The organism is Sorangium sp. So ce426, from assembly GCF_051475585.1.
In the GTDB taxonomy this organism is placed as follows: Bacteria; Myxococcota_A; Polyangia; order Polyangiales; family Polyangiaceae; genus Sorangium; species Sorangium cellulosum_B.
Genome location: NZ_CP150341.1, coordinates 10,855,483 through 10,970,825, shown reverse-complemented (window position 1 = coordinate 10,970,825; position 115,343 = coordinate 10,855,483). Strand labels below are relative to the sequence as shown.

The 115,343-nt window shown below is 71.9% G+C and carries 92 protein-coding genes and 1 other RNA gene (2 of these 93 only partly in view); 42 read left to right on the top strand and 51 right to left on the bottom strand.

Annotated features, from left to right (window positions below; all coding sequences use genetic code 11):
* Positions 1-984, top strand: the 3' portion of a protein-coding gene (locus tag WMF44_RS41170) for an acetyl-CoA C-acetyltransferase (RefSeq protein WP_437295517.1). 249 nt of this gene lie to the left of the window's left edge; only the last 984 of its 1,233 coding nucleotides appear in the window; its start codon lies beyond the left edge, outside the window; the stop codon is at positions 982-984.
* Positions 981-2,096: a cation diffusion facilitator family transporter gene (locus WMF44_RS41165; RefSeq protein ID WP_437295516.1), complete on the top strand. Its 1,116-nt coding sequence runs from the start codon at positions 981-983 to the stop codon at positions 2,094-2,096. The genes WMF44_RS41170 and WMF44_RS41165 overlap by 4 nt, the downstream gene beginning before the upstream one ends.
* A gap of 31 nt (positions 2,097-2,127) precedes the next feature.
* Here the strand turns inward: WMF44_RS41165 and WMF44_RS41160 are convergent, their stop codons facing one another.
* The 4 genes from WMF44_RS41160 to WMF44_RS41145 all read right to left on the bottom strand — a co-directional run bounded on the left by WMF44_RS41160 (position 2,128) and on the right by WMF44_RS41145 (position 7,875).
* Positions 2,128-3,696 carry a hypothetical protein gene (locus tag WMF44_RS41160; protein WP_437295515.1) on the bottom strand — a complete coding sequence of 523 codons (1,569 nt, stop codon included), beginning with the start codon at positions 3,694-3,696 and terminating at the stop codon, positions 2,128-2,130.
* A complete protein-coding gene (locus WMF44_RS41155) occupies positions 3,693-4,076 on the bottom strand; it encodes a hypothetical protein (protein WP_437295514.1) in 384 nt (127 codons plus the stop codon). Before WMF44_RS41155 ends, WMF44_RS41160 begins: the two co-directional genes overlap by 4 nt.
* Entirely contained in the window at positions 4,076-6,541 is a 2,466-nt protein-coding gene (locus tag WMF44_RS41150; RefSeq protein WP_437295513.1) for an Hsp70 family protein, read from the bottom strand. The genes WMF44_RS41155 and WMF44_RS41150 overlap by 1 nt, the downstream gene beginning before the upstream one ends.
* Before the next feature lie 176 nt (positions 6,542-6,717).
* Positions 6,718-7,875, bottom strand: a complete 1,158-nt coding sequence (locus tag WMF44_RS41145) for a CAP domain-containing protein (protein WP_437295512.1) — start codon at positions 7,873-7,875, stop codon at positions 6,718-6,720.
* 105 nt (positions 7,876-7,980) lie between these two features.
* On the opposite strand from WMF44_RS41145, the gene WMF44_RS41140 reads away from it, so the two are divergent.
* The 3 genes from WMF44_RS41140 to WMF44_RS41130 all read left to right on the top strand — a co-directional run bounded on the left by WMF44_RS41140 (position 7,981) and on the right by WMF44_RS41130 (position 12,213).
* Complete coding sequence (locus WMF44_RS41140) at positions 7,981-9,453, top strand: MlaD family protein (RefSeq protein ID WP_437295511.1); 1,473 nt, start codon at positions 7,981-7,983, stop codon at positions 9,451-9,453.
* 65 nt (positions 9,454-9,518) lie between these two features.
* Positions 9,519-11,189 (top strand): multiheme c-type cytochrome, encoded by a 1,671-nt coding sequence (locus WMF44_RS41135; RefSeq protein ID WP_437295510.1) that lies wholly within the window; start codon positions 9,519-9,521, stop codon positions 11,187-11,189.
* A gap of 106 nt (positions 11,190-11,295) precedes the next feature.
* Positions 11,296-12,213 (top strand): alpha/beta fold hydrolase, encoded by a 918-nt coding sequence (locus tag WMF44_RS41130; protein WP_437295509.1) that lies wholly within the window; start codon positions 11,296-11,298, stop codon positions 12,211-12,213.
* A gap of 178 nt (positions 12,214-12,391) precedes the next feature.
* Here the strand turns inward: WMF44_RS41130 and WMF44_RS41125 are convergent, their stop codons facing one another.
* The 3 genes from WMF44_RS41125 to WMF44_RS41115 form a co-directional block, all read right to left on the bottom strand.
* The gene (locus tag WMF44_RS41125) at positions 12,392-14,413 is read right to left on the bottom strand and encodes a hypothetical protein (protein WP_437295508.1); all 2,022 of its coding nucleotides are present in this window, start codon (positions 14,411-14,413) and stop codon (positions 12,392-12,394) included.
* A gap of 134 nt (positions 14,414-14,547) precedes the next feature.
* Positions 14,548-15,153 (bottom strand): hypothetical protein, encoded by a 606-nt coding sequence (locus WMF44_RS41120; protein WP_437295507.1) that lies wholly within the window; start codon positions 15,151-15,153, stop codon positions 14,548-14,550.
* 82 nt (positions 15,154-15,235) lie between these two features.
* On the bottom strand, positions 15,236-16,849 hold the full coding sequence (locus tag WMF44_RS41115) for an AMP-binding protein (protein WP_437295506.1): 1,614 nt from the start codon (positions 16,847-16,849) through the stop codon (positions 15,236-15,238).
* A 62-nt stretch (positions 16,850-16,911) separates the two neighbouring features.
* On the opposite strand from WMF44_RS41115, the gene WMF44_RS41110 reads away from it, so the two are divergent.
* Together WMF44_RS41110 and WMF44_RS41105 are read left to right on the top strand one after the other, a co-directional pair.
* Positions 16,912-17,691, top strand: a complete 780-nt coding sequence (locus WMF44_RS41110) for an ExbD/TolR family protein (protein WP_437295505.1) — start codon at positions 16,912-16,914, stop codon at positions 17,689-17,691.
* Between the two features lie 753 nt (positions 17,692-18,444).
* A complete protein-coding gene (locus WMF44_RS41105) occupies positions 18,445-19,467 on the top strand; it encodes a hypothetical protein (protein ID WP_437295504.1) in 1,023 nt (340 codons plus the stop codon).
* A 3-nt stretch (positions 19,468-19,470) separates the two neighbouring features.
* On the opposite strand, the gene WMF44_RS41100 is transcribed toward WMF44_RS41105, so the two are convergent.
* The 10 genes from WMF44_RS41100 to WMF44_RS41055 all read right to left on the bottom strand — a co-directional run bounded on the left by WMF44_RS41100 (position 19,471) and on the right by WMF44_RS41055 (position 30,311).
* Complete coding sequence (locus tag WMF44_RS41100; protein ID WP_437295503.1) at positions 19,471-20,043, bottom strand: DUF2085 domain-containing protein; 573 nt, start codon at positions 20,041-20,043, stop codon at positions 19,471-19,473.
* Position 20,044: 1 nt separating this feature from the next.
* Entirely contained in the window at positions 20,045-21,106 is a 1,062-nt protein-coding gene (locus WMF44_RS41095; RefSeq protein ID WP_437295502.1) for a uracil-DNA glycosylase family protein, read from the bottom strand.
* 10 nt (positions 21,107-21,116) lie between these two features.
* Positions 21,117-22,076 carry a thioredoxin-disulfide reductase gene (gene trxB / locus WMF44_RS41090; RefSeq protein ID WP_437295501.1) on the bottom strand — a complete coding sequence of 320 codons (960 nt, stop codon included), beginning with the start codon at positions 22,074-22,076 and terminating at the stop codon, positions 21,117-21,119.
* Positions 22,077-22,232: 156 nt separating this feature from the next.
* Entirely contained in the window at positions 22,233-23,816 is a 1,584-nt protein-coding gene (locus WMF44_RS41085) for an OmpP1/FadL family transporter (protein ID WP_437295500.1), read from the bottom strand.
* A 42-nt stretch (positions 23,817-23,858) separates the two neighbouring features.
* Positions 23,859-25,625 (bottom strand): MXAN_5187 family protein, encoded by a 1,767-nt coding sequence (locus WMF44_RS41080; protein ID WP_437295499.1) that lies wholly within the window; start codon positions 25,623-25,625, stop codon positions 23,859-23,861.
* A 3-nt stretch (positions 25,626-25,628) separates the two neighbouring features.
* Positions 25,629-26,471, bottom strand: a complete 843-nt coding sequence (locus WMF44_RS41075; RefSeq protein ID WP_437295498.1) for a hypothetical protein — start codon at positions 26,469-26,471, stop codon at positions 25,629-25,631.
* Between the two features lie 265 nt (positions 26,472-26,736).
* A non-coding RNA gene (gene ssrS, locus WMF44_RS41070) (6S RNA) lies at positions 26,737-26,929 on the bottom strand.
* A gap of 138 nt (positions 26,930-27,067) precedes the next feature.
* Entirely contained in the window at positions 27,068-27,928 is an 861-nt protein-coding gene (locus tag WMF44_RS41065) for an inositol monophosphatase family protein (RefSeq protein WP_437295497.1), read from the bottom strand.
* On the bottom strand, positions 27,925-29,412 hold the full coding sequence (locus WMF44_RS41060) for a UDP-N-acetylmuramate--L-alanine ligase (RefSeq protein ID WP_437295496.1): 1,488 nt from the start codon (positions 29,410-29,412) through the stop codon (positions 27,925-27,927). Before WMF44_RS41060 ends, WMF44_RS41065 begins: the two co-directional genes overlap by 4 nt.
* A gap of 266 nt (positions 29,413-29,678) precedes the next feature.
* Complete coding sequence (locus tag WMF44_RS41055) at positions 29,679-30,311, bottom strand: ComEA family DNA-binding protein (protein WP_437295495.1); 633 nt, start codon at positions 30,309-30,311, stop codon at positions 29,679-29,681.
* Positions 30,312-30,662: 351 nt separating this feature from the next.
* Between WMF44_RS41055 and WMF44_RS41050 the strand changes: the two genes are divergently transcribed.
* Positions 30,663-31,763, top strand: a complete 1,101-nt coding sequence (locus WMF44_RS41050) for a DUF362 domain-containing protein (RefSeq protein ID WP_437295494.1) — start codon at positions 30,663-30,665, stop codon at positions 31,761-31,763.
* A 120-nt stretch (positions 31,764-31,883) separates the two neighbouring features.
* Positions 31,884-32,582, top strand: a complete 699-nt coding sequence (locus WMF44_RS41045; protein ID WP_437295493.1) for a hypothetical protein — start codon at positions 31,884-31,886, stop codon at positions 32,580-32,582.
* Between the two features lie 69 nt (positions 32,583-32,651).
* Here WMF44_RS41045 and WMF44_RS41040 read toward each other — a convergent pair whose 3' ends face one another.
* The 3 genes from WMF44_RS41040 to WMF44_RS41030 form a co-directional block, all read right to left on the bottom strand.
* On the bottom strand, positions 32,652-33,863 hold the full coding sequence (locus WMF44_RS41040; protein ID WP_437295492.1) for a serine/threonine-protein kinase: 1,212 nt from the start codon (positions 33,861-33,863) through the stop codon (positions 32,652-32,654).
* Positions 33,864-34,153: 290 nt separating this feature from the next.
* On the bottom strand, positions 34,154-35,881 hold the full coding sequence (locus WMF44_RS41035) for an acyl-CoA dehydrogenase family protein (RefSeq protein WP_437295491.1): 1,728 nt from the start codon (positions 35,879-35,881) through the stop codon (positions 34,154-34,156).
* A 65-nt stretch (positions 35,882-35,946) separates the two neighbouring features.
* Entirely contained in the window at positions 35,947-37,896 is a 1,950-nt protein-coding gene (locus tag WMF44_RS41030; RefSeq protein ID WP_437295490.1) for an HDIG domain-containing metalloprotein, read from the bottom strand.
* A gap of 518 nt (positions 37,897-38,414) precedes the next feature.
* On the opposite strand from WMF44_RS41030, the gene folP reads away from it, so the two are divergent.
* Genes folP through WMF44_RS41015 form a run of 3 tightly spaced genes read left to right on the top strand, consistent with a single transcriptional unit; the run spans position 38,415 to position 41,615 of the window.
* Complete coding sequence (folP, locus tag WMF44_RS41025; protein ID WP_437295489.1) at positions 38,415-39,353, top strand: dihydropteroate synthase; 939 nt, start codon at positions 38,415-38,417, stop codon at positions 39,351-39,353.
* A complete protein-coding gene (gene cdaA, locus WMF44_RS41020) occupies positions 39,346-40,680 on the top strand; it encodes a diadenylate cyclase CdaA (protein WP_437295488.1) in 1,335 nt (444 codons plus the stop codon). Before folP ends, cdaA begins: the two co-directional genes overlap by 8 nt.
* Entirely contained in the window at positions 40,677-41,615 is a 939-nt protein-coding gene (locus WMF44_RS41015; protein ID WP_437295487.1) for a CdaR family protein, read from the top strand. Before cdaA ends, WMF44_RS41015 begins: the two co-directional genes overlap by 4 nt.
* Before the next feature lie 129 nt (positions 41,616-41,744).
* Here WMF44_RS41015 and WMF44_RS41010 read toward each other — a convergent pair whose 3' ends face one another.
* The gene (locus WMF44_RS41010) at positions 41,745-42,230 is read right to left on the bottom strand and encodes a nitrate reductase associated protein (RefSeq protein WP_437295486.1); all 486 of its coding nucleotides are present in this window, start codon (positions 42,228-42,230) and stop codon (positions 41,745-41,747) included.
* Between the two features lie 130 nt (positions 42,231-42,360).
* On the opposite strand from WMF44_RS41010, the gene WMF44_RS41005 reads away from it, so the two are divergent.
* Both WMF44_RS41005 and WMF44_RS41000 read left to right on the top strand, forming a co-directional pair.
* A complete protein-coding gene (locus tag WMF44_RS41005; RefSeq protein WP_437295485.1) occupies positions 42,361-43,062 on the top strand; it encodes a hypothetical protein in 702 nt (233 codons plus the stop codon).
* Between the two features lie 1,151 nt (positions 43,063-44,213).
* A complete protein-coding gene (locus tag WMF44_RS41000; protein WP_437295484.1) occupies positions 44,214-45,686 on the top strand; it encodes a carbohydrate porin in 1,473 nt (490 codons plus the stop codon).
* 96 nt (positions 45,687-45,782) lie between these two features.
* On the opposite strand, the gene WMF44_RS40995 is transcribed toward WMF44_RS41000, so the two are convergent.
* Together WMF44_RS40995 and glpK are read right to left on the bottom strand one after the other, a co-directional pair.
* Complete coding sequence (locus WMF44_RS40995; protein WP_437295483.1) at positions 45,783-46,568, bottom strand: UPF0158 family protein; 786 nt, start codon at positions 46,566-46,568, stop codon at positions 45,783-45,785.
* A gap of 276 nt (positions 46,569-46,844) precedes the next feature.
* Positions 46,845-48,356: a glycerol kinase GlpK gene (gene glpK / locus WMF44_RS40990; RefSeq protein WP_437295482.1), complete on the bottom strand. Its 1,512-nt coding sequence runs from the start codon at positions 48,354-48,356 to the stop codon at positions 46,845-46,847.
* A 269-nt stretch (positions 48,357-48,625) separates the two neighbouring features.
* On the opposite strand from glpK, the gene WMF44_RS40985 reads away from it, so the two are divergent.
* The 10 genes from WMF44_RS40985 (at position 48,626) to WMF44_RS40940 (ending at position 63,255) form a co-directional block, all read left to right on the top strand.
* Positions 48,626-50,509: an adenylate/guanylate cyclase domain-containing protein gene (locus WMF44_RS40985; protein WP_437295481.1), complete on the top strand. Its 1,884-nt coding sequence runs from the start codon at positions 48,626-48,628 to the stop codon at positions 50,507-50,509.
* Positions 50,510-50,631: 122 nt separating this feature from the next.
* Positions 50,632-51,585 (top strand): acetyl-CoA carboxylase carboxyltransferase subunit alpha, encoded by a 954-nt coding sequence (locus tag WMF44_RS40980; RefSeq protein WP_437295480.1) that lies wholly within the window; start codon positions 50,632-50,634, stop codon positions 51,583-51,585.
* 55 nt (positions 51,586-51,640) lie between these two features.
* Positions 51,641-52,042 carry a hypothetical protein gene (locus WMF44_RS40975; protein WP_437295479.1) on the top strand — a complete coding sequence of 134 codons (402 nt, stop codon included), beginning with the start codon at positions 51,641-51,643 and terminating at the stop codon, positions 52,040-52,042.
* Positions 52,039-53,055: a Gfo/Idh/MocA family protein gene (locus WMF44_RS40970; protein ID WP_437295478.1), complete on the top strand. Its 1,017-nt coding sequence runs from the start codon at positions 52,039-52,041 to the stop codon at positions 53,053-53,055. Before WMF44_RS40975 ends, WMF44_RS40970 begins: the two co-directional genes overlap by 4 nt.
* A 1-nt stretch (position 53,056) precedes the next feature.
* Positions 53,057-53,638 carry a gamma-butyrobetaine hydroxylase-like domain-containing protein gene (locus tag WMF44_RS40965; RefSeq protein WP_437295477.1) on the top strand — a complete coding sequence of 194 codons (582 nt, stop codon included), beginning with the start codon at positions 53,057-53,059 and terminating at the stop codon, positions 53,636-53,638.
* Positions 53,635-54,408, top strand: a complete 774-nt coding sequence (gene yihA / locus WMF44_RS40960) for a ribosome biogenesis GTP-binding protein YihA/YsxC (protein ID WP_437295476.1) — start codon at positions 53,635-53,637, stop codon at positions 54,406-54,408. Before WMF44_RS40965 ends, yihA begins: the two co-directional genes overlap by 4 nt.
* 207 nt (positions 54,409-54,615) lie before the next feature.
* Positions 54,616-57,207, top strand: coding sequence for an NADH-quinone oxidoreductase subunit L (locus tag WMF44_RS40955; protein WP_437295475.1), 2,592 nt, complete (start codon positions 54,616-54,618; stop codon positions 57,205-57,207).
* A gap of 7 nt (positions 57,208-57,214) precedes the next feature.
* Entirely contained in the window at positions 57,215-59,479 is a 2,265-nt protein-coding gene (locus WMF44_RS40950; protein ID WP_437295474.1) for a complex I subunit 4 family protein, read from the top strand.
* A 3-nt stretch (positions 59,480-59,482) separates the two neighbouring features.
* Positions 59,483-61,003, top strand: a complete 1,521-nt coding sequence (locus WMF44_RS40945; RefSeq protein WP_437295473.1) for an NADH-quinone oxidoreductase subunit N — start codon at positions 59,483-59,485, stop codon at positions 61,001-61,003.
* A gap of 98 nt (positions 61,004-61,101) precedes the next feature.
* Positions 61,102-63,255, top strand: a complete 2,154-nt coding sequence (locus WMF44_RS40940) for a beta-galactosidase (protein ID WP_437295472.1) — start codon at positions 61,102-61,104, stop codon at positions 63,253-63,255.
* 71 nt (positions 63,256-63,326) lie between these two features.
* On the opposite strand, the gene WMF44_RS40935 is transcribed toward WMF44_RS40940, so the two are convergent.
* Positions 63,327-63,944: a TM2 domain-containing protein gene (locus WMF44_RS40935; protein ID WP_437295471.1), complete on the bottom strand. Its 618-nt coding sequence runs from the start codon at positions 63,942-63,944 to the stop codon at positions 63,327-63,329.
* Positions 63,945-64,137: 193 nt separating this feature from the next.
* On the opposite strand from WMF44_RS40935, the gene WMF44_RS40930 reads away from it, so the two are divergent.
* On the top strand, positions 64,138-65,277 hold the full coding sequence (locus WMF44_RS40930; protein ID WP_437295470.1) for an AI-2E family transporter: 1,140 nt from the start codon (positions 64,138-64,140) through the stop codon (positions 65,275-65,277).
* Positions 65,278-65,334: 57 nt separating this feature from the next.
* Here WMF44_RS40930 and mrtC read toward each other — a convergent pair whose 3' ends face one another.
* Entirely contained in the window at positions 65,335-66,159 is an 825-nt protein-coding gene (gene mrtC / locus WMF44_RS40925) for a myxosortase MrtC (RefSeq protein ID WP_437295469.1), read from the bottom strand.
* Between the two features lie 240 nt (positions 66,160-66,399).
* Between mrtC and WMF44_RS40920 the strand changes: the two genes are divergently transcribed.
* From WMF44_RS40920 to WMF44_RS40900, 5 genes are all read left to right on the top strand, one after another.
* On the top strand, positions 66,400-67,785 hold the full coding sequence (locus WMF44_RS40920) for an extensin family protein (protein WP_437295468.1): 1,386 nt from the start codon (positions 66,400-66,402) through the stop codon (positions 67,783-67,785).
* A 191-nt stretch (positions 67,786-67,976) separates the two neighbouring features.
* Complete coding sequence (locus WMF44_RS40915; RefSeq protein ID WP_437295467.1) at positions 67,977-68,969, top strand: serine/threonine-protein kinase; 993 nt, start codon at positions 67,977-67,979, stop codon at positions 68,967-68,969.
* Complete coding sequence (locus tag WMF44_RS40910) at positions 68,966-70,336, top strand: serine/threonine-protein kinase (protein WP_437295466.1); 1,371 nt, start codon at positions 68,966-68,968, stop codon at positions 70,334-70,336. Before WMF44_RS40915 ends, WMF44_RS40910 begins: the two co-directional genes overlap by 4 nt.
* A gap of 52 nt (positions 70,337-70,388) precedes the next feature.
* On the top strand, positions 70,389-71,381 hold the full coding sequence (locus WMF44_RS40905) for a hypothetical protein (protein WP_437295465.1): 993 nt from the start codon (positions 70,389-70,391) through the stop codon (positions 71,379-71,381).
* Positions 71,382-71,469: 88 nt separating this feature from the next.
* Positions 71,470-73,587 carry an ATP-dependent helicase gene (locus tag WMF44_RS40900; RefSeq protein WP_437295464.1) on the top strand — a complete coding sequence of 706 codons (2,118 nt, stop codon included), beginning with the start codon at positions 71,470-71,472 and terminating at the stop codon, positions 73,585-73,587.
* Between the two features lie 27 nt (positions 73,588-73,614).
* Here WMF44_RS40900 and WMF44_RS40895 read toward each other — a convergent pair whose 3' ends face one another.
* Positions 73,615-75,279 (bottom strand): nitrite/sulfite reductase, encoded by a 1,665-nt coding sequence (locus WMF44_RS40895; protein WP_437295463.1) that lies wholly within the window; start codon positions 75,277-75,279, stop codon positions 73,615-73,617.
* 85 nt (positions 75,280-75,364) lie between these two features.
* Here WMF44_RS40895 and WMF44_RS40890 point away from each other — a divergent pair, with 85 nt between their 5' ends.
* Positions 75,365-76,561: a trans-sulfuration enzyme family protein gene (locus tag WMF44_RS40890; RefSeq protein WP_437295462.1), complete on the top strand. Its 1,197-nt coding sequence runs from the start codon at positions 75,365-75,367 to the stop codon at positions 76,559-76,561.
* Here WMF44_RS40890 and WMF44_RS40885 read toward each other — a convergent pair.
* The 17 genes from WMF44_RS40885 to WMF44_RS40805 all read right to left on the bottom strand — a co-directional run bounded on the left by WMF44_RS40885 (position 76,558) and on the right by WMF44_RS40805 (position 94,249).
* Positions 76,558-77,115, bottom strand: a complete 558-nt coding sequence (locus WMF44_RS40885) for a response regulator transcription factor (RefSeq protein ID WP_437295461.1) — start codon at positions 77,113-77,115, stop codon at positions 76,558-76,560. The genes WMF44_RS40890 and WMF44_RS40885 overlap by 4 nt on opposite strands.
* 7 nt (positions 77,116-77,122) lie before the next feature.
* On the bottom strand, positions 77,123-78,541 hold the full coding sequence (locus WMF44_RS40880) for a sensor histidine kinase (RefSeq protein WP_437295460.1): 1,419 nt from the start codon (positions 78,539-78,541) through the stop codon (positions 77,123-77,125).
* Between the two features lie 247 nt (positions 78,542-78,788).
* Complete coding sequence (locus WMF44_RS40875) at positions 78,789-79,292, bottom strand: cytochrome C oxidase subunit IV family protein (RefSeq protein ID WP_437295459.1); 504 nt, start codon at positions 79,290-79,292, stop codon at positions 78,789-78,791.
* A gap of 15 nt (positions 79,293-79,307) precedes the next feature.
* On the bottom strand, positions 79,308-79,994 hold the full coding sequence (locus tag WMF44_RS40870) for a cytochrome c oxidase subunit 3 family protein (protein ID WP_437295458.1): 687 nt from the start codon (positions 79,992-79,994) through the stop codon (positions 79,308-79,310).
* Positions 79,991-81,628 carry a cytochrome c oxidase subunit I gene (ctaD, locus tag WMF44_RS40865; protein ID WP_437295457.1) on the bottom strand — a complete coding sequence of 546 codons (1,638 nt, stop codon included), beginning with the start codon at positions 81,626-81,628 and terminating at the stop codon, positions 79,991-79,993. The genes WMF44_RS40870 and ctaD overlap by 4 nt, the downstream gene beginning before the upstream one ends.
* Before the next feature lie 19 nt (positions 81,629-81,647).
* Complete coding sequence (coxB, locus tag WMF44_RS40860; protein ID WP_437295456.1) at positions 81,648-82,592, bottom strand: cytochrome c oxidase subunit II; 945 nt, start codon at positions 82,590-82,592, stop codon at positions 81,648-81,650.
* A 30-nt stretch (positions 82,593-82,622) separates the two neighbouring features.
* On the bottom strand, positions 82,623-83,465 hold the full coding sequence (locus WMF44_RS40855; protein ID WP_437295455.1) for an SCO family protein: 843 nt from the start codon (positions 83,463-83,465) through the stop codon (positions 82,623-82,625).
* On the bottom strand, positions 83,465-84,121 hold the full coding sequence (locus WMF44_RS40850; protein ID WP_437295454.1) for a hypothetical protein: 657 nt from the start codon (positions 84,119-84,121) through the stop codon (positions 83,465-83,467). Before WMF44_RS40850 ends, WMF44_RS40855 begins: the two co-directional genes overlap by 1 nt.
* Positions 84,122-84,131: 10 nt before the next feature.
* Positions 84,132-85,337, bottom strand: a complete 1,206-nt coding sequence (locus WMF44_RS40845; protein ID WP_437295453.1) for a hypothetical protein — start codon at positions 85,335-85,337, stop codon at positions 84,132-84,134.
* Positions 85,334-85,939: a c-type cytochrome gene (locus WMF44_RS40840; protein WP_437295452.1), complete on the bottom strand. Its 606-nt coding sequence runs from the start codon at positions 85,937-85,939 to the stop codon at positions 85,334-85,336. The genes WMF44_RS40845 and WMF44_RS40840 overlap by 4 nt, the downstream gene beginning before the upstream one ends.
* Complete coding sequence (locus tag WMF44_RS40835; RefSeq protein WP_437295451.1) at positions 85,936-86,703, bottom strand: DUF3341 domain-containing protein; 768 nt, start codon at positions 86,701-86,703, stop codon at positions 85,936-85,938. The genes WMF44_RS40840 and WMF44_RS40835 overlap by 4 nt, the downstream gene beginning before the upstream one ends.
* Complete coding sequence (gene nrfD, locus WMF44_RS40830) at positions 86,693-88,126, bottom strand: NrfD/PsrC family molybdoenzyme membrane anchor subunit (RefSeq protein ID WP_437295450.1); 1,434 nt, start codon at positions 88,124-88,126, stop codon at positions 86,693-86,695. Before nrfD ends, WMF44_RS40835 begins: the two co-directional genes overlap by 11 nt.
* Positions 88,123-91,122, bottom strand: coding sequence for a TAT-variant-translocated molybdopterin oxidoreductase (locus WMF44_RS40825; protein ID WP_437295449.1), 3,000 nt, complete (start codon positions 91,120-91,122; stop codon positions 88,123-88,125). Before WMF44_RS40825 ends, nrfD begins: the two co-directional genes overlap by 4 nt.
* Positions 91,119-91,814 carry a cytochrome c3 family protein gene (locus WMF44_RS40820; protein WP_012240192.1) on the bottom strand — a complete coding sequence of 232 codons (696 nt, stop codon included), beginning with the start codon at positions 91,812-91,814 and terminating at the stop codon, positions 91,119-91,121. Before WMF44_RS40820 ends, WMF44_RS40825 begins: the two co-directional genes overlap by 4 nt.
* A gap of 344 nt (positions 91,815-92,158) precedes the next feature.
* On the bottom strand, positions 92,159-92,944 hold the full coding sequence (locus WMF44_RS40815) for a phytanoyl-CoA dioxygenase family protein (protein ID WP_437295448.1): 786 nt from the start codon (positions 92,942-92,944) through the stop codon (positions 92,159-92,161).
* Positions 92,941-93,996 (bottom strand): aldo/keto reductase, encoded by a 1,056-nt coding sequence (locus WMF44_RS40810; protein WP_437295447.1) that lies wholly within the window; start codon positions 93,994-93,996, stop codon positions 92,941-92,943. Before WMF44_RS40810 ends, WMF44_RS40815 begins: the two co-directional genes overlap by 4 nt.
* Before the next feature lie 10 nt (positions 93,997-94,006).
* A complete protein-coding gene (locus WMF44_RS40805) occupies positions 94,007-94,249 on the bottom strand; it encodes a hypothetical protein (protein ID WP_012240189.1) in 243 nt (80 codons plus the stop codon).
* 129 nt (positions 94,250-94,378) lie between these two features.
* On the opposite strand from WMF44_RS40805, the gene WMF44_RS40800 reads away from it, so the two are divergent.
* The 4 genes from WMF44_RS40800 to WMF44_RS40785 all read left to right on the top strand — a co-directional run bounded on the left by WMF44_RS40800 (position 94,379) and on the right by WMF44_RS40785 (position 101,043).
* Positions 94,379-96,400 carry a SpoIVB peptidase S55 domain-containing protein gene (locus WMF44_RS40800; RefSeq protein WP_437295446.1) on the top strand — a complete coding sequence of 674 codons (2,022 nt, stop codon included), beginning with the start codon at positions 94,379-94,381 and terminating at the stop codon, positions 96,398-96,400.
* 68 nt (positions 96,401-96,468) lie between these two features.
* Entirely contained in the window at positions 96,469-98,580 is a 2,112-nt protein-coding gene (locus WMF44_RS40795; RefSeq protein WP_437295445.1) for a hypothetical protein, read from the top strand.
* Positions 98,581-98,812: 232 nt separating this feature from the next.
* On the top strand, positions 98,813-99,748 hold the full coding sequence (locus WMF44_RS40790; protein ID WP_437295444.1) for a hypothetical protein: 936 nt from the start codon (positions 98,813-98,815) through the stop codon (positions 99,746-99,748).
* Between the two features lie 98 nt (positions 99,749-99,846).
* Positions 99,847-101,043: a metallophosphoesterase gene (locus WMF44_RS40785; protein WP_437295443.1), complete on the top strand. Its 1,197-nt coding sequence runs from the start codon at positions 99,847-99,849 to the stop codon at positions 101,041-101,043.
* 13 nt (positions 101,044-101,056) lie between these two features.
* Here the strand turns inward: WMF44_RS40785 and WMF44_RS40780 are convergent, their stop codons facing one another.
* Positions 101,057-101,629: a hypothetical protein gene (locus WMF44_RS40780; RefSeq protein ID WP_437295442.1), complete on the bottom strand. Its 573-nt coding sequence runs from the start codon at positions 101,627-101,629 to the stop codon at positions 101,057-101,059.
* A gap of 255 nt (positions 101,630-101,884) precedes the next feature.
* Between WMF44_RS40780 and WMF44_RS40775 the strand changes: the two genes are divergently transcribed.
* Positions 101,885-103,255, top strand: coding sequence for an OmpP1/FadL family transporter (locus tag WMF44_RS40775; RefSeq protein ID WP_437295441.1), 1,371 nt, complete (start codon positions 101,885-101,887; stop codon positions 103,253-103,255).
* A gap of 119 nt (positions 103,256-103,374) precedes the next feature.
* Here WMF44_RS40775 and WMF44_RS40770 read toward each other — a convergent pair whose 3' ends face one another.
* Positions 103,375-104,172, bottom strand: coding sequence for a response regulator transcription factor (locus tag WMF44_RS40770; protein ID WP_437295440.1), 798 nt, complete (start codon positions 104,170-104,172; stop codon positions 103,375-103,377).
* Between the two features lie 59 nt (positions 104,173-104,231).
* Here WMF44_RS40770 and WMF44_RS40765 point away from each other — a divergent pair, with 59 nt between their 5' ends.
* Genes WMF44_RS40765 through WMF44_RS40755 form a run of 3 tightly spaced genes read left to right on the top strand, consistent with a single transcriptional unit; the run spans position 104,232 to position 106,664 of the window.
* Complete coding sequence (locus WMF44_RS40765) at positions 104,232-105,317, top strand: DsbA family protein (protein ID WP_437295439.1); 1,086 nt, start codon at positions 104,232-104,234, stop codon at positions 105,315-105,317.
* Positions 105,314-106,090 (top strand): 3'-5' exonuclease, encoded by a 777-nt coding sequence (locus WMF44_RS40760; RefSeq protein ID WP_437295438.1) that lies wholly within the window; start codon positions 105,314-105,316, stop codon positions 106,088-106,090. The genes WMF44_RS40765 and WMF44_RS40760 overlap by 4 nt, the downstream gene beginning before the upstream one ends.
* Before the next feature lie 4 nt (positions 106,091-106,094).
* On the top strand, positions 106,095-106,664 hold the full coding sequence (locus tag WMF44_RS40755; RefSeq protein ID WP_437295437.1) for a hypothetical protein: 570 nt from the start codon (positions 106,095-106,097) through the stop codon (positions 106,662-106,664).
* Between the two features lie 50 nt (positions 106,665-106,714).
* Here the strand turns inward: WMF44_RS40755 and folK are convergent, their stop codons facing one another.
* The 6 genes from folK to WMF44_RS40725 all read right to left on the bottom strand — a co-directional run bounded on the left by folK (position 106,715) and on the right by WMF44_RS40725 (position 111,152).
* Positions 106,715-107,212, bottom strand: a complete 498-nt coding sequence (gene folK / locus WMF44_RS40750) for a 2-amino-4-hydroxy-6-hydroxymethyldihydropteridine diphosphokinase (protein WP_437295436.1) — start codon at positions 107,210-107,212, stop codon at positions 106,715-106,717.
* Positions 107,213-107,337: 125 nt separating this feature from the next.
* A complete protein-coding gene (locus tag WMF44_RS40745) occupies positions 107,338-107,724 on the bottom strand; it encodes a hypothetical protein (RefSeq protein WP_437295435.1) in 387 nt (128 codons plus the stop codon).
* Between the two features lie 55 nt (positions 107,725-107,779).
* Positions 107,780-108,736 carry a glutathione synthase gene (gshB, locus tag WMF44_RS40740; protein WP_437295434.1) on the bottom strand — a complete coding sequence of 319 codons (957 nt, stop codon included), beginning with the start codon at positions 108,734-108,736 and terminating at the stop codon, positions 107,780-107,782.
* An 88-nt stretch (positions 108,737-108,824) separates the two neighbouring features.
* On the bottom strand, positions 108,825-109,691 hold the full coding sequence (locus tag WMF44_RS40735) for an anti-sigma factor family protein (RefSeq protein WP_437295433.1): 867 nt from the start codon (positions 109,689-109,691) through the stop codon (positions 108,825-108,827).
* A complete protein-coding gene (locus WMF44_RS40730; protein WP_437295432.1) occupies positions 109,688-110,374 on the bottom strand; it encodes a sigma-70 family RNA polymerase sigma factor in 687 nt (228 codons plus the stop codon). The genes WMF44_RS40735 and WMF44_RS40730 overlap by 4 nt, the downstream gene beginning before the upstream one ends.
* Positions 110,375-110,408: 34 nt before the next feature.
* Positions 110,409-111,152 (bottom strand): polyhydroxyalkanoate synthesis regulator DNA-binding domain-containing protein, encoded by a 744-nt coding sequence (locus WMF44_RS40725; protein WP_437295431.1) that lies wholly within the window; start codon positions 111,150-111,152, stop codon positions 110,409-110,411.
* Between the two features lie 96 nt (positions 111,153-111,248).
* Between WMF44_RS40725 and WMF44_RS40720 the strand changes: the two genes are divergently transcribed.
* From WMF44_RS40720 to WMF44_RS40710, 3 genes are all read left to right on the top strand, one after another.
* Positions 111,249-112,040, top strand: coding sequence for an ABC transporter ATP-binding protein (locus WMF44_RS40720; protein WP_437295430.1), 792 nt, complete (start codon positions 111,249-111,251; stop codon positions 112,038-112,040).
* Positions 112,041-112,140: 100 nt separating this feature from the next.
* Positions 112,141-114,120, top strand: a complete 1,980-nt coding sequence (gene nuoH, locus WMF44_RS40715) for an NADH-quinone oxidoreductase subunit NuoH (RefSeq protein ID WP_437295429.1) — start codon at positions 112,141-112,143, stop codon at positions 114,118-114,120.
* A gap of 48 nt (positions 114,121-114,168) precedes the next feature.
* A protein-coding gene (locus WMF44_RS40710) for a hypothetical protein (protein ID WP_437295428.1) crosses the window boundary here: on the top strand, positions 114,169-115,343 show its 5' portion. It continues 634 nt past the right edge of the window; only the first 1,175 of its 1,809 coding nucleotides appear in the window; its start codon is at positions 114,169-114,171; the stop codon falls past the right edge of the window.

Sequence of the window (115,343 nt, the reverse complement as noted above, 5' to 3'; positions counted from 1 at the left end):
ACCGGCGTGACCGTCAACCGCTTCTGCGGCTCGGGCGCGCAGGCGGTGAACTTCGCGGCGATGGGGGTCATGTCCGGCCAGCAGGAGGTCGCCGTCGGCGGCGGCGTCGAGAGCATGTCGCGCGTGCCGATGGGCTCGGACGGCGCGCCCCTCGACGGGAACAACCTCGCCCTCCGCAAGAAGCTCGCGATGGTCCCGCAGGGCATCTCGGCGGACCTCATCGCCACGATCGAGGGCTTCTCGCGCGAGGACGTCGACCGCTTCGCGCTGGAGAGCCAGCGCAAGGCCGAGCGGGCCGTGGGCGAGGGGCGCTTCGCGAAGAGCCTCTTCACGGTCGTCGATCTCGACGGCAAGCCGCTGCTCGACAGGGACGAGCACCCGCGGGCCGGGGCGACGATGGAGGCCCTCGCGAAGCTCGAGCCCGCGTTCGCCAGCCTCGGGTCGACGCCGATGGGCCCCGCCGGCGAGACCGTGGATGCGCTGGCGCTGGCGCGCTATCCGCAGGTGGCGTCGATCCGGCACGTCCACACGGCGGGCAACTCGAGCGGCATCGTGGACGGGGCGGCCGTCGTGCTGCTCGCGTCCGGCGACTACGTGAAGGCGCACGGGCTCGCCCCGCGCGCGAGGATCCGCGCCACGGCGACGGCCGGCGCCGAGCCGGTGATCATGCTGACGGCCCCCGCGCCCGCGTCGGAGCGCGCCCTCAAGAAGGCGGGCATGCAGGCGCGCGACGTCGATCTCTGGGAGATCAACGAGGCGTTCGCGGCGGTACCGCTGCAGACGGCGCGCAAGCTCGACATCGACCTCGACCGCGTCAACGTGAACGGCGGCGCGATCGCGCTCGGGCACCCGCTCGGCGCGACCGGGGCCTGCCTGATCGGGACGGCGCTCGACGAGCTCGAGCGCGCCGGCAAGGCGACCGCGCTGATCACGCTGTGCATCGGCGGAGGGATGGGCGTGGCGACCATCCTCGAGCGGGTGTGAGCCGCTCCGGCGCGGCGATGGGGGTGCGCGATGAGCATGAGAGCGCCTCCGACGAGCACCGGCACGGGCGCGGCGCTCGACGCGGCGAGGGGCATGATCACGGACATCACCATGCCCCGGGGCACGACCACGATCACGGCCACGACCACGACCACGGCGACCCGCAGCACCACGACCACGGCCACGATCTCCGGCACGCGCCGCTCCGCCGGCTGATCGCGGCGTTCGCGCTCACGACGTCGTTCCTGGTCGTCGAGGCGGCGGTCGGGTGGTGGTCGAAGAGCCTCGCCCTGCTGGCCGACGCGGGCCACATGCTCGCGGACGCCGCGGCGCTAGGCATCGCCATCATCGCCCAGCGCATCGCGGCGCAGGCGCGGACGCGCGAGCGGACGTACGGCTTCCGGCGCGCGGAGGTGCTCGCGGCCTTCGCCAACGGCGTCGCGCTGGCGCTGACGGCGATCTGGATCTTCATCGAGGCGGCCCACCGCTGGCGCGCGCCCCAGGCGGTGCACGCCGAGGCGCTGGCGATCACCGCGGCGCTGGGGCTGCTCGTGAACGTGGTCGCGGCGCTGCTGCTCTCGACCGGCGAGCACGGGCACAACATCAACACGCGGGCCGCGCTGGCGCACGTGCTGTCGGACGCGCTCGGCTCGGTCGGCGCCATCACGGCGGGCGTGCTCATCCTCGCCTTCGGCTGGACGCGGGCCGATCCGGTGATCAGCGCGGCCATCGGCGCCCTCGTGCTCTGGGGCGGCTGGCGGCTCGTGCGCGACACGTCCCGGGTGCTCATGGAGGGCAGCCCGATCGAGATCGATCTCGCCCACGTCGAGGACACCATCCGGAGCGTGCCCGGCGTCGTCGACCTCCACGATCTGCACGTCTGGTCGATCTCCGACGGCTTCAACGTGCTCACCGTGCACGTCGTCCTCGCCAAGGGGCACCACGGCACGAACGTGGCCGCCGCGGTGGCCCGGCAGCTGCGCGAGAAGCACGCGCTCACCCACTGCACGATCCAGCCGGAGCCGCTCCAGGAAGAGCTGCTGGTGACGCTCAGGCGGCCGGGCGCCGGGGCGCCGGGCGGGGACGGGCCCGCCGGCGACCGGAGCGGCTGAGCGCCGCTCTAGATCTGGCTCTCCGCCCGCGTCAGACCCCGCACTCGACGTTGCCGCGCTGGAGCGCCGTGAGGCGCGAGTCGCCGAGCGCCTCGGCCTCGGCGAGGAGCCACCGGAACATCGCGTTCGCGATCACCCGCTCCTTGCGCGTGTTGAACAGCCAGACGGCCGCGTGGCACACGTCGGCGTGCAGCTTGGGGAACGCGAGGCGGCGGAACTCGGCGCCCACGAGCTCGGCCGCGGCCTCGTACTGCGCGCGGAGCGCCGTCCACTCGCACCACTCCGAGAGCGCCGGGAGCTCGCGCCGCTCGTCGACGCGGCGGCGCAGGGCGTCGCACGCGAGCTCCACCTCGGACAGGAGCTCGTCCCGGAGCCGGCGGCGCGTGCGGCCGATGGTCGCGCCGAGGTCGTCCCACTCGGCGAGCGGCACGCGCGCCGCGCGCAGCGTCGCCGCGAGGTCCTCCTCGACCGCGCGCGCCAGCGGACCGAGCGCCGCCTGCGCGCCCGAGGCGCCGAGCGACGCCGCCCGCTCGCGGAGCTCGGCCTGCGCGCGCTCGTCGTCGAGCGCCGCGTCCCACGCGCCGCCGAGCCGCCTGAGGTCGTCGCCCGAGACCTGGCCCCGGGGCCGGAGCAGCAGCGCGGCGTGGAGCAGCACCGCCCGGCTCCACAGGTCGCCCTCGGCGACCTTCGCGGCGCACGGCTCGGGCTGCTCCGGCTCCGGGCGGGGCGCGTCGTCGCCCGCGGCGAGGGCGCGGCGCACGAGCGGGAGCGTGGCGCGACGCCGGGGCGCGGCGAGCCAGCGCAGCCAGAGCTCGACAGCGCCCGGCGCGGCCGCGCCGCCGAGCAGCCGCGCGGCGGCCGCGCCGAGGAGATCCGTCGCGCGGTCGCCCCCGTCGGCCGCGCGCTCGATCACCTCCGCCCAGTCGCCGCGGGCGGCCGCCTCGGCGGCGAGCCAGGCCGCGGCGACGCGGCGGGCCTCGCGGGGGCAGGCGCGCTCGTCGAGGCTGGCGACGCTCGCGAAGAGCGCCCGCGCGCCCTCGACGTCGCCGCGGTACGCCGCGAGCATCGCGCCGGCCGCGACGCCCGCGCCGCGCAGCGGCTCCGTGCCCGCCGCGGCCGCCCCGCCGTCGCCGCCCCGTTTCGCGCCGTGGCGCTGGCCGGTCCCCTCCAGCAGGTCGCCGATCCACGCCTCCGCCGCCGGGTCCGGACGCCGCGCGCGGCAGAGCGCCCACGCCGCCGCGAGCGCCGCGCCGCCGCGCGGGTCGGCGGGCCACGCGAAGAGCGAGCGCCTCGCGGCGCCGTACGCCGCGCGCGGCAGGCCGAGCGGGATGAACACGTGCCGCGCGGCGAGCCAGGGCCCGAAGAGCGCAAGGGCCGGCGCGAGCACGAGGAGGCCGACGATCGACCCGCGCGGAACGGTGGACACGAAGAGCACCGCGAGCACGCCCAGGACGATGCGTGTGAAGGTGCTGGCGAGCACGTGGCCGTCGGTCTCCCTCTGGGCGGCCACCCGCCGCTTGACGAGCAGGGGCCCGACGATGACCGCGGTCACGACGACGAGGAAGGCCATGATCGCGAGGGCGATGTGGTGGTCCATCATCGCGCCCTCCAGCCGAGGGCCGACAGCGCCTCGGGCCACGGCGCCCGCGGATCCTCCCCGGGCGGCTCCGGCGGCGGCAGCTCGCCGAGGTCGTCGTCGAGATCGTCCTTCGGCGGCGGCCTCGGGTCGAGCCGCGCCCAGACCTCGTGCGCCAGGCGGCGCTCCGGGTCCCGCAGCGCCGCCATCGCCTGCCGCACCTTGTCGGCCGTCCGCGCGCCGGGGCCGACCGGCGTCGGGTACGTCGCGGCGCTCGCCAGCTTGAGCTCGAGCATCCCGAGCAGCTTCTGCCCCTCGCGCTCGAGCTCCGCGCGGCTCGCGCTCGGGCGCAGCCCGAGCACGTAGAACGGGTTGTCGCGGATGCGGCCGAGCGCGTCGTCCATCACCGCACCCCTGACTCGTGGCCGAGCCTGCGCTTCTGCGCGTCGACCGGCAACAGGCGCCAGAGCTCCTCGGTGATCGTCCTGAGCGCCGCCGTGTCGCCGCGCTCCGCCGCGCCGCGCCCGTCGCGCACGAGCCGCTGCGCGCGGACCAGATCCGAGGCCTGGTGCGCCTCCGAGGCGGCGTCCTCGAACATCCACACCCACGCCTTCGGGTGGCGCTGGAACGCCGCGCTGCTCAGGTTGCGGACCAGCCGGAGCTGCCGCTGCAGCTCGACCTGGTTCTTCTCGGCGCGCGCCCGCGCCACGCCCTGCGCGGCCTCCTCGAGGAGCGCCTTCTCCGTGCTCGATCCGAGCTGCGAGATCCACGTCGACGCGCTCGCGACCGCCGCCTGGGCCTCGGCGTCGAGCTCCGGCCAGCGCTTGTCGGCCTCGGCCTGCTCGAGCAGGACGTCGAGATCGAGCAGCGCGCGCCGCGCCTTCTGCCCCGCGTCGGCGTCGCCGCCGCGCGCCGCGGCGGCGTCGCGCTCCACCTCGGCGAGCGCGCACTCCACGTAGGTGACCTTGCCGAGCGCGTGCGGCGCGTCCCTGCGCAGGGCGGCCTCGCGCACCGCGGCGAGCCGCTCGCGCATGGCGGCGAGCGAGGCGTCGAGCACCTCCGGCGCCGCCTCGGGGACGAGCAGGTGCGCGACGCGCTCGAACACGAGCCCCTGCGACGGGATCAGCGCGCGCGCCGAGAGGTGCCCGCCCCGATCGAGCTCGAGCGTCAGCTCGATCGCCGAGCCCGCGGGCAGGGTCTGGGTGAGCCCGCTCCCGTCGATCTCGAGCGTCCCGACCACGCGGCAGAGGTGGGCGACGTCGAGCTCGCCCTGCACGACGGGGATCTTCAGCACGCACGCGCCGGAGCCCTTCGGGACGCTCTCCACGCTGTGGTGCACGAACGTCCGCCGGGCCGGCAGCGGCGCGCCCCGCTCGAAGTAGACGCGCACCGAGTTGTCCGCGAGCGCGACCCCGATCGTGCGCGACAGCGGCGGATCGCCGATCGTGAGCCCCTGGACGATCGTGATCGCCTGCGGGTGCACCGGCACCCGCGCGCCGCCGGCCGCGCTCGCCTCGATGTTGAACACGTTCGGCCGGCGCGGCAGCAGGTCGACGGTCACCACGAACGCCCCCTCGGCGTCGAGCGGCGCCTCGGCGCTCGTCCACCCGTCGCCCTCGCGCGTGAGCCGGATCCGCTCGGGCGCGGCCCCTGGCCCCTCCATGACGCGGCCGACCACGTGGGGCGTCAGATCGCTCGACATGGCCGGGTACTGCAGCCACAGCCGGCGCCCCTCCTCCTTGGGCCGCGCTCCCGAGGAGGAGGCCCGCGCGTCGAGCCCCGCCGTCGCGGCGTAGATCGCGGCGCCCTGCGCGACGAGCGTCATCGGGTCGAGCCCCTCGCCGAAGGGCGCGCCGAGCGCGTCCCGGACGCGCTCGCGCAGCGCCGGCATCACCGTCGGCCCGCCCACGAGCACGACGCGCGCGAGCTGCGACGCGTCGAGCCCGTGCGCCGCGAGCAGCCGGCGGCAGACCTCGACCGAGCGGTCGATGATCGGCGCGCAGAGCGCGTCGAGCGTGGACCTCTGCAGGATCAGGTCGACGTCGATGGGCGCGCCGTCCACCTCGAACGCCGCGGGCACCGCGAGCGCCGCCTCGTCGGCGCGGGTGAGCTCGATCTTGATCTCCTCGACCGCGAGCTTGAGCTTGCGGAGCGCGGCGGCGTGCCGCGGGTCGGCGCGGCTCACGGTGACGCCCTGGGTGCGCGCGATCTCGGCGAGGGCCCAGTCGACGATCGCCCAGTCGAAATCGCGCCCGCCGAGGAAGTTGTCGCCGTCGTGCCCGACGACGCGCAGCAGCCCGTCGCGCGTCTCGAGCAGGGAGACGTCGAACGTCCCGCCGCCGAGGTCGTAGACGAGCCAGCTGCCCGTCGACTCCTCGACCGTCCAGCCGGCGGCCAGCGCCGAGGCCACCGGCTCCTGGATCAGCTCGACGCGCTCGAACCCCGCGCGCCGCGCCGCCTCCGACGTCGCCGCGCTCTGGGGCAGCTCGAAGAGCGCGGGCACGGAGATCACCGCCGAGGCTGGCAGGACCCCGAGGTGCTCCGCGACGTCGGCGCGCAGGGAGCGCAGCACCTCGGCGGCGAGCTCCTCGGGCTTCTTCGCGACCTTCGCCGCCGCGAACTCGATCGGCTGGGCCGTCCCCATCAGCCGCTTGAACTCCGCGCGGGTGTTCTGCGGATCGCCCTCGAGGAACCGGCGCGCGCGCGCGCCGACCGTGACCGTCCCGCGCGCGTCGATCCGCACCACGCTCGGGGTGAGCGTCGCGCCCTGGGAGTTCCTGACGAGGGTGACCTTCTCGCCGTCGAAGGCGGCCGCGGTCGAGTTCGTGGTGCCGAGGTCGATGCCGACGTAAAGCGGGCGTGCAGCCATCGCTCGCAAGGATACACGCGCGGCACGGCGGCCGCCCGGCGAGGCATGGAACACGCACGGCGAAGCCGCTGGCGCGCGGCTGGCGCGCGGCTGACGCCCGCCCGCCCGCCGCAAGGCGCGTCCGCCCTCGGGGTACGGGAACAGCGTACGTCAGCGCAGCGCTGCGGCGCCCGCGGTCACCCTGCGAGCAGCTGCGTCACCCAGACCCGGCCGGTCGGATCGCGCACGACCGCCACGCCGGTCCTCCTGTAGCGCCGGTCGAGCAGGTTGCCCCGGTGCGACGGGCTCGCCCAGATCGCGCGGTGCGCTCCCTCGGTCGTGGCCGAGCTGGCCACGTTCTCCCCCGCGATCGTCGCCTCGTACCCGGCCGCCCTGAGGCGCGCCGCCGGATCGCCCGAGCCCACGTCGTGGCCCACCATCTTCGCCTTGATCATCTCCTCGGAGTGCGCCCGCGCCAGCGCGGCCAGCGCCGCGTCGCGCGCGAGCGCGGGCAGGCGCTCCGACGCCCGCGCGGCGTTCATCATCCGCAGCATCGCGTCCTCGTCGCCCTGCGCCCCCTTCGCGGCCTCCTCGCCCGGCGCCGCCGCGCGGACGAACCGGCCTGGCGGAGCGCTCCCCGCGAAGATCATCGCCTCCAGCACCGGCCTCGGCCCGGTCGACACCGTGGCCAGCACCTGCACGAGCCAGCTCCCCGGCTGGTCGACCGCGAAGCTCGAGCGGAGCCGCGCGCCCGAGAGGGAGCTCAGCACCGTCCTGGGCGCGCCCCGCGGCCCCAGCAGCACCACCTTCGCCGCGGTCGCCGGGACCCGCATCGTCCCTTCGAGGGTCACCCATTGCCCTACCCGCGCCGTCGTCGGCAGCGGCGACAGATCCGCGAGCGCGTCCACCCCGATCGCGGCCACGATCACCGTCCCGTCCGGCTTCTTCGCCTGGGCCACCCCACATCGCCGCACCCCGAGGGTGGTCCACCCCGAGAGCCACCCGTCGATCCGCGCCCCGATCTCCGCCGGCCCGAGCCCTCGGCCGGAGATCGACCATCCCCTCGGCCAGGCGTGCGGCGCGCCGGCGGCGCGCAGCGTGAACGAGAGCTCGTCGGGCGCCATGATCTCCCCGCCCTGGAGCTGCCGCTCGACGTTGCGCTGGGCGACGGCGGCGAGCGCCGTGTCCGCGCTGCCGCAGCGCGCCGCGAGCGCGGCGATCTCCGGCGAGACCGCCCTGGGGGGTCGTGGCGACCGCGTCGTCGCCTCCCACGTGAGCGCCGGCGGCTCCGCTGCCGCCGCGCCCGCGGAGGCGAGCGCCGCGCCGAGCACCCCGCTGGCCCACCATGACCGCATTCGACTCGGCTAGCAGGTTTCCCGCCCCGGCGCTCGTTCCCCCGCGCCGCCGCGAAAGCCGCGCGGTCCCGCGGGCGGCTCGTGCTACCGTGGCCGTCGCGCAGCATGGCTGAGGTCTCCAAGGCCGCGAAGGTCGGCGTGATGACGATCGTGCTCGCGGGCGCGGCCTACGGCGGGTACCGCTTCGTCTCGCGCGACATCGGCGGCGGCAGCGGCTACCGCGTCTGGGCCACGCTGCCCGACGCGATCGGCGTATCGCCGCAGTCGCGGGTGATGATCTCGGGCATCCAGGTCGGCGTCGTCGACAAGATCTCGCTCTACAACGGCCAGGCGCGCATCGACATCAAGATGAGCCCCGACGTCCCGCTCTACGAGGACGCGGCCATCGGCAAGCGCGCGACGAGCCTCATCGGCGAGTCGTTCGTCGTGCTCTCGCCCGGCACCGAGGGCAAGCCGCGCATCCCCGACGAGGGGAGGGTCCTCTATTACATCGATGAGCCGACGATCCAGTCGATGCAGGGGCAGGTCTCCGAGATCCTGAAGGATGTCAAGGCCGTCACCGAGACGCTGAAGAACACCGTCGGCTCCGAGGGCGGGCAGGAGCGGCTCGCGCAGATCCTCGAGAACCTCGCCGAGGTCACCGAGCAGATGAACGCGACCGTGCGCGAGAACCGCGCGGGCGTCACGGAGACCATCAACAACATCAACCAGATCACCGGCGACTCGGGCCCGCGCCTGCGGGAGATCCTGCGCAACGTCGAGCAGGTGAGCCGCGACATCCGCATGATGACGGCCGCGGCCGAGGTGCCCGGCCGGAACGGGCAGCCCGGGGAGCTCCGGAGCGCCGCGGAGCGCGTGGGCCGCGCGACCGAGAGCCTCGAGTCGGCGCTGAAGCACGTCGACAGCGTCGCCGCGCGCGTCGACCGCGGGGAGGGGACGCTCGGCCGCATCACCCGGGACGAGACGCTGATCAACGAGGTCGAGACGGTCGTCGAGAACGTCGGCGAGCTCGTCGGCGGGCTCAGCCGGTTCCAGACGGTGGTCGGGCTGCGGACCGACTACAACTTCCTCGCGAACACCATCAAGAGCTACGTCGAGCTCAGGCTCCAGCCGACGGAGGACAAGTACTACGTCGTCGAGCTGGTGAACGACCCGCGCGGCAAGACGGACTTCCAGCAGATCGACGTCGACACGACCAACCCGAACGAGCCCGCGCACTACCGCGAGGTCCGCACGATCACGACGAACGCCTTCCGGTTCTCGTTCCAGTTCGCGAAGCGGCTCGGCCCCTTCACGGGCCGGTTCGGCATCAAGGAGTCGACGGGCGGCCTCGGCCTCGATCTCCACCTGCTCGACGATCGGTTCGAGCTCCGCCAGGACCTCTTCGGCTTCGGCGAGGAGCTGTCGCCGCGCTGGCGCGTCGCGCTCGCGTACGAGTTCATCCGGAAGCTGTGGCTGCTCGGCGGGATGGACGACATCCTGAACGCCGATCGCCGGGATTACTTCATCGGCCTGCAGCTCCGGTTCAACGACGCGGACGTGAAGACGGTCCTGCCCTTCGCGCCGTCGGGCTTCTGATCGCGCCCCCGCCCTCTCGGCGCGGCCCCGGAGGTGCGCCCGGGCCCCTGTGCTATAGCGCGAGCATGAAGCGCTCGCTTCTTCGCGGAGTGTGTCGCGGATACGCGCTCTTGATCCCCTTCGCCGCGATCTCCGCGGCGGCCTTCGCTTCGGCCTGTCAGGGGTGCAAGCTCCCCGCGACGGCCGCCGTGAGCGCGGACGCGGACGTGGACGCGAACGCGAGCAAGCCGACGGTGCGGCTCTACGTGCTCAGCACCGTCGCCGGCGCGCTGGAGCCGTGCGGCTGCACGAAGGATCAGCTGGGAGGCATCGACCACCTCGCCGCCTTGATCGAGGCCCAGCGCGGCGAGGCCCCGGATCGGCTCGTGGTCGGCGCGGGGCCGATGCTCTTCACGGACCCCGAGGTGAAGCCCGAGCGCTCCTCGCAGGACGCGTGGAAGGCCGAGGCGATGGCGCTGGCGGCGAAGGAGATCGGGCTGACGGCGTGGGCGCCTGGCGAGAACGACTGGGCGCTCGGCGCGGAGGCGCTCGGCAAGTACCAGGAGCAGTCCGGGGCGGCGCTGCTCGGCAAGAACCTCGAGGGCGCGAAGGGCGTCCAGGGCGTCGTCGTGCGCGACGTCTCCGGCGTGAAGGTGGGCCTCATCGGCGTGAGCGACCCGAAGGGCCGCGCCGGCGCCTACCCCGAGGGCGTCAAGGCCGGCCCGGCGATCGACGCGATGAAGGCGGGCGTCGAGGAGGCGAAGAAGCAGGGCGCGAGCGTCTTCGTGGGGCTCGCGGCGCTGCCCAGGGGCGAGGCGCTGCGGCTCGCGGACAGCGTGCCGGAGCTGCACGTGCTGGTGCTCGGCAAGCCGAGCGAGCGCGGCGACGGCAACGACGGCCCGAAGCCGCCGGAGATCATCGGGTCGACGCTGGTCGTGGAGACGCCGAACCACCTCCAGTCGGTGGCGGTCGTGGATCTCTTCGTTCGAGGCGGCGGCGGCGGCCCGCTCGTGTTCGCCGACGCGGGCGGCGTCGCGAAGGCCGGGGAGCTCATCAGCCTGTCGGAGCGCATCCGGGAGCTCGAGATCCGCCTCAACGGCTGGGAGGGCGACAAGCGGGTGGCGGCGAAGGACATCGAGGCGCGGAAGGCGGATCTCGAGAAGCTCCGGGCCGAGAAGGCGCAGCTCGAGGCGGCGGAGACGAAGGTGACCGGCAGCTTCTTCCGCTACAGCTCGGTCGAGGTGCGCGAGAAGCTCGGGGCCGACAAGGACGTCGCCGGGCAGCTCCTCGCCTATTACAAGCGGGTCAACGACCACAACAAGCAGGCCTTCGCGGATCGCGTCCCCGAGAAGCCGGCGAAGGGCGAGGCCAGCTACATCGGCATCGACGCCTGCACGAACTGCCACGACGAGGAGCGCAAGGTCTTCGACGGCACCGCGCACGCGCGGGCCTACGCCACGCTGCAGCAGGATTTCAAGGAGTTCAACCTGGACTGCGTGAGCTGTCACGTGACCGGGTACGGCAAGCCGGGCGGCTCCACGGTGACGCACAACGCGTCGCTGCAGAACGTGCAGTGCGAGGAGTGCCACGGCCCCGGCTCGCTGCACGCGAAGGATCCCGAGAAGAAGGGGCTCATCGTGCTGTCGCCCCCGCCCCAGAGCTGCGTCTCGCAGTGCCACCACCCGCCGCACGTGGAGGGCTTCGACCCCGTGGCGAAGATGCAGCTCATCCTCGGCCCCGGGCACGGCAGGGACTGAAGGAGGGGGCGCGGCGGCGGCCCTCTCCCGCTGGTTCTTCTGGTTCGGGGCTGCTTCTGGGCTGCGGCATTCCCGCGCCGTTTCGATCGCGCTACGGAATGCGCCTGTGACGAACGTCCACGCCGTCGTCTCCCGCCTGGGCCCGGTCGAGAGCGCGATCCTAGCGGAGCTCACCGCGGGCGCGCCGCCGTTCGCTGTGCACCGCCGCGCCGCGCTGAGCTCGACGCTCCGCTACCTGGAGGGCGGCGGCGGCTCGCCGGTGGTCCTCCTGCACGGCCGCGGGAACGCCGCGACGACGTGGTTCCCGCTGCTCCCCGAGCTCGCGCGGCGCCACCGCGTCGTCGCGGTGGATCTCCCCGGCTTCGGTCACGCGTCGTCTCCGCCCTTCGAGGGCGGGGGCTTCGAGGAAGGCCTCCGCTTCTTCGCCGATCCCGTGGAGGAGCTCCTCCACGAGCTGGATCTCGGCGGCGCCGCCCTCGTCGGCCACTCCCTCGGCGCGCTTGTCGCGGCGGAGATCGCGCTCCGCAGGCGCGCGCGCCCGCGGAAGCTCGTGCTCATCGGCGCGATGGGGGTCGGTCCCGTCATGACCGCGTGGAGCCGCGCCTATTTCCGCGCCCCGCCGGAGCGCCTCGTGCGGGTGCTCGGCCCCGCGCTCTTCCGCCGCCTCCGTCCGCCGCGGCCCACCCCGCTCGGCGAGCGTCTGGCCGCCTTGCACGGCGAGCTTTACGCCGTGCCGGACGGCCGGGTCGCGCCCGTCGCCGCGTTCAACGCGCTGTTCCCCGCCCTCGGCGCCGTTCCCCATCGTCTCCCGCGGCTCGGCGAGATCGACGCGGAGACGCTGGTGCTCTGGGGCGAGCGCGACGACGTGTTCCCGGCGCCGATCGGCATCGCCGCGGCCGCGGCGATCCCCCGCGCCACGCTGCACATGGTGCCGCTCGGGCACGCGCCCCACCTGGAGGATCCGGCGCTCGTCCTCCCGGCGCTCACCGCGTTTCTTTCGGCCGGTGCAGCGCCCTCCCTGTAGCCCTCCTGCGTCTCATGACACGGCCGTGCCCTCCAGGAGGGGCCGGTGGGGCGTCCGGGAACCGGGAATCGCCGTCCAGGAACCAGGGAGCGCCGTCCAGGAACCGGGCAAGCGCCGTCCAGGAACGGGGAATCGCCGTCCAGGAACGCCAGCGCGCCCCTGTCGAGCCCAGGGCCGCTCAGTGCACGCCGCCGACGAGCCACGCCTGCGCCGGGACGAGCACCTCTTCGGGCGAGCCTCCGCCCTGCGACGCCGGGCCGGTCGCGCTGCCGTCTCCCATCGGCGTCATGCGGAACCCGTGGTCGCCGAACACGAGCAGCAGCGTCCGCGGCGGCAGGCTGGCCATGAACCGCGCGATCACGTCGGCGACCTCCTCCGCGATGGCCTCGATCCGCTCGGCGAACGGCGGCCCGGCGGCGCGCAGGCGCGCCTCCACGAGGTCGAGCTTCATCAGCTCGCGCGACCCGACCCGCTCGCGCCGCAGCGTCGCCACCGCGCGCCCGCGGGCGATGGCGGGCTCCGCCTCGCTCGGGGGCATCGTCTCGCGGAGCCCGTCCGGCCCTCGGGCGAGCAGCGAGATCTGCGCCGTCGTCGTCGGCGGCAGCGCCGCCCAGAGGAGCGATCGCTCCACCAGGATGGCCCGATCCACGAGGATCTCCTTCAGGTGCGCGGCGACCCGCTCGCCGAGGTCGAAGCGCATCGCGTCCACGAGCAGGAGCTTCACCCCGCGCGCCCCGTTGAGCCGGGCGATGCGGGCGGCGATGTCCGGGGCGTCGAACACCATGGGCGGCCGCTTGCCGGTCACGCGCAGCGCCGAGAACGCCTCCCGGTAGCTGTGCTCGAAGCTGTTCCTCCAGCTGTCGACAACGCCGCGCACGGCGGCGTCCGTCTCGCCGGCGAGCGTCGCGCCGAGCAGCGGCGTGTAGTGGGTCGCGAACAGCTGCTCGATGACCCGGACCGGCTTCGGGCCGCGGGCGTTGTCGAGCTCGACGGCGAGCGCGCGCCACTCCGCCGCGCTGAGGACCCGGTCGCGCGGCGCCTTCCGCTCCCGCCGCGCCTGCGGGGGCGCGTCGGCGTCCGCGTGGGCTCCGTCAGCGTTCGGCGCGTTCGGCGCGGCCGGCACGGCCTCGTGCGCCCCTCGCGGCGGCCTGAGCGTCATCGCTGCGCCGCGCTCCTCGTGCGGCGCCCCTGGCTCGGCGGCCGGCGCGCCCGGCTCGGCGCTGGCGGGCGCCGTCGCGGCCGTCTCGTCCGTGGCCGGCGGCGTGCTCGCGCCCGGCGTCCGCGCCGCGACGGCGCTTCTCCCGGCGACGGCCGCCGGCGCGTCCGTGCGGCGGATCCTCGAGGAGCGGGGGGGCAGCACGCCGCGCAGCCGCCCGTCCGTCCGCCCTTCGGCGGAGACGGGCGACGCCGGCGCTCCGTGCGTCTCGGGGGCCGTCGGCCTGGCCTCGAGCGCCTCGACCGGGGCCGTCGGCCTGGCCTCGAGCGCCTCGACCGGGGCTGTCGCTCCGGCCTGGAGCGCCTCGTCCACGGCTGTCGGCCCCGCCGGGAGCGCCTCGACCGGGGCTCTCGCTCCGGCGCTCGGCTGCGCCGGCCCGACGGGGCGCTCCTCCCCGCGCGCCGCGAGGCTCCGCGCCTGCCCGCGCGGGGACATGGAGGAGACGGCGCCGTACCCGTCGCGCGTGCTCCTCTCGACGAGGTCCGCGAGGGGCACCGGCGCGAGCACCTGCGCGGACCTGTCGTCTTCGTCGAAGACGAGGGCGACGGGCGCCTCGCGCGCCGCGCCGAGCCAGGCGAGGAGCGTCGCGCTGTCGTCCGGGTGGAGCGCGCGCGGCGAGGCCGAGCGCCCGCCCGCGAGGCGCGGAAGGGCGACGGCGAGGCCCGAAGCGCCGAGCGCCCTGGCCCGGAAGATCTGGTCGGCGATCGCCACCTCGACCGGCGCGCCTTCCTGGACCCGCGGCGGCAGCGCGCCGCGCAGGGCCAGCGCGAGCTCGACGGCCTCCTCGATCGTCGCGCGGAGCTGCCCGTCGGGCGCCGCCGGGGCGCTCGCCCAGAGGAAGCGCTGCGACCTGAGCTCGCGCTCGGAGTCGGCGCCCTGCTCGCTCGGGGCGAAGCGGGCCGTGCCGCACGGGGGCGCAGGGGGGGACGTCGGTCGGCCCTCCTCGGAGGCGGAGTCGAGGCGGGAGACAGGATCGAGGCGCATCGCGCGGGACCCTCGCAGAGCTCGCGGAAATGGGCCAAGTTTCGGCGAGCGAGCCAGTGCGCGCGACCGACGGCCGCGCCGGCCGTGGCATCCACGGGCCTCTCGCGAGGCCGCCGCGGGTCTCGGATGGGGGCCTAGCGGGACTCGCGCGCTGTCTCGGCCATGAGGGCGAGCAGCGAGCAGGCGATGGCGAACCGGGCGTCGATTCGCCCCTGGTTCATCGACAGGTCGAGCGTGAACTCCTTCACGAACCACCGGAACACCTGCTTCACCTTCGCGACCTCCTGCTGGTGGAGCTCGATGTGCCACTTCCCGATGAGGAGCGGGAACATGCGGCGGAGCAGCGCGGCGCCGTCCTCCTGCATCAGCCCGACCGGCTGATCCGCGGGGTCGAGGATGTCCCAGGTGTCGCGGACGATCGATTTGAGCCCGCGCGAGCGGATGGTGCCGACGCGCTCGCCGGTGCGCGCGTCGAGGACGTCGAGGCACCGGTTGAGGGCGATGACCTGCCGCGAGCGGATCGTGAGCAGCGGCTGCGACTCCGACTCGTCCGCGAAGAGGGTGAACTCCTCACGCAGCTTGAGCAGCGGGTGCTTGACGAAGCAGACGAGGGAGCCGTCGGGCGCATAGACGTGGAACTTGCGGCCGAGCAGCGACCAGAAAGGCCGCTTGATCGTGTACGTGGGGTGCGAGAACGGCTGAACCGCGAGGCCGCCGTACGCGGCTTGGGCTTGGACCATGGGGCTGGCAGGCTGCATTGGCGTCGAGTAGGCCGGAGCCGAGCGCGTCGGTCAAGCAGCGACGACCGCGCGTCTCGCGCGTCTACCGCGCGAGAGGGCCGCGCTCCTCCACGGCAATGCCCGCTGCGATGGTCTTCACCAGCTCTGGTTTGACGACCTTGCCCATCGCGTTGCGCGGCAGGGCCCGCACGACGATCGACTCGCGTGGGACCTTGTAGGGCGCGAGGCGCTCCTTCGCCCAGGCGCGGAGCGGCCCGGTGGCGCACTCCGCCTCTCGCCCGGGCGCGGCGACGACGACCGCGACGACGCGCTCTCCCCACGCCTCGTCAGGGACGCCGATCACCGCGACCTCGGCGATCGCGCCGTGCTCCCGCAGCGCCTCTTCGATCTCGAGGGCGGACAGCTTGTATCCGCCGCTCTTGAGGATATCGACCGAGGTCCGCCCGAGGAGCCGGAAGCGCCCGTCGCTGGAGCGCTCGGCGACGTCGCCGGTGCGGAACCAGCCGTCCTGGAAGGCCGCGGCGGTGGCGTCCTCGCGCCCGAGGTACCCCTTGAAGACGCTGGGCCCGCGGATCCAGAGCTCGCCTCGCGCGACCGCGGCGTCGCCCGGCGCTGGCGGGTCGCCCGGCGGCCGTTCACCCGCCGCCCACGCGTTGCCCGCGTCGTCCGTGATGCGGGCCTCGACGGTCGGCAGCGGGAAGCCGACCCAGCCTGCCCGCCGCGCGCCTGGATCGAGCGGGTTGCTCATGCCGACGCCGATCTCGGTCATCCCGAAGCGCTCGAGCGGGATCGTGCCGGTGAGATCGCGCCAGCGCTCGGCGAGCGTCACCGGCAGCGCCGCGGAGCCGCTCGTCGCGAGCCGCAGGGCCTGCGCCCCCGCGGCGAAGCCGGGCGCGCCGCCCCGGTCGACGTGCTCGAACAGCCGCTGGTACATGGTCGGCACCGCCATGAACGACGTCACCGAGCGGCGCGCGATCTCGGCGGCGACGCGCTGGGCGTCGAAGCGCGGCAGCATCCTCGTCGCGCCGCCCGCGAGCAGCGACGTCATGAGCGCGATGACGACGCCGTGGAGGTGGTGCAGCGGCAGCGCGTGCAGCAAGAGGTCGTGATCCGAGAAGCCCCAGGCCGCGCGCAGGAGCTCCGCCTGCACCGCCAGGTTGCGGTGCGTGAGCAGCGCCCCCTTCGGCTTGCCGGTCGTGCCGCTCGTGTAGAGCAGGAGCGCCGGATCGTCCGCGGCGATGTCGGAGATCGCCGCGTCTCGCCCGGGCGCGGCGCGCTCGAGGTCCTCCACGAGGAGCACGGCGCGGCCCTGCGCGATCGGGGCGGCCACGGCGGCGAGCTCGCCGTCGGTGATGATCCGCCGCACGCCGGCGTCGCTCGCGAGCCACTCGAGCTCTGCCGGCGGATAGAGCGCCGACAGCGGCAGCGCGATCCCCCCGGCGAGGAGGGCGCCGAGGAAGGCCGAGACCCACGCCGCGCCGGGCGACACGAGCAGCAGGATGCGCTCCCCCTCGAGGGAGCTCGGGCTCTCGGCCTCACCCGCGCCGCGCCGCGAGCCGCCGGCGAGCAGCGCGCCGCGGACGCGCAGGGCTCGCTCCAGGAGCGTCGCGAAGGTGATCTGCCCGCGCTCGTCCTCGACGGCGGTTCGGGCGGACGAGCCGAGCTGCGCGAGCCGTTCGACGAGCGGAGAAGCCATCGCGCGAACTCTCGCACAGCGGAGGTGCGCGGAGCCAGGCCGGTTGGTTACACTGCCGCGTCATGAGAGCTTCCTGCCTCCTTGTCAGCGCCTCGCCGCGCCTCGCGCTCGCCGCCGGCCTGCTCCTGGCCGCGGCGGCGTGCGAGAGCGCGCCGAAGCCCGCCGAGCCTGGCGCGGCCGCCACGGCAGCCCCGAGCGCCGAGGCGCCCGTCGCGCCGCCGAAGCCGAAGGGCATGCCCGAGCTGCTCGTCGACTCCATGGGCCCCTACATCGGCGGCCAGCGCGTGGATCTGGCGCACAAGGATGGGCCCGAGAAGCTGACGAAGGTGATCCGCGAGCTGCCGATCGAGGGCAAGCCCGTGACGCTGCTGGCCGACAAGAGGGCGAAGCCGAGCGCCGTCGCCGCCGTCGTGACCGAGCTCGGCGCGGCCGGCGCGCCGAAGGTCGTCATCAAGACCGACGGGCGAGACGACCTCCCGAAGGAGATCACGGTGGTCCCCGAGGGGCGCGCGTCGAAGCCGCCCTCCTGCGCCGTCAGCACGATGGTGCTGAAGGATCTCGCGACGGCGATCTGGCCGTTCGGCGGCGGCATGGGCAAGAAGCAGCGCAAGGGGCTCGCCGGCCCGGATCTGTCGAACACCGGCGAGCAGCTCACGAAGGACATCGCCGCGTGCAGCGCGACGGTGGCCTTCTTCTCGGCGGACGACGAGGTGCCCTGGGAGATGGCGCACAACCTGGCGGGCACGGTCATGGCTTCCGACGCGAAGAAGAAGCTCGACACGCTCGTCCTGCTCCGCGCGGCCCCGGTCGCGGGGCGGCCGGTGCAGCTCGGTGGAGGCTGACGTGCGCGGCGCCGGGGGGCTCCCTCACCTGGATGGGCGTGCCTTCGGGGCGCACCGGCCGCAGGGGGCAGCGGGTGCGCTCGGTGCGCATTTTTGCGGAGGGGCTGTCGAACGCGGTGGGGTGAGATCGCGTGTGTGCTCGTTCGAGCGCGGGTAGGGTTGGCTGGGGTGACCGCGGCACGATCCGGCACACGCGATGGCGCTGCGAAGGCACGGAAATGCACGGGCGAGCGCTCGCCGTTGGGGTCGGCCTGGATCATGAATAGGGCGAGTCGCCGGTCCCCTGCGCCATCGGGGGCGTGACAATCACGGGAGGATGGTTCGGACATGTCGAAGCGACTTCTTGGATCGGCCCGCGCGAACAGGGGCCGAAGTCTCCGTCCCCGGGCCTCCCAGCCGCGGGTGTCGGCGGCGTCTGAGGGGCCGGCCGTCGCGACAAGGGACTCCGCGAGGCCGGTCGCGAGCGGCTCGGACGTCGTCGCCGAGGTAGCTGGGTGTTCCGCCGCTCCCGCGCTGGCAGCCAGCGCCGTGGACGACGCTCCCGCTGTGTCGCCGGCTCTCGAGGCGCCCGCCGCGCCGATCGTCGCGGAGGCGGCTACGGCTGCGCCGGTCGTTGCGGCTGCGCCGGTCGTTGCGGCTGCACCGGTCGTTGCGGCTGCGCCGGTCGTTGCGGCTGCGCCGGTCGTTGCGGCTGCGCCGGTCGTTGCGGCTGCACCGGTCGTTGCGGCTGCGCCGGTCGTTGCGGCTGCGCCCGTGGCCACGCTCGCGCCGGCGTCCGAGGCGTTCGCCGCGCAGCGCGCCGTTCCAGGCGACACGGACGGCGCGGACCCTGACAAGGCGCTGGAGCACGACCCGTTGATCATGGCTCCACAAGCCGGCGCCCTGAGCCAGCCGGGTGCCCTTGCGTCGCCGCCCGGTGAGCTGGCGTCCGACGAGGATGCGCTCGATCTCATCGACCCTTCGTCGCCCACGGCGGCGTTCTTTCGGCGCGAGGAGGAAGAGTCGTTCCCGCCGCTCGCCGAGGTGGCCAGCGGCCCCGACGATCACGCTGATGAGCGCCTCGTCGTGGTTCATCAGCTGTCGCCCGAGACCCTCGCCCGGCGGGCGCGCCTTCGTCGGATCGTCGCGGCGGTCGCGGGGCTCGCCGGGGTGATCTCCGTGGCGGTCGTCACCAAGGCGGTGTTCTCGAGCAAGCCGTCCTCACCTGCGCCGGTCGCGATGGCCGCGCCGCCTCCGAAGCCAGCGCCCGCCGAGACGAAGCTCTTGGCCGCGGCGGGCGCTCCCTCTCCGGCACGGGCGAAGACGCCTGCGCAAACCGAATCGGCGCTGAAGGAGTCCTCTGCAAAAGGGGCCGGCGCCGTTCCCGATCCGGTGAAGGCGGCGGCCGACGCGGAGAAGGCCGAGGCAGAGAAGGCCGCGGCGGAGAAGGCTGAGGCGGAGAAGGCCGCGGCGGAGAAGGCCGCGGCGGAGAAGGCCGCGGCGGAGAAGGCTGAGGCAGAGAAGGCCGCGGCGCCGGCGGCCAGCGCCGAGGACGCGGGCAAGCTGAAGAAGGAGGCGCTGAGCTTCCTCAACCGCGGCAGGTACAAGGACGCGATCGAGGCATCCCGCGCGGCCATCGCGGCCGATCCGAGCGACGCGCTCCCCTATCTCTACCTGGGCTCGGCGCTCCAGGACACGGGCAAGTGGAAGGACGGCCTCGCCGCGTACAGCGATTGCGTTCGCAATGCCACGAAGGGCCCTGTCCACGAGTGCAGGGCCATGGGCGGCCGCAAGTAGCACCTAGAGCGGGCGGCGTGCGATCTTCGCGAGGAACGCCGCGGCCGCGGCATAACCGAAGGCCACGCCCGTGGCGAGGCGGCTCGCATGCCAGACGGGGCGCAGCCCGAGGTCCTGGGTCGCCACGTCGACCGCCATCAGCGCGGCGAGGGCGATGAGGATCGGGCGCCACGCCGCCATCGCCAGCCGAGGGCGCGCGATCGCGGCGCCCGCCGCGATCCCGGCGAAGATGCCAGCGCAGCGACTGCAGAGCGGCATGACGACGCCGTCGAGCGCGAGGGATCGCTCGGGCATCCGGTGGCACATCGGCGCGAAGACACGATCGAGCGCTGCGCCGAGCTCTCCGAGCGGCGCGCGGCTCCGCGCGAGGGGGAGGCACCAGGGCAGGGCGCCGAGGAGGACCAGCGCGCAGCGCACGATCGACAGCAGCGAGGGCCGCTCGGCCGGGCTCGGTTCGCCGGGCGCGTGCGGCTCGGCGCCTGCGCCGACAGCGGCGAGCGCGTGCGGCTCGGCGCCTGCGCGGACGGCGGGTACCTGAGCCGCTGGCTGCCCGCGCCCGGAAGCGCACGCGGCCACCTCAGCCTCTGTCGGGCGCGCTCTTGCCGAGGTGGCGCATCACCTCTTTCAGGTCGCTCCAGACCTCTCGCTTCGCGCTCGGCTGGCGGAGCAGGTAGGCCGGGTGGAACGTGGGCATGATCGGGATCGAGCCCTTGTAGAGCTTCCACGTGCCGCGGAGCTTCGTGATCCCCTCGCTCGTGCCGATGAGCCCCTGCACCGCGGTGGCGCCGAGCGCCACGATCACCTTCGGCTTGATCAGCGCGAGCTGAGCCGTGAGGTACGGGCTGCATGCCGCCATCTCGGCCGGCTCTGGCTTCCGGTTCTTCGGCGGCCGGCACTTCACGATGTTGCAGATGTAGACCTCGTCGCGGTGGTACCCCATCGCCGCGATCATCTTGTCGAGCAGCTGCCCCGCCGCGCCGACGAACGGCTGCCCCTGCAGGTCCTCTTCCGCCCCTGGCCCCTCGCCGACGAACACGACCTCGGAGCTCGGATCGCCGCGCGAGAACACGGTGTGGGTGCGGCCCTCGTGGAGCGGACACTTCTGGCAGGTGCGGACCTCCTCCGCGAGGAGCGAGAGCCGCGCCGCGCGCTCCTCCTTCGTGTCCGGCAGCGCTGCGCTCGCGCGTACGGCCGTCTCCGCGCGCTGTGCCGGTGCGGCGCTCACGGCAGGCCGGGGCGACGGCTCGGGACCTCGCTGCGCCTGCGTCGGCGACCACGCGCCCTGCGACTCGAAGCCGCCGCGCTGCTCCGGCCGCGGGGAAACGCCCGCGGCGCTCACGCGCTGCTCCGGATGCGGCAGGGAGGCGCTCGCGGCGCCACCGCGCGGCGGCGGCGGCGAGAACGCCGCGCCGCTGCCCCCTCGCGCCACCGGCGGTGAGGGCGCATCCTGCCCGGAGAAGCCGCGCTCCGGCCGCCGAAGCGCCGGCGTAGCGCCCTCCGACGAAGCCGCGCCCAGCGCCTCGTGGAGCGCTGCAGGGTGGCCCGGCATTCCGTCCGCGCCGGTCATTGCGTGCCATTCCAGGAACGCCCGGACCGAGGCGGTCAGATCGGCGAGCTCTTCGCGCAGCGCTTCGACCATGGTCGTCCTCTCAGTGGCCGCCCTGCTGCGCGAGCCAGCGCTCCGCGTCGAGGGCCGCCATGCAGCCCGTGCCAGCGGCCGTGACGGCCTGGCGGTAGTTCCAGTCCTGCACGTCGCCCGCGGCGAAGACGCCCGGGATGTTGGTGCGCGTCGAGCCCGGCACCGTCTTCAGGTAGCCGTTCGGGTGCGTGTCGAGCTGCCCGACGAAGAGATCGGTCATCGGCGTGTGGCCGATCGCGACGAACATCGCCGCCGCCGGCACGAGGTGGCTGTCGCCCGTCTTCGTGCTCTTCACGCGGACGCCCGTCACCGTGTCGGCCTTCACGTCGAGCACCTCCTCCACCACGTGGCTGTAGAGGATCTTGATCTTCGGGTTCTCGACCACGCGCTGGATCATCGCCTTCGACGCCCGGAACTCGTCGCGGCGGTGCACCAGCGTGACGCTGCTGCAGAGCCCGGACAGGTAGGTGGCCTCCTCCATCGCCGTGTCGCCGCCGCCGACGACCACGACGTCCTGGCCGCGGAAGAGCGCGCCGTCGCAGACGGCGCAGGCGCTGACGCCCTTGTTCTTGAGCTTGTCCTCGCTCTCGAGGCCGAGGTAGTTGGCGCGCGCGCCCGTCGCGATCACCACCGCCTTCGCCAGGTAGAGCGTGTCCTCCACCCACACCTTGAAGGGGTGGCCCGTCAGCTCGACCTTGGTCACGTCCGCCGTCACGATCTCCGTGCCCTGATGGGCGGCCTGATCGCGAAAGCGCTGCATCAGCTCCTGGCCGGTGATCTTCTCGGGGAAGCCGGGGTAGTTCTCGACGTCGGTCGTGAACATGAGCTGGCCCCCCGGGATCAGGCCGCCGGCGCTGAAGCCCTCGATGAGGAGCGGCTTCAGGTTGGCGCGCGCCGCGTAGATGGCAGCGGTGAGCCCGGCGGGGCCGGAGCCGATGATGACCAGGTTGCGGACGTTCGATTCACTCATGGTGGAGGCATCTTATAGGCGCGACCGCCTTCCGCGTCGACCGCCCCGGCGGTCCGGCGCGCCTCCGCTGCGTTGCGCGTGCTGCGCTCCGCGCGTCCTGCGCTCCGCTCCACTACGCCGGAGGCACGCCGGAGACACGCCCGAGCAGCCGCCCGCTCAGAAGCGCATGGTTCCGCTCAGACCGAACTCGTCCAGGCTGCTCTCGAAGCGGCCGCCGTTGACGCTCTGGATGCTGCGGTAGCCGCTCAGCGCAGCGCCGGAGACGGCCTTGAGGCGCCCGTTTCCGCCGTTGTCCAGCGCACCGAAGGACGTGTGCTGAAACGCGGCTGAAATGTCGACCGGGCCGACGCGCGCGGTCACGCCGGCCCCGACGCCGATCCGGTAGCCGAGGTGGAAGTCGAGGTTCAGATCGGCGTCGTCCTGCCCCTTGTTCTCGAAGAAGCCGCCGGCGCGCAGCGCGAGGAGGCTCGGGAGCACGACGAAATCGCCGCCGAGCCGGACTCCCAGGACGTCTCGCCAGCGGTGCGGGACGTCGGCGTTGGGCGGCACCGTGCCCACGCTCGTGCCGCGCACGGGGATGCCCTCGCGGAACCGGACCTCGATCGCGTCGACCGCGCTGTTGTTCGCCCAGGTGAAGTCGAGCTCCACGTCGAAGAGGTCATCCGCCATCGGGTCGCGGACGCGGGGCTCGGCGGCGGAGGCGCGGCGCGCGCTCGCCGCGCGCCGCGCGCCGGCGCCGGCGCCGGCGCGGGGCATGTGGTACCGGAGGCCGAGCTTCGCCTCCATGGGGATCCGCATCGTGAGATCGCCGGCGCCCTGCTCCTCGGTGACGTTGCACTCCGGCGCCTCGCCCCTGCACGGCGCCTCGTCCTTCGCCCCTGCCGGCGTCCAGTAGCGGGACTCGATGGTGAGATCGGTCTTCGCGCGCACGGCGTCCTGCCACTTGAACCATGCGCCCAGGTCGAGGTGAGCCGCCGCCGCCCAGCGCGCGCCGAGGACGAAGCCCGGGACGAAGAGGTCGGTCGCCTCCGCGCGCGTGCGCAGATCGCCGTGCGCCTTGAAGTCGTCGCCCCCTTCGCCCGAGAGCGCCTCGCTGAAGTTGACGAAATCGATCGTCGCCGTGCCCCAGATGAAGCCGGCGCCGAGCGAGACCCCCTCCGCGGGGGTGAAGCCGACCGAGAGCGTCGGCATCAACATCAGGGCGTCGAGCGACGTGAGCAGGTACCGCTGGGGCGACGGCTGCGTCATGTCGCCGAAGCTCGGGTGCGTGTACCGGAGCGACTCGGGCCATGCCCGCTCGCCGACGCCGTGCGGGCCGAGCACCGCGACGCCAAGGGCGAGCGCGTCGCTCACGCGCAGGGTCGCCGCGAGCTGCGGGTTCGGGAACAGGCCGCCCTCGGCGCACACCTCGGGGTCGGGGCCCCCGTCGCTGCCGGGCGCCGGGATCGCCGTCGTGGCGCTCGGCGGGACGGGGCGGCCGCCGGGGCCGAGCCTCGTGAAGCACTGGGCCAGCTGGATGAAGTGGACGCCGCCGTGGGCGCCGCTCCGCTGCGAGGCGAGCCCCGCCGGGTTGAAGTAGGCGGCGAGCGGATCGTCCGCCCGCGCGATCCACGCCCCGCCGCGGCCGAGCTGGAGCACCCCGATGTCGGGCGAGTCGAGCCCCGACGACGCGCGCGCGGCGCCGGCGGCCACCATCGCAGCGAACGCGGCGCCCGCGGCGCCGGCAGATCCTCGTCTCATGACCCCCCGTCCCGGCCGCGCGGCGATCCCCGCCGCTCGGCCTCACTTCACCGGAGACGCCTTCAGCGCCGCCTTGCCGTCCTTCACGTAGACCGTGAAGCGAACACGCGAGCAGTTGTGGCGAGCCACGAGCGCGTCCTTGTTGCGCTGCAGGGTCCCCTTGAACTTCTCGAAGGTGAGCGCGTTCGTGGGCTCCCCGCACTGCTGCTTGACCGACAGGAACTCCTCGTAGACGGCGTTCCACTCGGTGAGCTCGTCCGGATCTCCCGCGCCGTCCTGCGGCGCGGCCGGCGCGGCCGGCGCGCTCATCGGCTCGGGGAGCGGGTTCGGCGCGGCGGGCGCCCCCGGCGCCCTGGGCGGCGGCGGCGGCGGCGGGCGCCGCGGCGGCGGGCGCCCGGGAGCGCCCGCGGGCTCGAGGGCGGAGATCGCCATCCCCGCCGCGTCCGAGACCTCCTCGATCGCCTCGACAGGCTCCACGGAGTCGCGGGCCGGCGGCGGGCCGCTGAGCGGGTGCGAGCCGGGCCGCCGCGTGGGGCCGCGCGGGCTCACCATGGGCTTCGGGTACGAGGGGCGCGAGTCGGGGCGCGGCTCGCCGGGGCCGAGCGGCACCGAGAACGCGCTCATCGCCGGCTGCGTCGGGATCGGGCCGAGCACCTGCTCGAGGTCGGCGGCCTTCCGGGGCGCGCCGCCCTTCGCGGCCACCTTCTCGACGCCGTCGTTGATGTCGGCCGCGATCTTCCTGTAGGCGCCGCGGAAGCGGCTCGGCGCCAGCACGTCGACCTCGCCCTTGGAGAAGCGCGTCGCCTCGCCGCGGAAGACATGGAGCGGCCGCGTGTGCTCCAGGAACGAGAGCACCAGCCCGATCGCGGCCATGGCGAGGACGCCGACCAGGATCAGCGCCGTGGGCACCTCGCTCTTGTCGTCGTTGTTCGCCTTGTCGAGGAAGTTGAGCGGCGAGTCGACCGACGCCGCGAGGCGGCCGACCGCGTAGCCGGCGCCGAGCTCCCACGCCTCGCCGGGCAGCCGCGCGTAGACCACGCCGAGGTGCTGGCCGATGACGCGGACCTCCGAGCGCCCCTTCTCGATGTAGTCCTTGTTGTCGTCGAGCAGCTTCAGATCCTGCGTGATCTGGTCGAGGTTCGCCTTGTCGAACCCCTCGGGCGCGCCGGAGGCGACGCGCGCCCCCTCGGCGTAGAAGCCGACGGCGGCGCCGGTGCGCTTCGTGACGGCGCGGGCGAAGGTGTCGTCGATGATCTTGGCGCCGATCACGGCGCCGACCGGCTCGCCGTTGACGTCCTGCTCGACGGGGCGCGCCACGACGCGGAGGATGCGGCCCTTCCAGACCCACGCGTCATCGCGGATCCAGCCGTGGAGGGCGTCGGCGACCAGCGGGTAGCCGCCGAGCTCCCAGTCCTCGCGGTGCTCGAAGTCCACCGACGCCACCACCCGCCCCGCCGCGTCGACGGCCCACACGTGATCGAACTTGAGCTCCGGGGGCACCTCCGCGGCCGCGGTGCGCAGCGCGGTGCGGGCCTTCTCGCGCACCTCGGCGCCGGGCTTGGCCTCGGCCGACGACTTGGCGAGCGCGGTCCGCAGGGCCGGGTTCAACGCGACCCGGATGAGCGCGCTCGAGCGCTTCCGGGCGTCGTCGTTGAGGAACCACTCGACAGCGCTGGAGTCGGCGCTGAGCGCCTCGCTCATCGCGCGGTGGCTCGAGCGGTTGTAGAGCTGCGCGGCGACGAAGAGGACGAAGACCGCGGCGCCGAGCGCGAGCGCCAGCACCCCGTACCAGAAACGCGACAGCAGCATGGCCTACTTTCCAGCCTCCGCGCTCGGTCCGCCGGCCTGACCCACGACGACCGGCTCCCTGATGAACTGCTCGTCCGGCCCGGGCTTCACGATCGCCTCGATGGCCTTCCCGACCGGCTCGCCGTTGAAGTAGCCCTGCAGCGTGTACGTGCCGGCCTCGATCTCCATGGCGAAGTTGCCCTGACGATCCGGGTAGGCGACGGCCACCGCCCTCGGCTCGACGACGATCCACGACCGGACGCTCGGGGCGAGCTGGTCGCGGAGCTCGTACTTGCCGGGGCCTGGCGGTGTCCAGGCGCGGGTCTTGGCCGCGGCGATCTCGACCGGCTGGAGCCCTTTGTTGCCGACGTCGTAGATCTTGTGCGGGAACGGGTCCTGGTTCTCGAACTGGATCTGCTGGCCCTCGGCGACGACGATCGTCACCGGGGAGGTGCGGCCGCCCGCGATGACGATCGAGCGCGGCGTCTTCTGCGGCGCGCCCTTCTCGCCGAGCGCGGCGATGCACAGCTCCTTCGGCGCGTAGCCGAAGAGCGCGCGGACATCGGCGCGGACGGTCGGGGACGGCTCGCGGAAGGTGTACCGGTTCGCCTTCGGGTCCTTGGCCTCGTTCCAGACCGGGTTCAGGAGCTTGGGCATGCCCGTGGCCCGGCCCTTGATCGTCACCGCCGCCAGGGCGGCCCCGGGCACGGTGAGGATCGCGAGCGTCAAGGCCAGGCGCCGGACGAAGCGCGAGCTGCCGGGGAGGCGGCGCGCGAGGAGGCTTGACGACCCAAACCGCGCTGCGCCGACGAGCGGGCGCTGCTCGTCGTGCTGCGCACCTGCAGATCGAGGGGATCTCGTATCCATCGCAGGCCCGAAGCTACCGGAAGGGGGATGAGAACGGAAACAAAAGCCGGGCCGTGCGCCGCGTGCCCCGCCTGCGCCGCCCTGCGGGCTCCCCGTTCCTCGTGCGGTGTGCTTGGCCTTGTCCGGTGCCGCGAGCGCCGCGGCGCTCGCGGCACCGGACAAGGCGGGGGTAGCCCCGCCGTCAGGTGATGCCGCGGTGCGCCGGGCGCATGTCGAGGGCATCAAAAAACTGCGGGCCGCTTGGACGGCCCGCAGGGGAGAGATGTTCCGTACCGCCGAGGACGTGGGCCGAAGGACTTGAACCCCTAGCATAGCTGCTAGGTGGGAGCCTAAGTACCGCTTCAGGCTTCCCGGTGAATGGTTCCGGGCCTAGCTCACCACGGTATCGTTGCTGGCTCCCTGGTTCTTGCTTACTCGGGATTCAATTGTCCAGCGCCTCACGAAGTCGGCAGAGGGAACAACCATAGGATAGTTCACTGGGCGGTTCCGTCAACAGCTCTTCCGCACGTTTTCCGTACGTTCTCGTGTTTTGCTCATGTTGCTCATGGTTTGATGGTCGCGTTCGTTTGACGGTCGCGTTCGCTGGTCGCCGGCGCCTAGCAGGTCGGCGAGCCCGGGTGAGAGAACAGCGCGACGATGGAGGCATGGACGAGGCCGTTCGACGCCACGATGTTGCCTGTGTGGTAGTTCGGTGGACCGCCGTCGAGCGCGGTGATGACGCCGCCCGCGCCGCGTACGATCGCGCTTCCGGCGGCGACGTCCCATGCATGCAGCCGGCGCTCCCAGTACGCATCGTAGGTTCCGTCCGCGACCATGCAGAGATCGATGGCCGCGCTGCCGCAACGACGCACGGCCTGCGCATTGCGCTTGACGGTCATGAAGGCGTCGAAGTTGTTGTCCGGCGCCCTGTCGCGGATCGGCGGGAAGCCGGTCGCCACCATCGCGCGCTCCAGCGACGCCGTGGCGCTGACCGCGCATCGCTCGCCGTTGCGGCGCGCCTCTCCGTCGATCACCGGCGCGCGAACGGCGCCGCGCGGCCGGAAGCCCGTCCAGCGGAGCCCGAGCGCGGGCGCGACGACGGCGCCGGCGACGGGCACGTCGTCCTCCATCAGGCCGACGGACACGCACCAGAACGGATGGCCGTGGACGAAGTTCGTCGTGCCGTCGAGCGGATCCAGGTACCAGACGAGCCCGCCGCGCGGCTCCGCGCGGCGGGCGGCGCTCTGCTCCTCACCGACGACGGCGACGCCGGGCGTGAGCGCGTCGAGCCGCGCGACGAGCAGGTCCTCGCTCGCCCGGTCGAACTCGGTCACGAGATCGCGCGGCCCCTTCTCCTCCACGCGCAGGCCGCGCGGCCCTGCCCGGAACCCGGCCAGGACGAGCGCCGCCGCCTCCTCGGCGACGCGCAGCGCGATCCCGGAGAGCTCGAGCAGCTCGGCGGATCCGCGCGCGCTCATCGCGCCCCCGCCGACAGCGCGCCGCGGAGCTTCTCGTAGATGCCGCCGAACGCCCCGTTGGACAGGAGCGCGATCGTGTCGCCCTCCCGCGCGTCGCGCGCGATGGCGGCGACGATCGCGTCCACCGAGGCCGCCGCCTCCGCGCGCTTGCCCCCGCGCTCGATGTCGCGCACCAGCCTGTCGAGATCGAGCCGCTCGCCGGCGGCGATGTCCGGCCGCCCGAGCGGCGCCAGCACGACGCGGTCGGCCGCCTCGAACGCGCGCGCGTAAGGCTCCTGGTGGAGGGCGCGGCACGCGGTCGCGCTGCGCGGCTCGAACACCGCCCACAGCGCGCCTGCCGGGTGCCTGGACCGGAGCGCGCGCAGCGTCTCGTCCACCGCGGTCGGGTGGTGCGCGAAGTCGTCGTAGACGCGGACCCCGCGCGCCTCGAAGAGGAGGTCCTGCCGGCGCCGGACGCCCGCGAAGCCGGCGAGCGCCGTGGTCGCGGTCGAGAGCGGCACGCCGAAGCCCTGCGCCGCGGCCGCGATCGCGGCGATGGCGTTGCGCACGTTGTGGTGCCCCGGCATCTGCAGGGCGAAGCGCCCGGCCAGGACGCCGCCGGCGTACAGATCGAACGACTGGCCGCTCTCGCCGGCCTCCGCGGGCGCGGCGAGCCAGTGCGGCGGCCGCCCGTGCGTGTCGTCGCCCTCGAGCGCGAACCACGCGACCTCTGCGCGCGCCGATCGCGACACGAGCTCGACGACCCGCGGATCGTGCGCGGCCGCCACGACGAGCCCGGTCTCCGGGATCCGCTCGACGAACCCGCGGAACGCCGCCTCGTAGGACGCGGCGTCGGGGTAGATGTCGATGTGATCGTGCTCCATCGACGTGACGACGCCCACCTCGGGCTGGTAGTGCCAGAACTTCGGCGTCTTCTCGAAGAAGGCGGTGTCGTACTCGTCGCCTTCGACGACGAACGGCGTCCTGCGGCGCCCGGCGCCCGCCTCGCCGAGCAGCGGCAGGCCGCGGCGGTCGCTCGCCGAGGAGGCGCTCCGGGGCAGGCGGAAGCTCGCCTCGAAGTTCTTCGGCAGGCCGCCGATGAGGAAGCCAGGGTCCCTGCCCGCCTCGTGGAGGATCCACGCGCACATCGAGCTCGTCGTCGTCTTGCCGTGTGTGCCGGCCACGACGAGCGGGGAGCGGCCGGCGAGCATGTGATCCGCGAGCGCGTGCGCCATCGTGGTCACCCGCATGCCTCCGTCGATCGCGGCGCGGGCCTCGGGGTTCGTCGGGCGGCAGACGTTGCCGATCACGACGAGATCGGGCCGGGGGTCGAGGTGCGCGGGATCGAACCCGGTCAGGAGCCGGACGCCCCACCGCTCGAGGGCCGGCCCCATCGGCGGGTAGAACGAGACGTCGGAGCCCGAGACGTCGTGCCCCGCGGCCTTGAAGAGCCCCGCCAGCGCACCCATGCCGGTGCCCGCGACGGCGACGAAGTGGACGTGCATCGCGGCGCAGTGTGCCCGAGCGCCCCGGGGGGGCAAGGGGGCATCCGCGCGAGAGCTCGCCAGACCGCGCCGATCCCAGCGAGTCGCCGCGCGCCGCGTCCGCGATGTCTGGCGTCGCGCGCGCGATCTCGTCGCGGGGATACCGAAGAGAACGAGCGCGCCTCGACTCGACATCTCACGCGCGGCGCGTTGACCGGTCCTGGCAGACTCCCTGTCTGGACGGCTCGACCGAGGCGGCGAGCTGGCGCTGCGGCTCGCGTCCAGCGTCAAGGCGGATCGACGAGCACGAGCGGCCTCAGCCGCTTCAGCGACCGCCGGCCCAGCCCCTTGACCCGGAGCAGGTCATCGACCTTCCGGAAGCGCTTGAGCTTGGCTCGCAGCGCCAGGATCGCGGCCGCCTTCGCCGGGCCGACGCCGGGGAGGCGCCGGAGGTCCGCCTCGGTCGCGAGGTTCAGCACGACCTTTCCGTCTGCGGTCACGCCGCCGCCCGCGGGCGCGCCCGTCCCGCCATCGCTGGGCGGCGGCGGCTCTACCGCTGCAGCCCCCGCGTCGGCGCCGGGCTCGGAGGTGGCCTGGGGCGGCGGGCTTCCGGCCTGCGGCGGCGGGCTTCCGGCGGAGCCGAGCGGCGCTGGATCGCCGGCGACCATCGCCAGCTCCGCGGTCGGGTCTGTCGGGCGGGCCGGGGTTGCCGGGAGCAGGCTCAGCGCGTGCCCGGAGCCCACGAGCGCCAGCGCGAAGAACCCCGCAATGTAGGCCGCGACCTTGCCGCCCAGCGCGGTCCAGGCCGAGTCCCTCAGCGCCGCCAGCGCCCGCTCTCGCCACGGGCGAATCACCTCGTCGTCCTGCGCCGCATCGGCCGGCCCGGCGGGCGAGCCTGTCCCCTTCGATGTCGCTTGCATCGTGCCGCGTCTCCTTCCGGTCTTCCGGTCTTCCGGTCTCGTGCCAGGGACGTCGCCCTCCGCGCACCCGCGCGCGGCGTTCGTCTCCTCGGCGTCGCCGCCACCGCCAAGCGAGCGGCGTGCCGGCGCGCGTTTGCCTGGAAACCCGAGCAAATCCCGGGTGGGAGGCGCTCCGGGGCCTGGCGCCGCCATGGCGGAGGCGCGCGGCGCGGCCGGCGCGGCGCGGTCGACCGCGCCGCCGGGCGACCGAGCGCCGTGTCTCGAGCGAGAAGCTCGGCTACCATCAGCGCCCCGGGCGCCCCGCGACCGGCGGCATCCACCACCGCCGCGAGGCGCTCACCACGAGGTCTTATGCCCCACGATCCCCGTCGCTTCGTTGATCCCGGCCCCGCGGGGCGCTCGCGCCGAGGCTTCCTTGGCGGGCTCGTCGCCGGCGCCGCGGGCGCCGCGCTCCTCGGCCCGCGCGCGGCGTTCGCGGAGGCGCCCCTGAGCCTCGCGGCCTCGCCGCCCCCCGGCTTCACGCCGCTCTCCATTCCGGGGAAGATCGTGAAGGTCACGAAGTCGAACTCGATGCAGCCGAACGGCCTCTGGCCCGACGCGTCCGCGGCGAAGGTGATGCTCGAGCGGGCGATGGCCGAGCTCACCGGGAAGGCCGACCTCGGGGCCGCCTTCGCGCGGTTCGTCCACAAGGACGACCGCGTGGCGATCAAGACCAACGGGATCGCCGGCCAGAAGGGGGCGACCATGGCCACCAACAAGGAGCTCGTGCTCGAGATCGTGCGCGGGGTGATCGCGGCCGGCGTCCCCGCGGAGAACGTGGAGATCTTCGAGCAGTACCCGTCCTTCCTCGCCGGCACCCGCTGCGCCGACCGCAGCGCCAAGCCGGCGGCCGAGTTCCCGGCCGGGATCCGCGCCGCGGTTCACGAGAACAAGGACGCCGTGATGCCGAGCATCTCGGTCTGCGGCATCCCCACCAAGTTCGTGCGCCCGTTCACCCAGGCGACGGCGGTGATCAACGTCTCGCTGATCAAGGACCACTCGATCTGCGGCTATACCGGCTGCCTCAAGAACATCACCCACGGCGCGACCATCAACCCGCACTCCTTCCACGAGCACACCGCGAGCCCGCAGATCGCGGAGCTCTACGGGCAGGACGTCGTGAAGAGCCGTGTCCGCCTGCACATCACGGACGGCTTCAAGCTCATCTACGACCAGGGCCCGCTCGACAAGAACCCGAAGCGGCGCGTCCTCCACGAGTCGGTCTACGCCACGACCGATCCGGTCGCGATGGACGTGATCGGCTGGGGCGTCGTCGAGACGTGGCGCAAGGAGAACGGGCTGCCCACGCTGAAAGAGGCGAGCCGTGAACCTTCGTACATCCGCATCGCGGGCGAGCTCGGTCTTGGCGTCTTCGACAAGAATAAAATCGCGATGCGCGAGGTCGGATTGTAGCGGCGCCGCGGGATCCGCCCGCGTGACCGCCGCCGATGAGGCCGCTCGCCGAGGCTCGTGTTGCTCATGTGCTGCTCCAGGTCGACTGCGCGCTCGTCCACACGCCGGAGGGCCGCGCCGGTGGTCCCGGTCCTCGCGTCCCTCGCGCTCGTCGCCTGCAGCAGCACCCCCCCGACGAGGCCGCCGGGGTTGCCTCCGACGCCGGCGTCGGTCACCCGCGAGAACCCGGGGGGCGACGCGGCGGACCCCGAGCGGGCCGCGCTGGAGCGGCTGCTGGCCGAGCCGTGGGGGAGGCGGCAGGACCGGTTCAAGACGCTCGACGTACCCCTGGTCGACTGGAAGAGCTGGCGCAGGGTGCGGATCTTGACCTACCCGACGCGCGCGACCTTCCGGTACGGCGACGAGCACTACGCCGCCCTGTCGGTCGTCTACACGACCACCGCGGGGCCGAGCGACCCCGACAGCTGCCTCGACGAGTTCTGGGCGAAGAACGCGCCGCTCGCCGACGGTTATGGCGTGCGGCTCGGGGAGGCGCAGATCATCCGCACGACGCAGGAGATCGACGGTGAGGTGCGGCCGCTCGTGTTCAAGGTCCTCCAGGGCAGCGTCGACTCGGTGCTCGCGAGCGACGAGTACGTCGGCGCGATCGCCGTCTACGAGTCGTGGCCGGGGACATGCCTCGTGGCCGCGATGGCCGTGAAGTCGACCGAGCACCCCGAGCTCGCGCGCCGGGTGCGCGACCGCTGGATCGACGAGGGCGCCCCGAAGCTCAAGTGGACGTCCGGCGTCACCGACGCGCCCACGACCAGCGCGCGGTAACGGCGCCGCCGCGCCCTGGCGATGGCCGGCGATACGAGCGTCAGGGCGGCGTCGCGACGCCCCGCGAGATCACGGTCCTCCGGCCGCCGGGCTCTCCGCGGCCTCGAGCGACCACGGCGCGCCCTGAGCCACGCTGTGGCAAACGACGCCAGCGGCCGCGATGAGCAGGCCGACGGCGACCATCCAGGGGACCCGCAGCGGCGGCAGGACGCGGCTGTCCAGCACGACCTCGCTGTGCCGGTCGCACGAGGCGGAGGCGGGCTCGACGGCCGCGTCCGTCGCCGCGGGGCTGCCGAGGTCGTTCGCCGGCGCCGCCAGCATGGCGGCCATGGTCGTCTGATCATCCACCGCGCAGCGGAGCGGGGCCGCGACCGCGCCTACCGCGCTCCGCTTCACGATGGCGCTCCGCTCGGACGGCGGCGGGGCGGGGATCGCGCGCAGCGACTCCGACGACGGCGGGGAGGCTGGCACCTGCACGATCGCGGAGAACGCTTCCATCATCTCCTTGCCCGACTGGAACCGCGCCTCGGGATCGAACTCGAACGTCCGGGCGAAGAACGCGTCGATCCCGGGCGGGAGCTCCGGCGCGAGCTTGGACGCCTTCGGGAACGACGTCTGGCAGATGTGCCTGACCAGCTCATTGATGTTGGCGCCCGCGAAGGGACACTGGCCGGTGATCGCGCGGTAGAGGATCACCGCCATCGACCAGAGATCGCTCCTGTAATCGACCTGCCTGGGCGCCATGGTCTGCTCGGGGCTCATGTACCTGGGCGTCCCGAGGACCATGCCTGTCTTCGTGATCCGATCGCGCGAGCAGGACGACTTCGCGACGCCGAAATCGACGACCTTGACCAGATCGTCGCCCGCCGAAGAGGTGATGAAGATGTTCCCCGGCTTCAGATCCCGGTGGATCACCCCCGCGGCGTGGATCGCGTCGAGGGCCTTGCCGAGCTGCGTGAACAAGGCCGTCGCCTGCGCGAGCGGGATCCGCTCCTCGCGCTCGAGGCGGCGATTCAGGTCCTCTCCCTCGAGGTACTCCATGACGATGAACGCGCAGCCGCGATCGACGCCGTAATCGTAGGTCTCGACGACATAGGGGCTCCGGACGCGCGCGGACGCGCGGGCCTCGCGCTCGAAGCGGGCGACGAGCTCCGGCTCCGTCGCCGCGAAGCTCCGGATGAACTTGATGACGACCCGCCGCCTGAGCTTGATATCGAAGCCCAGCCACAGATCACCCATCCCACCGCCTCCGAGCCTGCGCTCGAGACGGTACTTGTCCATGACGGCACGACCTTCAGCAGTCTCCTTCATGGCTCCGCACCTGCCACCCAATGCTCTAGCCTGGGACAAGTGATCACCCGATTCCTGTCGAAGGGCCCACCCCCAATACTACGCCTGATCAAACTATAGAGCAATCCGTCCGGGCGGTGAGCTGAAAACGTCCCGAAACAGAGCGCAGCTCACAATGAATGAGCGTACCGCGCCGGAGCGCGCGTGGCGCGTGTGTGACTCGATGTCACTTGATGTGACTTGAGGTGAATCGATGTCCGTCGAGGTGCGGCAGCCTGCGATTACAGGATGTCGAAGGGGTAGGCGCGATCCGCATAAGCTCGCACCGCGATGGCCTTGCGCAGCTCGTCGTCGTTCTTCTGGAAGTCGGCGACGTGCTGCCTCAGCCGCTTCTGCGCCATGCCGGTGAACACGGTCGTGAGATCGATCTCCCGCCGCGCCCCGTCCTCCCCGCGCCGCTCGATGGCCCGGGTCGTGCGCGAGATGCACGCGGCCATGCAGTAGAGGTCGATGGCCATCTCCGCGATGCGGCGCTGCGCGTACTGCATCTCCGCGATCTCCCGCCCGTGCTTCCGGAGCATGTCCTCGCTGTGGGTGGCGAGCTCGGCGGTGCAGTCCTCGAAGATCACTGCCTCCCGGCTGAGCAGCGGGTGCGCCTTCGACATCCGCTCGCGCCCGAGCACCGAGCGCGCCTTGCGGAGCGCGAAATCGCTGAGCAGCCCGAAGCCCTTGATGGGCTCTCGCATCGCCTTCGCGACGTCCGCGAGCGCCTTGCCCGGGCCGCTCATCCCGGAGAGCGCCATGAAACAGCGCAGGATCTCGTTCGTCCCCTCGAAGATCATGTTGATCCGCGCGTCGCGCAGGTGCCGCTCGTAGGGGTACTCCTCCATGTAGCCGATGCCGGCCGCGATCTGGAGCGTCTCGTTGACCACGAACCACAGGGTCTCGCTCCCCATGACCTTGCAGATCGCGCTCTCGATCGAGAAGTCGGGGACCTTGGCGTCGACGAGGCTCGCCGTCAGGTACGTGATGGACTCGAGCGCGTACGTGTGCGCCAGCATCGTCGCGATCTTGTCCTTGATGAGCCCGAAGTCGCCGATGCTCCGGCCGAACGCGCGCCGCTCCTGGACCCGGTCGAGCGCCATCCGGATCAGCGTGTTGCACGCGCCCACGCACCCCGCCGAGAGCCCGAGGCGCCCGTTGTTGAGCACCTCGACGGCGACCTTGAAGCCCTTGCCGACCTCGCCCAGCACGTTCTCGCGCGGGACCTTCACGTCGTCGAAGAAGAGCTCCGTCGTCGACGAGCCGCGGATCCCGAGCTTCTGCTCGTTCGGCCCGCTCTTCACGCCCATGCTCCGCTCCACGATGAAGGCGGTGAGCTTCGGCTTCTTGCCCTCCTCGAGCGCCGAGGTCCGGGCGAACACCGTGAAGACGTCGGCGAAGCCGCCGTTCGTGATCCAGATCTTCGACCCGTTCAGGGTGTAGTACGAGCCGTCGGCCGACAGCTCGGCGCGCGTCCTGATCGCCGCGGCGTCGGAGCCGGCGCCCGGCTCCGTCAGGGCGAAGGCCGCCATCCACTCGCCGGTCGCGAGCTTCGGGAGATAGCGCTGCCTCTGCTCCTCCGTCCCGAAGAGCTGGATCGCCTTGAAGCCGATCGACTGGTGCGCGCCGAGCGTGACGGCGATCGACGCGTCGAGCCCGCCGATCTCCTGCATCACGCGCGTATACGCCATGTTGCTGAGGTTGACGCCGCCGTGCTCGGAAGGGATCTGCAGGCCCATCAGGCCGAGCCTCTTCATCTCGGCCAGGACGCCCGGATCGATGGCGTGCTCCCGGTCGATCCGGCCGCTGTCGACGCTCGACGCGAAGAACCGCCGCACGCTGTCGAGCATCATCGACGTCGTCTCCCGGTCCTCGGCGGGCATCTCCGGATACGGGAAGATGATGTCCTCGGCGATGATGCCGTGGAAGAGGGCCTTCATGAAGCTCTGCTCGATCGTGGGAGGCATCGGACCGTCCTTTCCTGGAGCAGGCCGCTCGGCCTCCGCGGGAGCGCGCGGCGCGCCCGGCCTGCTCAGTGCGTCTTCCTGGGCGTTCGCACGGACTCCGCTGGGCTCTCGTCCTTCACGGGCCCTCCGGCTTCGCTCACGACGACGGGCAGGGCCGCGCCCCGCGCGCTCGAGGAGGGCGGCGGGACGGCGCCCCGGGGGCTCGCGGGGGGCGGCGGGGCGGCGCCCCGGGTGCTCGCGGGGGGCGGCGGGGCAGCGCCCCTGACGCTCGAGGAGGGCGGCGGGGCGGCGCTCCCGTCCCGACCCGGCGCGCTGGACGCGGGGACGGGCGTGGGCGTGCCGGGGCGCGTGGGGTGCGGCGTGACCGTCGGCGGCGCAGGCGTGTGCCCGGCGCGATCGCTCTCGCGCTGCCACGGGTACTTGATGCGCCCGTGGTACATGTTGACCAGCGTCGACGCCATCCGGCTCGTCATGATGCGCAGGTCCTCGATCGTCAGCCCGGATTGATCGAGCTGGCCAGACGCGAGCTTCGAGAACATCACCCGCTGGATCATCTCCTCGAACTTCTTGTGCTCGGGCGGCCAGATGGTCCGCGACGCCGCCTCGATGGAGTCGACGAGCATCAGGATGGCCGTCTCCTTCGTCTGCGGCTTCATGCCGGGATAGCGGAAGTGCTCCTGCGTCAGGTCCTTCGGGTTCCCGTGCTCGACGCACTTGTGCCAGAAATACTCGACGACCTGCGTGCCGTGGTGGGTGTACGCGAACTCGACCACCGGCTCGGGGATGTTGCCCTCGCGCAGGATCTTCGTGCCCATCACGACGTGCGCCATGATCGCGTCGGCGCTCACGTCCGGATCGAGCTCCTCGTGCGGCGATCGCTCGCCGTGCGCGAGGTTCTCGATGAAGTACTTGGGCTGCACCGTCTTGCCGAGGTCGTGGTAGTAGGCGCCCACGCGCGTCAGCAGCGCGTCGGCGCCGATCGCCGCGGCCGAGGCCTCGGCGAGGTTCGCCATCGCGCGCGCGTGCTCCCAGCTGCCCGGCGCCTCCGCCGCCATCTTCTTGAGCAGCGGCTGCTCCAGGTCGGTGAGGTCGAGCAGCTTGTCGCGGGGCACGTGCCCCATCGCCCGCTCGGCCGGCTCCCTCAGGCTCCGACCGAGCACGCCGACGAGCAGCCCCCCGCCGATGCAGGCGAGCACGTTGGAGCCGAGCCAGCGCTTCAGATCGGCGCCGAGATCGATGCTCCCCTCGAACAGCACGGTCAGCGCGATGAACCCGATCGCGCCGGCAATGCCCGCCAGGCTGCCCGCGACGAGCAGCTGCCGCGAGCCCTTGCGCTTGAAGAAGAACATCGTCGCGGCGATGCCGCGCACGAGCAGCACCGACAGGAGCACGACGTCGAACCGGAGCAGCGACGACGCGATGAACGCGACCCCGACCTCGACGAGGAACGCGGTCCGCCGATCGAACGCGATCGCCACCCAGAGCGGGAGCGCCGCGACCGGCATCCAGAACTCGGGCAGCGCCGTGAAGAGCAGGAGGAGCTTCGCGACGATGAGCGAGCCCGTCATCAGGACGAACATGCCCACCTGCGTGCGGAGCAGCCGCACCCGGTTCTGCCCGAAGCGACGCAGGTAGACCGTCAGCATCAGGCAGACGATGAGGTAGATGGCGTACAGGCTCGCGATGCGCGCGCCGAGCCCGGGCCGCCGCATCCGCCGCACCGTCTCGTACGCCATCGCGGCGTCGTGATCCTCGTTGTGCTCCGAGAGCACCGTGCCGCGCGGCACGATCACGCGCCTGTGCTCGTACGAAAGCGTGAAGCTCCCGTCGTGCGTGTCGCGCACGATCCGCGGACCGTACGGGACGCGCAGCGTCACGGGCGCAGGCATGCCCATCTCGGGGCTGAGCGCCGGGATGAAGAGCTCGCCCACGCCGAGCACGGCGAAGCACGCCGCGAAGAGGGCGCTCAAGACGAAGCCGGCGAGGGGACCTGCCCGGATACGCGTGCGCAGCATGGAACCGCTCGGTCTCGTCCGCTGGTGCAGCCTGAGAAACGGTTGACGGGGCACGCTCGCGCGTGTCCCCGCCTCCACCGGACGACCGCGAGGGGCCGCCGATGTCAATGTGTAGGCGGGACCCTAGCAAAGAAGCAAGGCCGAGTCAGCGGCGCGCGGAGCGTGGGGGGGCCTCGGCGCCGCGCGCGGCGGACTCGGCCTTGCTTTCCCTCGCTTCCCCTCGCTTCCCCTCGCCTGAGGGCCTCCGTTCTCTGCGCACCCTCCGTTCCCTCCGCGCCGTTTCTTCCCCATGGTCCGCGCTGCGTCCCCGCCCGAGCGGGGAGCGGCCGCCGGGAAGCCGGCGCCCGAAGAATGTGGGCGCCGGTGCGCCGTCCAACGCCGGCGCGCGCCCGCCGGCCCAGCCGGCGGTTGGCAGAGCGCGACGCGCCGGACCCCCTCGCGATGTTCCAATTGCTCCTGGAAAACATCGGTTCGAGCAGACAATTGCCGTTCGGCGCAAAAGTTGCTACCCACAGGAAATGTCCCCGCTGCGCATGCTGCTCGAACGCCGCAGGAGCGTGGTGATCATGGGGGTCCTGAACCGCACGCCGGACTCGTTCTCCGACGGCGGTCGCTTTGCGGATGAAGATACGGCTCTCGCGCAGATCGATGCGATGCTCTCCGAGGGGGCAGACATGATCGACATCGGCGCGGAGTCGACGCGGCCGGGCGCGCGGCCCGTGCCGGATGACGAGCAGATCGCGCGCATCGGCGGGAGCGTGCGCGACGCGGTGAAGAGGGGAGCGGTGGTCTCCATCGACACGACCTCCCCCGCCGTCGCGGCGCGCGCGCTCGACGATGGCGCGGCCGTGGTCAACTCGATCTCGCTCGACAGCGCGGCAGAGCTCGGCGCGCTCTGCGCTCAACGCGGGGCGTCGCTCGTGCTCATGCACAGCCGCGGCCCGATGTCGGCGATGGCCGGCTTCTCCGCGTACCCCGACGAGGCCTACAACGACGTCGTGGCCGACGTGGCCCGCGAGTGGTCGAGCGCCGCCGCGCGGGCGCTCGAGGCAGGCTTGCCGGACGGCGAGCTCGTCCTCGATCCGGGCCTCGGCTTCGCGAAGAACGCGCGGCAGTCGCTCGAGCTGTGCGCCAGGCTGCACGAGCTCTGCGCCCTCGGCTTCCCCGTGCTCGTCGGGCCGAGCCGCAAGTCGTTCCTTGCGCGCGCCGCGGCCTCGGAGGCCGCGGGGCCAGGCGGCGGCGGGGAAGCGCCGCTCGCGCCGCCCCCGGACCGCCTCGGCGGCACCGTCGCCGCCGTGATCGCGTGCGCGGCGCGCGGCGCCGCGGCCGTCCGTGTCCACGACGTCCGCCCCGTGCGCCAGGCCCTCGACGTGATGCGCGCGATCGAGCGCGCGGGCGCCGGCGACCGCCGGCGCCCGGACGGCCCCGTCGCCCAGGGGGCGCGCGGCGATGGTTGAAGGGTTCCTCCGCCTCTTCTCGGTGAGGCCGGCGACGCAGGTCATCCGGGACTTCTTCGACATCTTCATCGTCGCCTACGTCGTCTATCGCGCGCTCCTCGTGCTGCGCGGCACCCGCGCGATGCAGATGGGCCTCGGGCTCGGCATCGTCTTCCTCATCTATCTCGGGGCGAAGGTCTTCGGCCTGACCACGCTCCTCAACCTCCTCTCCTGGCTCCTCTCCTCGATCATCCTCATCGTGGTCGTCGTCTTCCAGAACGACATCCGCCGCGCCCTCATCCGCGTGGGCGGCAGCAACTGGTTCACGAGCGGACGCGAGCAGCAGTCGCGCGTCATCGACGAGGTGGTGGCCGCCGCGACCGAGCTCGCCCGCCACCGCATGGGCGCGATCATCGCCTTCGAGCAGGACGCCAACGTGCTGGAGTTCGTGAAGAGCGAGGGGATCCACATCGACTCGGTCGTCACCCGGGAGCTGCTCGTCTCGCTGTTCGTCCCCGAGTCGGTGAACAAGCTGCACGACGGCGCGGTGCTGATCCGCGATCTCAAGATCGCGCGCGCCGGCGTCTTCTTCCCGATGCCGGAGACCAAGATCCTCGACGCCAGCCTCGGCTCCCGCCACCGCGCCGCGCTCGGGATCACCGAGGAGACCGACGCCGTCGTCGTCGTCGTCAGCGAGGAGCGCGGCACGATCAGCTTCTGCTTCAGCGGCAACATCGTCTCGAACCTCGACGGCCAGTCGCTGCGACACGCGCTGCTCGGGCTCTTCGGCCGCTCGTCGCGCAGGCGGCGCTTCGCCAAGAGGGTCGCCCAGGTCGGCCGCGCGAGCCTCCCCACGCCGACGCGCGGCCCCGCCGTGGGCGCGACGCAAGGCGCCGGGCAGGCCCACGAGCCCGGCAAGCCCGCCGCCGCGAAGCCCGCGCCGAGCGAGGCCAAGCCCGCAACGCCGGTCCCGAAGACGTCCTCGATGATCAAGGCGGCCGTGGACCCCGACGCGCGGCCGATGGCGCGGATGTCGACGTCCACGCCGATGCGCTCGGGCGCCGATACGCGCACCGCGACGGGATCCAGCGCCGATACGCGCACCGCGACGGGATCCAGCGCCGACCTGCGCGCCGCGGGCGGGGGCGGCGCCGGGGGGACGGCCGCGCCGCAGGACGCGGATCGCCCGTCCGAGCGCGGCCGGCCGGCCATGGTCGACGCCCCCGCGGCGGCCGCGACCGACTCCCCCGTCCCGTCGCAGCGCACCTTCGTCCCGACCGGGCAGGTCGCGGCGACCGCCGCATCCAAGGGGAGCGCGGAGGGGATGCCCCCGCGAGATGAGCCATGACGCTTGCCGGCATCCGCGAGGCGCTCCGCTCGGCGCTGCTCGACAACCTCGGCCTCAAGCTGCTCTCGATCACCTTCGCGCTGTGCCTCTACGCCTTCATCCACGGCGCGGAGAACGCGCAGCGCACGCTGATGCTCAGCGTCGTCTGGATCCTCCCGCCCGAGTCGAGCAACCGGCAGCTCATGACCCAGATCCCGAACGAGGTGGCGGTCACGGTGCGCGGCTCCCGGACGCAGCTCGACGACCTGCGCGCCGACAGCCTCGGGACGCTGCGGCTCGATCTCCGCAACGGCACGGTGACGCACATCGATCTCGACGCGTCGATGTTCCACGTGCCGGCCGGGCTGATGGTCGAGCAGATGTACCCGTCGACGATCGAGCTCGGCTGGGACGACGTCGTCACCCGGGCCATCCCGGTGCACGTCCCCCGCACCGGGGACGTCGCGCAGGGGTTCCTCGTGAAGGGGATGGTCTCGGTCGAGCCGCCGATGGTCAGCGCCCGCGGCCCGCGCTCGGTCGTCGACGTGATGCAGCTCGCGCGCACGGCGCCGTTCGACGTCAGCGGGCTCACGGAGGGCACCTACCAGCGGCAGCTGGCGCTCGATCGGCCGCCGAAGCTCGTGACGTACAGCTTCGAGAGCGTGATGGCGACGCTCGAGATCGGGCGCGAGCTCGCCACGCGGACGTTCGAGCGCAAGGTCGAGGTGATCGGCATCCCGCGCGCGACGGTCGCGCCGGCCGTGGTGCAGGTGAGGATCACGGGGACGCCGGAGGACGTGGGCGCCGTCAACGCCGACGCGATCGTGGCGCGCGTTGAGCCCAAGGCGGCGAGCCTCGATCTGAGCCAGCCGGGCAGCGACTTCCTCGACGTGCTCGTCGACGTTCCGCGCGTCACCGCGGAGGTCAACCCGTCGAAGGTCATGGTGAAGTGGTGAGCGCGGCGCGCTGACGCTCCGCCGCCGGACGTCAGCGCGAGGGGACCACGAGCTCGCCCCGCGCGAGCCGCGCGGACAGCGCGCTCCCCAGCGCCTTCGTCGCGCCCGAGATCCTCGCCGCGGCCTGGCTCACGGCGAGCGCGTTGCGCCGGCGTCCCGGGACAGCCCGAGCTCGCCGAGCAGCGCGCGCAGCTTCTCGGGCCCGCGCTTCGGATCGGCGAGCTTGACGATGGCGTAGCGCTCCTCCTCGGTCAGCTCCGCCAGGCGGCCGAGCGCGCCCTCGTCGAGCGCGCCGTCCGGGCCGAGCCGCTCGCGCAGCCGCGCGCTGACGCTGTCCCGATCCCAGGCCGCGCGGCGCACCGGCGCGCCCGCGAGGGGGGCGAGGGCGACCCCGGCGCGCTCCGCGAAGCCGCGGAGCACCTCGGCGTAGACGGCGACGTCCTCGTCGGTGTCGGCCGGCAGGTGACACAGGGCGAGCCGCTCCGCGCGCGACAGCGCCTGCCACCCTGCGAGAGAGATCTTGATCTCGGCGAGGTCCAGCTTCCGCCGCACCGAGAGCGGCACACAGTCGAGCGAGGTGTGGACCTCGCCCTCGAGCGCGAACTGCCTGTACATGGTGGCGCCATTCTATACCCGCCGCCCGCGCGCCGGACGCTCCGCGAACCGACGCTCCGCGAACCGACGCTCCGTGAGCGCGGCGCTGCCCGGAATGGGATGCGCGGCGCGGTTGCGCTAGCCTGCCGATGTGCGCCGCTCCGGGCTCCTCACGACGCTGCTCGCGTCGCTCGCGCTCGCGTCGCTGACGCCGAGCGCCCACGGCCAGGCCGCGCCGTCGGCGGCGGCGCCGGTGCCGCTCGACCGCGTCGTCGTGCGCTGGCATGCGCCGGAGACGGGCGGCGTGCGCCGGCCTCAGTTCATCTTCGAGCGGGAGCTCGCCTTCGAGGCCCGCCTCGAGGCGCTCGCCGATCCCGACGCGGAGCCCGGGCTGTACCGGGACAGGCATGTCCGCGCCGCGCTCGACAGGCACATCGCGGAGACGCTGCTCGCCAGCCTGCCGATCTCGCCGGCGCCGACCTCGACGGAGGTGGCGCAGCGGGCCGAGGCCGCCCGGATCGCGCTGGAGCAGCGCGCTCGCGGCCGCGCGCGCCTCCTCGCCGCGGCGGCCGCCGAGGGGATGAGCTCCGACGAGCTCGACGCGCTGCTGCGCCGCCAGGCGCGCGCGAGCTTGTACCTGGATCGCATGGTCGCGCCCATGCTCGAGCCCACCGATTTCGAGCTCAAGATCGTCCTGCGCTCCGGCGCCACGCCGTTCAAGGATCAACGCTACGAGGAGGTCGCCCCGGCGTTGAAGCGCTGGTATGTCGGGCAGCGGCTCGCCCAGGCGCTCGACGCGTACTACCAGAACGCGCGGGCCCGGGTCTCCTTGAGCATCACGCCCGCTCGCTGAGCCGCGCCGAGCGACCGGCCAGCGGCGCGCCACGTCGAGCTGCACGCCTGGGCGGCAGGAGAGCAGAAGTCCATCGAACGGGTCGATTCCACCTCTCGACAGCGAAGGACAGCGCCAGACATCGTGAAGAGGGCTCACGAGCCGTTGTTCATGCAGAGGATGGAGGCCTCTCGTTCAACGACTCAGGCGTTCGGCGCGGCGAGCCGGCGGCATCGCGGCGCGCGCCGCGACCGCGCCCGGAGGCTCGCCAGGCACCAGCCGGCCTCGCCGAAGCAGATGGGATGTCTCGGGGCGACAGCGCAACGCCCTTCCTGGACAAGAACATGTCCACCCACGCTGCACTGCAATCGAGACTGACCCGCTCTGGATCTGCGCCGCTCGTTGCGCCGCTGCAACGCGATGCGTTATCCTGTCGACCAAGGGCGATCTGCCTGCGCGGCCTGTGCTCCGCGGCATGGTCCTGCGCGCGCGCGCAGGATCCGCGCGCTGGCGCGGCGCGTTCGGCGCGCCGGCGAGCGTCAATGACGCTCAGCGGGGCCGACGGCTCGCCCTGGGTTCAACCCAGGAGAGAGACGAGCACCGCGGCGACGCCCCGGCCGGGTGTCGACATGAAAAGCCAGGTTCGAGGTCCCGAAACACGCGGCACACCGCCGCGCGCGGCGGCGCCATCGCGGTGCGAAACCGCAGCTGGCCGGGGCTCGCCAATGCAGCCTTCCTGTCCGTGCCACGTGCGCGGCGCGCACCAAGTAACGCACCAGGGGCACCCGTGAATTCTTCTGGCAACACTTCAGGCAGCGCGAGAGCCAGCGCGAGCCTGTTTTTGGTGCGTTGCATCATTTCAGGCCCCCGTTCCTGGCTCGAGGAAGCGCGCGGGTCCTGCTTAATCAAGTGATTTCGATTACTTAATAATAACGCGCCGCAGAAGATGACAAACTGCCGAAGGGTGTTCGGAGACCTTTGACATGAACAGAACGTTCCTGTTAACTGTGCCCCCCGCGGGCCCCGCATGTGTGGCAGCGGGTGGCTCTTTCCTACAGAGTCAACTTAGATTCTCTTGACAGGCCACTTCCTCTGCCGCGCTTGGCCATCTGGCCGAATCACCTCCCATCACCCCAAGCACACTCCCAGAGAATGGATAGGAGCGTCGTTCGATGACATCACTTATGAGAGACAGGTCGTCGGTCCCCAGCAAGCGAATCGCGGGTCGGCGCGCCGCTGTCCGAGCCCTCGGGCTGCTTTCCGTCTCCGCCCTTTGCCTCACGGCGGCGCCGCGGTCGGCTCACGCGGTGGGGAGCGAGAACTTTGAGTGGCACTGGTACTCACGCCTCGGCATGGCGTGGTCCCCGACCCTCGGGCAGAACATCCAGGGCGCGTCCCTGAACCTGCTCGGGTTCGGCATCGGCGGCCGCTACGAAGAGGGCGATTACTCCGAGCCGTCGTTCGTCGCGCACGTGGTGAAGGGCGCGACGCCGGATGACTTCTACGTCAAGTCCGAGATGACCTTCGCCATCTGGAACCAGTACGGCGGGCCGTTCATGCAGCCGGCCTCGAACGGTGGCCAGTCGATCACGGTGCAGTTCAACCAGGCGTACATCGAGGCCGGCAACTTCCTCGTCCCGGGCCTCAGCGTCTGGGGCGGCGCGAAGTTCTTCCGCGAGCAGTACGCGCCCATCGGCGACTACTTCTACCTCGACGACCTCAGCGGCCAGGGCGGCGGTATCAAGTACGGCGGCCTGCAGCTCGCGATCCTCGGGTATCGGAATTTCGGGGTGGAGGGGACCCCCGGCGCCCTGCCGCCCTTCTACAACTTCGCCACCGGGACCGATCGCTTCCGCACCATCTTCGCCGGTAACTACAAGGCGGAGTTTGGCGGCGAGGCCAAGCACCACGTCAAGGTCCACGGCGAGTTCCACGTCCTGCCGGCCGCGAAGCGGGGCGAGGGGATCGCGGTCCCCGAGCCCTTCGGGAAGGCGGACTTCGGCGGCGTCATCGGCGCGAAGGTCCACCTCGGCCTCGGCCAGGGCAACTTCAGCGACACGGCGGTGCGCTTCGGCACCGGCATCGCCAACGGCGCCGCCGGCGGCGCGAAGACGTACCAGACCTGGGGCGCCCCGAACTCGGACGGCACCTTCTCGGGCTCGTTCGGCATCGAGGCGGTCGAGCACCTCGGCTTCCGGCTCGGCGACGCCGCCGCCCTGGAAGGCCTCGCCACCTTCCACTACACGAAGGCGGCGTACGAGGCGGAGGGCGCCGCTCCCCCCACGTCGGCCGAGAAGCAGATGGACTTCTCGGTCCAGGCGAACGCCACGATCTTCGCGCACAAGAACTTCCACCCCGTCGTCGAGGCCTCGTTCCAGGGACGGAAGGACGGCGAAGGCGACATGGGCACCGCGGTCAAGGTCTCGGTCGTTCCGACCCTCGTGCCGACGGGCGAGCTGAGCGCTGGCGCGCGTCCGCACTTCAAGCTCATCTACTCGCTCGCCATCTACAACGAGGCGGCGAAGAATCAGGTGATGTCCGGCTACCTGGCGAGGACTGGCGCTGGGCAGCCGCTCCCCAACGGGGAGACCACCGGGTCGACCATCGGCCAGTACATCGGCGCCCGCACCGACTGGTACTTCTAGACCGCTCGGCGCTCGAAGCCGCCGCTCCCTTCCGTTCCCTCACCCACCCTCAGGCCAGCGCCCCGGCGCCGCGATCGCGGCGCCGGCGGCGCGCCCTCACGCCGTGTCGCTGCGCGACTCGCTCGCGATCTCCTGCGAAGCAGGCCCGGCGTCGTCGTCCACCGGCCCCTGGGCCTCGTGGTAGTGGTGCGCGAACGAGCGCGCCGCGCGGCGCGCCTTCAGGAACTCCGCGAACGCCGTCAGCGTGTCGAGATCCCGCGGACCGAGCGCCTCGGCGATGTCGCGGAGGTTCTTGCGCAGGCTCTCCACGCTCTTGCCGCGGCGGGGCTCTCGCGTCTCCTCGCGCTCGCGCGCCGGCGGCTCCACCGCAGGGGCCGCCGGGACGACCGGCTCCGGACGAGACGGCACCTCCGGCACCCAGAGCGGGCGAGGGACCGGGTTCAGCGCGTGGGCGCTGAGCCACGCCTCCATGAAGATCCGCAGCCGCTCGCTACGGAACGCGAACCAGCGCTCCCGCTCCGGACCGTAGGACATCAAAACATCCTTGAAGCGACGGAACGCGCCCTTGCCATCGATCGCCTGGCTGAGCTTCGCCTGGAGATCCATGTCTTCCACCATCGGGATGTAGCGCTCCATCCACCGGTACTGCTCGCGCGAGCTCACGGGATCGATCCGGAGGTAGTTCGCGTCTGCCGCGATGCGCGCGTGCATCTGCGGATCCGCCACGCCGTCGACCACCCGCAGCACGTCGCCCGTGCCGAGGTGCAGGTACGAGTGCACCTCTGGGGCGTTGTTCTCGAAGGCGTCCTCCAGCGCCTCCCAGTCGATCGGGATGTCGCGAACGGCCGTCCCGCCGGCTGAAGCATTCTCGGTAGTCGGCATGTCCTCCTCGTCTCCATCGAAAGCAGCGAGGCGGCGGTGGGCTGGCCGCGCGCCTCGGTTCAAGTGCACCAAGTTTGAACGGAAATGCGCCGTCGTCATAGCACTCTACGCTGGTTGGGGGCTTCTGGGCCTAACTCTCGCAACCTAGGGTTGATTCCTTGATCCGGAAGCCCGTTCGGCCGCCGAGCCGCGGCGCGATGACGGCTCGGGAGAGAGCTTCGGAAGACCTGGTTCAAGCGGAAAACAGCGTGGAAATTCAGGGGAATCGGCGAGTGCTCAGCTGCGCTTCGAGCGCGCGCGGGCGACGGCGTCGGCCCAGCGGTGGAGGTGGGCGGATCGAGCCGCTTCGCTCATCTCGACCTGGAAGCTCTGCCCCACACGGGACATCCGGGCCGCGTCCTCCTTCGTGAGGAAGAGGCCGGCGCCTACCCCGGCGAGCATTGCCGCGCCTCGCGCCGTCGTCTCCAGGTCGGTGGGGCGCTCGATAGCGACGTTCGCCACGTCCGCCTGGAACTGCATGAGCAGGTCGTTCGCGGCGGCGCCGCCGTCCACGCGCATCCGGCGCAGCGGGTGGCCCAGGTCGTCGGCCATGGCCCGCACGAGATCCGTCACGGAGAGCGCGATTCCCTCGAGCGTCGCGCGGGCGAGGTGCGCCGCGGTCGTGCCGCGCGTCACCCCGGAGATGATCCCGCGAGCGTCCGGATCCCAGTAGGGCGCGCCGAGGCCCGAGAGCGCCGGGACGAACGTGACGCCCTCGCTCGAGGGCACGCTGCGGGCGAGCGCCTCGATCTCCGCCGCGCTCTTGATGAGGCCCAGGCCGTCGCGGAGCCACTGCACCGCCGCGCCGGCGATAAAGGCGCTTCCCTCGAGCGCAAAGACCACCTCGGGGCCGATCTTCCACCCGACGGAGGTGAGCAGGCCGAAGCGGCTCCTGAGCGGGCGATCGCCGATGTTGGCCAGCGCGAACGCGCCGGTGCCATAGGTGCACTTCGCGTCGCCCGCCGCGAAGCAGGCCTGGCCGAAGAGGGCCGCCTGCTGGTCGCCCGCGATGCCGGCGATCGGGATGCCGTCGGGCAGGTGCGGGAAGCCGCGAGTCGCCGCGATGCGGCCCGCCGAGCCGACGATCTGCGGCAAGAGCGGGCGCGGGATCTGGAGCATCGCGAGCATCGCGTCGTCCCAGCTCAGCGACGCGAGGCCCATGAGCAGGGTGCGCGACGCGTTGGTGACGTCGGTCGCGTGCACCGGCGAGCCGCCGGCCGCGTCGCCCGAGAGCCGCCAGACGAGGAAGCTGTCGATGGTGCCGAAGCAGAGCTCGCCACGCTCGGCGCGCGCGCGCGCGCCGGGCACGTTGTCGAGGAGCCACGCGAGCTTGGTGCCGCTGAAGTACGGATCGAGCACGAGGCCGGTGGTCTGCTCGACCGCCTGCTCGTGGCCCGCGGCGCGGAGCTCGGCGCAGCGCGCTGCCGTGCGGCGGTCCTGCCACACGATCGCGCGGTGGATGGGGCGCCCGGTCGCGCGCTCCCAGACGAGCGTCGTCTCGCGCTGGTTCGTGATGCCGATGGCCTTGATCGCGCTGCCGGCCACGCCCGCGGCCCTGAGCGTCTCGCCCACGGCGTCCTGAACGCTCTGCCAGATCTCCTCCGGGTCGTGCTCGACGAGGCCCGGCTCCGGGAAGTGCTGGCGAAATTCGCGCGTCGCGCGGCCCAGCGTCGCGCCCGACGTGTCCATGAGGAGAGACGTCGTTCCGGTGGTGCCCTGATCGATCGCGAGGAGGTACGCGGAATCCATGCGGCCGACTAACGCGGCGGCATGTGGGCGCATAGCCGTTCCAGGCGACGCCTCCATGAGATGCAGGGCCCGGTAAGCTAATCATCCGGTCAGGTATCCATGCGACAGCCGACGACAGCCGCCCCGGGCGGTCGAGCTTGGCGCAGGTGCCTCCAGCGGGGCGAGGGCGCATTTTGCGCGGTCCGGCACGGTCGCTCCCCGCGGCCGGCGCTGGACTTCGGCCGGAAAGATTGTCGGTCCGTGCCCGGCTGGGTAATCTGCCAGAACCGATGGCCCGCCTCATCCTGCAGACCGCCGAGGGCCAGCAGGCGATCGATCTGCGACCCGTGAACTCGCTGGGGCGCCACCCGAACAACTCCATCCAGCTGCTCGACAAGATCGTCTCCAAGGAGCACTGCATCATCGAGCAGCGGGGCGATCACTTCGTCCTGCGCGATCTGGGGAGCCTGAACGGCACGTTCATCAACAGCGAGCGTGTCCGGGGCGAAGCGCCGCTGAAGCACGGGGACGAGATCGCCCTGGGGTCCACGCGTGGCCGCTTCGATGATCCGGCCGCCCCGGTGGCGCCGCCCCTCGTCCCGGGCTGGCCGCCCGTGGTCAACCACCAGGGCGCGGCGCCGGCGCAGCCGCCGGGCCACGGGTACCCGCCGCAGCAGCCGCAGTACCAGCGCCAGCCGCCGCAGCCGCCGCTCCCGGGCACGCCGGTGGCGCCGCCGGTGACGCGGCAGCCGTACGTGCCGCCGCCGCCGCTGGGCGCCGGGCCGGGCGGGACCGCGCCGCTGCCGGGGCGCTCGGGGGCGCACGGCGGCTCGTTCGTCGCGCAGGGCACCCGCATCGACGTGAACGATCAGGCCCGGCAGATCGGGACGCAGATCGCCGCGGTCGACAAGGGGTTCTTGGCGTTCGATCGGATCGCCAACGACATGAACCAGCTGCGCGCCGACTACGAGCGGCTGCGCCTGTCGCACGAGCTGTCCCGCGAGATCGCCGCCGAGCGCGACACGACGAAGCTGCTCGAGAAGATCCTCACGAGCGTGTTCAAGTTCATCCGCGCCGACCGCGGGGTGATCTTCCTGCGCAACGAGAACGGCGAGCTCACCCCGCAGGCCATGCAGCGGCGCGACGGGACGACGGCCCCGATCAGCGTGTCGTCGACGATCCTGAACCACGTCGTCCACGAGCGGGCCGCGGTGCTGACCCACGACGCGGCGATGGACTTCGCGGCGTCCAAGGGCAAGAGCATGATCCTGAACAGGATCAGCTCGGCGATCGTCGCCCCGCTGCAGCACAACAGCGAGGTGCTCGGCGTGCTCTGGCTCGACTCGGAGACGCTCGCGCAGTTCCAGCCCAAGGACCTCGAGCTGGTGACGGCCATCGCCTACCAGGCGGCGATGTTCATCGAGATCAACATCCTCGGGAAGAAGATCGAGAACGAGATCGTCACGCGCGAGCAGCTGCGCCGGCTGCTCTCGCCGAACATCGCCGAGCGCGTGCTGAGCGGCCAGCTCGCCGTGAAGCAGGGCGGCCAGCACGTCGAGGAGTGCACCGTCTTCAACAGCGACATCCGCGGCTTCACGCGCATGGCCGAGAGCAAGCGGCCCGAGGAGCTCGTCGAGATGCTGAACCTGTACTTCGAGCGGATGGTCGACACCATCTTCCAGTTCGAAGGCACGCTCGACAAGTTCATGGGCGACGGGATCATGGCGCTCTGGGGCGCGCCGGTCGCCCACCGGGACGATGCGGTCCGCAGCGTGGAGTGCGCCCTGAAGATGGGCGAGGTGCTCGGCGAGTTCAACCGCGAGCGGCTCGAGAAGGGCGAGCTGCCGCTCGCGGTCGGCATCGGGATCCACACCGGCCCGCTCGTCGCCGGGTACATCGGGAGCTCGAAGGCGCTCAGCTACACGGTGATCGGCGACGTGGCGAACACGTCGGCGCGGCTCTGCTCCATCGCGCTGGCCGGACAGATCGTCATCAGCGAGAGCACGTACGCGCAGCTCGGGGGGAGGTTCGAGACCGAGGAGCTCCAGCCCGCCAAGGTGAAGGGCAAGGACAAGCCGGTCACGATCTACAACGTCATCCGGAGCCGGCCGATGTCGCAGGTCCCGGCGAACGCCTTCATCCACGCCGAGCCGACCAACGCCCTCCCCGAATGACCGAGGTGACGCGTCGCCTCGGCCGATCGGCCGGAGCGTGCGCGCGCGTCATCCGGTGGACGATGCAGCGCGGCAGCACAGCGCCGTAGCCGTCCGCCCGCTGCAGCGTTAGGGTCCGGGCCGTGGCTGCTTCGATCCTACCCTTTGAGAAACCTGTCGCAGAGCTCATCGAGAAGGTGCGGGAGCTGCGCGCGCTCGCCGCGGCGGACCCGCGGTTCGAGCCGGAGCTCGCCCAGCTCGAGGACAACACGGGCCGGCTGGCGCGCGAGATCTTCGCGGGCCTCACGCCGATGCAGAAGGTGCTGCTCTCGCGCCACGCGAACCGGCCGTACACGCTCGATTACATCAAGCGGCTGTTCACCGACTGGGTCGAGCTGAAGGGCGATCGACGCTTCGCCGACGACTGCTCCATCGTGGGCGGGCTCGCGACGTACCACGGGCGGAGCGTGGTGGTGGTGGGCCACCAGAAGGGGCGCGGCGCGAAGGAGAACGTGAAGCGCAACTTCGGGATGCCGCACCCGGAGGGCTACCGGAAGGCCATCCGGCTCTACGAGATGGCCGACAGGTTCGGGCTGCCGATCCTGACGTTCATCGACACGATGGGCGCCTACCCGGGCATCGGCGCCGAGGAGCGCGGCCAGAGCGAGGCGATCGGCGCCGCGCTCGCCGCGATGGCGCGGGTCGGGGTGCCGATCGTGGCGACCGTCATCGGCGAGGGGGGCTCGGGCGGCGCGCTGGCGCTCGGGGTCGCCAACCGGGTGCTGGTGCTCGAGTTCAGCTGCTACTCGGTCATCTCGCCGGAGGGCTGCGCGGCCATCCTCTGGAAGGACGGCTCCCGCGCCGACGAGGCCGCGGCCCGGCTCAAGATCACAGCGCCCGATCTGCTGCAGCTCGGCGTCGTGGACACGATCGTCGAGGAGCCGACGGGCGGCGCGCACCAGGATCACGACGACGCCGCGGCGCGCCTCGACAAGGCGCTCTGGGCGACGCTCTCGTCGATGGACGGGCTCGGACCGGAGGAGCTCGTCGACGATCGGTACCGCAGGTTCCGCGGGCTCGGGTCGTTCGTGGGTTAGGCGGCGCGCCGCCCCGGCTGGCTCTCCTCGAGCGCCGGGGCTATACGGCTCGCGGATGGACTACGGCAAGGCGGTGCGGATGCTGCTGCTCGTGGGCACCAGCGCCGCCGCCGGCGGCGCGGTCCTCTGGACACAATCGAGGTTCAACGCCTCGGACCGCAGGGCGGCGCTCGGCATCGTGCAGCAGTACCGCCCCGAGGGCGGCCGGAGCGTGCCGGAGGCGATCGGCGCGCGGCACCCGGGGAAGGCGCCCGCCTGGAGCGCCACCACCGAGTCGGCCTGCCTCCAGCACGTCCGCGTGCGCGCGACGATCGAGGGCGAAGCGCGCGCGCGGTACGACTTCCTCGTCGACATCAACGGGCCCTCGATCCACCCGGGCAACGCCGAGGGCGAGGCGATCCTCGGCGAGCTCACGCTCCGGCCGGCCGAGTCCGCCGCGGCGCCGGGGGCGCCGTGAGCGCCGCGAGCGTCCGGGTTGCGCTGGTGGGCTGCGGGCGGTGGGGGGAGAAGCTCCTCCGCGCGCTGTCGGAGAACGCGCGGGCGCGCGTGGTCGCCGTGGCGGACGTCGACCGCGGCCGCCTCTCGCGGGCGCGCGCGCTCGCCCCGCGGGCGCGGCTCGTGCGCACGATCGACGAGGCGCTGGCCGCGCGCGTGGACGCGGTGATCATCGCGACCCCCGCGGCGAGCCACGCCGAGCTCGCGCTGCGGGCCCTCGAGGCCGGCGCCGACGTCTTCGTGGAGAAGCCGCTGGCCCTCTCCGCCGCGCAGGCCGATCGCTGCGCTTCCCGCGCCGCGGCGCTCGGCCGGATCGGCATGGTCGGCCACCTGCTCCGCTACCACCCCTCCGTGGTGCGCCTCGTCGCGCTCGCGCGCGAGCGGCGCCTCGGCGATCTCGTGAGCTTCAGCGCGGCGCGCCTGTCGATGAGCGCCGGCGCCGCCGGCGCCGGCGGGGCCCGGTCGGCGCTCTGGACGCTCGGGCCGCACGATCTCTCGTTGCTCTCGGCGCTCGACGCGAGCCCGCTCGCCGAGGCGCGGGCCCACCTCGCGCCGTGCGGCGAGCTCGTCACGCTCGAGGCGCGCCTCGAGAGCGGCCTCGCGGCGCGGATCGAGCTCTGCTCGTCGAGCCCGGCCAAGGAGCGGCAGCTGCGGCTCGTCGGCAGCGCGGGCGTCGCGGTCTTCGACGACGTGCGCGCGCCCGACCGCATCGTGTTCCTGGACGCGCGCGGCGCCGCGGCGGGCGCGCCGGCCGGCGAGCGCGCCGCGCACCTCGAGCTCGCGCCGGCCGGCCGCGAGCTCGAGGTGCCGTGGCGCGAGCCGCTCTCCGTGGAGATCGAGCACTTCCTCCGCTGCGTCGAGGACCGCGCGCCGCCGCTGACGCCGCTCGACGAGGGCGCCGCGGTCGTGCGGATCCTCGAGCGCGTCGAGGCGACGCTCGCCCCCGTCGATGCGCGGGTGGTCGCCGCAGGGTGACGTGCGCAACGTGCGTGACGTGCGCAACGCGCGCAACGTGCGCAGCCGCGGCCCGCTCCCGCTCCGGCTGGCCCGAGGCGCCGCGGAGGGCGCGGAGAGCGCCGGCGCGGTCGAGCCCGCGGGAGCCCTGGAAACCCCGGAGACACCGCGGGATCCGAGAAAAGCGGAGCGGCGCGCGGCCGACGCGCCGCGGCGCTTTGCAGCGCCGGATCGGCGTGGTACTGCCGTCGGCTGGAAGGGCACGATGCCGCAGGATCCGAAGCTGACTCCCACTCAGGTCAAGGCGCCGCACGGCGCGCGGGTGATGGAGATCCACTGGGCCGACGGCCACCGCAGCGTCCTTCCGCACGAGATCCTGCGCGGGTACTGCCCGTGCGCGAACTGCCAGGGGCATGGCGGCACGATCAACTTCGTGCCCGGCGGCGACCTGAACGTCCGCGAGATCGAGCAGGTCGGCAACTACGCGCTCCAGTTCACGTGGGGCGATCGGCACGACTCGGGCATCTACACCTTCCGGTACCTGCGCTCGCTCTGCCAGTGCGACGAGTGCAAGCCGCAGTTCCAGCCGCCCCGCTCGAAGTGACCACCTCCCGCCGCGCCCCCAAGCCTCAAGCTGCTCCGCCGGCGCGCGCCGAGCGGCAGCTCGATCCGTTCCAGATCGTCGACTCGTCCTTCGTCGCCGGCGCGGGCTCGCTCGCGTCGCTCCCTCCGCCCGTCAGCGCGGAGGTGGCGTTCGCCGGGCGCTCGAACGTCGGCAAGTCGAGCCTCATCAACACGCTCGTCGAGCGCAAAGGGCTCGTCCGGACGAGCTCGAACCCCGGCTCGACGCGGCAGATCAACCTCTACGAGGCGCGGGCCCGCGACGGCGCGGTGTTCCAGCTCGTGGATCTGCCGGGGTACGGCTTCACCCGGCGCTCGAAGTCCGAGCAAGCGGCGTGGGCGTCGCTGATCGAGGGGTACCTGCGCGGGCGCGTCACGCTCGCCGCGGTGCTGCTCCTGGTCGATGCGCGGCGGGGCCTCGAGGAGGACGATCTCGAGCTCATCCGCTTCATCGAGGCGTCCCGCGACGCCGCGCGACGGCCTGTGGAGCTCTTGCTCGTCGCGACGAAGGTCGACAAGGTGCAGCGCTCGTCGGTCCGGCGCGCGCTGGACCAGCTGTCCGCGGCGGCCCCGCGCGCTCCGGCAGCGCGCGGCGGTCTCCGCCGCGCGATCGGGTTCTCGTCGATCACGGGCGAGGGCCGGCGGGATCTGTGGCTCGCGATCCGGCGCGTGACGCAGCTCGGCGGCGCGGCGCCGTCATCGAGCGGCGGCGCCGCGCGCGAGGACGATGACCAGCGGACGACCGACGGCTGACCTCGCAGAGGTGCGAGATGCGCGCAGGAACAGCGCGTCTCGCCGTGGAACAGGGCCGATGGAAGTATTGACCCGCCCTGTGACCCTCCATTAACGTGCGGCTCCTCCGGTTCCGCGGGGGAGTCACCAGAGCCGACTGACACGTCGCGGGGTGGTTGCAGAGCAAGACGCGCGTGCCGGCCCACGTTCTCACCGGCTGCCCCAACGATGCCCGACTACTCCGGCCAGGTCACGCACGTCCACACGGCGCTGACGCCACTCTGGTGGATTCCGCTCCTGCCGATGCTCGGCGCGGTGATCAACGCGCTGTTCGGCCGCGCGTTGCAGCGGAGCGCGTTCGGTCGGGGCGTGTCGAGGCGGCTCCACATCGGGAGCTTCGGCGTCACGCTCGTCGCCGTGGGCGCCATGCTGGGCGCCTTCGCCCTCGGGCTCGCGAGCTTCGTCCAGCTCGTCGGGCTCGCTCCGGGGGAACGCGCGCTCTACAGCTTCGCCTGGCAGATGATCCGCATCGGATCGCTCGACGCGAACTTCGCGTTCGTGATGGATCCGCTGAGCTGCCTCATGACGCTGATCATCACCGGCGTCGGCACGCTCATCCATGTTTACGCCGCCTCGTACATGGAGGCCGAGCCGGCGTACTGGCGATTCTTCACCTACCTGAACCTCTTCGTCTTCTCGATGTTGCTCCTCGTCCTCGGGGACAACTTCATCGTGATGTTCTTCGGCTGGGAGGGCGTCGGCCTCTGCAGCTATCTGCTCATCGGGTTCTGGTACAGCGACTACAAGAAGGCCTCTGCCGGCATGAAGGCCTTCGTCGTGAACCGGATCGGCGACTGGGGCTTCGTGTGCGGCCTCGCGCTCCTCTTCTGGGGTCTCGGCGCCAGGTGGCTCGACGACGGCCGGTTCCTCTCCGATTACCGCGCGCGCTTCATCGCGGTGGCCGCGGAGGCGCGCGGCGATCACGGCGCCTCCGCCGGGGCGAAGGACGGCGCCGGCGGCAAGGCGGGCGAGCGCAGGGCGCAGCCGCTCGCCGGGGCGAAGGGATACCTCACCTTCACCGGTCACCCCGGCGCGCGCGTGTACCTCGGTATCGCCGACGCCGCTCAGCTCGCCTCGGGCCCGCGGCCGTTCGGCGTGTCCCCCTTCATCCGCAAGGAGATCGACGCCGGGGCGCACTCCGTGGTGATCGTGCCGGGAGACGGCGCCGTGATCGCGGGCGACGGCGTCGAGATCGCCGCGATCGAGCGGATGCGCGTCGAGCCGGGCAAGGAGATCGTGGTGGCGACCGTGGGCTCGACGGTCACGTTCCGCGAGATCCACGATCAGCTCGTGATCAAGGACGCGAGCGGCAAGGCGTTCCTCAAGGATGCCCTCGAGTCGAAGACGGTGTGGGGCGGCGTCGCGCTGATCACGCTGGCTTGCCTCTTCCTCTTCGTCGGCGCCGCCGGCAAGAGCGCCCAGATCCCGCTCCACGTGTGGCTGCCGGACGCGATGGCCGGCCCGACCCCCGTCTCCGCGCTGATCCACGCGGCCACCATGGTCACGGCCGGCGTTTACATGATCGCGCGCCTCAGCTTCCTGTTCTCGCTGAGCCCGGTCGCGGGCGGCGTCATCGCGCTGATCGGGGCCTCGACGGCGCTCCTCGCGGCCTCGATCGGCTTCTTCCAGTACGACATCAAGAAGGTGCTGGCCTACAGCACGGTGAGCCAGCTCGGCTTCATGTTCATCGGGGTCGGCGTCGGGGCGTACTGGGCCGCCGTGTTCCACCTGATGACGCACGCCTTCTTCAAGGCGTGCCTGTTCCTCGGCTCCGGCTCGGTGATCCACGGGATGCACGCGGTGGAGCACGACGAGGCCGCGGCCCAGGACATGCGCAACATGGGCGGCCTCCGCCGCGTCATGCCGCTCACGGCGCGGACCTACCAGGCGGCGTGCCTCGCCATCACCGCCGCGCCCATCCCGTTCTTCGCGGGCTTCTGGTCCAAGGACGAGATCCTCTGGAAGGCGTTCGGCACCGAGAACACCGGCCCGATCCCGGGGCTGCTCGTCTACGGGATGGGCCTCGCGGCGGCGCTCGGCACCTCGTTTTACATGTGGCGGAGCTACTTCCTGACGTTCGAGGGGCCCCACGCCCGCAAGGAGATCGAGACCCAGGTCCACGAGTCGCCGCCGGCGATCACCTGGGTGCTCGCGGTGCTGGCGGTCCTGTCGGCGGGCGCGGGCGTCGTGTTCGGCTTCTCCAGCCACTTCGTCGGCGGCCACGGCGAGCCCCTGCTCGAGGCGTGGCTCCATCCGGTGTTCGCTCACGCCGACGTCTCGTTCCGGCGCCACGGGCTGGGGCTCGAGCTCGCGCTCATGGCGCTCTCCGTCGGCGGCGCGATCGTCGCCTTCTCGCGCGCGCGCGCCCGCTACGGCGCGCGTCGCTCCCCGCGCTGGGCCGAGGAGGAGCGGCGGCTCCCGGGCTTCCAGCTGCTCTCGAACAAGTACTACGTCGACGAGATCTACGACGCGACGGTGGTGCGCGCCGCCCTCTCGCTGCGCCTCTTCTTCGCCGAGATGGACCGCTGGATCGTCGACGGCATCGTCAACGGGATCGCGGTCCTGGCCCGGGCCGCCGCCTGGGTCACGGGCGCCATCGATCGGTACCTCGTCGACGGCGTCGTGAACCTCGTCGCCGAGGGCACGCTGAGCGCCGGGGCGAGGCTCCGCTCTCTGCAGACCGGGCGCATCCAGAGCTACGTCTACTTCCTCCTGGGCGGCGTCGCCTTGTTCAGCATCGTTCATTACTTCCTGCGGTGAACGGCCGATGTCGAACCTCTCCCTCGTCAGCATGCGCCGTGGATTCGCCCTCGCGAGATCGGCCAGGTCCACCTCGATGAAGCTCCTGATCCCCCTCCTTGTCGCGCTCTCCGTCGTGCTCGGGGCCGTGCCGCCGGCGCTGGCGCAGGCGCTCGGAGCGCCGAGGGCGCCCGGGCCGCGCGGCCAGATCGCGCTCCGCGCGGCGCCGCCCGGCGCGCCTGTCGAGCTCGCCGCGAGCGGGCCGGATCACGTCGGCTCGTTCACGATCGAGAACCAGGGCGACGGCCCCTTGAAGGTGACGCGGGTGATCGTGCGGACGTCCCCCGAGGACCCGCGCGTCCCGCCGGGCGTCAGCGTGGAGCTCGAGGGCGGCGGCACCGCGGCGACCCTCCCGCCGGGCGCGAGCCGGAAGGTCGTTGTCCGGTGGAAGACCGCGGGCGTGCGCGCGCGGGAGCTCTACGGGCACGTCGTCGTCGAGTCCGACGCGGTGGCGGCCGGCGCGGCCGGCGCGCTGGAGGTAGCGCGGACCGTCGCGATGGGCATCCACGCGGAGCGCGGGAGCAGCCTTGGCTTCGTCGGCGACCACATCCTCTCGATCCTGACGTTCCTGCCGCTGCTCGGCGTGGTCGCGGTCTTCCTCGCGCACCTCTTGCGTTATCGGGACGACAGGAAGCTCCGGCTGATGACCGTCGTGCTGATGGGCGTGAACCTCGTGCTCGCGGCGTGGCTCTACGCGCAGTTCGACCGGGGCTTCACCCGGGCCGACGGGAACGACGGCTACCAGTTCATCGAGCACGGCGTGTGGATCCGCTCGCTGAACGTCGAGTACTTCGTCGGCGTCGACGGCGTGTCGATCTCGATGGTCCTGCTCACGGCGCTGATCTCGTTCGTGGGCGCCCTCGCGAGCTACAGCGTCCACGACCAGCTCAAGGGCTACTTCGCGATGTACAACCTCCTCGTCACGGGGATGTTCGGCGTCTTCATCGCGCTCGACCTGTTCCTCTTCTTCGTCTTCTGGGAGGTGATGCTCCTGCCGATGTACTTCCTCATCGGCATCTGGGGCGGACCGCGGCGCGAGTACGCGGCGATCAAGTTCTTCCTCTACACGCTGGCCGGCAGCGTCTTCATGCTGCTCGCGTTCATCTGGTTCTACCTGAACGCCGGCCACACCTACCTGGTCGACGGCCAGGCCACCGAGCGCATCTTCTCGATCCCGGAGCTCTCGCGGGTCGCCTGGGCGGCGCAGGGTCTCACGATCCTCGGCGTCGCCGCGGTGAAGGTGGTCTGGATCTGGCTCTTCGTCGGGTTCGCCATCAAGATCCCGATGTTCCCGTTCCACACCTGGCTGCCGGACGCCCACGTGGAGGCGCCGACCGCGATCAGCGTGATCCTCGCGGGGGTGCTCCTCAAGATGGGCACCTACGGCATCCTCCGCATCAACTTCACCCTGCTGCCCGAGGCGACGCAGTGGGCCGCGCCGGCCATGGCGGTCTTCGGGGTGGTCAACATCCTCTACGGCGCCTTCTGCGCCATGGCGCAGAGCGACCTGAAGAAGCTCGTGGCCTACTCCTCCGTCAGCCACATGGGCTTCACGCTGCTGGCGCTCGGCGCGATGACGCCGCAGGGCATCCAGGCCTGCCTCGTCCAGATGTTCAACCACGGCCTGATCACCGGGATGCTCTTCACCCTGGTCGGCGTGGTCTACGACCGCGTGCACACGCGCGACATCGACAGGTTCGGCGGCCTCGCCTCGGAGATGCCGCTCTACACCGCGCTCGTCGGCTTCGCGTTCATGGCGTCGCTCGGCCTTCCCGGCCTGTCCGGCTTCTGGGGGGAGGCGATGACGTTCATCGGCGCCTTCCCGCGCTACCGCGCCCTCACGATCCTCGCCGCCGTCGGCGTGATCCTCACCGCGGCCTACCACCTCTGGGCCCTCCAGCGGATGTTCCTCGGCACGTTCCGCGCGTCGTGGCGGCAGAGCAAGTACCTCGAGCCGTTCGGCGGGAAGTTCCCGGAGATCAGCGGGCGGGAGCTCGCGTCGATCGCGCCGCTCGCGGCGCTGGTCCTCGTCCTCGGCTTCTGGCCGCGCCCGCTGCTCAGCCTCATCGATCGCGGGGCCCTCGACGTGCACCGCCTCGTCGACAGGCCGGGGCAGTCCCAGATCGCCGGCGCAAAAGGCGCAGACAGCGCGGGCGGCGCCGCGCACGCCCGCGCGGGCGCCCCGGAGGAGGGCGCCTCGCCGGGCCAGGGCGCCCTCGCCAGCGCCAGGTAAGCCGTGGAACCCCGCACCCTCGACAACGTCGCGAGCCTCGCCTACTTCGCGCCGGAGCTCGTCCTCATCGCGGCGGCCCTGCTGCTCGTCGTGTGGGACCTCGCGTCCCCGGCGCGCCTCAAGCTCGCCGGCCTCGTGATCCTCAGCCTCGCGGCGCTCGCCTGCTCGGGCGGGCTAGGCGCGTACTTCCTCGCGACGGACGCCGCCCCTCGCGCGCTCTTCCACGGGCTGCTCGCGTTCGATCGCTTCTCGAACCTCTTCCGCGTGATCTTCGCGCTCGTCACCGGGGCGATCGTCGTCTTCCTGGTGCCCCCGCGGTCCCCCGGGATCGAGCCCGAGCTCCGCCGCGACTCGGGCGAGCTCTTCACGCTGATCCTCGTGCTCTCGCTCGGCATGAACCTGATGGCGGCGAGCCGCCACCTGCTGCTCATCTACCTGTCGATCGAGCTCGTCAGCGTCATCAGCTTCGTGCTGGCGGGCTTCAAGATCAACGACGCGAAATCGAGCGAGGCGGCGCTGAAGTACGTCATCTTCGGCGGCGTCGCGTCGGGGATCATGCTCTACGGGATGAGCTGGATCTTCGGCATCACCGCGTCGATGCGGCTCGACGAGTGCGCGGCGCGGATCGCCGCGCTCACGGCGCAGCAGGGCAAGGTGCCGGAGGTCGTGTTCGTCGGCACGGCCTTCATGCTCGCGGGCTTCGGCTACAAGATCAGCGCCGCCCCGTTCCACATGTGGACGCCCGACGTGTACGAGGGCGCGCCGACCCCGGTGACCGCGCTCCTCTCGGTGGGGCCGAAGGCGGCCGGCTTCGCGGTGCTGATCCGCTTCTTCTCGGACGCGCTCGGCGCCGGGAGCGCGCCGCCCGGCGTCGCGACGCCGTGGCCGGTGCTCTTCGGCTGCCTCGCGATGGCGACGATGACCGTCGGCAACCTGTCGGCGCTCGAGCAGGAGAACGTGAAGCGCATGCTCGCCTACTCGAGCATCGCGCACGCGGGGTACATGCTGCTCGGCTTCTCGGTGTTCAGCGGCGCCGGCGTCGCCGCGATCGCCTTCTACATCGTCACCTACTGCTTCATGAACCTCGGCGCGTTCATGGTGGTGATGGCCGTGGCCGAGGAGAGCGGCGGAGACGAGACGTTCGCCGCCTTCCGGGGGCTCGGGCGCCGCGCCCCGCTCGTCGCCGCGGCGATGGCCGTGTTCCTCGTCTCGCTCACCGGCCTGCCCCCGACGGCGGGCTTCATCGGCAAATTCTACCTCTTCTCGGCGCTGCTCGCCGCCGGGGGCGCGTGGAGCTGGGTCCTCGCGGTCGTCGGCGTGCTGAACAGCGTGATCTCGCTCTTCTATTACGCGCGCCTGCTCCGCACGATGTATCTCGACAGGAGCGATCGCACCGAGCCCACACCGGTGCGGCCGCTGCTCGGCGCGACGGCGTGCGCGCTCGCGGTTCCGACCGTGCTGCTCGGGGTCTACTGGGGGCCAGTCTACGACGTCGTGGCGCGCTCGGTGGCGATCCTGCGCTGAGCGCTGCGCCACGGCGCCGACGCCGTCCCGATACAGCGCGCGCCGGGCCGAACGCGGCGGTATCGATCTCCCCGCGATCCTTGCTAGTGTGCGCGCGCGTGGCCACGACGCAGGACGCGATCTCTCCAGAGGAACGTTTCGCGCGGGGGGTACGCCTTGTCCCGGGCGGCCTGGACATCGGCGGCAAGCTGGTCCCGCTGTACGCCGGCAGCGTGCACTACTGGCGGCTCGACCCGCAGCACTGGCGCGCTTGCCTCGAGGCCACGCGGTCGCTCGGCGTTCACCTGATCGACATCTATGTGCCGTGGGCCGTTCACGAGACCGGCCCGGGGCAGTTCGATTTCGGCCGGCTCGATCCGCGCCGCGACGTCGGCGCCTTTCTCCGCCTCGCGCACGAGCTCGGCTTTTACGTCATCGCCCGCCCGGGCCCGCACATCAACGCGGAGCTCACCTGCTTCGGCATCCCCGAGCGCGTCATCTGGGACCCGAGCTGCCAGGCACGCTCGGCGCGCAACAACCCGGTCGTGCTCCCGATGTTGCCGTACGGGTTCCCGGTCCCGAGCTACGCGAGCAACGCGTTCCACGACGAGGTCGCCCGCTATTTCAACGCGCTCGCCCCGGTCCTGAAGCCGCACCTCTACCCGGACGGGCCCATCGTTCTCTTGCAGATCGACAACGAGGGCGCGCTCTACTTCCGCGACGGGGCGTACGACCAGGATTACCACCCGGACGCGATCTCCCTGTACCGCGACTTCTTGCGCGAGAAGTACCGGACGATCGAGGCGCTCCAGCGCGCGTATGCGACGAGGAGGGTGGAGCCCGCGCCGGAGGGCGACGCGACCGAGGACGTCGGCGCGGCGCTCGTGCGCGCGATCGGCCGCGAGCGCGCGCAGGCCGAGGAGGGCGATCTGCGGTTCGCCACGATCACGCCGCCGGTCGCGTTCGACGCCGAGACGCCGGCCGATCTCGCGCGCCACCTCGACTGGAGCGAGTTCCACGAGCACCTCCTCGAGACCGCCATGGGGCGCTTCGCGCGGGCGCTCTCCGCGGCGGGCGTCGATGGCCTGCCCACGATGCACAATTTCCCGATGGGACAGGACGCGACGCCGCTCAACCCGGCGCGCATCTCGCGCGTCGTCGACCTCGTCGGCCTCGACTACTACAGCGTCGCGAGCCCGAGCAGCCGGCAGATCCTCGCCCGCCGGACGAGCGAGCTCGCCGTGCGCTGCGAGGCGCTCTCGCTGCCGCCCTTCGCTTGCGAGATGGGCGCCGGCTTCCCGCCGTTCTTCCCGCCGCTCGAGGAGCGCGACAGCGTGTTCGTGATGATGGCCGCGCTCGCGTACGGGCTGCGCGGGTACAACATCTACATGGCGGTCGAGCGCGACCGCTGGATCGGCGCGCCGATCGATCCGCGCGGCCGCCCTCGCCCCTTCGCCGCCTTCTGGCGGAAGCTCTCCGCGGCGCTCGAGGCGACGCGGTTCCACGAGCTCCGCCGCCCGGCGCCGGTGCGCATCGTCACGCCGCGCACGGAGCGCCGGCTCTCCCGCGTGATGCATGCCTTCGGCCCGCTCACCGGGGCGTTCTTCTCGATCATGAACTTCGGCGCCCGCGATCGCTGCCTCGAGGACGACCTCGGGCTCGGTTACCCGCTCGCGGTGGAGTCCGACACGTTCGTTCGTGCGTTCGAGGAGGCGCTCGACGCGCGCGGCGTCCCCTACGCCCACGTCGGCGGCGAGGATCGCGACATCTCGCTCGTCGGGGCGCGCTGGGTCATCTGCGCCACCTCGGGCGGCCTGAGCCCGGAGCTGTTCGCGTGGCTGGAGGCGACGTCCCGGCAGGGGACGCTGATCACGCTCGGCCCCCGCGAGCCCACCTTCGACGGCGCCTTCCGAAAGCTGCCGCGGCCCTACGATCTGAAGCGGCTCCTCGCCCCCGGGCAGAACCTGCCGGCGCTCCTCCAGGACGACCCCGCCGCGGCCGACGCCGCGGTGTCGCGCGCCATCGACGCGCTCGGCCTGCCGGCCTTCGCGTGTGATCCCGACAGCGTCTTTGCGACGCTGCACGAGGACGCGTCGGGCACGCCGCGGGTGCTCTTCTTGCTGAACCCCGGAGACGCGGACGTGGTGGCGCGCGTCACCGTGAGCGCCCAGCGCGCGCGCGATGTGCTGGACGACGCGCACTTCGAGGCGCGGCGCGGGGCGCTCGAGGTGCGGCTCGTGCCTCGCTCCGTGCGGATGCTCGCGCTGGAGTAGCCCCGTCGCCGCGCGCCGCGCGGCGACGGCCAGCGAGGCTCGGTATCCTCCTGACCCGGTGTGCCCCTCGATCAGCGCTCGAACCGCAGCGAGTTGCCCTCTGCGTCGCGGAAGCGGCCCATGCCGATCATGAGGATGTCGATCAGCGACCAGATGCCGAGCCCGCCGCACGTCAAGAGCTTCGCTATGCCGAGCCCGGTCTGTCCCAGATAAAAACGATCTACGCCAAAGTAGCCGAGGAAATAGGAGAGCAGGAACAGCGTGGACTGGCTCTTGGTCGGGTGGCCGACGGGCGCGTCGCGCCTGAGCACGAGCCCCTGGGCGTCTCGCATCGATCCGGTGCCGATCAGGATCGTGTCGATGAGGCTCCAGAAGCCGAGGCCACCACACGTGAACAGCTTGAGGAGCCCGAGCCCCGTCTGGCCCAGGTAGAAGCGATCGACGCCGAAGGTCCCGAGAAACACGGCGAGCATGAAGGCCGTCGCCTGGTCCTTGTCGGAATAGGCCTGCGCCGGGGCGCCGTGAGGCGGCGGCGGGCCCCAGCCGCCTCCTGGCGGCGCGCCGTAGCCGCCTGGGGGCGCACCGTAGCCGCCGGGCGGGCTCGACCCCCAGCCGCCATTCCCCCAGCCGCCGCCTGCGTTGCCCCAGCCTCCGCCTCCGGGCGGAACCCCGCCTCCGCTGTTGCTCATCCTCGTTCCCTCCAGCTGATGCGGCTGTGGAGGCGGCCGTGCGCCCCGCGGTCGTCAGCCGAGCCTGACTGTATCCTGGAACCGCGGCGCCGCGCTTGCGCAACGCGGAAATCGCTGGTGGTTGCCGGAGGCCCACCCTACCTTGGCCCACGAGGGGCCGCTGAGCGCGGCGCAGGAGCGAGCGCACCCGGCGATGCAGCAAGATTTTCAGTCCGATCGATGGCTGTCGTTCGCCCTCCGGGCGGGGCTCATCGCGCTGTTCTTCTGGATGGTGAAGGGGCTGCTCGTCCCCGTCCTGCTCGGCGGTCTTGTCGCGCTCCTCGTCTCCCCGCTCCAGCGCCGCCTCGCGCCTCGACTCGGCCGCTTCCGCCAGTTCGCGCCCGCGATCTCGACGGTGGGCGTGATCATCCTCGTGTGCATCCCGCTCGCGGTGATCATCATCGAGGCCTCCGCCTCGATAAGCCGCTTCTTCGCGCGGGATTGGTCGAACACGATCGAGCGGGTCGAAGGCCTCCTGAACGACGGGAGGATAACGGGGCTCCTCAACAGGGCTGGCCTGTCCGGGGACGATGTCCGCACGTACGTGAGCAACCTGTTCGAGCGGGTGGGCAGCTCGATCGCCGGCTTCGCGGGCGGCATGGTCGCCGCGGTGCCGCAGACGATCGTCGACGCGTTCCTGTTCGTCGTCGGGCTCTACTACCTGCTCCGCGACGGGGGCCTGCTGCTGCGCTGGCTGCTCACGCAGTCGCCGTTCAGGAACGAGGAGACGGACGTCCTCTTCACGTCGATCCAGGACACGGTGCACGGCGCCGTCCTCGGCCTGCTCGCGACGGCGGCCGTCCAGGGGACGCTGACGACGATCGCGCTGTTTGCCTGCAAGGTGCCGGGCGCGTTCCTTTTCGGCCTCCTGGCCACGTTGCTCTCGCTCGTCCCCATGATCGGCACCACGCCGGTCACGCTGGGGGCGGCCATCTACCTGTTCGTCGTCGGGCGCATCGGGGCGGGCATGGGCATGTGCGCCGCGGCGGTGCTCATCGGGCTCTCGGACAACGTGATCCGGCCGTGGGTCCAGAGCTCGCACGGCGGGATGCACCCGCTCATCGCGCTCCTCTCCATCTTCGGCGGGCTCGAGCTGTTCGGCGCGGCGGGGATCTTCATCGGCCCGGTCGTCGCCGCGATCGTCCTCTGGGCGGTCGACACGCGCGCGGGCATCTCCAGCTCGGGCCTCCCGCTGGGCCCGCACACGTCGCAGCCGCCCCCCTCGCTGACGTCGCCAACGTCGCGACCGCCGCCGGCCTCGCGACCGCCTCCGACGTCGCGACCGCCGGCGTGACGCGGCGGCGCGCCGGAGCGTCGCGAGAGGCGCGGTCCGCGCCCTCGATCGAGGCGCTCACGGCGACAGGCCGTAGCCGCGGGCGAGGGTGAGGGAGAGGAGGTTGCACGCCGCGTGGAACACGACCGGCGCCCCGATGCCGCCTGTGCGCGCCCGCAGCCATCCGAAGAGGAGCGCGGGGAAGAAGACGGCGAGCCGGGCCGGGTGCTGGATCGTGAGCACGTGGCCGATCGCGAAGATCGCCGACGAGAGGAGCCACGCCGGGCCGAGCGTCGCGCCGGCGACGCGGAAGCGCGGTGGGAAGACGCGGTCGAGGGCGCTCTGGAGGTAGCCCCGGAAGAACGCCTCCTCGGGCAGCGCGACAACGAGCAGCTGCGCGGCGATCTCGTCGGCGAGCGAGGGCGGCGGGCGCAGCACGAACGGCGAGGTCGCGCCCCAGTACAGCCGGTAGCCCAGCCAGAAGAGCGGGAAGACGATCGCGGCGACCAGCGCCGCCCAGGCGACGGCGTGGAGCGCGGCGCGGGCGAGGCGCCTCGCCGACAGCGGCACGGGCTCGAGGAGCCCCCCGAGGGACAGGCCGTGGGCGCGGATCGTCGACTCGTCGTACCTCAGCACGAGCCAGGACGTCGCCGCGAAGAACGTGAGGCCGACGAGCGTGCCGGCGTAGCTCTTCGGCGCGGCGTAGGACACCGCCGTCACGGCGGCGGTCGTGATGCCAGCGGCGAGGAGCGCGCGCGCCGCGGTCGGCTCGGGCGGCCGCGGGCGCGCGCGCTCGTCGACGCTCGCGTGCGCGGCGTTCGCGTCTGCCGGCGCGCCAGCTGTCTCGTCGCCGGCAGGTGCGCGGGCGTCTCGGCTCGGTTCGATGGGTGTGGGCGGCTGCAAGGCGTGTTCGTCGCGGAGGGGAGCGCGCGGTGCGGGGGCGTACGTGGGGATCGCGGCGATCAGGGGGCGCGGCCGCGCGCGCTCAGCCTAGCCGCCACGATGTCCCTCCGCGATGGTCTGCGCTCGGAGCGGCGCGATTCGGGGGCTGCACACGGGTCCAGCGACCGCCCATTTTCTAGCCTTCCAGCCCGGCCACGTTAGAGTGCGGCCGCTGTGGCGTTTTCCCGACTTCGCTGTCTGATGAAGCCGTTGGCCTGCGCGCTGCTTGCGTCCGTCGCGACGCTCGGTCCGGCGCCCGCGTCGGCCGCGTCGCCGTTCCTCATGACGCCGGCGGCGAGCGTCGCCGAGGCGTCTCCGGCGTACCGCTACGCCAACATGACGAACGAGGAGGCGCTGGCGGAGCTGGATCGCCGGAAGATCCTGTACCTCAAGGTCGACCACGCGCCTGGGGTGCGCGCTCCGATCCGGCTCACGGGTCGGCTGAACGGCGTGAACTTTCATTCGGTGCTCCCGCCCGAGCAGCGCGTGACGAGCATGTTCGAGATCCTGGACGCGCGCCTGGCGCTCGCCCTCGACGATTTCGCGGCCGTGCTCTCGAGGCACGATATCGACGAGGTCGTCCATTACACGATGTATCGACCCAACGTGCCGATGCGCGGCCGCGAGGGCGTGGACGGCGACGGAGAGCACGGGCACCCGATCGCTCATGCCAAGGCCGCTGACAGCGCCGTGCAGCGGGCAGCGGCCGCGGACGGCGCTGCTCGCGAGGAATCGACGAGGCAGGCCTCGCCGGTCGAGCCTGCGCCGCTGGTGGAGCTCGGCAAGAAGGGCGCGCTCGATGGGACATCCAAGGCACCTGAGGAGCGGCCGCGACGCCTGAAGGAGAAGGGGGCCGCGGGGGCCGGGCCCAAAGAGAAGGGGTCCGCGGGGGCCGGGCCGAAGGAGAAGGCCGCAGCGGAGGCCGCGCCGAAGGAGAAGACCGCAGCGGGGGCCGCGCCGAAGGAGAAGGCCGCAGCGGGGGCCGCGCCGAAGGAGAAGGCCGCAGCGGGGGCCGCGCCGAAGGAGAAGGCCGCAGCGGGGGCCGCGCCGAAGGAGAAGGCCGCCCTGGAAGCCGATCCAGGCGCCGCTTCCAAGGCTCCTGGCCAGCGGACGCGGACGATCGCTGCGCGCAGCGGGCCGGCCAAGAAGGACGCCGGCAAGGCCGGAGCGCGCCGCGCTGCTCGGCGCAAAGCCGCGGGGCCGACCCGGGCGACGACGTCTGCGGTCAAGCGCCGCGGCGACGTCGCGCTGCGCAGCGATGCAGGGCAGAAGCCCCGCGGCACGTGGGCTCCGCCGGGCACGCGGCACCCCGCCGGCCTGGCCATCGACGTCGGTGCGCTCAAGAAGCGCGACGGCACCTGGATCAGCGTCGCGCGCCACTTCCACGGCCGCATCGGGGACAAGACCTGCGGTGAGGGGGCGCCCCAGCCCGAGCTCCCCGAGGCGCGCGAGCTCCGGTCCATCGTGTGCGAAGCGGCGGACCTCGGGATTTTTACCTACGTGCTGACGCCCAATTTCAATGCGGCGCACGCCGACCATTACCATATGGAGATCAAGCCGGGCGTCCGGTGGTTCCTGTATCACTGAGCGAAGGCCGCGCGCCCCTTGTACAGCCCTGAACGGCTCGCCGCGCGCCCCACTGCACATCCGTTGATTGCGCGTTTTTTGATGATCTGAGCGGTTTGTTCGCGCAACTTCCGCCACGAGAGCGACGATTCCCTTCCCGAACGAAGGCGCCGGCGCTCCGCCGCGCGCCCCCGCGAGGGAGGTCGACGGACATGGTGCAAAAGAGAGACGGACAGCCGCTGCCGGGGACTTCCTACCGTGTGCTCCGTCGGATCGGGGCAGGCTCGTGCTCGGAGGTCTTCGAGGTGACCGGGCGCCGCGGCCAGCTGCGCGCGCTCAAGCTGCTCCGCGCCATGCACGAGGGGTCGAGCGAGATCGGAGCGCGCCTGGTCCAGGAGGGGCGCGCTCTCTCCGCGCTGAGCCACCCCCACATCGTGAAGGTCGAGGAGGTCGGCGTGACGAGCGACGGCCGGCCCTTCCTCGTCATGCCGCGCCTCTTCGGCGAGACGATGCGCGAGCGGCTCGACGCGCGCGGACCGCTCGCGACGCCCACCGCCGTGCACATCGCCATCCAGGTGCTCGGCGGGCTCGCGGCGACGCACCGCGCTGGCATCGTCCACCGCGACATCAAGCCGGCGAACGTCTTCCTCGCGCAGGCGAGCTGCGCCGAGCAAGGCGTCGCCGATCTGGAGAGCGCGCCCGGTGTGCCCGAGGCCGAGCACGCCGTGCTCATCGACTTCGGCATCGCGAAGGTGAGCCGCGAGGGGCTGGAGCCGTCGACGGGCTCGAACGTCCTCGGCACGCCGCGCTACCTGTCGCCCGAGCAGATCCGCGGCGAGGAGGTCGATGCTCGCACGGACGTGTACGCGGTGGGCCTCCTGCTCTTCGAGGCGATCACCGGGCGCGGGCCGTTTCCGGTGGTCGACTCGATGGCGGTGATGCGGGCGCACCTCAACACACCGGCGCCGCGGCTTCGCTCGCTCCTCTGGGTGCCTCACGCGCTCGATCATGCGGTCGCGCGCGCGCTCGAGAAGGATCCGGGGCTCCGCTGGCAAACGGCGGACGCGATGGCCGCCGCGCTCGCGGAGGCGCTGGGCGAAGGCGGGGGCAGGGAGACGCCGGCTCACGGCGGAGCAGGGCGCGCCGCGCCGCCGGACGGCGAGCGCAGCGCGCGGGCGCCCCTCGCGGCCGGAGAGGCGCGATGAGCGGCGCGTCCGCCGAGTGCTCCGGGGCGCGCACGCTGCTCTACGCGCGCGGGGTGTCGCTCGCGCCGAGGGCGCCTCTCGCGCGGTCGCTCCGCGCGCCGGGCGAGGGCGAGCCGTCCGAAGGCGCGTGGCCGATCCGCGCGCCGGGTGAGGGCGAGCCGCTCCCCGGCACACCGTATGTCGTGCTGCGCCTGCTCGGCCAGGGCGGCATGGGCGAGGTGTACGAGGTCGAGCACCGGGCGCTCGGCCGCCGGTTCGCGGTGAAGGTGCTGCACCGAAGCCACGCCGGCCGCAGCGATCTCTCGGCGCGCCTGCGCGCCGAGGCGCGCTCGATCGCCCGCCTGCGCCACCCGGGTCTCCCCGACGTGTTCGATCTCGGCGTGACCGACGGTGGCCGCCCCTACTTCGCCATGGAGCTCCTCGAGGGGCGCGATCTCCGGACCGAGCTCGCGCGCCTCGGCGTGGTCGCGGTCCCGACCGCGCTCGACCTGGTCCTGCAGGCCCTGTCCGCGCTGTCGCTCGCGCACGCGGCGGGCATCGTCCACCGCGATCTCAAGCTCGAGAACCTGTTCCTCTGCGACGACGGCACGCTCAAGGTCCTCGACTTCGGCGTCGCGAAGCTCCTCCACGCCAGCGCCTCGCTGACCGCCCCGGACGCCGTCATCGGCACACCCAGGACGATGGCGCCCGAGCAGTGCGCCGCCCAGCCGATCGATCCGCGCGCGGACATCTATGCGATGGGCCTCGTCCTCTACGAGCTCGTCGCCGGGCGAGGCCCCTTCGACGAGCTGCGCGGCCGGGGCGACGCGCTTCGCTTTGCTCACTGCGAGCAGGAGCCTCCTCCTCCCTCGCGCTTCGCGCCGCAGCCGATCCCGGCGGCGCTCGAGCGGCTGATCCTGCGCGCGATCGCGAAGGCGCCCGAGCATCGCTTCCAGACGGCCGCCGACATGGAAGCCGCTGTGCGCCGAGTGCACGTCCGGTTGCACGACGGATCGCAGCCGAGCGCCGGGCCGGTGGTCAGCGCGACCGCGCTCACCCCGACCGCGGCCGACGCCGTCGCGGCCCGCACGCCTGCGTGTGGCGATGCATCCGCCGAGCTGCTTCGCCGACCGCTGCTCGCCGCGTCGGCCGGCGCCGCGCGCCTCTCGCGCCGCCCGAGGGCGCGCTCGACGCGGCGCGCACCTCCGGCGCGGCCCGTCGCCCGTGCGGCGTCGCGCGCCTCCGCGCTCGCCGTCTGCGCGCTCGCCGTCGCGTCGGCCGCGCTCGGGCTCGCGCTGGCGCAGCGCTGGATCGCGGCCAGCGAGCACCCCGCGCCCGCGCCGCCGTCCGCGCCCGCCGCGGCGCAGGCGCGCTCGGCTGTAAGGTAGCCTCGCCGCGCCCGTTCTCTGGTCGACACCGCAAATGCGGAGTGGAGGGACCATGAACCGGATGCGACGAATCGGGCTGGCTTGTTTGGCGATATCGCTCCTCGCGGGCGCCGCCGGCTGCGGCGGCAGCACAGCGGCCCGGCCGGCGGACTCCACGGCAAAGGGGGGACACGCGATCACCGGCGCTCCCGAGCCCTCCAGCGCACAGGGGTTCCAGGACGGCGCCGCGTTCGACGAGCCGGGCGCGCCCGCCGCGCCGCCGTCGCCCGACGCCTCGCCCGCGGCGCCTTCGGCCGAGCTCGAGCGGCCTTCCGCCACGGGCGGCGCCTCGCGCGCCGAGGGGGCCGCGCGCAAGGCGCCGAGCAGCCAGGTCGCGCCGGAGCCCATCGATCGTCCGGGCCTCGGCACCCAGTGGGGTGAGACGCGCGTGTCGCGCATCTCGACCGCGCCGTTCGTCCGGGCCGACGTGAACCGCCCCTTCGTCGTCGCGAGCCTGTTCTACAACGACGCCGAGGGCGCCCGCGCCATGGCGAGCGCGTCCGGCTTCCGCCGCACGTCGCCGCAGGCGTTCACCCTGGCGGGCGGCGCCGTCGCGGTCGGGCTCCGCGGCGAGGGCGGCGGCTTCCTGAGCGGCTTCGTCGCCGGCGAGAAGAGCCACGTCATCGGCGAGGCCGGCCAGCGCTACAGCATCGTGCTGCGCAACCTCACGCCGACCCGGCTCGAGTGTGTCGTCTCCGTCGACGGCCTCGACGTCATGGACGGCCAGGCCGCGACGTTCAGCAAGCGCGGTTACCTGATCGAGCCCCACGGCGAGCTCGAGATCGACGGCTTCCGCCAGTCCGTCGACACGGTCGCTGCGTTCCGCTTCGGCTCGGTCCGCGGCTCCTATGCGAACCAGAAGCACGGCGACACGAGGAACGTCGGCGTGATCGGCGTGGCCCTCTTCAACGAGCGCGGGACGACGCCATGGACGTTCGACGAGGTCCAGCGCCGCCGGGAGGCGAACCCGTTCCCTGGGCAGTTCGCCACGCCGCCCGGCATCTGAGCCTTTCCAGCGGGCATCTCGCGCCTCCTCCGCGCTCCGACAAAATCAAGCTCCCGCTCCGCCGCGCGCCGGGCTAGGCCACGGCACGGTGTCGGACTTATTGAACCCGTCTCAACGTGCGGCCGTCGAGCACGAGCTCGGGCCAATGCTGGTGCTCGCCGGCGCAGGCTCCGGCAAGACCCGGGTGGTGACCACGCGGATCGCCCGCCTCCTCGATCGCGGCATCCCGGCGCGCTCCATGCTGGCGATGACCTTCACCAACAAGGCCGCCGCCGAGATGCACGAGCGCGTCGGCAAGCTCGTCGGCTCCAAGGTCGCGCGCGAGCTCAAGGTCTGCACCTTCCACCGCTTCGGGCTCGACGTGCTCGGCGCGGAGACCCGCGCCCTCGGCCTGCGCGGCGGCTCCTTCGCCATCTTCGACCAGTCCGACGCCCTGGGGGTCATCCGCGAGATCCTCCGCGAGCTCCGCGCCGGCAAGAGCTACGACGTCAGCGCGATCCTCTCGCGCATCTCGAACGCCAAGAACGCGTTCCTCGACGCCGAGACCTGGGCCGAGGCGCAGCGGCAGGGCAAGGGCATCGACGAGTACGACGAGATCTCGATGCTCGTGTACCCGCGCTACATGGCGGCGCTGCGCTCGTTCCAGGCGTTCGACTTCGACGATCTCATCTGCGAGGTGGTCCGCCTGTGGCAGGCGCGCGCCGACGTCCTCGAGCGCTGGCGGATGCGCTACCGCTTCGTGATCGTCGACGAGTACCAGGACACGAACCGCGCCCAGCTGGAGCTCCTGCGCCTGCTCTGCGGCGAGCACCGCAACGTGGTGGTCGTCGGCGACGACGACCAGTCGATCTACGCCTGGCGCGGCGCCGACGTGCGCAACATCCTCGATTTCGAGGAGCACTTCTCCGGCGCGAAGGTCGTCAAGCTCGAGCACAACTACCGCTCCCGCAAGCCGATCCTCGACGTCGCCAACGCGGTGCTCGCCAAGTCCGGCGCCCGGCGGCACAAGAAGTCGCTCATCGCCACCCGCATCGAGGGCGACAAGGTGCGGTCCATCATCTGCGTGGACCCCGACGTCGAGGCGAGCTTCGTGGCCACGGAGGCGCAGCGCCTCCTGGAGCGGGAGGCCGCGCGGCCGAAGGACATCGCCGTGCTGTACCGCTCGAACCTCCAGGCGGCCGCGATCGAGTCGGCCCTCAAGGAGCGGCAGATCCCGATCCGGATGATCGGCGGCCAGCAGTTCTTCGAGCGCAAGGAGGTCAAGGATCTCATCGCCTACCTCCGCGTCGCGCTCAACCCGGGCGACGAGATGTGCCTGCGGCGCATCCTGAACTACCCGGCGCGGGGCATCGGCGACGCCGCGGTGGCCAAGCTCGGCGCCTACGCGACGGCGCACGACGCGTCGCTCTGGACGGCGGTGTCGCGGCCGCACGCCGTCCACGAGCTGACCGCCGCCGCGATCGAGGGCTGCCGCCAGCTGCTCCGGATCATCGAGGCCACGCGCGCGCGGTTCGAGCGCGGCGAGCCCTCCGCGGAGGTCGCCCGCGCGCTCCTCGCCGACGCCGGCTTCAAGGAAGACATCATGGCCGGCTCGTCCACGGCCAACGCCGCGGCGCGCCGCTGGGGCAACATCGAGGGCCTGCTCAACGTCTTCGCGCGCCGCGACGAGAAGGGGAAGGGGGACCGCGCGAGCTTCGCCGAGTTCCTGCGGCTGCTCGCCCTGCGGCAGGACTCCGAGGAAGAGGAGGCCACCGACCGGGTGACGCTCACCACGATGCACGGCGCGAAGGGGCTCGAGTTCCCGTACGTGTTCGTGATCGGCCTGGAGGAGGGGCTGATGCCTCACCAGCGCAGCCTCGACGAGCGCGCCACGGACGCCGCCCCGAGCGGCGCGGAGGGCGGCGACACGGGCGGCCACAGCATCGAGGAGGAGCGGCGGCTCTTCTACGTCGCGGTCACGCGGGCCCGCGATCGGCTCTACCTCACGCGGGCGAAGCACCGCGGCTCGCGCGGCAAGATGGTGCCGAGGACGCCGAGCCGGTTCATGCTCGAGATCCCCCCCGAGCTCCTCGAGGAGCGCGAGGAGCTCGCGCCGGTCGCCCCGGGGATGGAGAAGGTGAAGGCAGGCGCGGCCGGCGTGCTGGCCGCGCTGTCGATGAACCCGTTCGCCGGGGATCCCCCCCTCATCCCGCGCCGCCGCACCTGAGCGGGGCGCGGGACGGCGGGGACTCCGTCAGAGGGCGCCCTCGGCGGCGGCGAAGCCGGCGCGGGTGATCTCCTGCACGCCCTTGCGCGAGACGAAGTCGCGGAAGCTCTCGCCCTCGGCGCGGCCGGCCATGTAGAAGCGCGCGATCGCGGCGATGACCTTGGGCGTCTCCTCCTCGGGGATGCGGCCGTCGAGGCGCTCGCCGATGCGCGCGCTCGGGCCGCAGCCGCCGCCCACGCGGAGCGAGTAGTGCGGGCGCTCGACGCCGTCCTTGCCCTTCACCATCAGGCCCGTCATCCCGATGTCCGCGACGTGGTGCTGACCGCACGAGTTCGGGCACCCCGAGATCTTGATGTCGAACTCGCCGAGCGCGCTGACGAAGTCGTCGGCCTCCTGGCGGCTGCCGTTCGGCACCAGGTGATCCCGGATGCGCGCGCCGACCTCCATGCTCTTCGTGATGGCGAGCGTGCAGTAATCGCCGCCCGGGCAGGTCACCACGTCGGTGATGTGCCCCGAGTCCGCCTCGGCGAGGCCGATCTGCGAGAGCTCGCGGTGCAGGTTGAGCAGCTGCCCCTCCGGCACCCAGCGCAGCACGAAGTTCTGCGTGTTCGTCGCCCGCACCTCGCCGTTGCCGTAGCGCCGCGAGAGGTCGGCCAGGCGCCTCAGCTGCTCGCTCGTGATGTCGCCGAGCGGCAGCTTGACCGTCGCCACCCGGTAGCCGGCCTGCGTCTGCGCGATCGTGTTGGTCCGCTTCCAGCGCGCGAACGCGCCGTCGCCGAGCGTCTCCCGCAGCGGCGTGAGCGGGGGCGGAGCGCTCTCCCGGTACCCGGCCACCTGCTCCGCCAGCTCGGCCGCGAGCGCGTCGCCGCGCTCCGCCTTGATGCGAGCGAACTCCTCGTCGATCCTGCGCAGGAACTCCGCCTCGCCGATCTTGCGCAGCAGGAACTTGAGGCGCGCCTTCTTCCGGTTCTTCCGCTCTCCGTCCCGGTGGAACACGCTCACCACGGCCTCGCACACCGGCAGCAGATCGGACTCCGGGATGAACTCCTTCCAGAGGTGCGCGATCTCGGGCGTCGAGCCGAGCGAGCCGGCCACGTAGACCGCGAAGCCGCGCCCGCGGTCGCCGATCTTCGCGAGAAGCCCGACGTCGTTGATCATGATCTGCGCGTGATCGCGCGCGCTCCCCGAGAAGGCCACCTTGAACTTCCGCGGCAGCCTCCGGTTGTGCTCGTGGAAGAGGAAATGCTCGGTGACCGCGTGCGCATAGGGCGTCACGTCGAACACCTCGTCCTCGACCACGCCAGCGAGGTGGGACGCGGTGATGTTGCGCAGCGTGTCCGCGCAGGCGCCGACCGTCGTCACCCCCGCGCGCACGAGCACGCGTTGCAGGTCGATCGTCTCCTCGATCTCCAGGTAGTGGAGCTGGATGTCCTGGCGGGTCGTGACGTGCGCTAGCCCGCGACCCCACCGCTCCGTGACTTCCGCGAGGGCTTCCAGCTGCGCAGCCGTGAGCTGCCCTCCAGGGATCTTGATCCGCTGCATGTGCTTCACGTGCGCGAGCTGCGCGTAGACGCCCATGGCCAGCCGCAAAGGACGGAACTGGTCGGGGGTCAGCTCACCACGTTTGAATTTGGCGACGTTCTCGGCGTGTACGTCGATGGCCGCCGCAAGGCGCTCGACTCGTTGCGACATAACCGATGGTATTCCCTATATTTCCGACGCGTCAAGTGCGACAATTATCACGGCCGGTTCCACGAGGGTTCCAGCCCCCAGCACCATGAAGACCGCTCTGCCGAACTCGACCGAAGCCGTGCACGCGGGCGTACTCCGCCAGCGCCCCTCCCACACCCTCGCGCCTGCGATCGCGCAGACGGCGACCTACACGTTTGCGAACACGGCGGACCTCGAGCGCTATTTCGCCGGAGGCGACGCGGATCCCGAGCGCCAGGAGTACGGCCGTTACGGTAACCCCACCGTGCGTGAGGTCGAGCAGCGCATCGCGGCGCTCGATCGCGCCGAGGACGCCCTGCTCTTCGCGAGCGGGATGGCGGCGGTGACGACCACGGCGTTCGCGCTCCTCAAGGCGGGCGACCACGTCATCCTCTTCCGCGACGTGTACCGCCGCACGCGGCAGTTCGTGATCAACGTGCTCTCCCGGCTCGGCGTCGAGCACACGCTGATCGACCCGGGCGCGTTCGATCAGCTCGAGGCGGCCATCCGGCCGCGGACCCGCTTCGCGCTCAGCGAGTCGCCGACGAACCCCTACCTGCACTGCATCGACCTGTCCCGCTTCGCCGAGATCTGCAAGAAGGCGCGGGTGAAGACGGTCGTCGACGCGACGTTCGCGACCCCCTGCAACTCCGACCCGATCGGCCGCGGCATCGACCTCGTGGTCCACAGCGCCAGCAAGTACCTGTCCGGCCACAACGACGTCCTGGGCGGCGCGGTCTCCGGATCGAGCGCGCTGATCTCGCTGATCCGCGACATGCGGAGCGTCCTTGGGGGCATCATGGATCCCCACGCCGCGGCGCTGATCGGGCGCGGGATGAAGACGCTCGCGCTCCGCGTCGAGCGGCAGAACGCGACAGGGCTCGCCGTGGCGCGCGCGCTCGAGGCGCACCCCGCGGTGGAGCGGGTGTTCTACCCGGGGCTCCCGTCGCACCCGGATCACAAGGTCGCGGCCGAGCAGATGCGCGGCTTCGGCGGCGTCGTGAGCTTCACCGTGCGCGGCGGGCGAGAGGCGGCGTCGCGCGTCGTGGACGGCGCGCGCATCGCCGCGATCGCCCCGAGCTTCGGCGGCGTGGAGACGCTCATCGAGCAGCCCTGCATCATGAGCTTCCACGAGCTCAGCGACGAGCAGCTCGCGGCGATCGGCATCTCCCCCGCGCTGATCCGCCTGTCGGTCGGCATCGAGGAGACCGAGGACGTCGTGAGGGACGTCCTTGGCGCGCTCGACGCGCTCGGCGCGGCCTAGCCCCCGAGCTTCTTCAGCTTCCGCTGCAGCGTCCGCCGGTCGATCCCGAGCAGCTTCGCCGCGGTGGCCACCACGCCGCCCGACTCCCGGAGCGCGGCGCGGATCGCCTCGCGCTCGAGATCGTCGAGCTTCAGGCTCCCCGGCGGCGGCGTCGGCGCCGCCGAGGTCGAGGGCGGGGGCCGCTGGCGATCCCGGAGGCTCGCGGCCTCGCGCAGCAGCTTGTCCGCGTCGACGGGCTTGCTGAGCAGCGTGTCGGCGCCCTCGCGCATCGCCGCCACCGCGAGCGGGATGTCCCCGAACCCGGTCAGCATCACGATCGCCGCGTCGGGCTGGAGCTTGCGGTACTGGGCGAGCGCGCTGAGCCCGTCGCCGCGCGGCATGCGGTAGTCGATGACCACGAGGTCCACCGGCTCGTACTCGAGCGCCACGAGCCCCTCGTCGATCGTCGCCGCCGTCCTCGCCACGACCCCGCGGCGGCGCAGCGCGCCCTGCAGGGTCGTGCGGAACGCGTCGTCGTCGTCCACGAGGAGCGCCGTCTCGATCCGTCGCGTCATCTTCACCTCAGGCGGCCCCGGAGCGCTTCAGCGCGCCGGGGAGATCCGCGTCCATGGGGCCCGTGCCCCCGTCGAGGCGGAGGCGCAAGGTCGCCTTCGCGCCGCCGGTCTCGACGCTCTCCATGCGCAGCACCGCGTTCATGCGGGAGGCCATCATCGAGCTGATGTAGAGCCCGAGCCCCATCCCTCCCTGCTCCATCTTCGTCGTCTGGAACGGCTCCCCGAGCCGCCCGGCGATGTCGGGGTTGAGCCCCGGCCCGCTGTCGGAGACCGCGATCTCGCAGAGGTCGCCGCGCTCGACGACGCTCACCTCGATCCGCTGCTCGGTCGAGTCGGCCGTCGCCTCGGCGGCGTTGGCGAGCAGGTTCACGAGCACCTGGCAGAGCGCCGGCCGCAGCACGTCCGCCAGCACCGGCCGCGGCGTGTCGAACGCGAGCTCGCCGCGGTAGCCCAGCCGCGCGAGCTCGACCTTCGCCAGGTCGCGCACGAAGCGGGTGAGCTCCAGCGGCTCCATCCGCTGATCGAGCCGGATCTGGCCGCGCATCAGCCCGATGATGTCGCTCGCGCGCCGCGCCTCGCCGGCCACGGTCTCGGCCATGCGCGCGGCGTCCTCGGAGCCCGTCTCGCGCGCCACGTCGACGAGGTCCTTGCTCGCGAGGAGGATCGTCGCGAGCGGCGTGCTGAGCTCGTGCGACATCCCGCCGACCATGCGCCCGAGCATCGCCAGCCGCTCGTTCCGCTGGCTCTGCTGCCGGAGCTCCTCGAGCCTGTGCGCGTAGACGACGACGAAGAAGCCGAGGAACAGCGTCAGCGACGTGAGCGACACGAGGTCGCCGAGCCGCCGGATGCGCTCGCCGCCGAGCGGCGCCGCGTCGAGCGGCAGCGGCGTCGCGTACGTGAGCACGGCGATGGCGGCCAGCGTCAACAGGCCCACGAGCACGGTCGTGCGCCGCGGGCAGAGGAGGCCGGAGAGCGCGATGTGGAAGGCGAGGAAGACGGCGAAGGGGTTCGCCAGCCCGCCCGAGAACCAGAGCATCCAGGCGTTCGCGATCACGTCGCCCACGAGCTGGGCGCGCGCGTGATCCTGCGCGGGCTCGCGCGCCGAGGGCTCGCCCCCGTCCGCCCGGCGCGCGCGCCGGACCCGGAAGGTCCAGGCGACGTTGGCCGCCGCGATCGCGGCGATGCCGACGATCAGCGGAGCGAGCCCGAGGTCGGGGACGAGCTTCCTGCCCGCGACCGTTGTCGCGATCATCCCCGCGATCGCCCCCCACCGCAGCTGGATCAGCCACCTGTCGGCGGTGTCCCAGGAAGGGGGCTTCGGCCCGGAGAGCAGGACCGCGAGCCGCCGGCGCGCCGCAGGGGGCGCGCTGCTCTTGGCGGGGTCGTGCCCTGCGTCAAGCGACCATGGCTGGAAGGAGGAGTGCATCCGCGCGCGGACAGGGGGGCTTTCCAGAGCGCGGTCGAGGCGTCCGGCGTCCATCCCGGAGCAACCTTCCGACGTTGCCTTGCATCCGCTCCCTTGTACCGCGCACGAAAGCCGCGAGCACGCGCGAGGTGCGCCCCGGCCCACATCCGGGGGGTGTCAGGAAAAACCCCAGCGAATACCGGGGCTTGGAATTGTTGGCTGGATTACGTTCGGCCTCGCACCGGCGGGGCGCTCGGCCCCGGCCCGGTCACTTGGCCTGTTCGGCTCCGTTGCCTTGCGCGCCGTGCGCGGGCGGCGGCGGCGCCTTCTGCGCCCGCTTCATCCTCCAGTCGTCGGCGGCGCGCTTGCCGTCGAACGGCGCCTTGATGTCCGCCGGCCGCTCGGCCTCGATCTCCTCGGCCCGGCCGCGGTTGGCCGTGTCGAACATCGTGAAGCCGATGAAGATCGCCAGGAAGATGAGCGACGACGCGAAGATCAGGGTGTGGAACTTATGGTCCCACTTGAGGTGCATGAAGATGAGCGCCACGACGCCCGCCTTCGTCGTCGCGATGAGGACCGCGATCGCCAGGTTGGCCGCGCCGAGGTCGACGTAGCTCGCGCCCACGGTGACGACCGTGAGCACGAGCAGCGCGAGCCACGTCGCGATGTAGACCTTGAGCGGCAGGACGTGAGGCACGTGGTCCGCGCCGTGGCCATGGCCGTGCCCGTGCCCGTGCCCGTGCGCGCCAGCTGCTTCTGCGTGTGTCGACATGCTGTCCTCTAGGCCTCAGCCCACCAGGTAGAGCAGGGGGAAGAGATAGATCCAGATGAGGTCGACGAGGTGCCAGTACAGCCCCACCCCTTCGACCGGCGAGTAGTAACGGCTCGAGAACTCACCGCGCAGGTTGCGGATGAGGATCCACGTGATGAGCCCCATCCCGATGACGACGTGCAGCCCGTGGATGCCCGTCATCATGAAGTAGATGGCGAAGAACGTCCCCGCGTGGGCCGTGGTGAAGCCCTGGGCGGTGAAGTACTTCCCGGGCAGGAGGCCGTCGTGGAACTTGTGCTGGTACTCGAAGTACTTGATCACAAGGAACACGGCCGCGCAGAGCAGGGTCACCACGAGCAGCCGGGTGGTGGTCTTCTGGTCGCTCTTCTGCGCAGACCGGACGGCGAGCGCCATCGTGAGGCTGGAACAGATGAGCACGATCGTGTTGATGCCGCCCATCACCTTGTCGAGGTGATGGTGGGCCTCCACGAACGAGTCGAAGAACCAGCCCCGGAAGATGGCGAACGCGCAGAACAGCCCGCCGAAGAGCAGGATCTCCGTGACCAGGAAGAGCCAGATGCCCATCCTTCCGGCGTCGAACTGCGTGTCCGCGGAATCGAAATGATGGGCGACGTGGAAGTTGGGGGACAGGACCGGACCTGCCTTGTTCGTCCGGTCGGCGGCCTCGGCGTGCGCGCTCATGCGTTCTCCGTGTTGAAATCGTAGGCGCCCTTGGTCACGACCGGGGTGCGGACGAAGTTCTCGGTGATGGGCGGGGAAGCGGTGGTCCACTCGAGGCTGAGCCCGCCCCAGGGGTTCGCCGGCGCCGGCGCGCCGGAGCGCAGCGACTTGATGAAGCAGATGGTCATCACGAGGAAGCCGGTGCCCAGGATCCACGAGCCCACGGTCGAGAACGCGTGCAGCGGCTGGAACTGGTCCAGGTAGTTGTAGTAGCGGCGCGGCATCCCGCGGCTGCCCAGGACGAACTGCGAGAAGAACGTGACGTTGAAGCCGATGAAGATGAGCACACAGGCGACGGCGGCGAGCTTCTCGGAGTACATCTTCCCCGTCATCTTGGGCCACCAGTGGTGGAGCCCGCCCATGAAGGCGATGACGGTGCCGCCCACCATCACGTAGTGGAAGTGCGCGACCACGAAGTACGTGTCGTGCAGGTGCAGGTCGACGCTGAGCATCCCGAGGAAGACGCCGGTGAGCCCGCCGATCGAGAAGAGGATGAGGAACGACAGCGCGTAGAGCATCGGCGCGTTGAAGCTGATCGAGCCGCGCCACAGCGTGGCGGTCCAGTTGAAGACCTTGACGCCGCTGGGGATGGCGACGAGGAAGGTCAAGAACGAGAACATGATCGCCGCGAACTCGCTCTGGCCGGAGGTGAACATGTGGTGGCCCCACACGAGGAAGCCGACCAGCGCGATGGCGATGCTGGAGAACGCGATCGCCTTGTAGCCGAAGATCCTGCGCCGCGCGTGGACGGCGATGAGCTCGCTGATGATGCCCATCCCCGGCAGGATCATGATGTAGACGGCCGGGTGGCTGTAGAACCAGAAGAAGTGCTGGTAGAGCACCGGGTCGCCGCCGAGCGCCGGATCGAAGATGCCGATGTTGAACGCGCGCTCCGCGATGAGCAGCAGGAGCGTGATGCCGAGGACCGGCGTGGCGAGGATCTGGACGATGCTCGTCGCGTAGATCGCCCAGAGCATGAGCGGCATCTTGTACCAGCCCATCCCGGGCGCCCGGAGCTTGTGCATCGTGACGATGAAGTTCAGCCCCGTGAGCACGCTGGAGAAGCCGAGGATGAACACGCCGAACGTGACGCTCAGGACCGACGTCGTGGTCACCGTGCTCGAGTACGGCACGTAGAACGTCCAGCCGGTGTCGATGCCGCCCGTGACGAGCGACGACAGCGTGAAGAGGGCGCCGATCCAGTAGAGGTACAGGCTGAGGAGGTTCAGCTTGGGGAAGGCGACGTCCTTCGCGCCGATCATGATCGGCAGGAGGAAGTTGCCGAGCGCGCCGGGGATGCTCGGGATGATGAACAGGAACGTCATCACCGCGCCGTGGAGCGTGAACATCTGGTTGTAGGTGTTCGCGCTCATGAGCGTCTCCTTCGGCGTCAGGAGCTCGAGCCGGAGGATCAGCGCGAAGAGCCCGCCCATGCCGAACGCGATGAACGTGCTGATGAGGTACATCAGGCCGATCCGCTTGTGATCGACCGTGGTGAGCCACGACATGATCCCGCTCTGGGCCCGGATGTAGTCCGCTCCGTGGCCGCCGGCGGGTGCCGTATTGACGTCGAGGGTTGTTACGGTCTGCGACATGACTGCTTCTCCCCGGCGCTCACTTCACCGACTTCAGATAAGCGATGAGCGCGTCCACTTCTCTGTCCTTGAGGAGCCCCTTGAACGACGGCATCACCGGCGGGTAGCCGCGAACGACCTGGCCGCCGGGGTTGAACAGGCTCTCGCGGAAGTAGTTCTCGTCCGCGATGAGCTTGGATCCGTCCACGAGCTCCTCCTCTCGGCCGAAGAGCCCCTTGAGCGACGGGCCCTGGATGCGCGTCCCGTCGAGCGAGTGGCAGGTCGCGCAGCTCCGCTTGGCGAAGAGCAGCTTGCCGAGCTCCTCGGGCGGCAGGTCGCTGTTGTTGTTGCCCTCGAGCCACTTCTCGAAGTCCGACTGCTCCAGCACCTTGACGGTCGCCAGCATGTCGGAGTGACCGGAGCCGCAGTACTCGGTGCACAGGAGCACCGTCTCCCGCGTCTCCGTCGCCTCGAACCACAGCGACGTGTACGACCCCGGGACCACGTCCTGCTTCACGCGGAACTCCGGGATGTAGAAGCTGTGGAGGATGTCCTTCGAGCTCATGATGAGCCGCACCGGGCGCCCCCGCGGCACGGCGAGCTCGTTCACGGTCGTCGTGCCGTCGGGGTAGGTGAACGTCCACAGGTACATCTCGCCCGTGACGTTGATCTCGTACGACTCGGCCGGCGCCACGGAGGCGTGCACGTAGCCGCGCAAGCCCACGAAGAAGAGCGCGATCACGATGGCGAGCGGGATCAGCGTCCACACGACCTCGACCGTCGTGCTGTGATCGATGGGGCTCGTCTTGTCGCGCTCGCTGCGCCGCCGGTACTTGAGGGCGAACAGCACGACCGCCCCGGAGACCAGGATGAAGAAGAAGACGGAGACCCAGTAAGCCGCAGCCCAGCCGGCGTCGATGTGCTCAGCGAGCGTCGAGCCCTGGCGGGGCAGCCAGAAGGAGCCGAGTTCGATCGGGTTTTTCATCACCATAGTTGTGGCTCCGCCACCTTGTATCTAGGAAGCCTCGTTTACACGCGCCCTCGTGCGGGAGCGTTCAGTCCGCCAGAAGCGAATGAGCCAGAGCCCGATGAGCACGACGGTGACGACGCCTGACGCCATCATCAGCCGCCTCGTCGCCAGGACGTACCCTCGGGCGTTGGGATCGTAATGGAAACAGAACAAGAGCACCCGATCCCAGGCGCTCCCGACCTGCCCGCTGCCCGCTTCGCGCAGCGCGAGGCCGAAATTCTTCTGCGGGAAGGAGATGCCGTACAGCGTGCGCGACAGGCGCCCGTCGGGCGTGAAGACGAACGCGCCCGCCGCGTGTGCGTACTGCTTGGTCGTGTCGTCCCACCGGTAGTGGAAGCCCACCGCGTCGGCGAGCTCGCGCACCGACGCCTCGTCTCCGACGAGGAAGTCGAAGCCGTCGCCGGTGACCGGCTTGCCGTACGCCTCGATGTAGTTCGCCCGCTTCTTGCGCGCGGCCTCGGGCGTGTCGCGGGGGTCGAAGCTGACGACGAGGGCGCGGTACTCCTGACCCGCGGTCCAGGCGCTCTCCTTCATGGCCTGGAGCACGCCGTTCAGGACCAGCGAGCACAGCATCGGGCACTCGAAATAACCGAGCACCAGGACGAGGGGCTTGTCGCCCGCCGCATATTTGGCGAGCTCGACCTCTTGCCCCGACTGGTCGCGGAGCCGGAGCTTCTGCGGGAGCAGGGCTCCCGGCCGCTCCTCGATGTCGATGCCGGCGAGCTCGGTCGGAATGGTCGTGTCCGCAGCTCGCGCGCTCCGCGCCGGGGTGACCGTGGCCACCACGAGCGCGAGAACGGCGAGCAGGGCAGACAGCGGGCGGGACATCACTGCTCCGGAGCGGGGGTCGCCGGGGCCGCGGGCTTGGGCGCCGCGCCCGAAGGCGCGGCGGGCTTCACCGCGCCGTCCGCGGGCTTTTCGGGCTTCACGGCGTCGGCGGGCTTGGCCGTCTCGGCGGGCTTCGCGGGCGTGGCCGTCTCGGCGGGCTTGGCGGCGTCCGAGGGCTTCGCCGCGTCCTTGTCGCCCGGCTTCGCCGCGTCCTCGCCCTTCGACGGCTCGCCGGCGGCGGCGCCCTCGGCGGGCTTCGCCGCGCCGTCCGCGGGCTGCGCGCCCTCGGTCGTCGCGGCGGGAGCGGCCGCGGTCCTCACGCGCCTCTCCTGGTAGTCCTTCAGGGTGAGCGCGACGGCCTGATCGACCGGGATGCGGACGACGCCCTTCTTCTCGTCAGCCCACTGGTAGTGGCTGAGCCGCTCCTTCTCCCAGGCCCGCAGGCTGCGGACCCCGCTGCTCGGCGGCTCCAGCACCTTGGTCGAGATCTCCCGCTCCATCGTCGCCTTGAAGATCTCGTTGACGAAGAGCACGGTCACCACGATCGAGAGCAGCGTGGCGATCACGATCACGAAGATGAGCGAGTTGTTCGGTCGATCCACCTCGGCCTGGGCCTCGGCGTGATCGGTCGCTGTGTTGTCGGTCGCTTCGCTCATGGCCGGCTCCTTACGGGTTGTCGATCCGAGCCGCTTCGGCAAGGTGAGGGTCGTTCAGGGGATACAGAGGGCTCTTGGCCGCCTGGAGCGCGAGCATCCAGGCGCCCACGCCCAGGGGGCCGAGCAAGCCGGCGAGGTCGATCCAGCTCAGGTGCGCGCCGTGGTGATCCACGTTCGGCATGACGAGCCAGTAGAGGTCGACGTAATGCATCACGAGGAGGAGCACCGACGCCGCGCCGAGCACGAGCGGGCTCCGCTTCGCGTGCCGCGACAGGAGGACGAGGAACGGAACGACGAAGTGCCCGAACAGCAAGGCCAGGCTCACGACCTTCCACGAGCCCTCCCAGCGGTGCTGGTAGAAGATCGTCTCCTCCGGGATGTTCGCGTACCAGATCAGGATGAACTGCGAGAACGCGATGTAGGCCCAGAAGATCGTGAAACCGAAGAGCAGCTTGCCGATGTCGTGCTGACGCTCGACGTTGCTCACCTTGCGCAGGAGCCCCGCCTTGTGGAGCGCGATCGTGATCAGCGCGAGCGCCGAGAGGGAGCTCGTGGCCGCGCCGGCGAACACGTAGACGCCGAAGATCGTCGAGTACCAGTGCGGGTCGATGCTCATCAGCCAGTCGAACGCCGCGAACGAGATGGTCAGGGCGAAGACGATGACGGCCGGGGCCGCGCCGGCGCGCATCCTCGCGGTGGGCCGGAAATCGGCGCTCTTGTCCTGCGCGCGGGAGGTCTTGATGAACCAGAGCGCGAGGCCCGCCCACGCCGCGAGGAACACCGCGGCGCGGATGTAGAAGAACGTCGGGTTCAGGTAGGGCGCCTTCTGGTGGAGCACATGATCGTTCGCCGCCTCGGGCCCCATCCAGTGATGGTAGATGTCGTGGGCGAGCACCGCGACCGGGAGGAAGAGCACGATGCAGGCGGGCAGGATGCCGCTCATCCACTCCATGTGGCGGCGCGCGGCCGCCGACCAGCGCGCGCGGGTCAGGTGCTGGATGATCACGAAGAACAGCGCGCCGAGCCCGATCGTCACGAGCCACGTGAAGCCGGTGAGGTACGAGAACGCAAAGCGCTTCGCGTCGGAGACCGCCGCCGCCGCCGAGAGCACCACGCCGACGATCGCCAGCACCATGCTCCCCGAGACGAGCCGCTTCGCGACCGCCGGATCGAGGACCTTCTTGTCCTCGGCCAGAGCACTTCCGTGGGACTTCATGGAGTTCCGCTCTCCTTCGCGATGTTGCCCCGCTGGGCCTCGGGCACGTCGTCGATGCGCGCGTGCTGGCTGTGCTGCAGCGCGCGCACCCACGTGACGATCGCCCACCGGTCCTTGACCGGGATCTGCTTCCGATAGGACGGCATGTTGCGCACGCCGTTCGTGATGACGTTGAAGATCTCGCCGTCGGGCAGGCCGATGGCCCGCTCGGACGCGAGGTCGATGGGGGGCGGGTACCCGCGCTTCACCACCATGCCCTGGCCGCTCCCGCTCTGGTCGTGGCACGGCGCACAGTAGATGTTGAAGCGATCCTGGCCGCGCCGGATCACCGCCTCATCGACGGTGATGGGCGCGAACGCCAGGAACGTCTCGCCTTCCTTGCCGGTGCGGTAGGCCTCGCTCTCGTCGAGCGCTCCCTGGGCCACCGTGCCTTCGACGATCGGCCGCATCGCCCGCCCGTCGGGGAACAGGCGGGTGCCCTCCTCGGGCTGGAACTTGGGCTGCCAGTCCATGTCTCCGAAGAGGTGGATCGGCGGATCGCTGCTCGCCTGTCCGCGGCAGCCCGCCAGGACGACGAGGAGGGGAATGCACCAGCGCTTCACGAGGAGACCTCCCGGATGCCCTGGGCGCCGAGGCGCTGGAGGAGGTTGCGCGTCTCCGTGGAGTCGAACTTCGGGTCGCTCGCCTCGACGCTGATGAAGAAGGCGTCGTCGGTCGCCCGCGGGAACGAGGGGTGCGTCATGGTGGGGTGGAACAAGGTGGGCAGGCGCCCGAGCGCGAAGAGCCCGAAGAAGCACGTGAGCGCCGCGAAGAGGACCGTGAGCTCGAAGAAGATGGGGATGAAGGCCTGGTACGAGAACGACGGCTTGCCGCTGATGATGAGCGGATAGTCGTAGTACTGCGTGTACCAGGCGAGCGCGATGGCGCTGGCGAGCCCCGCCGTCCCGCCGCCGAGCACGAGCCACGGCAGCGGAGACGGCTTGAGCCCCATCGCCTTCTCCAGCCCGTGCACGGGGAACGGCGTGTGCGCGTCGAAGCGGCTGTACCCGGCGTCCCGGAGCGCCTCGCACGCGTGGAAGATGTCCTTCGGGGTCGTGAAGTAGCCCATCACCCCGAACAGGGTCGACTCGCCGTCCGCCTCCTGCTCGGCCTTGCGCTCCTGCTTGCGCTCGACCGCGAGCGCGGCCTGACCGTGCGGCCCGCTCTCGCGGGGCTCGTCGTACTCCGCGTCGTCCTCGGGCACGTGGCCCTGCGGCTTGATGTCGGGCTGGCTGTCGCGCGCGGAGTCCTTGAGCGCTCGTGCCTCCTCGGCCGAGGCGGGCTTCCCGGAGCGCTTCTGGCGTCGAGCATCGCTGTTACGCTGCATGATGAGCCTCGTCGTTGCTGTGCGAGCCGTGAGGATCGGCCGCCGCCGTGACCCCCTTCACCTCGCTGATCGCGACCATCGGCAGGTAGCGGACGAACAGCAGGAAGAGCGTGAAGAAGAGGCCGAACGAGCCGAAGAACGTCGACATGTCCCAGATGGTCGGGCGGAAGTAGGTCCAGCTCGAGGGGAGGAAGTCGCGGTGGAGGCTCGTCACGATGATGACGAAGCGCTCGAACCACATCCCGATGTTGACCAGGATCGAGATGATGAACATCGCCGGGATGCTGGTGCGCACCTTCTTGAACCAGAAGAGCTGCGGGAAGATCACGTTGCAGCTCACCATGGTCCAGTAGGCCCAGGCGTACGGGCCGAGGATGCGGTTCCGGAAGGCGAACTGCTCGTAGCCGTTGCCGCTGTACCAGGCGATGAAGAGCTCCATCCCGTACGCGTAACCGACCATGGTGCCGGTCGCGACGATGACCTTGTTCATGTTCTCGAGGTGCCGCATCGTGATGAGCCCCTCGAGACCGAACGCCTTGCGCGCGAAGACCATCAGCGTGACGACCATCGCGAACCCGCTGAAGATGGCGCCCGCGACGAAGTACGGCGGGAAGATCGTCGTGTGCCAGCCGGGGACGATCGAGACGGCGAAGTCGAACGACACGATCGTGTGCACGCTGAGCACGAGCGGCGTCGAGAGCCCGGCGAAGATCAGGTAGGCCTTCTCGTAGTGGAGCCAGTGGCGGTGCGAGCCGCGCCAGCCGAGGCTGAGGATCCCGAAGACGATCTGCTTCGTCCGGGTCGTGGCCCGGTCGCGGATCGTGGCGAGATCGGGGATGAGCCCGACGAACCAGAAGAGGGTCGAGACCGTCGCGTACGTCGAGACGGCGAACACGTCCCAGAGCAGCGGGCTCTTGAAGTTCGGCCAGAGGCTCATCTGGTTCGGGATCGGGAACAGCCAGTGGGCGAACCAGATCCGGCCCAGGTGGGCCACCGGGTAGATGGCGGCGCACGCGACCGCGAAGATCGTCATCGCCTCCGCGGCGCGGTTGATGCTCGTCCTCCACTTCTGGCGGAAGAGGAAGAGGATGGCGCTGATCAGCGTGCCGGCGTGGCCGATACCGACCCAGAACACGAAGCCGGTGATGTCCCACGCCCAGTTGACCGTGGTGTTCAGCCCCCAGATACCGATACCGGTCCCGACGAGGTGAACGAGCGAGCCGGCGAGGATGAACAGGATGCTGATGGCAAGGCACAGCAGGATGAGCCACCCGGGGGGGCGCTTGCTGAGGACGATGCCCGCGACTTTGTCGGTGAGAGAGCGGAAGTCGTCCTTCCCCTGCACGAGCGGCGCCTCGTCCAAGAGGGCGGCGCGGTCCGAGAGCCGGGGGTGTTCGACCTGGAGGGGTGCTGTGGCGCTCATGCGTCGGCGAGCTCCGGGTTCTTGTTGCGGATCTTGGCGAGGTAGGTGACCCGCGGCTTGGTGTTGATCTCGTCCAGCAATCTGTAACCGCGCGGGCTAGCGGCCGTGGCGGCCACCTGGCTCTTGGGGTCGTCGAGGTCGCCGAAGACGATGGCCTGCGTCGGGCAAGCGCCCTGGCACGCGGTCACGATCTCGCCGTCCTTGATGTGCTCCCGCCCCTCTCGCTTCGCGTCGATCTTGGCGTGGTTGATCCGCTGCACGCAGAAGGTGCACTTCTCCATGACGCCCCGCGATCGCACGGTGACGTTGGGGTTGAACTGCATCTTCCGCTCCTCCGAGTCCGGCTGGCCGTACTCGAGGAAGTTGAAGCGACGGACCTTGTAAGGGCAGTTGTTGGCGCAGTACTTCGTGCCGACGCACCGGTTGTACGCCATGTCGTTCAGCCCCTCGGGGCTGTGCGTCGTGGCGGCGACCGGGCAGACCTGCTCGCACGGCGCGTTCTCGCAGTGCTGGCAGGGGAGCGGCTGCGAGATGCTCTCCGGCTCGTTCGGGTCCGTGCCCTGGAAGTAGCGGTCGATCCGGAGCCAGTGCATCTCGCGGGTCTGCCGCACGCCGTCGGCGCCGACGACCGGGATGTTGTTCTCGGCCTGGCAGGCGACGACGCACGCGTTGCAGCCGAGGCAGGCGTTGAGGTCGATGGTCATGCCCCAGGCGTGCCCCTGCCGCCGGTTCGGCTCCTTGAACAGGCTGAGGAGCGGCGGCACGTGGACCTGCTTCTGGGCGAACGCCGCGTCCTTCTGGAACTCGGCGAGCGTCCCCTCCCGCGCGAGCGGGCGGCCCTCCATCACGAAGTGCTCCTGGGTGCGCGCGAGCTCGACGACCTCGCCGGTCTTCTCCAGCGAGAAGCCGCCGGCGAGCTCGAAGGCGTCGCTCTTCCGCAGCGGGGTCGTGTCGACGCCGACGCCCTGGCCGACCCGGAGCTTCGCGCGCCGCCCCTGGCCGATGGTGATGCCCACCGAGTCGTCCGCCTGCCCCGGCGCGACGAGGACGGGGATCCGCACCGACGCGCCGCTGCCCGTCAGCGTCACGACGTCGCCGTCCTTCAGGCCGAGCCGCGCCGCCGTCGAGGGCGAGAGGTTCGCGGCGCTGCCCCAGGTGAGCTTCGTCATCGGGTGGGGCAGCTCCTGGAGCCACCCGTTGTTCGCGAACCGGCCGTCCCACGCGTGCACGTCGGGCCGGAAGGTCACCTCCAGGCCCTCGCCCACGGCGGGCGCGAACGCGCGCAGCGCCTCGATCGCGCCCTGCGCCGCGGCGGCCACCTGCTCGTCCGCGAGCTGACTCCCCGCGACGAGGCCGTCGTGCAGCGCGCGGCGGAAGTCGTCCTCCGTGCGCTTCGCGCCCTCGGCGGTCAGCCAGGTCGCCCGCACCAGGTCGTACGCCGTCCGCGAGCCGCCGAGCAGGAGCTCGATGACCTCGGCGTCGGTCCTGCCGCCGAAGAGCGGCGCGATGAGCGGCTGCGCGATGCTGGCCGTCCCGTCCTCCGCCCGCACGTCGCTCCACGACTCCAGCGGGTGGGCGCGGTTCAGGTGCCATTTGGTGCGCTCGCTCGTCTCGTCGACGTGCGTCGAGACGTGCACGCTCGCGGGCACCTTGGCGAGGGCGTCGGCGAAGCGCGCGTCCGCGGGCGCGTCGAAGGCCGGGTTGCCGCCCAGGATGATCAGCGTCTCGACCTCGCCCTTCTCGATGGAGCGCGCGAGCTCGACGAGCGCCTCGGGGCCCTCGCGCGAGTCGTCGAAGGGCGCGACGAGCCGGACCGCCTTGCCCGTGTTGTCGAGCGCGAGGTTGATGAGGTGCACGAGCCCGTGGACCTCCTTCGGCAGCGAGCGCCCGGCCACGACCGCGCCCTGGCCGCGGTTCGCGGCGAGGTCGGCGGCGATGGCGGCGACGTGCCGGGTCGCCTTGGCGTCGAGCCCCTCCGATTTGCCCGCGAGCGCGCTGAGCAGCTGCGGGTCGAGCGCGACCCCGCGCTTGCCGAGCTCGGTCGCGAGGGCGAAGGCGAAGGCGGGGATCTTGCGGCTCTGGATGCGGAGCCGGTGATCCGCGGCCGCGCCGGTGATCGTGAAGGTGCTCTCGACGGAGTAGAGGCGGTTCATCGCCGTCGGGTCCTTGTCGACCGCGCGGCCCGCCGTGAACGCGCGCCCCTGCTTGAGCGGGCTGCCGTCGGAGGCGAACAGGTCGGCGTCGAGCGCGACGATCACGCGCGCCTTCGTCAGGTCGAGCGTTGTCTCGAGCGGCTTGCCGAACGCGAGCCGCGCGCCCTCACGCGCGGCGTCGCGCGAGAAGGGCTCGTACCGGACGACGCGCGCCTCGGGCAGCGTCTTGCGGAGATCGGCGAGGCGCGCGGCCAGCGTCGGCGAGCGGTGCGCCTCGGTCAGGATCGTGAGCCCCTTGCCGCCGCGGCCGCGGAGCTTGTCGCCCTCGGTGCGGAGGAACGCCGCGGCGTCGTCCCACGACTTTTCGTTCGCGCCCTCGCGCGGCGACTTGCTGCGATCGGGATCGTAGAGGTCGAGGATCGAGGCCTGGATGTGGAGGGTGGTCCCGCCGACGCTCTCGGGGTGCTTCGGGTTGCCCTCGATCTTGGTGGGCCGCCCCTCGTGGCTCTCGACGATGACGCCGAAGGCCGTGCCCATCATCGGCAGCGCCGTCGCGAAGAACAGCGGCTTGCCCGGGATGACCTCCTCCGGCGTCCGCGAGTACGGCAGGATCTGCTCGACAGGCCGGCGGCAGCCCACGAGGCCGCCGAGCGCGAGCGACGCGCCCATGAGGCTCAGGAACGTGCGCCGCCCGACGCCCTCCGGCGGCTCGAACGCCGCCGGCGGGAACTCGCGCCCGAGCGCGTCGACGAAGTCGGGCGAGCCGGAGAGCTCGCTCAAGCTGCGCCAGTAGGTCTTTCCAGAGATGTCCTGGGCGAGGGGGAGGGGAGTTCGTTTACTCATCGGTGGCACCCCGAGCAGTGGAGCGGCGCCTGCACCTGCCGCCCGGAGGAAGTGACCGCGGGCACGCGATCTTGGTAAGGCTCGTGGCTCGCAGGGATCCCGGCGCCCGCCATGGCGGCCGTCGCGGGTGCCATATCCATCTTGGTCACGTCGGCGGGATTGCGGAGGTTGGGACCCGGATCGCGGTGGCAGTCCAGACACCACCCCATGGTGAGCGGCTGGACCTGCCGGACCTTGTGCATCTGGTCCACGCGTCCGTGACAGCTCACGCAGCCGACCCCTGCGGCCAGGTGGGCCGAGTGGTCGAAATAGGCGTAGTCCGGAAGGTTGTGGACGCGCACCCAGGGGATGGGTTGATCCGTCGCCCAGCTCTCCTGCACGAGGAGGAGCTTTTCGCTGTCCCGCCGCACCTTGGCATGACAGTTCATGCACGTCTCGGTGGGGGGAACCGCGGCGAAGCTGGATACCTCTACTGTGCTGTGACAGTAGCGGCAGTCGATGCCGAGGTCGCCGGCGTGCAGCTTGTGGGAATAGTCAACCGGTTGATCCGGCTGATACCCGACCTCGAGATGTTTGTTGGTACCGTAGTACCAGAATCCGCCGATCACAGCGGCGCCGAGGGGCAGGACTCCGAAGAGCAGCCCCAGCGGAACCACTTTGTTGGCCCATCGTGGGAACAGGAACCGAGCCATAGGGTTGTGGTGGGCGTCGGAAGGACGCGCGGGCGCAGTTATGGCTTGCTGGCGGGGTGCGACAAGACGGCAAAGTGCCGCGTGAGTGCGGCAGATTGCCGCTGTGGGTAATTGAGGCTCCACGCTGCGGCAGGTCGCCGCAGGGGCGCGGCAGGTTGCCGCGGGTACGGGCGTCCGTCCTTACGACACGGGGGCGAACTGGAGGCGACACCGGATCGAAAAATTGTCGAAACGTCGGCGCCGGCCGGGGAACGCTCCGGGGAAGCCGGGGCAAGCCAGGGGGAAGGGGAGGGCTGGCGAGCGAGGGGCCGCCGGCCGCGCCGAGGCCGCCTGCCCGGGGCAGCTCAGAACACCGGCGTGAACGTGCGCGGGGCCTTCTTCTTCCGGAGGCAGCGGGTCGCCCTGTTCATGTAGCAGACGGTGAACGCTCGCCTCGGCTGGCCGCTCCGGTTCACGGCGGAGCAGTGCCAGAGGTAGTTGTGGATCAGCAGGGCCTCGCCCGCGCGCGCCGGCAGCGCGATCTTGCGGGCGTCCGCGTCGGCCGCGCGCACGCGGTCGCTCGGAACGACGCCGCCGAGCGGCGTCGCGAGCCCGTCGATGTGGCTGCCTTCCAGCACCTCCACGCAGCCGCCGCCGGCGGGCGCGTCGTCGAGCGCGGTCCAGATCTGCAGCTCGGGGTCGCGATCCAGCCCCCAGTAGCTGCCGCCGTCCTGGTGCCAGGGCAGCGGCGTCCCTCCGGACGCGGCCTTGTTGAAGAGCACGGCCCGGTAGATGGAGACCTCTCCGCCGATGAGCGCGCGCGCGATCCTCTCGAAGAGCGGGTTCTCGATCCAGGCGAGGAACAGCGGGTCCTTCTCGAGCTTCTCGAGCTTCCGGTACGACGTGCTCGGCCCCTCGTAGCCCTTGCCGTACGGCAGATCCTCGTAGCGGCCCGACGCCGCGTCGTGCTGGAAGAAGAGCCCGGGGTACGTGACGCGCCCGAGCATCAGGTCATCCGAGCGCGCGCGCAGCGCCGCGAGCCCCGCGTCGGTCATCACGCGCCCGAGGCGGGCGTGGCCGCGGGCGGCGTAGTCGGCCAGGGGGCCCGCGAGATCGAGGTCCCTGGCTCCGGGCAGCAGGAGCTCGATCATCGCGCGTAGCTCGCGTCGGTGCCCAGGTGATCGCGGTAGAGCGCGTCCATGCGCCGCGCCGCCTCCTCCGAGAGCGGGCGCCCGACGGCGTCGGCCGCCGCGTCGAGGTGCTCTGCCCGGACCGGGCCGACGAGGATGGAATCGACGACGTCCCGCCCCGCGAGCCAGGCGTACGAAAGCGAGAGCAGGCTCATCCCTTCGTCCGCCGCCACCGCGGCGTAGCCGGCCGCGAGCTCGAACATGCGCCTGCTCCAGTACCGGCGCTGGTAGAGGCGGTTGCCCTCGAAGCGCGAGCCCGCCTGCGTCGCCTCAGGCCCCGCGTGCCGCCCCGTCAAGAGCCCGCCGGCGAGCGGGTTGTACACCGCGGTGGCCAGCGCGTACCGCCGCGCGAAGGCGGCGTACTCGACGTCGAGCTGGCGGATCAGCGCGTTGTAGAGCACCTGAGAGACGGCGGGGCGCGGCTTCCCGACGGCGTCGCGGCGCGCGATGATCTCCAGGATCTGCCACGAAGCGAAGTTGCTGACCCCGTACTGCAGGATCTTCCCCTGCTCGAGCAGGGCGTCGATCGCCGACAGCGTCTCCTCGATGGGCGTCTCCGGGTCCGGCGCGTGGAGATAACAGACGTCGACGCGGTCGGTGCCGAGGCGCGCGAGGCTCTCTTCGACGGCGCGGATCACGCGCTCGCGCCCGAGGCCCTCGGGCCTGCCCCGGACGCGGCGCAGGCCGACCTTGGTGGCGATCTGCGCCTCGGCCCGGCGGCCCCGGAGCGCCCGGCCGAGGATCCGCTCGGACGCGCCGTCCTGGTAGAGGTTCGCCGTGTCGAACGCGGTGATCCCGCGCTCGAGCGCGCGCAGGGTGATGCGCTCGGCCTCCTCGGGCGGCGTGCGGCCGCCGAAGTTCATCGTGCCGACGAGGATCGCGGGCGGCGCGCCCGGGCGCCGCTTCGCCGTCATCTCCGCGTTCACGCCGTCAGCCTTCACGCCGTCAGCCTTCACGCCGTCAGCCTTCACGCCGTCAGCCCTCACGTCGTCAGCCTTCACGTCAGGCGCCACGCGCTGCTCCTCACGCCCGCGCGACGAGGAGCGCGAGCACGTACACGATCAGCCATACGAGCCACAGGGTGCTCGTCCGCCGCCACCCCAGCCGGAAGCCGTACATCGGCGCGAGCGGCGGCACCACCAGCGCGACGAGCCCGCGCCAGCGCGGCTGGCTCCGGAGCGCGAGCCGCGCGGCCAGCGCGACGTGGGTGGTCACCCAGGCGGCGAACGAAAGGACGAGCGTCGCGGTCGCCGCGATATCCTTCACGGGGCGAAGCCTAGCGTCGCCGGCGCGCCCCGCCTCTGGAAAACGGCGACCCTGGGCAGCGCGGTGACCTCCCGGCGCGGCCCGAGCCCCCGCTCTGTCGCGCTACCAAATCCGGGCTAAGCTTGGCCCGTGCCTCTGCGCAACATGCCGTGGTTTCGTCCGGATTCCTTCCTCACAGCGCGCGCCGCCCCGCTCGCGACCCGCAGCGCGAGGGCGATCGCGGGCGCCGCCCGCGCCCTCGTCGACCGCGACGGCCGCCTCATCCCCCTGAGCCTGCTCGCCGGCGCGGCGTGCAGCGTCGCCGTCGGCGTCGGCGCGGCCCAGGCGATCTCCGCTCCGCCCGATACGCTGCCGCTCTCCGAGGTGAAGCCGGGCATGAAGGGGTACGGCCTCACCGTCTTCTCCGGCACCACGCCCGAGAAGTTCGACGTCGAGGTCATCTCGACGCTCCGCAATTTCCGGCCGAACCAGGACCTCGTCCTCGTCAAGACGCAGCACCCGCGCCTCGAGGTCGCGCGCACCGTGGCGGGGATGAGCGGCAGCCCGATCTACCTGAACGGCAAGATGATCGGCGCCTACGCGTACGGCTGGCTCTTCGGCGCGGAGGCGATCGCCGGCGTCACCCCGATCAAGTCGATGCTCGACGAGCTCGCGCGGCCGCTCCCGCGCGGGATCGCCCCGAAGGTCGGCGGCCCGCTGCCCGCCCCGGTGAGCCGCGCCGGTGGTGCGCCGCCGCCGCCGCGCGCCGCCGCGCCGGCCCGCCTGCACGGCAGCCGCGGCTTCCTGGGGGCCGTCGACGCCTACGACCTCGCCGGCCACGCCAGCCAGATCGCCGCGCGCGTCGCGCCGTCGCTCGCCCCGCCCGAGTCGACGGGCCTCGCGCGCGCCTCGACGCCGGTGATGCTCGGCGGGCTCGGCGGGACGTCGCTGCGCATCGCGAGCGACCTGCTCGGCCCCATGGGGCTCGATCCGATGCAGGCCGGCGGCGGCTCGTCCGCGAGCCCGGAGCCGGGCGCGCCGACCAGGTACGTCGACGGGGGGGCGATCGGCGTCGAGCTCGTGCGCGGCGACATCTCCGCGATGGGCATCGGCACGGTCACGCGCGTGTCGGGCGACAAGCTGGTCGCGTTCGGCCACCCGATGATGAACGGCGGCGTCACGAACCTCCCCGCCGCGATCGCGCGGGTCCACTGGATCCTCGCGAGCCAGAACCGGAGCTTCAAGATCGGCGAGGCGGTGCGGCCCCTGGGCACGCTGGTGAACGATCGGCAGGCCGCGATCGTCGTCGACAGCTCGGCGAAGGCGCCGGTCTTCCCGATGCGCGTCCAGATCGACGGCGTGGCGGGCGCGCCGCACCCGACGTGGAACGTCGAGGTCGCGCACGATCAGTTCCTCGCGCCCGCCTTCGTCTCGATGGCCGTCGGCAACGCCGTCGAGGCGACGACGGCCGAGCGGCGCGACATGACCTGGCGGGCGGTGAGCCAGGTGAAGATCGGGCGCTACGGCACCATCTCGCTCGTCGACTTCGGCGCCGGCAACGGCACCCCGCTCAGCAGCGACGATTTCGTCCGCAGCCGGCTCGTCCGGGCGATGGGGGCCCTGCTCAACAACCCCTGGGAGGACGTCTCGATCGAGCGCGTCGACACCCGCGTGAAGGTCACCTTCGATCGCGAGGTCGTGCTGCTGCGCGGCGCGAAGGTGCTCGAGCCCGAGATCGAGGCGGGCGCGCCCGCGCGGATCCGCCTGGATCTCCAGCCTCATCAGGGCCCCGTCGAGTCGCGCGTCATCGAGGTGCCGGTGCCGCGCGAGCTCGCCGGCAGCCGGGTGGACATCGATCTCGCGCCCGGCTACGAGGTGGAGCGCCCGATGGCGACCCCGAACAACGTCGCCGAGCTCGTGGCGATGCTGCCGAGCCAGACCCACGACGCGGAGAGCGTCGTCGCGACGTTCCGGCTCCGGGAGAACGGCGCGGCGTACCGCGGCAAGGTCGCCTCGCGGCTCCCCCCGGGCGCGATGGACACGCTGCGCCCGAGCTCCGCGTCCGACGCGCCCGAGACCTTCGGCGCGCAGGTGCAGGTGCCGGTGTCCCTCAAGCGTTTCCTGGTCGGGAAAGACTCCGTGAGCGTTACGGTCCGGCCTATCCTCCGCTGAGCCCGCCGGTCTCCCGCCTCCCTCTCTTCCCTGACCCCCCTCTCCCTGACCCCTCCATCTTGCGACCCATGAGCACAGAGCGCTCTTCTGCCCATTCCCGATCGCCTCACCCTCGCGCCGTCCCCTCTCCGCGCAGGCTCCTCGCCGCCGCCGTCGCCGCCGTCGCCGCGGGGCTCGTTGCGCTGCCGGCCCACGCGGTGGGCACGCGCAGCTTCGAGCTCCGATCGCTCGAGGACCTGAAGGGCGGGGATCTCACCGGCGTCAGCGTGGACTCGAACGGCGCCGTGCGCGCCGGGCTGACGCTCGGCGCGACGCCGCTGCCGGACGCGACGTCCATCTGGAGCTCCGTGGTGCTGCCGGACGGGACGGTGCTGCTCGGCACGGGCAACGAGGGGAAGATCTACAGCGTCTCGGGCGGCCGGGTCGCGCTCGTTGCCACGACCGGGCAGATGGCGGTCAGCGCGCTCGCGCTCGCATTCGATGGCGACGTCATCGCGGGGACCTTCCCCGAGGGCAAGCTCTTCCGCCTGCCGCGCGGCGCGGGCAACGGCGGTCCGGCGAAGGTCTTCGCCGAGCTCCCCGACACCGAGGACGTGTGGGGCCTCGCGTACGATCCCAGGGCGAAGGCGCTCTACGCGGCGACCGGCTCGGGGGGGAAGCTGTTCCGCGTCGACGCCGCGGGCAAGGCCCAGGTGTACTTCGACAGCGACGAGCCGCACCTCATGAGCGTCGCCGTCGGGGACGACGGCGCCGTCTACGCCGGCTCGAACGGCAAGGCGCTGCTCTACAAGCTCACGGCGCCCGGGCGCGCGACCGTGCTCTACGACTTCGACGCCGACGACGTGAAGGCCATCGCCATCGCGCCGGGCGCGAAGGGCGGCACGATCTACGCGATCGCCAACAAGTACGCCGAGGCGTTCGCCCCCCCGAAGCGCAACCGGAGCGGGCCGCCGCCGCCGCAGCCGGCGCGCGCGCCGAAGCCCGGCAAGGGCGTTCTCATGCGCTTCGATCGGAGCGGCGTCGCCGAGAAGATGATGAGCGACGACGACACCCACTACGTCTCGCTCGGCCTCGGCGACGACCTGGCGCCGTACGTCGGGACCGGCGCGGAAGGCCAGCTCTACACCGTGAGCGACAACCACGTCGCGCGGCTCGTCGCCGACACCGACGAGCGCCAGGTCGGCGCCTTCATGATGGCCGGGCGGCGCAGGTTCGTCGCGACCACCGACCCCGCGGTCTTCCACGAGGTGAAGGGCGTCGGTGGCGCCGACGCGGTGTGGACGAGCAAGGTGCTCGACGCCGGGCTGCGGGCCACGTTCGGGCGCCTGTCGTGGCGCTCCGACGGCGCGCTGGAGCTCGAGACCCGGAGCGGAAACACCGACGCGCCGGACGGCACCTGGAGCCCGTGGTCCACGGCGCTCGCCGCGCCGGGCGACGTGAAGAGCCCGCCGGCGCGCTTCGCGCAGATCCGCGCGCGCTGGCGCCGCGACCCGGGCGCGGTGCTCCGCGAGGTGAAGCTCTCGTTCGTCACCGACAACGCGCGCGCCGTGGTCACGTCGATCGAGGCCGCGCCGAAGGGGCAGACGAAGCCCTCTCGCTCGAGCCTCCCGCCGTCGGGCGGCGAGGCGCCGAAGCCCGTGAGCGCGCTCCAGCTGACATGGAAGGTCGACAATCCAGACCAGGACGACCTCCGCTACCGCCTCTCCTACCGGATGGAGGGGCAGTCGACCTGGCGCAGCCTGCTGAAGCCGGGCGAGAAGGTGACGCGCGCCGAGCACGTATGGGACACGACCGCGCTTCCCGAGGGCGAGTACCGCATCCTCGTCGAGGCGAGCGACGAGCTGGCGAACCCGCCCGAGCGCACGCTGCGCCACAGCCTCGAGTCGGGCACCGTCCTCGTCGACAGCACGCCGCCGGTGTTCCGGGCGCTCGCGCTGCAGGGGCGCCGGCTCACGGGCGAGGTCGCGGACGGCCTCGGTCCGGTCGCGCGCGTCGAGGTCTCGATCGCGGGCCTGGAGGAGTGGCGGCCCATCTTCCCGAGCGACGGCGTCTTCGACGAGGCCGTCGAGCCGTTTGAGGCGGATCTCGGCGCGATCGTGCCGCCGGGCGCGCACCTGCTCGCGGTGCGCGCCTACGACAGCGCGGGCAACGTGGTCACCCGCGACATCGAGGCGCGGTAGGCGCCATCACGCACCATCGCGCGAGGCCCGGCGCTCGGCGCGACACGGGCGTCATGCTTGCGCCAGGGATGCCCGCAGGCGAGGTGCCCCCGTGCTCGCGGCGCACAGGACGGCGTCCTCACCCAGGTTGCGCTCGGCGCCCTGGCGACGACACACGGAATCGGCACATTCTGTGAATGCAGGAGGCGACATGATACGCTCATTCCGCTTGTGCTTTTCTGGTGGTCCTGGAATGAGCTCACACCACGCCCGTCTGCTTTCTGGCCTCGCGGCGGCCTGGGTTTTCGCGCTCTCCGCGTGCTCGGTGGACAACGCCTCGGCGGGTGGGTACGAAGACGGCGGGGCGGCGTTCGGGAGTGGGGGAGGCGAGGGCGCTTCGACCCAATCGGGTGGCAGCCCCTCTCCGCCCGCGAGCGGCAACGGCGGTGCCGGCGGTGCCGGCGGCGTCGTGAACGAGGACGTCAACATCCCGGCCGCTCCGGAGGCGCAGGATCCCTACACCCGCTTCGCTCACCTGTGCGGCGATGGCTGCACCCCAGGCGGGGAGCCGACCGAGTGCTCGTCGGACGGCGGCGCGGGCACAGGGACGGGGCTCCCTGCCGCGCAGACGCTGCACTGCCAGCTCGTGCTCGACGACGGTGATGCGATCCCGAGCTGCCGGCCGGCGGGCCGCTTCGAGGCAGGCGGCCCTTGTCACAGCGCCGCCGATTGCGCGGATGGCCTGGGGTGCGTGGCGGCCGACGGGGAAGGCGGCGTGTGCCGGCAGTACTGCTGTGGTCACGTCGAGAGCTGCGCGGCGGGGACGTACTGCGACGAGCGACCGATGGCCGAGTCGATCGTCGATGCGAGCGCGAGGGCTCCGGTCCCGATACCCGTCTGTGTTCCCGCGACGAACTGCGAGCTCTTGAACGACAGCGTGTGCCCGGCGGGCCTCACCTGCACGATCGTCCGCGAGGATGGGACGACGAGCTGCGTCGTGCCCGGCGAGGGGCGGGCCGACGAGCATTGCCCGTGCGCGCCCGGCTTCGTGTGCTCGATGCTGACGAACCAGTGCAAGCAGCTCTGCCGGATCGACAGCAGGGCGCCCGAATGCGGCGCAGGCGCCAAGTGCCAGGGCGGCAGCGCGATCTACCCCGCCGGGTTCGGCGTGTGCGTGAGCACGTCGTAGCCGCCGCCCGCCGCGTCGCTCCGTTAAGAAATGTTGCCGAGCCTGGCTCCGGCGCGATCGGAGCGGCGGGCGCGCGCCGCCGTGGTCATGCTGGACGCGTGCAGCGGCCTCTCCTCTCCTTCGTCGTCTTCATCGCTGTCTTCAGCGCCATCGTGGCAGGCGTCCACTACTACCTCTGGCAGCGCCTGATCCGCGCGCCCGAGCTCGGCCCGCTCTGGCACCGCGCCGGCAGCGTGGCCCTTGTGGTGCTCGGGTCGCTGGTGCCCCTCGGCCTCTTGCTCACGCGCGCGCTGCCCCGGCACATCGCCGGCGTCGTCGCCGGCGTCGTCTACACGTGGGTCGGGCTCGCCGTCCTGCTCTTCTTCCTCCTGCTCACCTCCGAGCTCGTCCGCCTCGGCGCTCACGGCGTCACCGCGCTGCTGAACCAGCCGCTCGACGGCGAGCGCCGCACCTTCCTCTCGCGCGCCCTCGCGGGCGCGGCCGGAATGCTCGCCATGGGCTTCGGCGTCGCCGGCGCCGCGAGCGCCCTCGGCGAGGTCGCCGTCCGCCCGGTGCGCGTCCGCCTGCGCCGCCTCCCCGCGGCCATGTCGGGCTTTCGCGTGGTTCAGCTGACCGACCTCCACATCGGCCCGACGATCGGCCGGGCCTGGCTCGAGCGCGTCGTCGCGCGCGTGAACGCGCTCGAGCCGGATCTCATCGCGATCACGGGCGATCTCGTCGACGGCTCCGTGGAAGAGCTCCGCGAGCACACCGCGCCGCTCGCCGATCTGCGCGCCAGGCACGGGGTCTTCTTCGTGACGGGCAACCATGAGTACTACTCCGGCGCCGAGGCGTGGATCGCGGAGCTCCGCCGGCTCGGCGTGACGGTGCTGCGCAACGAGCGTGTCTCGATCGGCGACGGCGAGCACGGCTTCGACCTGGCCGGCGTGGACGACTGGAGCTCCCGCGGCATGGGCCGCGGCCATGGCCCCGACCTCGCGCGCGCGCTCGCGGGGCGGGACCCTTCTCGCGAGCTCGTGCTGCTCGCGCACCAGCCCAAGCAGATCCTGGAGGCCGCGGAGCGGGGCGTGGGCCTGCAGCTCAGCGGCCACACCCACGGGGGTCAGATCTTCCCGTGGAACTTCTTCGTGCGGCTCGACCAGCCCTACGTTGCCGGGCTGTCGTCGCACGGCGACAGCCAGATCTACGTGAGCCGCGGCACGGGCTACTGGGGGCCGCCGATGCGCGTCGGCGCGCCGTCCGAGATCTCGCTGATCGAGCTCGAAGGCGCCGCCGCGGCGGAGGCCGTGGCGTGACCCGACCGGGCGCTCACGGGAGCGGGCTCGCCGGGTCCCTCTTGCAGTTGATGACCGGCGCCGGGTAGCTGCTCGGATCGGCGATTCGCTCCATGGCGAAGGCAGAGCCCTTGAGGTTCAGGGGGATCGGCCTCGCCGCGCTGCCGGTGACGACGCCACAGATGAAGTCGGCGGGCGCGCAGAGGGAGCCGCCGGTCAGCGTGATGGTGGCCTCGAGCTCGCTGCCGGAGATGGGGTTGGCGTCGCCCGGCACGATGAGCGTGGGCAGCTGCGCGGTGAACGTCCCATCGGCGGACAGCGCGAAGGGACCCACATCGAACGGCTCGCCCGTGGGCGTCTTGCGATCGGCGGCCACGAGCGGCTGGAAGGTCAGCGAGAAGCTCAGGCCGCCGTCGCTGGCCTGGGTGGTCAGGCTGGCGACGAAGAGGATAGGGGCCCGCGGGTTGAGATAGGCCGAGAGGCTGAAGAGGAAATCGCCGTCGACGGCGCCCGCTTCCGGCAGCAGGCAGTTGTCCCCGCCACCTCCAGCGCCGCCATTTCCGTCGCTGCCACCACCACCCTCGCCGCCGCTGCTCTCGCGGATCATGGTATCGCGAGCTTCGAAGTCATCGTATCTGCCTGCCGGGTCGGCGCAGCCGATGAGGAGCGCCGTGGTGGTGAGGGCAGCTGATGCGAGCGTTGTCCGGATGGTGCGGGAGAAAAGCATTTGACACCGTGCGAAAGGTGACATTTGACTTGATCGGGTAGAACCTTCCCTGACGTGGCAGGTGTTGCAACCCTACCATGCAGGGTCCGCCGCAGGCGCCGCATTCCTCCGCCCTCAGAATCGAGAACACCGGATATGTCGATCAACCGCCCCTGTTTCGCGATCTCCGTCGGCCTCCTCGGCGGTCTCGCCTGGACCGGATCCGCGCTCGCCGGCGGGTTCGCGACCGCGCGGTTTGGCGGCGAGCACGGCAACCCGATCACGAGCAATCCGACCGCGGTCTACTACAACCCCGCTGGCCTCGCCGAGAGCGAGGGGATTCATCTGTTCCTGGACGGAAATATCGCGCTGCGCGCCGCGTCCTACACGCACTCGGCGGCGGCGACCGATGACGTGACGGTGCCGCGGGCGAACACGGGGGAGGCGAGCCTGTTCAACGTGGCTGCCTCGCCGATGCTCGGCGCGTCGGCCAGGCTCGGCGATCTGGCGCTGGGCGCCGGCGTCTATGTGCCCTTCGGCGGCGCCGCGTCCTGGGACACCAACGCGGCGTTCGAGGGCAATCGCGAGCTCGCCGGGCCGGTGGACGGCGTGCAGCGCTGGCACTCCATCGAGTCTTCGCTCCAGGCGATGTTCTTCACCCTCGCCGCCGCCTACGAGATCCCGGCGCTCCGCCTCAGCCTCGGCCTCTCCGGCAACCTGATTCGAACCCAGGTGAACACGGTGCGCGCCCGCAACGCCTCCGGCGACAACCTCCTTGCGACCGAGGGGCGCTCGCTGCTCGAGGTGAGCGGCTTCCACGCGAGCTTCGGCGTCGGCGCGCTGGTCGAGGCGGTGCCGGAGCAGCTCTGGATCGGCGCGTCGTACCAGTCGCGGCCGAACGTCACGGGGGGAGAGTCGCTCGAGGGCACGCTCACCAACCGCTTCAGCGGCGTGTCGGGCTCCCCGAGCGACGTGGAGCTTCACCAGGGCCTGCCGGACATCGTGCGGCTCGGCGCCCGCTTCGTCCCGGCGGAGCGCTTCGAGATCCGGCTCTTCGGCGACTGGACGCGGTGGAGCTCGATGGAAAACCAGTGCCTCACCCAGGTCGGCGCGGCGTGCGAGATCGATCGAGACGGCTTCGCCGGAGAGGGCGCCCGCGTGGTGCAGAACATCCCCCGCCGCTGGAACGACACGTTCGGCGTGCGGGCAGGCTGGAGCCACTGGCCGCGGCCTGCGATCGAGGTCTTCGGCGGCGTCGGGTACGACTCCAACGCCGTTCCGGACGAGACCCTGGATCCATCGGGCGTCGATTTCCACGATGTCTCGTTCGCCCTCGGCGGGCGCTTCCACGTCGCGAAGCAGCTGCACCTCGCCGCGTCGTATACCCACCTGTTCTACGTCAGCCGCGACACCACGGGGGACAGCATCACCGCCGGCCTGCACCCGAACTCGAGGGCTCCCGACTCCGGCGGGCACTACGCGCAGAGCATCGGCGTGATCAACGTCAACGTCGATGTCGCCTTCTGAGCGCGGAACCTGAGCGCGGAACCTGAGAGCGGTGACCGAGCGGTGACCGAGCGGTGACCGAGCGGTGACCGAGCGCGAGCCCGCGTCGCGGCGGGGCCGCCGCGCCGCGGCGCGGCGCCTCAGGAGGTGCCTCGCCGGGTCCGGCGGAGCAGGCTGAAGATGCGAGCCCCCAGCTCGGGGGCGCGGAAGGGCTTCACCATGTAGTCGTCGGCGCCGCTGGCGAAGGCCTCGACCATGTCCTGCGAGGAGGCGTGCGCCGTCAGGAAGAGGACCGGAAGATCGCGGAGCCCGGGCTCCTGCCGCAGCGTCCGGCACAGGTCGATGCCGGTCATCTTCGGGAGGTTCCAGTCGAGGACCACGAGGTGAAACGGTGAGCTGCGGACCCGCGCCAGCGCCTCTTCCGCGCTGGCGACGGCGACGACGGCGAGCTCGACCGCCTCGAGCATCGCCGACAGGAGCTCGCGGATGTGGGGGTCGTCGTCGACAACGAGGACCCGTGAGCCTTTGCCCTTCAGCCGAGGCGGCGCAGGGGGCGGCGGCGCTCGGCCCGCCGGGCCGGCGCCCTGGACGCCGGATGACGCGGCGGGCCCGGCCCCGTCCGCGGCGCGGAGGAGCGCCGCGGCGTCGGTGTCGGGCACGGATCCGGGGCGGGGCGCCTCCGTCCGCGCGAAGTGGGCGAGGCGATGCCAGTCGCGCGGCTCGAACGTGAGCCGCGCCCCCTCCGGTGAGACCGACGCGCACGCCGCGGCCGACGTCGCGCGGCGGTTTTCGCCCAGCTCGAAGATGGCGAGCACCCACTCGCCATCGGCCACGACCTCCCCCGCGGGCAGCCCGAGCTCGAGGTCACGCTCCTCCGGATCGCACACGATTTGCTCGAACTGCTGCAGATCCGGGAAGCGGTAGAGGACGCTCCGCACCTCTTGACGCTACACCCGCGCTAGCATCTCGCAAGGGGTCCGACTAAGCTCGCGCCGCGATGTCATTCCTGCGCTGGATGCCGCCGCTCCTCGCGTTGCCGTTGCTCGCGATCGGCGCCACGGGCTGTCCTGGGAACCCGAGCTCGAACGAGCCCAAACCCGCCGCGAGCCCGGAGGTGTCGGTCTCGCTGCCGGGCGTGGACACCTCCGCGCTGACTCCCCGCGAGCGCCGGGAGTGGGCGGCACAGGTCTCCGAGCTCCTCTCCCCTTGCCCGGACACGCCCGTGAGCATCGCGCAGTGCGTGAAGGAGCAGCGCCCGTGCAAGGCGTGCCTCCCCGCCGCGCAGCTCCTGCTCGATCTGGTCAAGGACGGCCGGTCGAAGAAGGAGCGCGACGAAGCGTTCCACATGCGCTTCGACGCGAACAAGGTGAAGACGCTCGCCACCGACGGCTCGCCGGAGATGGGGCCGCCCGACGCGCCGATCACGATCGTCGAGTGGGCCGACTTCGAGTGCCCGTTCTGCAGGCTGATGTCGCCGCTGCTCGAGGGGCTCGTGAAGCGCTTCGACGGGCAGGTGCGCCTCGTCTTCAAGTTCTACCCGCTCTCGGCGCACGTCCACGGCGAGCCCGCCGCGCGCGCGGCGACCGCCGCGCTCAACCAGGGCAAGTTCTGGGAGATGCACCACCTCCTCTTCGAGAACCAGGACAAGCTGGAGCAGGCCGACCTCGAGCGCTACGCGCAGCGGCTCAAGCTCGATATGGTGAAGTTCCGCGCCGATCTCGTCTCGACCGACACCAAGGCGCGCATCGACAAGGACAAGGTGCAGGCCGACGGCGTCGGGCTCGAGGGGACGCCCCTCGTCTTCATCAACGGCCGTGAGGTCAACCTCCAGCTCCTCTCGAACCCCGGCCAGGATCTCGAGGCGTGGGTCAAGCTCGAGCTGGAGCTCCTCGGCAAGACGCCGCGGCCTGCGCCCCCGACGCCAGGCGACGCGTCGCCTTCCGGCAGCGCGATCCCCGCGGCCAGCGCGACCCCGGCGGCCAGCGCCACCCCCGCCGCCGGGACCAGCGCGCCGGCGGGCGGCGCGGCGCGCCCCGCGACCTCGGCTGCGCCTGCCCAGCCCGTCAAGCCGAGGACGCCGTGAAGGTCGCCGACCCGTGCGGCTGCTTCCCGACGGGCCGGCACTACCCTGGGATCGCGCACCTCCTCAAGGTGCGCGCCGTCGGTGTCGCGTCCGAGATCGACGCGGGCAGCGCCTGGATCGACCAGCCCATCGCCTTCGTCGACGTCGAGACCACGGGGCGCGATCCTGCGGGCGATCGGATCATCGAGCTCGGCATCGTCATCGGCCGCTCCGGGGAGATCCTGACGCGTTACAACTGGCTCATCCACCCGGGGCGGCCCATCCCCGCGGAGAGCACCGCCATCCACGGGATCAAGGATGCTGACGTCGAGGGCAAGCCGTCGTTCGCCGAGGTCGCGGAGGAGATCCTCGGCTGCTTCAAGGGGGCGATCCCCGCGGCGTACAACGCCACCTTCGACCGCTCGTTCCTGCTCGCCGAGCTCGAGCGCGTGGGCATGCGCCCGCACGAGCCGCCGCCCGCGATGCGGCGCGAGGTCGACTGGGTCGATCCGCTCACGTTCGCCCGCGAGCTCTACAAGAACGAGGAGAGCCGCGCCCTCGGCGACATGGCCGCTCGGCTCGGGATCTCGCTCGAGAAGGCGCACCGCGCGACGGACGACGCCGAGGCGGCGCTCCAGGTCCTGTACGCGCTCGCGAAGGATCCGCGTGTGCCTCGCGCCTACGGCGGCCTGATCCAGGAGCAGCGGCGGCTGGTCCGCCTGCAGGACGAAGCGCGGAAGTTCTGGCGGAAGGCTCCTGCCGCGGCGCCGCCCCCGACCTCGAAGCCCAGCTGACGCCATGGGGGACGCGCCGAAGCGACGCCTCCCGGTCGTCGGCAGCGGCGCGGCAGGCGCGGCGCCTCCTCGGGGCGGCGCGGCAGCGCCGGAGAAGCGCAAGCTCCCCGTGCTGCAGAGCGGTGGCGACGACGAGGGTGAGGACCGGCCGCCGTGGCACTGGATCGCGCTCGGGACGGTGGCGATCTTCATCGCGTGGCTGCCGCTCGCGGGCCTCGTCAACACGCTGCTGCGCCGGATGATCGAGCGGGCGGGGGACGCCGGGGCACAGGGCTCGGTGCGGCTCGCGATGGTGGGGCTCAACGTGATCGCGTTCGCGCTCGCCGGGGTCGCCGGCGGCTACCTCGTGGGGCGGTTCGGCGGGCGCGCCGGGCGGCGCGAGGCCGCCGCGAGCGGCGCCGTCGTCGCCGCGCTCGCGTGGGCGCTCGCCCTCGCCGAGGGCGCGCCGGCGGGCGCGCTGGGGTGGGCGCTGCTGCTGGTCGTGGTGGTCACGATCGGCAGCGCGGCGTCGTACGCGGGCGGCAGCGCCGGCCTCCGCTCCCGCGCCGCTTCCGGCCCGCCGCGCTCGCGCTGAGCGCCGCGCCCGCGCGTGGCAGCCGCGCCCGCGGGCGGCAGCCGCGCCGATCAGATCGGATCGAGCTTGCGAATGGGCGCGCTCGCAGCGGGGAGCGCGGCGTACGCGACCGCCGTGCGCGGGTCGCGCGCGTCGGGGGCGACGTCGAGCAGCGGCCTGAGCGCGAACACTCGGTCGCAGAGCCGCGGGTGAGGCACCACGAGATCCGGCTCCGCGACGACCTCGCCCTCGATCCAGAGCAGGTCCAGATCGATCGTGCGCGGCCCCCATCGCACCGGATCGGGGCGCGTCCGCCCGAGCGAGCGCTCCACGGCGAGGGTGCGCTCGAGGATCTGGCGCGCGGGCAGCGACGTGGCGACGAGCACCGCGGCGTTCACGTAGTCGCCCTGCGGAGGGCCGCCTGCGGGGGGGGACTCGTAGCGCGACGACTCGAGGACGACGTCGAGATCGGGATCGGCGCCGAGCGCCGCGATGGCGGCGCGGAGGGTCGCCAGGCGATCGCCCAGGCTCGACCCGAGCCCGATGACGACATGCCGGCGGGATCTCATGGCGAGAACCTACCACGCGCCGCGCGCGTCCGCGGCGCTCCGCGCGGAGAGCGGGCGCCGCTCCGGAGATCGGCGCGAGGAGGGCGCCGGCACGCGCGAGGAGGGCGCCGGCGCGGCGGTCGCGATCACTCCCCCGGATCGTTGGCGCGGCGCCCTGCGCCGATCCGCCGGCCCTCCGGCCGCGGGGGGAAGACGCGCCGATCCTCGGGGTTGCGGCGCGGGATGGGGGAGCGGCGCTCGACGGACGGATCGCGCTGCGCCGGCTGCGCGCCGCGCTGCGCCGGCTGCGCGCCGCGCTGGAGCCCCACGAACAGCGCGCGCATCTCCTCGAACGTCTCCGGCATGGCGACGGCCACGGTCGCCGCGTGCGTCCGGCACAGGCTCAGCGAGCGCCCCTGGATGACCACGCGCGCCATCCGCGTCCTCGCGCGAGGATCCCCGGGCGCACCGCCGTCCCGATCGCCCTGCTCGCCGTCGCTGCACACGGCACACCGCTCGAATGACTCGCCCATGGGGGAGCCTTCGCAGAGGCGGGCGCTCCGGGCCAACTTTCCGGAGCGACGTGGCTCACGCGCGCGCGGCCTGGCCGCGCGCCCGCTCCTCGGCCCAGGCGATCACCCTCGCCGCCGGATCCGCGCCGGTGAAGCGCCCGAGCTCCTGGATGCCCGTCGGGCTCGTGACGTTCACCTCGGTCAGGCGCTCGCCGATGACGTCGAGGCCCACGAAGAAGAGGCCGTCGGCGCGGAGGCGAGGCGCGACCGCGCGGACGAGATCGAGCTCGCGCGGCGAGAGCTCCGTCGAGACAACGCGCCCGCCGACGTGGATGTTCGAGCGGTGATCGTCGTCGCGGGGCACCCGGAGGATGGCGCCGAGCAGCTCGCCGTCGAGCAGGAGGACGCGCTTGTCGCCGTGGACGACGGCGGGCAGGTACTCCTGGACCATCGCGAGGCGGTGCCCCTCGTTCGTCATCATGTCCGCGATGGCGCGCGCGTTCTTGTCGCGCTCGTTGATCTGCAGCACGCCGAGGCCGCCCGCGCCGTCGAGCGGCTTGATCACGGCCGTGCCGCCGAGGGCGCGCACGAACGCGTGGATCTGCTCGCGGTCCGCGGTGACCAGCGTCCTCGGCGTCCACTCGGGGAAGTTCAGCGCGTAGAGCTTCTCGTTGGCGTCGCGCAGCCCGCGGGGGTCGTTCACGATGAGCGGGCAGCGCCGCGCGCGCTCCAGGATCAGCGTCGCGTACAGGTAGCTGCGATCGAACGGCGGGTCCTTGCGGATGAAGATGGCGTCCACGTCCGCGAGCCGGAGCCGCTCGGGGCCCCCCGCGAGCGAGATGAACGGGGGCGCGTCGCCGATGAGCACCGGCGAGGCCGAGGCGTGCGCCTCGCCGCCCTCGATCGAGAGGTCGCGCGGCAGGCAGTGGAAGCTCTCGTGGCCGCGCGCCTGCGCCGCTCGGATGAAGGCGAACGACGTGTCCTTGTCGTGCGTCACGCGGCTCAGCGGATCCATGACGAAGACGAAGCGCATGCGGTCTCTCGCGGTAGGGGTTCTTCGGGGTGGGATGATCGAGGGAGGGGACAGAACGGCGCCCGCCAGAGAGCGGGCGCCGGCGCGCTCACTGCATCGCAGCGAGGACGAGCTGCGTGCTGACGTCGTCGCCGAGATCCGAGGCGAGCGCGTAGCCGACGCCGCTGCGCTCGGCGGCGGCGACCGAGTAGCCGTTGATGTTGCCCACGTAGACGGGGCGCTCGCGCACGACGCGCGGCTGCAGGATCGGCTGCGCCTTCTGCACCGGGACCGCGCGCGAGTTGAACATGTAGACCGTCACGCGGTGGTTGCCCCGCACCACGAACTGGAGCAGCGCCGCGCGTCGATCGCGCATCGTGTGCACGCGGGCGCCCATGAAGTTCGCCGGTATCGACTGGAAATGCGGCCTGCGGACAGGGACGCCGACGAACGGATCGAAGCGCGGGAGATCCTCCGGGTTGGTCGTCTCCGGCGGCAGCGGCTGCGCGTGCTGGGTGACGAGATCGTCGAGCAGGACCTCGACGCTCTCGGTGGACGCCGCGCGATCGACCGCCGCCCTCGCGGCGTCCGCCCTCGCGGCCTCCGCCGACGCGTCCGGCCGCCGCGCCACGCCCACGACGAAGACGACGCCCGCCGCCGCGGCGAGCGCGATCGCGTACCCCCTGTGCACGAGGCGCGGCCTCGCCTCGGCCGCCTGCGCCGCGTCGCGCGCCTGCTCGTGCGCCACCGCCGCGGCGACGCGCGCCCGCAGCGCGTCCGGGCACCCCGACGGCCGCGCCCGCTTCAGGCTCGCCCGCAGCGAGCGCAAGAGCCTCACCTGCTCGAAGCACGGAGGGCACTGGACGAGGTGGGACTCGAGATCGACGGCGTGGTCAGGATCCAGCTCGCAGTCGACGTAGGCGCACAGCGCGTGGTCGAACCGCGAACAGCTCTCGATCGATTTCGCAGCGCTCATGCGGCACCCCGCTTCCGCTTGCGGTACGCGTCCAGGTCGGCGGGCGCGTCCTTCGCCGCGCCTTCGCTGACGATGCCCATCAAGACCGCGTGCTCGCGCAGCGTCTTCTGGAGGAGCTTGCGCCCCCTGTGCAGGCGCGACATCACCGTGCCGATGGGGCAGCCCATCGCCTCGGCGATCTCCTTGTAGGAGAGCTCCTCGATGTCCGACAGCACCACGGCCAGCCGGAACTCCTCGGGCAGCGCGTCGAGGGCGCGCTGAACCTCCGCCTCCACGAGCGGCGTGAGCGCCTGGGTCTCCGGATCGCGCATCGCCCGCATCGTCGTCGCGCCGACCCACGCATCGGTGAGCGGCTCGGCGTCGGGGCCGTCGAAGATGCCTCGCTCGAGGCCCCCGCGACGGTACCGGTTGATGAACGTGTTCGTCAGGATCCGAAGCAGCCAGGCCTTGAGGTTGGTGCCCGGCTCGAACTGATCCCGGGCGCGCATCGCCTTGACGATGGTGTCCTGGACCAGATCCTCCGCCTCCGTCGAGCTCTTCGTCATCCGGCAGCTCACGCCATAGAGCGTGTCCAGATGACCCAGCAGCTCGATCTCGAAGGCGTCGGCGCGGCCACCGTCGGCGCTGGCCAACGACAGGTCCTGCGCTACGGACGCAGGTTTCTTGCTGAAGAAGAACGGCATGGGCTCGACCGGGGGAACAGAGGAGCGCCCAGGGCTATTCCAGCCTGCTCTCGCTCCCTTGACCCTCACCCGCGGGTTCGTCCGCGCCGGAGCCCGCCTGGTGCGGAGCCGCGTCCTCGATGGGTTCACCCGCGCGTCCCTGGAGCTTCGCCTCCAGCTCGTCAATGCGCTGCGACAGGCGCTTGACATCGGACTGGAGATCGCGGACCAGCCCGAGGCCCGGGAGGATGGCCCGGATGCGCTCGTCGACGGCCTGCTGCCACTGATCGAGCGTCTGCTTCGAGCTCTCCACGATCCCGCTCAGGCGCCCCTTCGCGTGGCTCGACCTGTCCGCGTCGAGCGGCGGGGGCGGATGGGACGAGGGCGACGCGGGCGCCGCCTGCTCCGTCCCCGGGGCGGGCGCCGTTCCTGGCGCTACCACGCCGCCTTCGCCAGGGACCGCGCCGGGGATGAGCCGGCCGATCGGGCCCTCGCGCAGCTGCGAGAGCAGCCGCTCGCCCCGCTCCTGGATCAGATCTCTCAGCGTGCCGAGCGGGACCGAGCGCGGCTGCGATTTGAGATCTTCCGAGATGATCAGCGCCAGCGTGACCTCGGTCTTGTCCTCCTTGGTCGCGTTGTCGATGATCTGGACCTCTTCGCCAGCCCGGACCATCTCCCCTATCTGCTGCAGGGTGACGTAACGACTGTCCTTCGTGTCGTAGAGCTTCCGATTGGAGTAGCGCTTAATAACGCGACGCGGTACCTCGCCGCCTCCCAGAGTCTCCTTCGCCGTTTCCATCTCCTCTACGCCTCGAGTCGATTGGACCACCGCAAGAAACCTCGCGCAAGGGAAGATCACTCGATATCACTCAAATCATTCGACAAAAGAGACCGCGTGCAGGGGCCGGCGATCGATCTGCGTGACGTGGCCGCGAGCTATCCCACCGGGAGGCTGGCGCTGGAGGGGATCAGCCTGGATGTGCGCGCGGGCGAGCTCTGCGCCGTCCTGGGGCCGAACGGCGCGGGAAAATCGACGCTGGTCCGGGTCCTCTCGGGGTCCCTGCGGCCGGCGCGGGGCGAGGCGACCCTGCTGGGGAGGCCGCTCGCCGGCATGGACCGGCGGGCGATCGCGCGGTGCGTGGCGGTCGTGCCGCAGGGGATCGCCTCGGCGCCCGGCTTCACGGTGCGCGAGGTCGTCATGATGGGCCGCGCGCCCCACCAGGGCGCGTGGATGCTCGCCGCCGGCCGCGACGAGGAGGCGGTCGCCCGCGCCCTCGACGCCTGCGATCTCGTGGAGCTCGCGGGGAGGCCGGTGGCCGAGCTCTCCGGCGGCGAGCAGAAGCGGGTGGCCATCGCCCGCGCGCTCGCGCAGGAGGCGCAGGTGCTGATCCTCGACGAGCCCGGGGCGCACCTCGACATCCGCCACTCGATCGAGGTCCACGAGGTCGTGCGCAAGGAGGTGGCCGAGCGGCGCCTCGCCTGCGTCGCGGTGCTGCACGATCTCAACGCGGCCGCCCAGTACGCCGACCGCGTGGCGCTCCTCAAGGCCGGGCGGCTGGTCGCCCACGGCACCGTCGAGGAGGTGATGACCTACCGCCGGCTCAAGGACGTGTTCGAGGCAGAGCTCTACGTGGGCGTGAACGAGCTCGACGGCAGCCGGTACTTCCTCCCCGTCCGAGGCAGGTAACCGGCACCGGCAACCGGTAGGTAGTAGACAGACTGCGCGAGCAGGAGCGCTTTTCTCCGCATTCTCGACCGCGCGAGCGGCGCGGTTTATAAGCGGCACCATGCGCGGATCTCCTCCCTGGAGAGCTCTCTTTCGAGGCTTCTTGCCGTGCCTCCTGGCCCTCCTCGCGCTGCTCGGCGCGGCCGGTTGCGCCGAGAGCAGGACGGCGCCCGAGCTCCTGAGCGTCGTCGACGTCGTGCCGCGCGAGGTCGACCTCGGCGACCGCATCGAGATCCTCGGGACCAACCTGCCCACCGCCGAGGCGAAGGAGGCGGTCGTCACGTTCCGCGGCACCCTCCGCCGCCCCGGCCAGGCGCCGCTCACCGGCCAGAGCATCGAGATCGAGGGCGCGCAGGTCAGCAGCACGAAGATCTCGCTGGTCTTCTCCGAGGGCCTGCAGTCCCGCTTCGCCGGCCGCGGCGACGACGCGGTGCACACGACCTTCCACGGCGACGTCGTCGTCGAGATCCCCGCGGCGGCGCAGGGAGCGCTCCCCGTGAACGGCACGGTGAGGGGCGTCACGATGGACTTCCTCCCGCCGACCCCGCGCCGCGCCGTCATCGAGGCGCGCGTGAAGGAGGGGGCGCGCGCGCTCGCGTTCTTCGGCGTCGAGGTCGCGGCCGAGTCGCCGCCCGCCGGCGGGCTCGTCGTGACGGGCGTGCGCGACGGGGGCCCGGCGAGCCAGGCAGGGCTCCAGCCCGGCGACGTCATCACGCGCTTCGAGGGCGTGAAGGTGCTCTCGAAGGCCGACGTGATCCCGAGCGGCCACGAGCGGCGGTCGGCGGTCGGGATCCGCCGGGGCGGCGCGACCCCGTCCGAGATCCAGCTCTCGACCGAGGGGTTCCACGCGAGCGCCCCGACCGATCTGCTCGGCGCCGGGATCCTCCTCGGCGTGGCCGCCGCGATCATCCTGCTCTTCATGGCGCCGACCGCGGGGATCATCACCTGGGTCGAGCGCCGCGTCTCGGCGCGCATGCAGTCCCGCATCGGGCCGAACCGCGCCGGGCCGCAGGGCTTCCTCGTGTGGGTCGCCGACGGGATCAAGTCGATCATGAAGGAGGACGTCATCCCGGCCGAGAGCGACAAGGCGCTCTTCCGGCTCGCGCCCTACCTCGTGTTCGTCGGCGTGTCGGCCACGTTCGTCGTCATGCCGTTCGGCCAGTACCTCATCGCGGCCGACCTCGACATCGGGATCCTCTTCGTGATCGCCGTGACGTCGCTGGTCACCATCGGCCTCATGACCGGCGGCTGGGCGTCGAACAACAAGTGGTCGCTCCTCGGCGGGATCCGCTCGGCGGCGCAGATCATCAGCTACGAGATCCCCGGCGCGGTCGCGATCGTGTGCATCGTCATGATGACGGGCTCGCTGCGGCTCCAGGACATCATCGGCGCCCAGGGCGGCGCCGGGCCCTCGCTCCTCGACGTGGGCGGCTGGCCCTGGCACTGGTTCGTCTTCCGCAACCCGATCACGTTCGCGCTGTTCTTCCTGTATTTCACGACGGCGCTCGCGGAGGGCAACCGCGCGCCGTTCGACCTGCCCGAGGCGGAGAGCGAGCTCGTGGCCGGCTACTCGACCGAGTACTCCGGCATGCGGTACCTCTTCTTCTTCTTCGCCGAGTGGGCGAACGTCTTCGTGATGTGCGGCATCGCGAGCGCGCTCTTCCTCGGGGGCTGGCAGATCCCCGGCGTCTCGCCGGCCCAGCAGGAGGCGAGCTTCGGGCTCCAGCTCGTCGGCGTCTTCGTCTTCCTGCTGAAGAGCTGGGCGCTCGTCTTCGTTGTCATCTGGATCCGCTGGACGCTGCCGCGCGTCCGCATCGACCAGATGATGAACCTGTGCTGGAAGTGGTTCGTCCCGCTGTCGTTCGCGGCCTTCCTCCTGACGGCGCTCTGGATGGTGATCGGCGTCAGCAAGACGGTCCAGCTCGTCATCAGCGTCGTCACCTTCGCCGTCTGGGCGTACCTGTTCATCCACTTCATCCGCAGGGTCCAGCACAACCTGCGGGAGGCCAAGGTTGCGCTCCACCTGAATCCGTTCCTCTGAGCGCAACCGCGGTGCCACCTCGGCCTTGCGCTGAGGTATGCTGTCGGCGTGGCGGTCCCCTCGAGCCCGGCCTCCGACTTCTGCTCCGCGTGCGGGTTCCCGCTGCGTGGGCCGCGGTGCGAGGCGTGCGGGGTGGACCGGTCGCCTGTGCTCTCCGCCTCGCGCAAGCCGCCCGCGGACGCGGACTGGGACGGGAGCTCGATCGACGCCTTTCGCACGCGCGACCCGGTGCGCTTCGTCGCGCACTGCGCCTCCGCCGAGGCCGGGGCGAGCCTCCAGGCGACGACGCTGCAGGAGGGCGTGGGGTGGATCGTTCCGCTCGGGGCGATGACGCTCTTCATCTCGCTCGACGCGGCGAACGAGCGGGTGTCGATCGACGTCCCCGTCGTGCGCGTCGCGGAGCGGCACCGGGTTCCGCTGCTCAGGACGGCGCTGGAGCTGTCGAGCGGCCCCGAGCCGTTCCGGCTGTGCATGCGGGAGGATCTGCTGCTGCTCCGCCGCGTCGGCCGCGTCGCCGCCTTCACGCCGGAGGCGCTGCGCCAGGCGCTGCGCGAGAGCGGCGAGGCGGCGCAGCGGCTGGGGGAGACGATGGGCGCGTGGTTCGACGCGCGGCCGCCGTTCTCCGAGGAGCAGCGGGCGAGCCTCACGTGGGCCTCCGCCGGCCGCGCCCGGCCGCTCAAGAGCTTCACGGTCCCGCCCGCGCCTGCCCGCCCGCAGAGCGCGCCGTCGGTGCGGGCCGGCGCGCCGGCGACGCCGGTCTCGGGGGCGCGGACGCCGCTCGAGGAGCTGGCGGCGTGGGCGGCGCCCCCCTTGCCGCGCCTGCCCGAGTCGGTCGCGCGCCCCATCCGCGACGCGGACGCGATCCCCGACATCCTGTCCCCGTCGCTGGCGTCGGCGCCGATGCCGGCGCCGAGCGTCGCGTCGTCGAAGAACGGCGGCGCGCCCGCGCCCAAGGCCGGCATCCTCCCGCCGGCGCACGACGCCGTCGCGGCGTCGAAGGCGAGCGGCGGCGCCGCGATGCCGGGGTCCGAGGGCGGCGCCGCGAAGTCGGCCTCGGGGAGCGCGGCGACGGCGGCGCCGCTGTCGGGTGAGCAGGCGGCGGCCGCGGAGGCGCCGGCGCAGATCAGCGATCGCCGCAGCGCGCGCACCGTGCCCTTTCGTCGCTCGTCCTCCATCATGGCGGCGACGCCGCTGTCGGTGCGCCCGCCCGCGCTGCCGGAGGT

Excerpts from the sequence above, each read along its gene's own strand:
- WMF44_RS41160 (WP_437295515.1), bottom strand. The coding sequence starts at position 3,696 with ATGATGGACCACCACATCGCCCTCGCGATCATGGCCTTCCTCGTCGTC.
- WMF44_RS41155 (WP_437295514.1), bottom strand. The coding sequence starts at position 4,076 with ATGGACGACGCGCTCGGCCGCATCCGCGACAACCCGTTCTACGTGCTC.
- WMF44_RS41150 (WP_437295513.1), bottom strand. The coding sequence starts at position 6,541 with ATGGCTGCACGCCCGCTTTACGTCGGCATCGACCTCGGCACCACGAAC.
- WMF44_RS41145 (WP_437295512.1), bottom strand. The coding sequence starts at position 7,875 with ATGCGGTCATGGTGGGCCAGCGGGGTGCTCGGCGCGGCGCTCGCCTCC.
- WMF44_RS41140 (WP_437295511.1), top strand. The coding sequence starts at position 7,981 with ATGGCTGAGGTCTCCAAGGCCGCGAAGGTCGGCGTGATGACGATCGTG.
- WMF44_RS41135 (WP_437295510.1), top strand. The coding sequence starts at position 9,519 with ATGAAGCGCTCGCTTCTTCGCGGAGTGTGTCGCGGATACGCGCTCTTG.
- WMF44_RS41125 (WP_437295508.1), bottom strand. The coding sequence starts at position 14,413 with ATGCGCCTCGATCCTGTCTCCCGCCTCGACTCCGCCTCCGAGGAGGGC.
- WMF44_RS41120 (WP_437295507.1), bottom strand. The coding sequence starts at position 15,153 with ATGGTCCAAGCCCAAGCCGCGTACGGCGGCCTCGCGGTTCAGCCGTTC.
- WMF44_RS41115 (WP_437295506.1), bottom strand. The coding sequence starts at position 16,849 with ATGGCTTCTCCGCTCGTCGAACGGCTCGCGCAGCTCGGCTCGTCCGCC.
- WMF44_RS41110 (WP_437295505.1), top strand. The coding sequence starts at position 16,912 with ATGAGAGCTTCCTGCCTCCTTGTCAGCGCCTCGCCGCGCCTCGCGCTC.
- WMF44_RS41095 (WP_437295502.1), bottom strand. The coding sequence starts at position 21,106 with ATGGTCGAAGCGCTGCGCGAAGAGCTCGCCGATCTGACCGCCTCGGTC.
- trxB (WP_437295501.1), bottom strand. The coding sequence starts at position 22,076 with ATGAGTGAATCGAACGTCCGCAACCTGGTCATCATCGGCTCCGGCCCC.
- WMF44_RS41085 (WP_437295500.1), bottom strand. The coding sequence starts at position 23,816 with ATGAGACGAGGATCTGCCGGCGCCGCGGGCGCCGCGTTCGCTGCGATG.
- WMF44_RS41080 (WP_437295499.1), bottom strand. The coding sequence starts at position 25,625 with ATGCTGCTGTCGCGTTTCTGGTACGGGGTGCTGGCGCTCGCGCTCGGC.
- WMF44_RS41075 (WP_437295498.1), bottom strand. The coding sequence starts at position 26,471 with ATGGATACGAGATCCCCTCGATCTGCAGGTGCGCAGCACGACGAGCAG.
- WMF44_RS41065 (WP_437295497.1), bottom strand. The coding sequence starts at position 27,928 with ATGAGCGCGCGCGGATCCGCCGAGCTGCTCGAGCTCTCCGGGATCGCG.
- WMF44_RS41060 (WP_437295496.1), bottom strand. The coding sequence starts at position 29,412 with ATGCACGTCCACTTCGTCGCCGTCGCGGGCACCGGCATGGGTGCGCTG.
- WMF44_RS41055 (WP_437295495.1), bottom strand. The coding sequence starts at position 30,311 with ATGCAAGCGACATCGAAGGGGACAGGCTCGCCCGCCGGGCCGGCCGAT.
- WMF44_RS41050 (WP_437295494.1), top strand. The coding sequence starts at position 30,663 with ATGCCCCACGATCCCCGTCGCTTCGTTGATCCCGGCCCCGCGGGGCGC.
- WMF44_RS41040 (WP_437295492.1), bottom strand. The coding sequence starts at position 33,863 with ATGGACAAGTACCGTCTCGAGCGCAGGCTCGGAGGCGGTGGGATGGGT.
- WMF44_RS41035 (WP_437295491.1), bottom strand. The coding sequence starts at position 35,881 with ATGCCTCCCACGATCGAGCAGAGCTTCATGAAGGCCCTCTTCCACGGC.
- WMF44_RS41030 (WP_437295490.1), bottom strand. The coding sequence starts at position 37,896 with ATGCTGCGCACGCGTATCCGGGCAGGTCCCCTCGCCGGCTTCGTCTTG.
- folP (WP_437295489.1), top strand. The coding sequence starts at position 38,415 with ATGTCCCCGCTGCGCATGCTGCTCGAACGCCGCAGGAGCGTGGTGATC.
- cdaA (WP_437295488.1), top strand. The coding sequence starts at position 39,346 with ATGGTTGAAGGGTTCCTCCGCCTCTTCTCGGTGAGGCCGGCGACGCAG.
- WMF44_RS41015 (WP_437295487.1), top strand. The coding sequence starts at position 40,677 with ATGACGCTTGCCGGCATCCGCGAGGCGCTCCGCTCGGCGCTGCTCGAC.
- WMF44_RS41010 (WP_437295486.1), bottom strand. The coding sequence starts at position 42,230 with ATGTACAGGCAGTTCGCGCTCGAGGGCGAGGTCCACACCTCGCTCGAC.
- WMF44_RS41000 (WP_437295484.1), top strand. The coding sequence starts at position 44,214 with ATGACATCACTTATGAGAGACAGGTCGTCGGTCCCCAGCAAGCGAATC.
- WMF44_RS40995 (WP_437295483.1), bottom strand. The coding sequence starts at position 46,568 with ATGCCGACTACCGAGAATGCTTCAGCCGGCGGGACGGCCGTTCGCGAC.
- glpK (WP_437295482.1), bottom strand. The coding sequence starts at position 48,356 with ATGGATTCCGCGTACCTCCTCGCGATCGATCAGGGCACCACCGGAACG.
- WMF44_RS40985 (WP_437295481.1), top strand. The coding sequence starts at position 48,626 with ATGGCCCGCCTCATCCTGCAGACCGCCGAGGGCCAGCAGGCGATCGAT.
- WMF44_RS40975 (WP_437295479.1), top strand. The coding sequence starts at position 51,641 with ATGGACTACGGCAAGGCGGTGCGGATGCTGCTGCTCGTGGGCACCAGC.
- WMF44_RS40955 (WP_437295475.1), top strand. The coding sequence starts at position 54,616 with ATGCCCGACTACTCCGGCCAGGTCACGCACGTCCACACGGCGCTGACG.
- WMF44_RS40950 (WP_437295474.1), top strand. The coding sequence starts at position 57,215 with ATGTCGAACCTCTCCCTCGTCAGCATGCGCCGTGGATTCGCCCTCGCG.
- WMF44_RS40935 (WP_437295471.1), bottom strand. The coding sequence starts at position 63,944 with ATGAGCAACAGCGGAGGCGGGGTTCCGCCCGGAGGCGGAGGCTGGGGC.
- WMF44_RS40930 (WP_437295470.1), top strand. The coding sequence starts at position 64,138 with ATGCAGCAAGATTTTCAGTCCGATCGATGGCTGTCGTTCGCCCTCCGG.
- WMF44_RS40920 (WP_437295468.1), top strand. The coding sequence starts at position 66,400 with ATGAAGCCGTTGGCCTGCGCGCTGCTTGCGTCCGTCGCGACGCTCGGT.
- WMF44_RS40915 (WP_437295467.1), top strand. The coding sequence starts at position 67,977 with ATGGTGCAAAAGAGAGACGGACAGCCGCTGCCGGGGACTTCCTACCGT.
- WMF44_RS40910 (WP_437295466.1), top strand. The coding sequence starts at position 68,966 with ATGAGCGGCGCGTCCGCCGAGTGCTCCGGGGCGCGCACGCTGCTCTAC.
- WMF44_RS40905 (WP_437295465.1), top strand. The coding sequence starts at position 70,389 with ATGAACCGGATGCGACGAATCGGGCTGGCTTGTTTGGCGATATCGCTC.
- WMF44_RS40895 (WP_437295463.1), bottom strand. The coding sequence starts at position 75,279 with ATGTCGCAACGAGTCGAGCGCCTTGCGGCGGCCATCGACGTACACGCC.
- WMF44_RS40890 (WP_437295462.1), top strand. The coding sequence starts at position 75,365 with ATGAAGACCGCTCTGCCGAACTCGACCGAAGCCGTGCACGCGGGCGTA.
- WMF44_RS40885 (WP_437295461.1), bottom strand. The coding sequence starts at position 77,115 with ATGACGCGACGGATCGAGACGGCGCTCCTCGTGGACGACGACGACGCG.
- WMF44_RS40880 (WP_437295460.1), bottom strand. The coding sequence starts at position 78,541 with ATGCACTCCTCCTTCCAGCCATGGTCGCTTGACGCAGGGCACGACCCC.
- WMF44_RS40875 (WP_437295459.1), bottom strand. The coding sequence starts at position 79,292 with ATGTCGACACACGCAGAAGCAGCTGGCGCGCACGGGCACGGGCACGGG.
- WMF44_RS40870 (WP_437295458.1), bottom strand. The coding sequence starts at position 79,994 with ATGAGCGCGCACGCCGAGGCCGCCGACCGGACGAACAAGGCAGGTCCG.
- ctaD (WP_437295457.1), bottom strand. The coding sequence starts at position 81,628 with ATGTCGCAGACCGTAACAACCCTCGACGTCAATACGGCACCCGCCGGC.
- coxB (WP_437295456.1), bottom strand. The coding sequence starts at position 82,592 with ATGAAAAACCCGATCGAACTCGGCTCCTTCTGGCTGCCCCGCCAGGGC.
- WMF44_RS40855 (WP_437295455.1), bottom strand. The coding sequence starts at position 83,465 with ATGTCCCGCCCGCTGTCTGCCCTGCTCGCCGTTCTCGCGCTCGTGGTG.
- WMF44_RS40850 (WP_437295454.1), bottom strand. The coding sequence starts at position 84,121 with ATGAGCGAAGCGACCGACAACACAGCGACCGATCACGCCGAGGCCCAG.
- WMF44_RS40845 (WP_437295453.1), bottom strand. The coding sequence starts at position 85,337 with ATGAAGTCCCACGGAAGTGCTCTGGCCGAGGACAAGAAGGTCCTCGAT.
- WMF44_RS40835 (WP_437295451.1), bottom strand. The coding sequence starts at position 86,703 with ATGCAGCGTAACAGCGATGCTCGACGCCAGAAGCGCTCCGGGAAGCCC.
- nrfD (WP_437295450.1), bottom strand. The coding sequence starts at position 88,126 with ATGAGCGCCACAGCACCCCTCCAGGTCGAACACCCCCGGCTCTCGGAC.
- WMF44_RS40825 (WP_437295449.1), bottom strand. The coding sequence starts at position 91,122 with ATGAGTAAACGAACTCCCCTCCCCCTCGCCCAGGACATCTCTGGAAAG.
- WMF44_RS40820 (WP_012240192.1), bottom strand. The coding sequence starts at position 91,814 with ATGGCTCGGTTCCTGTTCCCACGATGGGCCAACAAAGTGGTTCCGCTG.
- WMF44_RS40815 (WP_437295448.1), bottom strand. The coding sequence starts at position 92,944 with ATGATCGAGCTCCTGCTGCCCGGAGCCAGGGACCTCGATCTCGCGGGC.
- WMF44_RS40795 (WP_437295445.1), top strand. The coding sequence starts at position 96,469 with ATGAGCACAGAGCGCTCTTCTGCCCATTCCCGATCGCCTCACCCTCGC.
- WMF44_RS40790 (WP_437295444.1), top strand. The coding sequence starts at position 98,813 with ATGAGCTCACACCACGCCCGTCTGCTTTCTGGCCTCGCGGCGGCCTGG.
- WMF44_RS40780 (WP_437295442.1), bottom strand. The coding sequence starts at position 101,629 with ATGATCCGCGAGAGCAGCGGCGGCGAGGGTGGTGGTGGCAGCGACGGA.
- WMF44_RS40775 (WP_437295441.1), top strand. The coding sequence starts at position 101,885 with ATGTCGATCAACCGCCCCTGTTTCGCGATCTCCGTCGGCCTCCTCGGC.
- WMF44_RS40765 (WP_437295439.1), top strand. The coding sequence starts at position 104,232 with ATGTCATTCCTGCGCTGGATGCCGCCGCTCCTCGCGTTGCCGTTGCTC.
- WMF44_RS40755 (WP_437295437.1), top strand. The coding sequence starts at position 106,095 with ATGGGGGACGCGCCGAAGCGACGCCTCCCGGTCGTCGGCAGCGGCGCG.
- folK (WP_437295436.1), bottom strand. The coding sequence starts at position 107,212 with ATGAGATCCCGCCGGCATGTCGTCATCGGGCTCGGGTCGAGCCTGGGC.
- WMF44_RS40745 (WP_437295435.1), bottom strand. The coding sequence starts at position 107,724 with ATGGGCGAGTCATTCGAGCGGTGTGCCGTGTGCAGCGACGGCGAGCAG.
- gshB (WP_437295434.1), bottom strand. The coding sequence starts at position 108,736 with ATGCGCTTCGTCTTCGTCATGGATCCGCTGAGCCGCGTGACGCACGAC.
- WMF44_RS40735 (WP_437295433.1), bottom strand. The coding sequence starts at position 109,691 with ATGAGCGCTGCGAAATCGATCGAGAGCTGTTCGCGGTTCGACCACGCG.
- WMF44_RS40730 (WP_437295432.1), bottom strand. The coding sequence starts at position 110,374 with ATGCCGTTCTTCTTCAGCAAGAAACCTGCGTCCGTAGCGCAGGACCTG.
- WMF44_RS40725 (WP_437295431.1), bottom strand. The coding sequence starts at position 111,152 with ATGGAAACGGCGAAGGAGACTCTGGGAGGCGGCGAGGTACCGCGTCGC.
- nuoH (WP_437295429.1), top strand. The coding sequence starts at position 112,141 with ATGCGCGGATCTCCTCCCTGGAGAGCTCTCTTTCGAGGCTTCTTGCCG.